Genomic DNA, 107,845 nt, shown 5'->3' with positions numbered 1-107,845 from the left:
CCGACCGCTCCACAGCGGACGTGTGTGAGCTGACGTTTGGCCAAGTCTACGACCTGATCGACGCACTCAATCAAGCAGTGGAGAGCAAATGAGCGACACCAGAAAGGCGCGGCGCATCTTGAACGGCGCCATCCAAGGCGACAACGCCTACAGCGCCATCACGATGTTCAATGCGATCTGCGAGGCCCTGCCTCTGCTGGACCGCAAGAAACCGGAGTTCAAGGTCAAGCGCACCGCGCGTGGCCCGCTGAGCTTCCGCGAGAAGCTGCTCTGCCGCCGTCTGCGTGATGGGGGCATGCCCGTGCACGAGATCGCACGGCGAGTGAACAAGAACCAAGGACGCGTCTCTGAGGCGCTGAAGGAGCTTGCTGATGTCGAAGGTTGAATGGAATGACGGCTTCCCAGACTTCCTGCCGCCGCAGACCAAAGGCGGCCTGACCGGCCAACGGCGCTACGTGCGCGTCATGCCGTGGTCCGTGCTGCTGCCGCAGGACATGCTTGCGCTGCAGGTGGAGTACAGCGTGTTCGACCACGGCGAAGGCCGCTGGACGACTGCGTGGCGCTACGCGACCCCTGACGACGTGTCGGAGGAAGTGATCACGCGATGACCACACTCGCCTACAGAGACGGCGAGCTGGCGTGCGATAGCCGCATCACCGCAGGGGACATGATCGTCTCCGACAAGCGCCGCAAGGTCCACCGTCTGCGTGACGGCTCCATCGTGGCGTGGGCGGGGAGCGTGCAGGATGCCGAGCTGCTCCTGCAGGCGATGCGTAAGACCGCGAAGGTCAAGCACCCGAAGCTCGAAGACATCTCAGCGCTCCATCTGCGTACTGATGGGACGCTCTGGGAATACGAAGGGGAAGCGTGGGTCAAACAGGACCCGGGCTACTACGCGACCGGCTCGGGATCACCGTATGCCTTCGCTGCGATGGACGCTGGCGCATCTGCCAAGGATGCCGTGCGGATCGCCATCAAGCGCGATGCCAACTCAGGGGGCAAAGTGCAATCACTGAAACTCAAGGACCAATGAAGCGACTACTGCTTGGTCCGGCCATTCTGTCACCCCTCGCGCTCCTAGGCTTCTGCAGCTTCCACACACCGAAGCTGCCAGAGGTCCCCAAGGTGCCCGAGGTGGTGCGGCAGATACCGCTGGACGACTTCAACGCCTTCCCAACACCGCCGCAGATCACCGCGCCGACGCCCGAGCCCCGCAAGGCGCCCGAGCGTAAGCCTGTGGTGCGGCATCGTCCCAACCAGGTGAAGCCGCATGTTCGACCCGCGCCAGCACGACCATCACACGTGGTGCCGCGTGAAGCACCTCCTGCTCCTCAGGCTCTTCCGCCGCAGCAGGGGCCGATCTGCATCTTCCCGCTCAACTTCATTCCCAACTGCACACCTCAGGAGGCCCAATGAGCCTTGAAGACCGCCGCAGGCCAATGGAGCCCAACCACGTCCGCACCATGGAGGTGCAGTCGCTGGACGCTCTGCTGCGCATTGAAGAGACCCTGACTTCCATCTTGGAAGGCATGCGTCACCTCGCGAAGCAGCTGAAGACCGAAGCTCCCGCCGAGGAGCCATACGACGACGCCGAAGGCCGCTCCATCGCCAACAAGGTGAAGGGCAAGCGTAAGTGAGGCTCTTCCCAAACCTCCCGACGTGGCCGAAGCGCCGCCGTCGAGCCGCAATGCTCGTCGTGTGGCCCATCGTGTTCGTCGAGGGGCTGATCAACTACGTCATCGGTTTCCCGATTGACTTCTACAACTGCTGGAACGCGGAGCGCATCCGTGGAGAGTGAAGAGACCATCGCACTGCGCGAGCGCATCGCGGAGACCATCGAAGACTTCTGCACGGATCGCGGCATGACCGCGTCTGAAGTGCTGCAGGCAATCGAGTACGTCTACGCCCGCGTCGAACGTCACAACGAAGACACCCCCGGCTGGGTGAAGATGCACTGATGGCCATCCTCGGCTCTCTCGTCGCACTCGGCATTTTCCAAATCATCACCACCACCATCAAGATGGCGCGCGGATACCCCGTGCGTCGATGGTTCTTCTGAAAGGGACTGCTCCTATGGGTTTGTTTGCCAAAGTTTTCTCTGACGCGCGCAAGAAGATCAACAGCTACGTGGGCGACGACGCCTTCCTGAAGGGTGTTGCCTCCGCTGCCGCCAACGTGACCGCTGCTGACGGCGTGGTCGAAGACAGCGAAGTCGATGCCTCCATCAAGGGCATGCAGTCGAACACCATCGTCTCCGGTTCGTTCAACTCCACCCAGATCAGCGATGCCTACGGGCTCGCCCTGATCCGCGCGAAGACCCGTGCGGGCCGCATGGAGAACAAGCGCAACATCGAGGCCCTCGTGGGCCGCGACGTCACCGTGCGTCAGGACGTCTTCCTGATCGCTGCGGACGTTTGTGGTGACGAGATCAAGCCGGAAGAGCTGACCGTTCTGGAGACCATCGGTGGCCTCCTGAACCTCGACGCCAAGAAGCTGCTCGCCTGATCAAGTTCGGACGAGGGTGCAGTGCCCTGTGGTGGGGAAGCTAGAGACCGGAGACCTGACACCGGCATCCCTCGATCCTTTTGGAGACCAAATGCAAACATTCTTTCTAGCACTTCTCGGCATCATCTGGATCGACCTTCTGCTCTCAGGTGACAACGCGGTCGTCATCGCGCTCGTTGCCCGCCAACTACCGGCAAGCAAGCAGAAGTGGGGCATCATCGGCGGCACCGTGGCGGCCATTGGCCTCCGTGTCGTCATGGCGTCCATCGCTGGTACGCTCCTCGGCGTCCCGGCCCTCAGCATCGCTGGCGGCGCCTTCCTCGTCTACGTGGCCGCCAAGATGGTCATGGGCGAAGAGGACGAGGCGGGCCCGAGCAAGGTCTGCACAACGCTCACCTCAGCCATCACCACCATCGCGCTGGCTGACGCTGGCATGAGCCTCGACAACGTCATGGCCATCGCTGGTCTGGCGCACGGCTCCTACGCTCTCATGTGGGTCGGCGTGCTCCTCTCGATCCCGCTGGTGATCGCAGGCGCTGCGCTGATCAGTGCCGTCGTGGCACGCTTCCCGGTCCTCGTGTGGGCTGGTGCGGCGCTGCTCGGCTACGTGGCCGGTGGTCTCGTTGCTGGCGACCCGTGGGCCCAAGCGGTCTACAACGGGCCTGAGTTCGTCGTCGGCATCGCTGGTGTCGCAATCGTGCTGGCGGCCGGTGGCTACAGCCGGATACGCGCCATCTGATGCGTTGGTACGACAAGCTGTTCATTGGCTTCATGGTGAGCGTTGTGCTCGCCATGTTTCCCTTGGCTTACTTCTCGATCCAGCGTGACAACGCGCGATACGAATGGTGCCTTGAGCACGGCTACAGGACCACGACGGTAGGCGGGCGATCCCCGTCAACCGTGTGCGTGGACAAAGAGCGAAGACTGATCCTACCGAAAGACTGACATCCCGAAGCGCAAGCTACGGGTCCTCGTCGGCTGCGAGTTCAGCGGGCGAGTGAGAGACGCGTTCAGGGCCAAGGGACACGATGCGTGGTCGTGTGACCTTGAGCCCTCGGACAGCCGCTATCATTTTCAGCAAGACGTTCTCACCGTCCTCGACAGAGGATGGGACCTAGGCATTTTTCATCCACCGTGCACATTCCTAGCCAACAGCTCAAGCAAGCATCTCTACATCGACGGCAAGAAGCCGAACGGGCCCGATCCCGAGAGATGGAGGCAGCTTCGCGAGGGCGCAGCGTTCTTCAAAGAGCTTTGGGAGACGGAGGCCATCCCCGAGGTGGTCTGCGAGAACCCCATCATGCTTGGCTACGCAAAGGACATCATCGGCGCTGAGCCGACGCAGATTGTCCAGCCTTGGATGTGGGGCGATCCCTTCACCAAGCGCACATGCTTCTGGGTCCGCAGCGGCAAGCTGCTCGTGCCCAAGTATCCCAAATGGGAGGACTGCAGGAAGGCCCTGAGGCTCCCTGTGGGCTCCAAACCGAAAGCCGAGGTGCACATGGCTGCGCCCGGTCCCGACCGCTGGAAGAAGAGGTCTCTGACCTATCCCGGCATTGCGACTGCACTGGCCGACACCTTCGGCTGATCACCACAACATCGGAGATACCAATGAGCCCGTGGGCAACCTTCTATGAGGGGCGCGCGAACGCGTCCTATCTTGAGTACGCCAAGCAGCGCTATCGCGTCTTCATTGACGCCATCTGCTCCCGCATCACAGCCGGTGACACCGTGCTGGAGCTTGGTGCGGGCACGGGCACCATTACCGCAGCGCTGGAGCCGATCATCGAGCTGGCAACGCTGGTGGCCACAGATATCGATCCCGATCAGCTGGCGACCATGAGCAAGCGTTTCGAGGACACAGACATCCTCGTGCAGCGCCTCGACGCCACAAGCGGCCATGCGGTTACCTCGGCCGACGTTGTGCACTCGCATGGAATGCTTGAGCACTTCGACGACGAGACCATCCGCAAGGTCATCGACAGCTACCGTGGCATCGCGCACTCACAGGTGCACTACGTGCCCGGCCTGTATCCCAAGCCCACCTTTGGCGACGAGAGGCTCATGCCTGTCGAGCGCTGGTGGGACATCGTGAAGCCTTCGCAGATCATCACGTTCAACGATGGTCTCGACTACGCACTGGTGATCGAATGAGCGACCATTGTCCTGAGTGCGGCTGCGACCCCGTCGAGTATGACGCCATGCAGCTGCGTGACCTAACGAAGATACATGTGGGCTGGGTGGTGATGCGCAACGGCAAGCCCCTGAACCAATCCGTCTACCGTGTGAAGAGCAGGGCCCGCATGATGGCCACGCGCTACGGCTTGACGTACGACGACGTCCACGAGGCCTTCATTGGCGCGGAAACCAAGTAAGAAGGCGCTCGACAAGGAGCTGACTGCGCTCTGTTGGTGGCTGATCGAACGCAAGGTTGCCTACTACGCTCCTGAGGAAGTCCACAGCAGCTGGGGCAACACCTTCGTCGTCGATGATGGCATCTACGATCAGGCTGAGATCCGTTACCTGGAGCTGATCCGACAGCTGCGTGCCCTCAACGGCGAGGACTACCCAATCAACACCATCGTGCACAAAGGCCACCCGGGGTTCGAAGACGTCCCCGGGCCCGGCATGATGGAGATCGACCGAGACCGCCCGAGCGTCCAGCTGGTGCTCAAGAAGCTCGGCCGACCGAAGACCCCAAGGTAGCTCCTTGGGTTTCGAGTGAGTACGTCTGCTGCAAAGGGTCAGACGTGTCGCCAAGCGTGCCCGTAGCCGGGAGACAGGGTGACGTACTTAAAAACGAGGCGTCCAACAGCTACGCCTACACTCGAAAAAAAAGCCCCCTAGGGAACCCATGACGGGAACCTTAGGGGGCTTTTGGTTTAGGCCTTCAGAGCCCGGGGATCGCCCGGGAGGAAGGTGGTCGGCGCGACCGGAGCAACTACGGGGCCGAGGGGCGGCACAGGAGCTGCGTTCAGGTCCGCAGGGGCCACAGGAGCCACAGCGGGAGTCACAGGGACGTCCACGACGGGAGCCGGGGCAACAACAGCGGCAGCGACGGCAGCGAGTCCAGCGGCCTCCGCAGGAGTCGTAGCGGCGGCGATCAGCTGGTCGGCCATGGCGTTGATGTCGATCTGGGCCTGCGCGAGGTCAGCCAGAGCCGCATCGCGAGCCGCAGTGGCCGCAGCGACGGCAGCGGAGACATCAGCGTGCGAGGACGCCAGCGTGGCGACCTTGGCGACCGCGTCGGTCAGTTTGGAGAAGTCGAGGGACATAGGGTCCTTTCGTTAGTGGTTAGGAGAGACGCTTGCGCAGGCCGAAGCGGCGCACGCGCGCAGTGGCTGATCCAGCGCCCGCGCCAACAACCTTGATGTGGGCCGTGACCCAGCTCTTGGTCTGATACGCGGGGATGGTCATCACCTCAGTCTGGAGGAGCATCTTGTATCCCTCCGAGGTCATGGCGCCCCAGCCTGCAGTCATGCAGTAGTTGTCCATCGTGGTGACGGCGGTCTGCGTGCCGTTGAGCACACCGTTCGCCTGCACGTACAGACAGACACCTGCGAGGTTCGTTGAGCCCGCATCGACTACGATTTCAGCGGAGCCCTGTATCTTGTCACCGGGAGACCAGTTGGTGAGCACGACGTCCTGCTGCAGGCGGCCCTCGTCGAGCGCTGCGGAGAACGTGGTGGCCATCACCTGCTCCTTGAGACCGGAGCCATCCGAGGCCGTGCCAACGGACGCGTTGACCACAGCGCTGCCGCCATGGGAGACGGTCCAGCTGCCCGCAACGGTGCCAGACATGCCAGTACCCACGGTGCCGCCAGTCGTCGTGGCGAACATGGGGTTGGCGAGCAGGTTCATCGTCGAGAGGCCGGGCGTCTCAAAGGACGCATGGAAGCCGTGAGGACGCGGAGGCATGATGGATGTGAGCAGCGATGCCCACAGCTTGCCACCCAGGTAGGAGCTGGCGAGGTTCTCGTGCGTGCCGTCGAGCGAGGTGATCAGCGGCACAGTGGTCGTCGAGGCGTTCGCCGGATCATACAGCGCGGCCGGAAGGTCGAGCAGATGGAGACCCGGGCAACGCTCGGCATACTCGCGGGCGCTCTCGTTGAGCGTCAGGAGCTGCACCATCATCGACGTGTTGAAGTTGGTGGCGCCGGGATCGAGCACGTAGATCACCTGCATGCCGATAGCGACAGCGGCGTCAATCATGGTCTTGATGTTGGCCCACGCGGTCGAGCCAGAGGTGGTCGCGGTCGGATACAGCTGACCGATATCGTTGCAGCCAGCGTGGATGTAGAGAAACTTCGCGCCGGTCGCGAGAGCAGCTGCCAGACGTGCCAGCACCTGATCCGTGCGGTCACCAGACTTACCGAAGTTCGCCACGAGGATCGCGCGGTTGCCCGCGAGCGCGTTGCCTACGGTGAAGTGGTTCTGCGCGTTCTTGTTGTAGAAGATGCTGTCGGCGTGGATTTGCGCCACGCGGCTGTCACCGAGGGCGACAATGGTGTTCGGGTTGAACCGGGTAGCAGCGCTGCCGCCGCCGCCCGGAAACCATAGGCGAGCCATTAGCCCTCCACGAGGATGCAGAGGGTCGTCGCGCCGCTGCCGATAGCGTAGATGTCGCGCGTGGTCTCCATCGTGATCGCAGCACCCGCCGCGAGCTTGAAGCCCGTGGACGTGAGGACGCCCGACGTATTGCCGAGGTAACAGTCCGCGCTGCCGATATTGTAGATGGTGACGGTGTCGATGCCGGATTGACCGGCGACAATCTTGGAAGCCGTGGTCGTAACCGCAGCCTGCGAGGTGCCGAAGCCCTCGCTAACTTTCTTCGTCACGTCGTTTGCGTCTTTCGTTCTTGATTTTGTAGTAGAGCTGCACGGCGATCCAGATGCCGCCCAACACCATCACGGCGAACTGGCCGTAGGGAGTGAGCGTCTGTATCCACCAAGGCGCGGTCAGAGCAGCACCTGCGCCTGCAGTAGTCGCGGTTTCCATTACACTCTCTTGATCCATGCGGAGGCCAGTCCTGCGACAACGGTTGAAGCTCCGGTCAACGTAAAGACCGAGCCAACGACGAGGCGCGCGTATTCAAGCTCGACATCAGGGACCTTGAGTACGGTCCAGCCGAGCGCGGGGAATGTGCTGACGAAGAAGATTGCGGCGTGATAGAGCATCACCGGGAAGACCCCGAGGCCCCACGCGATCCAGAAGACCGGGTGAGACATCATGGCCATGGTGACGTCCTTCACGTCCGAGAAGTGCGAGGTCTCCATCTGCAGAGCTGCAGTGGTCACGTCGCGCGCATTGGTGTTCTCGGTTACCGCAACGTCCTGCTTCTTGTTGAGCCAGCCGAACAGGCCCCCCATGAACTGCGTGAGCAGCGCGGGGAGCCCGAGGAGAGCACTAAGCATCGTCCTTCGGCTCCTCCATGTGGATCATAGGGCGCATGATCGCGAGCACGAAGGGAAGCAGAGAGACCACAATGGGCACATACTCTGCCGGGATGATGTGCGAGAGGAGGGGCGTCAGATCAACGCCTTCCAGCTGCGTGAGGATGACCGGCAACGCGGCGATCACAGCGACCGCTACGGCGTGCCAGTGGACCCGAAGGCGGGCCCAGATGTCAGAGAGTTCGTTAAGCATTCTTGAGCTTGTCGTTGTACGCGTTGGCGCGATGGTTGGCCTGCACGGCGTTCCAGATCAGCCAGATGCCGCCGACGATAAGGACGCCTGCGATCACCCAACCGGCAACGGTCGAGAAGTCGAGCTGATGGATCACAGGGGCCGCTACGGTGCCCGTGGAGGCGCCAGCGGTCGAGTGTGCGATGGCCTTGCCAGCGTTCTTGGTGGCTTCGTTCTTGAGACCCTTTGCGACGGACTTGCCCGAGGCCCCGAGGGCCATACGGACGCCTGTGGCTTCCACGTCGGCTACGCGGCGGCCCCAGCCCTTGCCGAACACAGACCACGTCTTGAGGCCGTGCAGGAAGGAGCTGCGCGCGGCGCACGCGGCTTTCACGTAGGCGACCGGCGAGAGCTTCTGAGGATCGAGCTTGGCGCGGAGCTTGGTCACGCGGCCGACGCCTGAGTTGACGCCGTAGTCGAAGTCAACGAAGTCAGGACCTGTGTCGCGCTCGTCGCAGCGCATGACGGCCCAATACTTCTGCCGGTAGATGTCGATGGCGACAGACTTCGGCATGGCCTTCACGTCCGCAGGGGTCGCGTTGGGCTTCCAGTACATGCGGGCGTCTTTGATGGTGATGCCCCAGTTGGTGGCTCCACCTGGATCGCGGGGATCGTTCGTGTAGCCGCCTTCGTACGTCAGCGTTTTGCTGATCGCAGCTTCGCGGTTCGTTGCAGTCATTCGTTATCCGTTGATGAGTTTCATGTCGCGAGGCGCGGCAATCAGGCGCTCGTTCGCGTTGACCATCTCGTTACGCAAGCTCTCCACAGCGGCGCCGGTCTGACGCTGCTGCTGCGAGTTCTCGATCATCAAGAGAGGCATGAAGGTGTCGGCGCAGCCATACGTCTGCAGGGCTTCACCTGTGTTGGGATTGGCGCCTGAGATGTGCATCCAGAGCTGACAATTGTGCTCCACGACGCACTCACGGCATCCCTTGGCGAAGCCGGTGCGATGGCATCCGACGTCCTTGGGAGGAAGAGGGCTGTTCATTAGTCTTTCTGCGCGAGGATCACGTCGATGTATTGGACGTTCATGGTGATGCTGTGCGTATGCGCAGCACCTCCTGTGTTGTTCGACGTCACGCCAATACTGTTCACGCCCTGCATGTAGTTGGAGTACGTGATGTTGCCTGCCGAAGTCCCGAAGTAGGCCATCGAGTAGGAGCCGTAGTTGGCAATGGGGTACACGTTCATCGTCACACCACCCCAGCCAGCGCCTGAACCCATCGGGTAGTAGTAGCCGCCGTTGTTGTTCGGGTAGACCGTGATGGTGTTGCTGCCAGCCGACGTGATGGTCGGGATTTGCGCCGCAGTCAGCGCCGTGCTGCCCACGGTCGTCTGCGCGTTCACCGTCGAGAACGGATTGGAGCCGCCTGCGGTCACGGTGCCGCTGGTGACGCGGAGCGCTTTATCGTTGTGGTCCGTACGCTTCGTCCAGCCCGGGGGCGCCGTTGACTGATGGAAGAGCATGGTCGTGCCAGACGGGAAGAGCTTGGCGAGCAGGGCTGCGTCCTGCGTGTCCACATAGGTCTTGTCGGCCTTCGTGCCGATCTGCGTGGCAACCGTGGTGGCGAAGTTGGGATCATCACCCAAGGCGGTCGCCAGCTCATTGAGCGTGTCGAGCGTTGCGGGCGCCGAGTTGACGACACCTGCAACCTTGGTGTCCACGTAGTCTACGGAGGCGAGCGACGGGTCCTTGGGATGCACGTGGTCTTCGTGTGCCCACCTGGTGCTCGCGCCGACAGCCGCTGTGCCATCCATGATAGGCGTAAGCGTGCCCGCAGCATCTTGAACCGCCGTAGCAGAGTGAGACGCCGACGTCGCCGCCTGAGAAGCGTAGGTGCCAGCCTGAGTGGCCGACGTGGAAGCTGAGTTTGCATTGGTGGTCGTCGTGTCCGCGAGCTGTTGAAGCAGGGCGACGACTTCGCTCTCAGTGTTGAGCCAGTCGTAGATGGTGCCAGCCGGGTAGAACGAGCTGGGCGCCTGTGAGGGCGTGGTGCTGTCGGGCTTGTCGTTGCTCTCGACGATGGCTGTGTCGTAGACGGCGCCGTCAGTGTAGAACGAGCTGGGCGTGTCGGACTGCTCACCGGGGCCGGTCTCGTTGGAGACCACGGTGCCTTCGCCAACCACACCACCAGTCGCGTAGAAAGAGCTGGGAGACTGTGAAGGCGTGGTAGACCCCGGATGGTCGTTCGAGGTCACCACAGCCGTGTCATAGGTCTCCCCATCCGTGTAGAATGAGGAGCTTGTCATTACCAATCGTATCCGTCGTCGCAGCCAATGGGCAGCGCAGGGGCGACTGCGGCATCAGCCGTCAGCTCGTCCGCGTCAGCCTGATCTTGCAGCTGCTTGGTGATCTGTCCGTAGCGGGCCTCGAACTTGGGGCCACGCTCGTCGTCCTGAAGGTAGTCAGCGGCGGCCGAGAGCGCTCCGTAGAGCACAGCGTCCCACGCGACCTTCAGACAGGTGTTGGTGTCCGTGTCCGCGTTGAGCGCAGCGAACTCGGCATAGTAGTGGATCAGGACTTCAGAGCCCGGTCCCGGTTTGGGCCCGAGTATCCACGAGCCGCCCTGACGGGTGAAGATGCGAGGCGCCATGCCCGGCATTTCGCTGCTGGCCACCACCTTGTTGAGCGTCGAGCGGATCAGCTCGTACTCCAAGATGCCGTCCGCGTCAGCGTCCACCATGATCGCAATCAGCTCCAGCAGGTCCGCAGGGATCGCGAGCTTCTTGTAGTCCTCAGGGATCGTGTAGAGGATTTGCTTCTCCATGAACGGGACGCGAAGCTCCCGCTGGATACGCATGATCGCCTGATTGATGAAGAGGGTAACGAGAGCGTCGCTCTTGTTGATAACGTTGTTGTTGAGAAGACCCTTGAATTGGGCCTTCAGTTCTCCAAGGGTCATCTCAGCTTAAATACGTTTGGAAGTCAGAATGAATTTTTCGAGCGCGTATCGGCGCAGCATGGCCACCGTCTCAGCGATAGGTGCCGTCATGACATCGAAGCCGTAGTTGAACAGGAGGTCGTCAACGACCACTGTCGGGACTGCGGCAACGTGGAGGAAGTCTCCGGTTTTATCGAGCTTGCCCGTGTGGAGCTGCATCATGTCAGCGATCCACCAGTCGGGGATTTCCTGCTCACGCTGGATGATCAGTTCACCAGTGCTCATGTCCTCGTCGAACGAGATGAGCGTGTCGATAACGTTGGTTTCGTAAAAGGTTTCTGCAGACATTCTTGATCAGGAAAAAAAGGAGACCCCGGGTAATTCCCGGGGCCCCCAATGTTGGACTTAGAAGCCGGAAGCCGCTTCGACGATCAGCGCCGAGGCCTTGAAGTTCTTGTGCTTGAGCGAGAACTCGCCCAGCAGCTGAGCCTTCGAGCTGTCGCCGGTCTTCGCGAGGTCCTTCTTCGCCCACGGACGCAGCGTGACGTTCGTCCACTGCTCGGGTTCGTAGACCAGCGTGTTGCCCGCCTTCATGAAGCGGTTGATTTCAACCTTCTGCTCACCGAACGGCGAGACGTAGAGGTTGACCACGTTCACGATGGTCTTGGCATCCTTGCCCTGAATGGTCCGGTAGCGACCGGCCGCCGAAGCGAAGCCAGCGAGCACGACGGAGTTATCCGGGGTGACCTGAATGCGGCTGACGTCGGCGCCGTTGTTGTAGGCCTTCTTCAGCGCGTTCACGAGGTGCGCCTCGTTCAGCGGAGCCGAGCCATCGCTGGCGCCGGTGTACTCGATGCAGGACGGGTCGATCTGGCGCTGGACGCCAGCCATCGTCGAGGCGACGGTCTTGGAGCCTGCGTTCTTGTCCCCAGCCTTGCCGACCAGAGCGTACTCGCGGTCGCGCTTAACCTGGGCCGCGGTCTTCGCCATCTGGTACGCGAACTCGCGCTTGCGACCATACGAGCTGATCACGTCGGCGCGGTCGGTGACCTCGATTGCCTCTTGGAAAATCTGCGTATAGTTGTTGCGCATCACGGTCGGCGTGAGGGTCGCGAACGAAGCGTCCGCACCGTCGATGGCCGCGTTGTCCGCAACATCCCGCAGGCTGTCTTCCTGCCACTGGAACAGCGGCTGGGTGACCTTCTCGTTGCCGATACCCGACTGCATCGGGGTCTTGCGCGGGGTCAGGTTGGTGATGACGTTGGAGACGTTCTCCTTGACGCCGACGAGGTCGAAAGAAGTGTACTTGGTCATTGAAAAAAGGGTCTTCTGAGAAAAGTGGTTGGTTTAGTCGAACAGCGCTTCGAAAGCGTCCACGGCGTCGTTCACCGAGCCGGTCTTGAGAGCCTTCGCCGTCTTCTGGGCAGCAGCAGCCGACTTGGCGGTGCCACGCGCAGCGGGAGCGGACGCAGTGTTCTTGACAATCTTCTTCGGGGTCTTGTTGACCGTCTTGGTCACGACCTTCGAAGCGCCACGCTTGAACTGCATGGCCATGTGGAGGATTTTGATCGCAGCGGGATCGGTGATCGAGTTCACCATCTCGGCAGGGACACCAGACCCGTAGCGAAGCTCCTGATGTCGTTGTAGAGCGCATCGCTCCAGCCTTTGATGTGATGCGGAGAGGCCGTGTCGTTGAGCTGCTTGATGCACTCACGAGCGGCGGTCTGCCGGGCCTTTGCAGTGTCAGCGTTGACCTTCTGCATGAAGCCGTCGATTTCCTGACGGAGGAACTGTTCGTCCGCAAAGGCGTCCTGCGCTTCCTTTTGGAGAGCGGCAAGCTGGCCTGCGTCAACGTTCGGGTCCTTCATCAGCTGCGTCCAAGGGAGCTGACGGTAAGCGTTGGCACGCTCCGTGGTCCGGTTCAGCAGCACTTCGTAGGCAGCAGTGTTCTTCTGCATGCCCGCGTCGTATTCCTGCTTCGCGGTAGCAACCTCTTGGGACTTGCGGGTGAGAGCCGCTTCTTGGCCCCAGAGCCGGTTCAGATCGGCAACCTTAACCTCACGGTCCTCGCCGTCGTATTTGATCTTGACGTACGTATCGTCATCGACCTCGACGAACTTCTTGGCCTTGGGCTGGTCTTCAGTCTCTTCGGTCTCTTCGGCTTCGCTGTCGTCGTCGCCTTCCGACTCTTCGTCCTCTGGAGTTTCCTCGGAGGTCTCGTCGTCGTTGGTTTCGTCTTCAGTGCGCTCTTCGGTAGTCTCGCTCTCTTCGGTTTCTTCGGATGGCGTTTCCGCGTCCTTCGCCTCGTCGGCGTCACCAAACAGGGCTTCCATGAAAGCGTCGTCGCTCTCGATGGCTTCGGGGTGTTCGTTCAGTAGAGCAGCGTCCGATTGGATAGCTGGCATGGTCAGTTCTTACCGTCGTAAATGTCGTGCACGCTCGGATCATCGTTGTCTTGATCTGGAGCGGCGACCTGGTTGTCGTTGTGGAGATTGTCGAAGGCCTCTGCGAACTTCTTCGTCAGATCGAGAAACCCTTCGAAGCCCATGTAGGACGCGTAGATTTGTTCACGCGCCTTGGTCTCATGAGGCTTGGTGCCGAGAATGTCGGCTGCACACTGCTGCGAGTACATCTGCACCAGCGCTTGAAAGGCCTCGGCCCCCAGCAGCTCCTTACAGAAGCCGCCGAGAGCGAGGATCGTATCGTCGTTCAAGCCGTGTCCTTGTTGTGAAGGTAGGACATCATCTTGTTGATGAGGTCGGGCCCGCGCACCTGTGAGGCGCCTTGCGGGTCGATGAGCTGTCCTGTCCCGGGATCACGCATCATCATGGCGTTGCGCATGAAGAAGCTGGTGTCCGGTTGAGCCTGAGGAGCAGCAGCAGGCCGAGGCTGCGGCACAGGGACCCGAGGCGCCGATTGCGGAGCAGCGGTATGTGCGGCAGGTGCCTGCTGAGGCTGTGCCTGAGGGAAGCCCTGAGAGGGCATGGGGCCTTGCGAGTTGGCCCACCACGGGAGCTGCGCAGGAGTGACACCCCGTTGAGGAGCGTCATCCAGCGTCTGCACGGGCGGCATAGGGGTGCCGAGGCTCCCCTGTGTCGCTGCTTGTTTCTTGGCTCGCGCCTCTGCCAAGGCCTTCGTGAGACCTTGGATGTCAGAGAGCGAGTTGTCCGGTCGGCCGTCGCCCATGGTTGCCATGGTGGCCTCGGGACCGAGAAGTAGGCGTAGGATGTTCCACATGTTAACCGCGCGGATGCTGAGGTTTCGGCTGCGAGGCCTTCACGGCTGCGTTGCGCATAGCGGTGCGCTCCTGTGCCTTGATCTTCTCGCGTTCGATTTCCAGCTGCTCTTCGCCTTGCTGCACGCGAGCCGCCGTCTCCATGTCCTGTCGGTCGTGGGTACGGTCGTGATCGAGAGCTGTGAGGTGAAGCTGCGCTGCGTTCTGAGCCACCTTCGTCTGATCCAGCGAGTAGAGCCGGTTGGCGTCCTGCTGTTTCGTCTGAGCGGTGAGCATCGAGGCTTGCGCGCTGGTCGTCTTGGCCTGCACTTCCTGCACCTTGATCGGATCGGGCTGCGGAGGCGGCGCCTTCGGATCGAGGTAGTTCGCGAAGTTGTTGAAGCCCTTGAGCTTCGCAACGTCCTTGAGCATCGCAAAGCGCTGCTGCGGTCCAAACATGTTGCCGAGGCCCGGGTCCTTCGCCATCATCTGATAGCCTTGGCCCAGCTCGTTCGCTGCCATGTCCTTCTCGCCGTAACCCAGATGCTGGGAGATGCTGCACGTGGTGCGTTCGGCCCATTGCTCAGCGTCGATGTTGAGCGGCTGACCAGCCACCTCAATGACGCGCTTGTCCTTGTGGATGATCGCTAGGCGAACCACCTCAAGCATGAGCGGGACGAGGAAGTTGACGGCGAAGTTGCGCGCCATGATCTTCCCACGCTGCCCTGATGCCTTCATCATGTTGTCCACCAGTCCCTGAGAGTTCTGGGAGCTGATGGCATCCTTGTTGAGGCCTTGGGAGAGCGCGGAGATACCCGTGGACTTGTCGTTGTTGTCCGAGAGCAGCTGCAGGACGTTGAACACGTAGGGGTTCAGCGGGTTCTGCTGGAAGGGCTGCACGCTGTCGGGCCGACGCACGTTCACGATGCCGCCTAGGCGGTTGTCGAGAAGCTCGCGCGGGTTCATCAGGCCGCCGTTGACCACCATGTATCGCGAGTTGGTCGTGATAGCGGTGTGGTCGAGGACGCCACGGTAGAGCACGGTGCGGGCGTTCTGCGTGTGGATCACGCGGGCCGCAAAGTTGTTGCCGTAGAAGACGTGCGGGATCGGGAGCGGGATGTACGCGATGAAGGGGGCCTTATCGACCTCCTGCGTATCGAGGATGGTCTGACCGGCGTGGCAAATCTTGTACAGGCGAACGCCCTTTCCATCCTTCATGTCCATGCGGATGTAGCTCTCGTAGTACACGAGGTACTCAAGCTCCTGCTGGACAGGATCATCCGTCTGGTCGCTGGCGCCAACCTGCTGCTGCCGTGCGAGCACCTCGGGGCTGAACATAAGCTCCTTGGCGTCGTCGCTCGGGATCGCCATCACCTTGGCCTTGTCGTGGCCCATGTCGATCAGCTCGGCGCGGGTCTTCGGCGTGCGGTGACCGCAGTAGGTCGCCTTGCGCACTGACGTCGCCAGAGGCTCGATCAGGAACTCCTCAGGAGCCACCTCGTCGATGCGGACGCAGCTGCAATCCTTCTTGCGGCTCAGCGTGCCCTTGAACGAGCCAGTGGCTTCATCCAGGTCAGCTTCGAAGTCGTGGACATCTTCCTGCGCGGCTAGGGCGTGCGCGTCTTCGAACGAGAGGCCTTCAAAGGTCTCTTCCTTCGTCTCGTAGCGCTCGTCCCAATACACCTTCGCGACACCTGCGCGAGCGGTGAGCCCGTCGAAGATGACGCTGTTGAAGATGTTGTAGCCTTCGTTCAGTCTGAAGATGGTGTAGGAGGCGTACTCGGTAGCCACCCGGCACATCTCCGCGTTCATGTCCTGATCGGGATCGAACTGCGCGATATGCTCGCCGCCTGCGAACACCTCCAGAAGCTGCGAACGCTGCATCTCGACGCTATCGTAGACGTCGGAGGAGACGTAGGAGCTGGAGCCTTCCGACTGCCGCTTGGGCAGCTCGCCATTCAGGTAGCGGGTGACGCGTTCGCGCTCTCGGGCAAGGCGACTGTCAAACCAGCCTACGCTGTTCTGTTTCTTCGCATCGACTTTGGCGAAAATCTCTGCTTCGGTAAGAGTAGCTGGCTTCTTCGCCATGATCCTTAGATTGCTTCGATGTAGTGGTCGTCAGAGACCTCGACCGGATGCCACTTGCCGTCGTGCGCGTACGCAGCGATTGCGAGGGCCATCACGCAGTCATCGTGGGAGCCTGCTTCAGCTTCCATCTTGCCTGCCTCGGTCACGACGAAGGTTTTCATTTCCTTCAGCGTGGTCTCGTCGTTGATTTCGATCTCGCGCTCACGGTCGAGCGCACGAAGGTTGTCGATGATCAGAGGCTTGGTGGCTTCACTGGTGTAGAAGCCGAGCTTGATCGTGTCCTTGTCGGCATCAAGTGTGCCTTCCGTCTGCTCTGTGTAGAGATACGGATAGTTGGCATCGCGGAGGGCAACGCAGGTAACGAGACCATGGTTGTTGCGCTCGGGAGCGATGGTGGCACAGTTGTAGTAGTAGCCCAGTGCTTCAAGCACCTTGGCGAACACGTCGGGATGGCACAGGCCACGCCACACGGCGACCTGACGCATCTGGCTGTCGAGGATTTGGGCGACCGAGGGGTCACCGTCCTTGCGGCCTTTGATGCCCTGACGGAGGCCCATGCCCACGTCGGCGCCGATCACGTAGCTCTCGTTGGCCTTGCGCTCGATGTAGACCTTCAGCTCACCACGTGCGTGCTCGCGCAGAATGCGGAGCGGCAGCGGCTGCTTGGTCTTCTCGTCGAACGACTGCTCGACCGCCATGAGGGTGACGGGCGTTACGGGCGACTTGAGGCGCTCAGTGACGTACTCGTTGTTGAAGATCGGACGGCCGGTCGAGAGGAAGGCCTCGTCGGCGGTCGATGGGTATTCCTGCTTGAACAGGTCGAGCCCGTTCGTCGCCACCTTCTTCCGACGCCAATAAAGTTGGTCGTTAGAGGTGAGCCCTTGGTCGTAGAACTGTTTGACCAGCTCTTCTTCTTCAGGCGTACGCTGGAAATCAGCAGGTGCGGTTTCGCGATACTCGTCGCTCTCAAACCAAGCGGAGAAGAACACTTCGTAGCCGTTCCAATCGTGATCGTCCCGGCTCGCGCCGATATACATCTCGTAGAACTTGCCGGTCACACCTTGCGCAGTGCTCTCAAGGAAGATGAACGTGCCGTCGTCGTCGGGCACAGCCTGCACGAGACCGTTGAAGTTGGTGTTCGCGAATGCGGGCGGCCAGAAGGCTACCTCGGACAAGTGCGCGAAGGTGAGGGTTTCGCCGCGAGCAACGCCGCGACCGCCAGCCGTTGCAACACGGAGGCCACTATCGAGTTTATCAAAGACAAGCTCGGACCTTGAGGAGTATTTGGTTGAGGGGCGGACGATGTCCGGGATGTTGTCGTGGATGCGCCGGTACATGTCGAACAGCGTGGTCGTGGACTCACCTTCGTGAGCCATGACGAGACCCTTCTGGGCCTTACGCTGGGACAGCCACCAATACTGGAGCGCGGAGATGACTGTGCTCAGACCTTGCTGGCGTGCCTTGAGCACCACCATTCGTACGCGGCCAGTGCGCTCCAGCTGCTCGATGCACTTCTTGACGAAGCGCTTCTGCACCCGGTTCAGAACGAGCTTGGCGATCTTGCCCTTCTTCGTCCTGATGTTCACGCACTTGGCGGCGTAGAACTCAAAGTCTGCGAACAGCTTCTTCCGTGCCTCCTTCTGGCGCGGTGTCAGCTCTTCAGTCATCTTTCATAATTTCGTCGAGGAAGTCCTCGGCCTTGTTGAGCGTCAGCTTGGACTTGCTCTCGGGCTTCGACTTCGTGTAGGCGAGCAGCGTGTTGCAAGCCTGTATCTTGATCTGTTGCGTCGAGGGGCCGAACGCGAGCACAGCGACTTCTCGCAGAGCACGCTCGGCCTTGCCGTTATCCGTGGTCGGCACGGGGACAGAGAGCGTCTCTGCCTTGCCGTCGTCGTCCACGTGAACCACCTCAACGATCTCGTCGGGCAGTTCGCCTTGGTCTTTCATGATCTGGATAAACCTGTCTGCTAGTTCTTCAGCGCGGGCCCACAGCTTGGCTGCGTCGGCCTTGCGCATCCCATCAGGGACGCCAGTGCGCTTGTACTTCTCGGGGTTCGCGGCACGGTCGCGCTTGTAGTCTTCGTCGCGTTGACGCATGCGCTCGCGAAACTCGGGGGTCTGCCACAGCTCCTTGAGCCGTGTAGACGCCGCCGAGAGATTTCGCTTACCCTTGCCGCGCGGGGACTTCTTACGCTCCCGCGTCAGGCGTGGTTTCATTCTTCTTTGCTTTTCGCTTTGCGCGCTTCTCTGCCTTCGTCGGCCAGATACGCTTCACTGCTTCGTCGTTGAAGCCGCTGAGCAGATCAGCTGCAGCCGCAGGGGACACCTGCTTGGCGTAGTGCTGAACCGCAGCCTTGCCGTGTTCGGCAGTGCCACGTTCGTGCAGCTGGGCGAGCAACTCCATCAACGGGAGCACGTCGTCAGGATGCCGGGCGATCACGTCTTGCACGATGGCGCGACGTTCCGTGTGCGTGTCGGCTACAGAGTTGGCGTAGCGTTGCTTCACGTCCTCGGGCTTGTCGGCCATGCGCTTCTCAGCGAGCATGCGTCCGATCTGCGCCGGGGTCATCTCAGGTGCCTTGCCGCCGAACGTCATCTCCTCAGGACCGAGAGGCCTGTAGAACTGCGTGGGCGCCGCCGCTTCAGCTGTGGGAGCTGCTTGCGGAGAAGGATCTTTTACCTGGACGGGACCGCCAGCTGCCTTGGTGATCTTCGCGGGCTGACGGAGCGACTGCGCGAGCGCTAGACCCTTCATCAGGTTCTTCGCGGGCGCCGTGACGTCCGTAGGCAGACGCAGCGGGTTCACCGGAGCAGGAGCGGGAGCCTGCGGAAGCTCCTTGACGGTCGGCGCCTTCCACTGAGGACCGGGCGGGAGCCCTTCCTTCAGCTTCTGGCCGAGCATCTTGAGCGCCATGTTGTTGAACTGCGGCAGCTCGGTTACCTGCGGGGCCTTCCACTCGGCAGTGCCGGGCGTGACAGGCTCGGGCGCAGGGGCGGGCGGGGCTTCCTCGGGGAGGCCTGCCTTGAGCTTCTGCTTCAGCATCGAGAGCTGGATCGGGCTCGGGCCATTCCACAGCTCGTTGACCTGAGGCTTCTGCCACGGCTGCGTTGGAGCGGCCGGGGGCGCCACCTGAGGCACGGACTGCGGAGACTGCGGCTTCGGTCCCCACGGACCCTGTGTGAGGTCCTGCGGGGGCGGCGCTGCGGGCTCCGGGGGAGGCGCTAGGCGTGTCGGTACGTTCTGATCGACGAACTTCTCTGCGAGGCCCTTGGCCGGGCTGCGCATGCCTGTGAGGTTGTCCAGTGCGCGAGAGCCGAGGTAGACACCGGCTGCGCCACCGAGCGTCGGGAGCGCGTAGGAGCCGTGCAGCGTGACACCGGCAAGGCCAGCGAGGCCGCTGACTGCGGCGTGCCGCTTGAGGGTCTGCACCACGTGCTTGTCGGCCATACCCGAGAGACCACCAGCCCACCTGCCGCTTGCGCGGTCGTAGGAGCCGAAGCCTTCGGCCTGCTGCGCGACGTAGAGCTGTCGTGCGAGGAAGCCTGCCTGCGGGTCTGCCTTCTCGATCTGCTTGACGTGGTCGAGCGTGAGTGGCTTGTCACCTGAAGCGAGCGAGAGCGTGTTGGCCGTGTCCTGATCCATACCGGAGGGATCAACAGCCTTCAGCTCCTTCTTCAGGTTCGCGACGGTGTTCTCGTGCGCGTCGAAGTCGGCCTTGGAGTTCTTGCCGAGACCTTCGGCGCCTGCGTTCTGCGCGAGGCGATTGAAGTATGCCGACGTGGCGTCCGCGTTCTCACCGCCGAACCCGCGCTGCGAGATTGCAGTGTGCGTGTTAGCGAGAGCGCGGGGAGCGCCCATGATGGCTGCGGCGCCTGCGTTGCCGATAGCGGCGTCTGCCGTGTGGCCGAGGTCAACCTGCGTGCCCTTGTCGGTGCCGATCGTATTGCCGATCTGCTGCGCGAGGTCACCAGCTGCACCGCCGAGCGCGTTGTCGCCCACGGTCGTGATGTACTTCTTCGCGGCTTCCTTGAGGCCTGCGGTGCCGACAGCTTTCGTGACAGCTCCACCAGGTATGAAGCGCATGGGACCAATGCCCTGCACCAGACCGGCTGCGGTGTCGGTGACGCCTGCGCGTACCTTGTCGGTCGTCTCGGGCTCAGCGTTGGCATCGCCTGTGCGTCGCACGGCGTTGGCCTTCGCGTCATTGCCCGCGTTGTTGAGCACGTAGGGAGCAGCGGCGCCTGCAAGGCCACCGAGGATGCGCCCACGGATGCCCGCCATGCCGCCGACCTTTGCGCCTGCCATGGAGGAGGCAGCGGTCTCAGCGAGGCTGGGGGCAACTTCCGCAATCTTCTGCGGCAACTGGCCGTAATTCCATTTGAGGGGGTTCCAGCCGTTGATGACTTCGGCAGGAACGTAGTCGGGATCGGACGGAGCGTCGGGGCCAGTCCCGATGCCGCCGTACACCTTCGCGGTCTGTTGGATACCGCGTCCCATCTCCTCAGCGCCGTGAGCGAAGCCTGCGGCCACGCCCGAGGGCTCTTTGGAAGAACCCGACGAAGCCTTCAGCTGCTTCAGTCCGTCATCACTCATCTTGGCGTAGTCGCCAGCTTTCAGTGCCAACAGATCGGCGTCAGAAAGTTTCGTCAGGTCCATGTGTGTTAAAGTCCTCTACGCTTCAACTCAGCGTCGATAGCGTCGTGATCGATTGCGGGAGCACCGCTCTTCTTGGATGCAGGTTCGGTTGCGAAGTCCTGCAGTGCCTTGAGGCCGCGTGCGCCCTCGTCGGAGAGCAGCGGTCGTGCCTTTGCAGCCGCATGAGGGCCAATGGCTTGCTTGCGCTTGTCTTCCAGAGCCTGCATGGCGCCGTGCATCAGCTGTCCGAAGACCCTGATCTGCATGCGCTGCTGCTCGGGCGACATCTTCGCGGGCAGGTTCTCTTCCCACTTACGGATTTCCGTGTCGGAGAGGTTGTTCTGCTTGAAGACCTTGCCAAGCTCATCGACCACGGCGTGAGCCGAGGTGCGGAAGCCGGGCACGGAGCCGCTGCCGTTGACGTTCTCGCTCCACCAGTTCTTGACTTCGTTGACGATGGGGCTGTCGCCGTTGTTCAAGCCCTTCATCGCGCCGATCAGTGCCTCGCTCTGGTGAGCAATGGTCTGGTTCAGTGCGCGAGCGCTTTCGGCGCCCTTCGTGGCCCAGTCGCGATAACCTGCGACACGGCCCGCGTAAGTGTTCGGGTCGAGCGTCGGGTCGATCTTGCGGGCCGCTGCGAACGCTGCGGGATACGGGCTGTCCTTCTTCGACAGCGCTGCCGCAGTCGGAGCCGGGAGCGTGTTGTCAATGAGCCCGCGCACCATTTCGGCCTGCGAGCCCTGCATCGATTTCAGATACGCTTCCTGTGCTTCAGGCGAGGCCTTCGTCGGGTCGTCACCGAGGAGCTTGTCGTCGCCCCAGGTAGGCGCCATCTGCGGAGCCTGCGCGGTGCCGTCGTTCGCGCCAGCCGGGGAGGCGCCATAAGCGTCCACCTGACCGTTCGAGCCGACGCGGAGGATGCGTCCGTCCTTACCAACGATGGTCTTGTAGGTGACCTTCTCGTCGGCGTCGGAGTCCTTGAGCTGCTTCGCGATGCCCGAGAGCGCATAGGCCTGCTGCGGGCTGGAGATCGAGGCCAGCGCTGCGGCCATGCCGATCAGGCCGGAAGAGATGCGATGCTTGCCGCCGCTTTCTTTCTCGACGGCGGGCATGATGTTCTGGAGTGCGCCTTTGCCCATCGTGCTGTTCGCACTAAGCGCGGCCGGGGCGTCACCGCCACCTTCCTCGTCATCGCCAGAGAACGCGAGAGCAGGGGATGCACCACCTGCACCACCGAACTGCGCCATCAACTGACGCGCCGCCTTCTCGCGGTTGCCAGTGGTGTCTGCAGAACGTTCGTACAGCCGGTTCACCGCTGTCGCGGCTTCCTCGGGCGTCTTGGCCGTGAGGAGCGCTTTGTAGGCGCGGTTCTCGGAGCCCATCATCTCATGACGCATGAACTGCATCTGAGCCTGAGGCGTCTGGTAGTTGTCGGGAAACATCGACTTCAGCGCGTTGAGGCGATCACCACGCCATTGCGCGGTGCCCCAAGCGGTGCCGTTGTCGCCGGTCGGGCCCCATGCGGAGAGGCCACGACCACTTTCGTTGACTAGGTTGCCTACCAGACCAGCGGCCTGATGCGGCGCGAGGCCGAGGCCGCCTTGATCAACCGGCTGCTGGGCGAAGTTGAGCCACTGGCCGGTGAGGTCTGGAGAGCCGTTCATTCGTTAGAACCCAAAGAGTGATGCGCCCTGACCAGCCATGCCGAGCAAGCCAGAGATCATCTGGAATGCGCTCGGGTTCGACTGCGTCGTGGACGTGCCGGTGCCCTGCGTCTGACTGTTGCTGTTCGATGAAGTCGTGGAGCCCCAGTTGTTGGAGCCGACGAGCTTCATGTAGTCGTTGAGGGCGGCGAAGTTGTTGTTGACGCCGTTGTTGAAGTTGTTCTCGTCCACCGTGTTGGCGTTGCCAGTGTTGGTGATCGAGTTCGACACAGCGTTCGTGCCTGCGTTCGCAGCATTCGTACCCGCATTGGCCGCGTTGGTGGCCGCAGTGAGTGCGCCGCTGTTGTTCGCCTGCGCTTGGTTCTCTGCGAGCGATAGCCCGTTCTGGTACGCCTGCGATGCGAGGCTGTTGTGGACGTTCTGCGCGTTCTCCGCGAGGCTGCGCTCCACCAAGCCTTCAGCGATCCCTCGTCGGGAGCTGCTGGCGTTGCCGGTCAGCGCGGCGTTCTGCGCGATACCTGGTAGCGTGACGTCGCGTGCGGTCTCTCGCGCCTGCTGCGTGGCAGCGTTGGTCATGGCGTCGATGTCTGCGCCGCTCGCGTACTGCTTCGCTGCGTCGATGACCGACTGCGTGTTGTTGTTGGCGAACGGATTGAAGCCAGTGAGCTGGCCGAGGCCTGCCGTCGTGGCGTCAGCTCCCGTGGTGGAGAGCGCACCGCCCGAAGAGTTGACGATGTTGTTGTTCTGGAGCAGCGGCTGCGCGGAAGTGCTGGACGGGCCTGCTACGCCCTGCGCGGTCGAGAGCGCACCCTTGGCCTGCGTGAAGGCGTTGGTGAGCGCGTCGAGCTGCGGTTGCCAGCCGGGCGCCGACGTGGTCGTGCCGCTGGACTGCGTGTTGCTGTTCTGAGAGGAATTGGTTGTCTGCGAGGACGAGCCCACAGGGGTCTCCTTGGAAATGGCTGGCAAGGCGGGCTTCGAACCTGCGACCGCCCCGTTAACAGCGGGGTGCTCTACCGTCTGAGCTACTTGCCAATCGTGTGAATGAATAAAGGACGCTCGATGCCGTCGAGGCAGAGCACCTGCTGGCCTGTGGGGCGCCACCCAAACATCGTCACGAAGCGAAGCCACTTGTCGTAAGCGGGATCGCTCGGGGCGAGCATGGGCAGTGAGAAAATCGGAAGCGGGACTGTCGGGCGGAATGTTGCCCAGTCCCTTTGGATGCGCCGAAGCGCTGATGGTGAACAGCGATGAACCCGGAGGTGCGCGAGGAGCATTGGCTCCCCGGCATCCGTCCGGTATTCGTCGAGTTCGAGGGTGCAGTCGTCGGACTTATGTGCCAGCGACCGTGCTACGAACTTCACTCTTGGCTTTCCTGATGATCCGCACGCAGCGCTGATAGTAACGCTCGCGGTCATTGGTCGGCGCTGGCGGTTCGCTGGCGAGCAGCTCTATGGCACGCTCCTTGGAGATGCCGTAGGTGTCCACAAGGTAGCGCCAAGGCTCGCCGTAGGTGATGTACGTGGTGTACGTGGGGGTCGTCGTCACGAGAGACCGTGGCGTGCGAGGATGTCGTTGATCTTCGCCAACTCAGCAACGATGGTCTTGACGCTCTGAGAGACGCTGGCGAGTTCTGCCTGCAGATACTTCTTGCCGTCGTCCTCAATCGTACCCATGGGGCGAGGCACGTACGTTACTGGTTTGCCCATTAGCGCTTACCGTTGGTCTTGATGTCGAGGTCGAAGCCCGTGAGCACGAAGCTGCGGAAGTCATTCCACATCAGCTTGATCGCTAGCCAGCGGCCAGCCTTGTTCACATCGACCTTGTAGTTGTCCTTGCCGTCGTACGGCTGGAAGTCGGTGTAGTCGGGCGTGTCGCTGTTGGGTTCGTCGGAGGCGCCTACTGCAATCTGCAGCGCGTTGCCGCCCGTCGTATCGACGCGGGCCTGCGGATAAATCGAGCGGAGCAGTTTGTAGTCGCGCAGCTCGGCGCCTTGTTCGTCGAGGTCGATGCCGGTGCGCTCCAGGTACACGGGCCCGGTCGCATTAGCGTCCACGGGATACGGAGCGACAGAGCCGGTGCCGTACACGTCGAACGCATAGAGCGTCGGCTGGAGGCCGTACTCGGCGTTGCCTTCGCCCACGCAGACGGTGACGCGTTTGCCGCCGTCTTCCTGATCCTGATACGAGCCGCCCATGTCCGCATAGGACGCGTTGATGGTCGCATAGGTCTTCAGGTTCGAGACGGGGCCGTCGTCATACGAGTAGACGCCCGGCATGTCGTCGAAGCTCCAAGACTCCGTCGAGAGATTGTAGACCGCAGCGCGGTTACAGCCGTTGACGTTCTTGAACTTCACGAGGTCGTCGCCCGAGACGTAGCCGAAGCTGATCTCGTTGAGGCGCGGATTGAACTGCACCCAGCACTTGTCGGCCTGCGAGATGTTGAGCGAGCTGAAGATGAAGTCGCGGGTCTTCTCGTCGCACAGGGACTTCTCGGAGATGCCGTCGTGCACCCAGATGTCGTCGATGCCGAAGCAGTAGTTCTTGCCGTCCAGCTCAATCGAGCAGTTCGTGTTCAGAACGCCCTTCGCGGACGAGAGCTTCGTGTAGGCGAACACTTCGACGGAGCCGTCGGCGTGCATGCGCCACGCTTCGCGCTGGCCGTAGATGATCAGGTCGCTGCCGAGTTGGCACGCGTCCATGATCGGACCATCCATGGCTTGCAGGATGTTCTCGGTCGCGAGCGTTGCGGGATCGTCGATGTCCCACGATGCGGGGATCATGCCGTTCTCAACGATGGAAGAGGTCTTCACCATCGTCGGATAGCTGGTGGGGCCCTTCTGCACGTTGAGCATCACGACCGCGCCACCGCACTGAGCGATGATCTTCGCGGTCCAGCTCGGGTCCCACTTGTCAGCGGGACGCGCATAGGTCGCGGCGCTGATGTCAGCGAAGCGCGGAGCGTCGGGAAGCAGAAACCACGGCGGCCTGTCTGCGCGATTTACGTAGACGACGTTGCCGATGGTGTAGGAGGTCCAGTTGGTCTCAGCAGCAGAGTCAACGAAGCTCGATGGCGAGTAGTCGGTCTCTGTGCCGTTGGCGTAGTAGTACACCCGGCCTGACTGGTATCCTAGAAACAGGTCGTTATTGCTATCACCAATACCTGCAGTGAAGGCATAACGAGGGTTAGGCTCAGCTAGTGGCTGCTTGACAGCCCGGAACACCGGAGCTGGCGTAATTTTGTTATTACGAAACCTAACATTAACACCACCAGAGAAAGCACCAACAGGAAGGCTGTAGGGGTCTTGATCGGTAATGATGCCCTTAGAGGCAACATCCCTTAGTCGGACTATGGGCACTTAGGTATCCTGAGGAGAACCTAAGAGGTCTCTCAATGATGATTGTATTGATATCGACCTGAGCAGAACCTGAGGGATATTGAGGATACTTATGTACCCCCCTTACCCCCCAAGGTAGCTCCAAGGTCGAGCGAGGCGACCGATCCGAAAAAGATCAGGTCTTCACAGTGAACACGAAGGACATCGCCTCCGGTCGCGTCTCGGTCGTGCCAGTGTTGGCCGGGGTCGAGACGAGCACTGTGTGGTTATGCGTTGCAGAGCGACCGCCAGTGCTGCCGCTGAAGCTGTGAGCGTGACGCTGATTGGCGCCGCCCGTGGTCACCGTGGTCGCACCCGAGTTGATCGTGAACGAACCGCCGCCGGTCGAGGAGTTATTCCAGTTGCCGACAGTGACGTTGTGCGTGTGATCAGGGCTATCAACGCCAGTCGTTCCTGAGAACGCATGCGTGTGCTCCTGCGTCTCCGCAGCAGTCGTCGCGGTGATGTCGGGATGCGTATGCGGGCCCACAGTGTTCGCCTGCGCAGTCAACGCAGCAACCGCAGCCGTGCGCGAGCGCGGGAAGCGGCCAGTGGTCACCATGTCGGGCAGCGTGAACGTGGTGCCAACACCGACACCGTTCATGAAGTCAGCAAGGTCAGGATAGTCAACGCGATTGTACGTCGCGCCATTCAGCTCCAGGTAATCCTTGCCAGTATCAGCAGTGGTCTTGCCGAGGCTCGCGGGCTCCTTGACGAAGACACCGAGCGATCCTGTCGGCACGCCGCCTTTGAACTTGCCGCCAGTGATCCCGATAACGCCGGGGCCCATGCGGTAGAAGCCCAGCGTGGGCTCGGAGGCGAACGAGAAAGCGGGAGCGGAGGCCGAGCCGTCAGGCCCGTTGGTCGCACCGGCCGCCGTATGGATCGAGCCGGTATAGGGGAGGGTGGACTTGAGCGCCGCCTTGGTCAGCCGCATGTGCGCGTCGGCCTGATTGAGGCCATCGCTGTGAGCGGGATTGGACGCGTTCAGGTCCGAGACGTAGGTGGCAGTCTCTAAGGGCACCTTGGGGTTCCGTTGGGGAATTGGGGGAGAGCGAGGTCAGGCGCATCAATCGGCGCCTTCTGGTGTAAAACACCGGGTGGTCCCCGCCTAAGCCTTTGAAAAGGTTCAAGGTTCCCAAAATTGTCGCATTTGGTTCCATTTGGGGCCCCAAAGTCGAGCGCGGACACCGATCCATGAGGCTCAACCTATGGGACCCATTGGAAGCACACTGCAGCCGTGACCTAGGCGGCGGCCGCCCCCTTTAAGCCTTTGATTTTGAAGCCGGATCGCCCGGGCGGGGTAAATTAGGGTCCGGTGTCAAAAGGGGACCCGTTGAACCCGTACGGCCAACCCGTGCAATCCCGCAACCCATTGATTTGCTTATGGTCTCTGTGGTTACAGCAACCTTGCGCGTAGGGCTAGGCGAGGGGAAACCTGGGTTCCGATAGCCCGATATGCCTGTGATATCAGCGTGTTAGCCTAGGTTTACCCCGGTTGTATCGGCCTCATTAATACCCGGGTGAAAGTCAATGACCGTTTAGGGCCATCCGCTCTTTAGGGCGAAACCCAGCTCAGAACGGCTTCTCGGACTCGCCCATGCGATCCCTGTGTGTCCCCGGGCTTCCATAGCCCGCAAGCCATAGGCCTTCCCACGGCCTCCTAATGGCTTCCTAGGACTCATACTAACGTCTAACGTAAAATATATGCCGGAACGCAAATCAATGCTTGACGCGTTGGCGCCTAGGACTCAGATTGCAGCACATGCGGCATGCAGTTGCGGCCGGGCATACACAAAGGGAAAGCAAATGACACTCACAGCGAAGCAGATTGCAGCAATCCGTAAGGCCGAACTCGCGGCCTATCGCCACGGCGCCAAGCGCTAACACGCCCAATTCCAGCACAAGACACATAGGGTTGCACATGTCTACCAAGGTCAACGGTTTCGTTTTCTATCGTGGTCCGAGCATGCTTGACGGATCGCCCATTATCGCAATCGCCACGGGGACGGCCAAGGGAAGCCGGAACGCTAAGACTGGCGGCGAAGTGCAGACTTGGATTTTGCGCGATGATTTGTCCCCGGTTGACGCGGTCAAGGTTGGCGCCGACGTCTCCATTTGCGGCGATTGCAAACACAGGGGAATGAACGGCACCGCGCGCTCTTGCTACGTCACTGTGTTTCAAGCGCCGTTGGTTGTGTGGAAGGCTGCAAAGCGCGGCCTGTATCCCGACGTTTCCCCTGAGGCTGGCGCGGCTATCCTTAGCGGCAAGGTGTTGCGCCTAGGCTCCTATGGCGATCCCGCTGCAGTCCCCGTGCATGTGTGGCGCGCGTTGGTTGCGCACGTGGAAGGCCATACCGGCTATACCCATCAATGGCGCACTAGCGATGCTTTGCGCGATTTGTGCATGGCGTCTTGTGACAGCGCTTTCGAGCAAGAGCTTGCGACCGCGCAAGGCTGGCGCACGTTCCGCGTCATGGCGCAAGGCGAGGCTTTGCTTCCCCGTGAAATCTCTTGCCCCGCGTCGAAAGAGGCTGGCGCAAAGACTTCCTGCAGCGCTTGCAAGGCATGCGGCGGGACTAGCGCTAAGGCCAAGGTCAACATTGCAATCCTAGCGCACGGCGCCGCGTCCAAGGTCAACGCCTTCAACGCCCGGGCTTAACCAAAGCCCGAAACTGCACGCGTTGTGTTTGTGCAGTCGTCGCGTGTTGCGCGGCCTGAGGATGGGCAATTCTCGGAAACCCTACAAAACAAGGTCTCAAACGATGGCAAAGGTTTTCACTCACAAGCTAGGCAAAACGCGTGCAGGCGAGGGGACGCGCATATGGTTGGAAGGCAAGCGCTTGCTTGACCACGGTTTCACCCATCGCGCCACGTGCCAGCGCAAATGGTCCGAAGGCAAACTGATTGTTGTGTTGGTTGACGCTGCAGCGTTTGAGCAGTTGCCGCGCAATGAGCGAACCACGGTTGCCGGATCGGCCGAACGCCCCATTATCGATATCGTTGGGGAAGCCGTGCGCAACGCGTTTCCGAGCGGAACGGTTGAGGCCACGTGGTCGCAAGGTCGCATTGTGATCAAAGGGGCCTAGCCAATGAACACCTATGACGTCCAAGCGCGCATTAGGCCCATTGAACGCGTGCAAGCCGAAACAGCGTGGGAAGCGCGCAAAGCCTATGCCGAAAGGCATGGCGTGCACGTGACCGACGTATGGGCAACCCGCGTCAACATTCCCGCTAGCTGGCTTCAACACATCAACCCGAAAGGCAACGCGTAATGTGCAACGTCACGCGCGACGATATCCGCAACGCAGCGTCAACGCTGGCGCACCATTGGGCCACGCGCGATCCCAAAGACAGGGAAGGCGTGCGCCGATTGATTGCAGCATATCCCCCGGCAACTCGCTTGCCGCTGTGTGCGCTCATTCTCGAACGGCTGCAGGACTACAAAGGCGACACAGTGTCGGCTTTCGAGTCCCTGCTTTTCGACGCTGCAGACATTGAGGAGGCCATATGAGCGCACGCGAATTGTTCGGCGCTGTGTTGGTCGCAACGCCGCTCGCAATGCTCCTCCTAGTCGCTCTTATCGTCACCTGAGGGCCAACCAAAATGCAGTATCAGACTTGGCAGCAATGGATTGACGCGGCTTGCGGTGCAGGCTGGAAGGTCCAATGGCGCGAGGAACTAGGCGCCTATGTCGTGCTCACGCCTAAGGCGTTCCGACGTCCCCCGGAGGAGCTGGGGTATTACCCGGAGGAGCGCGCGGCATGGCGTGCAGCGGCCTTCATGTTCCACAAGCGAGAAGCACAAACGGCCTGAACGGCCAGTGAACATCCGTAAGATCACGGTGCGGGAATATCTTGCAAAGAGAGCTGTTGCCGCCCGTGTTCTCACTATGTATCTACATTCGGTATCTACTTGCGTGCCTGTATGAGTGCTGAAAGACGGGGCAGCAGTTCCCCATCATGAAACCCGAGCAATGCCAATGCGACCAACTTTCTACGTGGATTTAGACTGCCGCATCCAATCCGCCAACGCCCCTAAGGAACGCCCGCACGCGTTCAAGCCCGGGGACATCCTGTGGCTCACCGAGGCGTTCCCCTACCAGTTCGGCATGATCCCGGCCAACACGCGTTTCTTTGTGCAGGCGGTCGATGATGAGGACGGTTCGCTGTGGCTCATTGCCGAGGGCGACGTTCCGGCCCTGTTTTACTCGGACAATATGCTGGTGCTGCAACCGTGGGGCACCGAGGACATCCTGCCGTTCCTGCGCGCGGTCGTGCGTCTGCCGGACATCCAGGTACAACCAGGTTTGGACGGCGAGGGCAATCCGCTGCCGCGCTCGAACGTTCGCCAACTCGGCAAGCTGGTGCTGGTGGCTGCGATGGCCACGGTGTGCTGGGGCGTCCCCAAAGCGCTCAACCATACCAACCACACGCTAACCATCGTCAAAGAACAGCACGCTATCTGGAACAACCCATCAGGAAATGAATTGACAATCGGCACCTAGTTCCACTAGGAAACCAATTGCGTTGAGGAGGCAAATACTAATGTTGACATCTCTTTCTATCATTTCAGTTCTCGCCATATTGGCGGTATCATTCGAGCAGACCTTAGTCGCGGCCATCGTGGGCCTCGGGGGTCTGGCAATCATCGCACACGTGTTCGGCTAAGGGAGGGAACAGCCCATGATGAACCTCGTGCGCGAGATTGAAGAAGTACCGGCAACACTAGGGGAACGTATGCCGTCGTCACAGTCATCTGAGTTCAAACCAACACTGTCGGAGGAGGAGAGGGCCGCCGCACGTGCGCTGCGGATCGCTTTGCAGAACTTCACTGCCCTTCGTCCGACCATGCCTCTGCAGTACGTCATGACCTTCCTGCTCGTCGCGGAGATGGAAGGCAAAGGCGTGTCCGAGTATGCCGAGATCAACGGCGTCTCTCAGACCGTCATGACGCGGCACCTGCTCGACATCGGGGACCGCAACCGTGCGCGTGAAGAGGGCTTCGGCCTCGTCACACAGGAGCGCGACAAGATGGACCTACGGCGCCACCACGCACGCATTACGCCGCGTGGGAAGGCCATCATGCACAAGGTGATGCAGGCGCTGAAGTTCGCCCCGAAGTAACGGCAGGGCCCGCGAGGGCCTTTGCTACGCCCAAAACCAACACATCAGGGATAGGTTTGCAGATGTCATTTGCTCACAAAGACCCCCGCACCAAAAAGCTGACCGGCAAGTACGAAGTAGACTTCTGGTTCAAGGCCCCCGGCGAGCCTGACAAGCGCATGCGCCGCGTGTTCGAGAACAAGAAGGTTGCCGAGGCCAATGAAGCCTACGCGCGCCAGACGGGCCGCTGGGCCGATCCTGAGGACGACAACGCGGCTGGCCCGACCTTCCGGCAGGCGGCCGAGGACATGCGCAAGCAGCACAGCGTGTGGCAGCGCGGGCGCGATCCGAGCGGCCAGAAGCGTCTCGACTGGATCATTGGCAAGATCGGCCACAAGGCCATCAAGACCGTGTCCACCGAGGACCTGCAGGGCATCGTCGATGACCTCAAGAAGCGCCCCGTGAAGAGCGTGCTGAACTCCACTGGCGTCATGAAGGGCCGGAGCCTCAACAACTACCTGACGTACGCCAGCGCGGTCCTGACGTGGGCTGCGGAGCGTCCCAAGACCTACGGCAGCTTCAAGCCCCCGGTGATCCCGTGGCAGGACGTGGTGAAGACCCGCATCCACTTCATGACGCAGGAACAGCAGCGGCTGCTGATCAAGTTCTACCTGGAGAAGGGCTGGCTCGACGAGGCCGTGGCCGCCAAGGTGCTCGGGCAGGCCGGGCTCCGGTTCAACGAGCTGGAGGCTTTGGAACCCAACATGGTCGTGGTGACGAAACGTGCCAATCAGCAAGAGATTGGCTGGATCAAGCTCGACGAGACCAAGACCGACACGCCTCGCGATGTTCCCATCACCGCCCAGCTGGCGCGGGAGCTGAAGGCACTTTTGGTGAACGGATGGCGTGCAAACTATGACCGATCACGCTGGCGTTTCAACGAGGCGCGCAAATTGTATGGGTGGGGTCCGCAGGTTTCGATGTACAAGATGCGCCACGCAGCTGCTACCTACCTCACGAAGCGCGGGATGCAGCCGGAAAAAATCCAGCAATTCATGGGACATAAGGACTACCACACGACGCAGCAATACATACATCTGGAGTCCGAAGACGTCGCTGAGGCTGCAGATTTTCTCGACCCGTCGTATGGGGTGGAGGTCGAAAATCAGCCCAAGGGCAACGTGGTTGCAATTGGAAAAGCGAGTTAGTACAACGCGTTACAAATGGGGGGCTTCGGCCCCCGTCACTCACCGTGGTCCTTGAAACCGCGAGCGGAGGATAGAATGCCAGCCGTGCAAGAGACGGTCGAGCGCGTGAAGCGCATCGACGTCGATCAGTATCGTTATGGGTTTGAGACCCTGATCGAGTCCGACAAGGCCCCAAAGGGGCTGTCGGAAGAAACCGTCAAGTTCATCTCCGAGAAGAAGAACGAACCCGCCTGGATGCTCCAGTGGCGGCTCGAGGCCTATCGGCGCTGGCTGACCATGACCGAGCCGACCTGGGCCCGCGTCGACTATCCCAAGATCGACTTTCAGGACCTCTATTATTATTCGGCTCCCAAGCCGAAGAAGACGATCACCTCGCTCGACGAGATCGATCCCGAGATTCTGAAGACCTACGAGAAGCTCGGCATTCCCTTGCGGGAAGTCGCCATGCTCGAAGGCGTCGAGCCGAAGCCCGGCGAGGAAGACCCCAACAGGCGCAAGATCGCGGTCGACGCGGTGTTCGATTCGGTCTCGGTTGCGACCACCTTCAAGGCCGAGCTGAAGAAGGCCGGCGTGATCTTCATGCCGATCTCGGAGGCGATCCGCGAGCATCCCGAGCTGGTGCAGAAATATCTGGGATCCGTGGTGCCGACGTCGGACAATTTCTACGCAACGCTGAACTCGGCGGTGTTCTCGGACGGCTCGTTCGTTTACGTGCCGCCGGGCGTGCGCTGCCCGATGGAACTGTCCACCTACTTCCGCATCAACGAGCGCAACACTGGCCAGTTCGAGCGCACGCTGATCATTGCCGACAAGGGCTCCTACGTCTCTTATCTCGAGGGCTGCACCGCGCCGCAGCGCGACGAGAACCAGCTGCACGCGGCCGTGGTCGAACTCGTCACGCACGACGACGCCGAGATCAAATATTCGACGGTGCAGAACTGGTATCCCGGCAATTCGGAAGGCAAAGGCGGCATCTACAATTTCGTCACCAAGCGTGGTGACTGCCGCGGCAACAATTCCAAGATCTCCTGGACCCAGGTCGAGACAGGTTCGGCGATCACCTGGAAGTATCCGAGCTGCATCCTGCGGGGCGACAATTCGCGTGGTGAATTCTATTCGATCGCGATCTCGAATGGCTATCAGCAGGTCGACAGCGGCACCAAGATGATCCATCTCGGCAAGAACACGTCGAGCCGTATCATCTCCAAGGGCATCGCCGCCGGCAGATCGCAGAACACCTATCGCGGCCTCGTGACGGCGCATCGCAAGGCGACCGGCGCGCGCAACTTCACCGCCTGCGATTCGCTGTTGATCGGCGACAAATGCGGCGCGCACACCGTGCCCTACATCGAAGCCAAGAACTCGTCGGCGACGTTCGAGCACGAGGCCACCACGTCCAAGATCTCCGAGGACGTGCTGTTCTACTGCATCCAGCGCGGCCTCACGCAGGAGGAGGCGGTCGGCCTCGTCGTCAACGGCTTCGTCAAGGACGTGCTGCAGCAACTGCCGATGGAATTCGCGGTGGAAGCGCAGAAGCTGATCTCGATCTCGCTTGAAGGATCGGTCGGCTAGCGCCGGCCCTCGCGGCGCGCGTCGCGCGCCCTATGCATCATTTGAATAAACTGGACACCAAGATGGCTTTGCTTGAAGTGAAAGACCTCAAGGTTCGTGTCGAGGAGCGTGAGATCCTCCATGGGTTGACGCTGACCGTGAACGAGGGCGAGATCCACGCGATCATGGGGCCGAACGGCTCCGGCAAATCGACGCTGTCCCACGTCATCGCCGGCAAGCCTGGTTACGAGGTCACCGACGGCGAGATCCTGTTCAAGGGCGAAGACCTGCTCGCGATGGCGCCCAACGAACGGGCCGCCAAGGGCGTGTTCCTGGCGTTCCAGTATCCGGTCGAGATCCCCGGCGTCTCCACCATGAATTTCCTGCGCACCGCGCTGAACGCGCAGCGCAAGGCGCGCGGCGAGGGCGAATATTCGACGCCCGACTTTTTGAAGAAAGTCCGCGAAGTCTCGAAGTCGCTGAACATCCCGCAGGACATGCTCAAGCGCGGTGTCAATGTCGGCTTCTCCGGCGGCGAGAAGAAGCGCAATGAGGTGCTGCAGATGGCGCTGTTCGAGCCGAGCCTGTGCATCCTCGACGAGATGGATTCCGGCCTCGACATCGACGCGCTGCGCATTGCAGCCGACGGCGTCAACGCGCTGCATTCGCCCAAGCGCGCGATGGTCGTCATCACCCATTATCAGCGGCTGCTGAACTATATCGTGCCTGACGTCGTGCACGTGATGTCAAAAGGCCGTGTCGTGAAGAGCGGTGGCAAGGAACTGGCGCTGGAGCTGGAAGCGTCCGGCTACGCCCAGTTCGAGGACGCCGCGTAAGGAATTTGAGATGAACGTTGCTGTGGCAAAGACCGGAAACGGCCGCGCGGTGAGCGATCTCTTCGCCAGCGCCGAAAGCCGGCTGCCGGGTTCGCCTTCCGTGATCGCGGTACGCCGCGAGGCGTTCGAGACCTATGAGCGTCTCGGCCTGCCGCACCGCCGGATCGAGGAGTGGAAGTACACCGATCTGCGCGCGCTGGTCGGCGAGGTACTGCCGCTCGCGGCTGCGCCCGATGCGACTGCGTTGAAGCGCGCCGCGGACGCGGTGAAAGCACATGCGATCGCCGGCGCCCGCAAGCTGGTGCTGGTCGACGGTGTGTTCGCTCCCGATCTCTCCGACGTCAAGGCGCTCGCCTCCGAGGCGAGCTTTAAGACGTTGCGGGAGACGCTGGAGAAGGATTCCGGTCTGTTAAGGACCGCGGCCATCGATGCGGTGATCGCGCTGAACGCGGCGATGGCGACCGACGGTGTCGTGCTTGATATCGCCGACGGCACGCAGCTGTCCGCGCCGATCCAGATCATCCACATCGCGGTTGCATCTTCCGCGTCGGCTTTCACCCGCTCGCAGGTTGCGGTCGGGAAGGGCGCTCGTGCCACCATCATCGAGAGCTTTGTCGCGGCCGGCGCCAAGGCTTACCAGGTCAACGATGCCGTCATCCTCTCGGTTGGCGATAATGCCGACATCGCGCATATCCGTCTGATGGACGATTCGCCGGATGCGGTGAACATCACCTCGGAGTTCGTCACGGTCGGTGCGAATACAAAGCTCAACTTCTTCAACATGACGACCGGCGCGGCAGTCAGCCGCCTGCAAGGCTTCATCACGCTGGCAGGCGAGGGCAGCGAGCTCTCGGTCAACGGCGTGAACCTGTTGCAGAAGACCGAACACGGCGACACCACGCTGGTGGTCGACCATGCCGTGCCGAACTGCGTCAGCCGAGAAGTTTTCCGCGCCGTGATCGACGATCGCGCCCATTCGGTGTTCCAGGGCCGCATCATCGTTCGTCCCGATGCGCAGAAGACCGACGGCAAGATGATGATCCGCGCGCTGCTGCTCTCGGATGAGGCGGAAGCCGACAACAAGCCCGAGCTCGAGATCTTTGCGGACGACGTCTCCTGCGGTCACGGCGCCACCGCCGGTGCGCTGGACGACAGTCTGCTGTTCTATCTGAAGGCGCGCGGCCTGCCGGAGAAGCAGGCCCAGGCGCTGCTGATCCAGGCCTTCGTCGGCGAGGCGATCGAGCAGATCGCCGACGATGATCTGCGCGAGCACGTGATCGGCATTGCCGAGCGCTGGCTGGAGCGGCGCCAATGAGCACGCATCCGGCAGTCAAGAACGGCTCTTACGACGTTGCGCGCGTGCGCCAGGATTTTCCGGCGCTGGCCATGCAGATCTACGGCAAGCCGCTGGTCTATCTCGACAACGCCGCATCTGCGCAGAAGCCGAGCGCCGTGCTCGATCGCATGACGCAGGCCTACACCTCCGAATATGCCAACGTGCACCGCGGCCTGCATTATCTCGCCAACGCCGCGACCGAAGCCTATGAGGGCGGCCGCACCAAGGTGGCGCAGTTCATCAACGCGCCGCGGACCGAGGAAGTGATCTTCACCCGCAACGCGACCGAGGCGATCAACCTCGTCGCCTCGTCCTGGGGCGAGCCGAACATCAAAGCAGGCGACGAGATCGTCATTTCGATCATGGAGCACCACTCCAACATCGTGCCCTGGCATTTCCTCAGGGAACGCCATGGTGCCGTGATCAAATGGGCGCCGGTCGACGACGAGGGCAATTTCCTCATCGACGAATTCGAAAAGCTGCTGACGTCGAAGACCAAGCTGGTCGCGATCACGCAGATGTCGAACGCGCTTGGCACCATCGTCCCGGTCAAGGACGTCGTGAAGATCGCCCACGCCCGCGGCATTCCCGTGCTGGTCGACGGCAGCCAGGGCGCGGTGCATATCCCAGTCGACGTCCAGGACCTCGGCTGCGACTTCTATGTCTTCACCGGCCACAAGGTCTACGGGCCGACCGGCATCGGCGTGCTCTGGGCCAACTACGACCACCTGGTCGCGATGCGCCCCTATAACGGCGGCGGCGAAATGATCCGCGAGGTCTCGCGCGACATCGTCACCTACGGCGATCCCCCGCACAAATTCGAGGCCGGCACGCCGGCGATCGTCGAGGCCGTCGGGCTCGGCGCCGCGATCGACTACGTCAATTCGATCGGCAAGGAGCGCATCGCCGCGCACGAGCACGATCTCGTCACCTACGCCCAGGATAAGCTGCGCGAGATCAACTCGCTGCGGCTGATCGGCACGGCGCGGGGCAAGGGCCCGGTGATCTCCTTCGAACTCAAGGGCGCGCACGCCCACGACGTCGCCACCGTGATCGACCGCCAGGGCATCGCGGTGCGCGCCGGCACCCATTGCGTGATGCCGCTTTTAGAGCGGTTCAACGTCACAGCCACATGCCGGGCGTCGTTCGGCATGTATAATACGCGGGAAGAAGTCGATCATCTGGCACAGGCGCTGTTGAAGGCGCGGGATTTGTTCGCATGAGTGACACGGCCGAAATCAAAGCCAATCCGATGGAAACCCAGTCGGCGCTGCCGCCTGAGGAGACCGAGCGTCTCACCACCGAGATCATCGCCGGGCTCAAGACCGTGTTCGACCCGGAAATCCCGGCTGATATCTACGAGCTCGGCCTGATCTACAAGGTCGAGATCAAGGACGATCGTTCCGTCGATGTGCAAATGACGCTGACGACACCGAATTGCCCGGCCGCCGGCGAGCTGCCGACCATGGTCGAGAACGCGGTCGCCAGCGTCCCCGGCGTCGGCGTGGTCGACGTCAAGGTGGTCTGGGAGCCGGCCTGGACGCCGGAACGCATGAGCGACGAGGCCCGCCTCGTGCTCAACATGTGGTGACGCGTAACCTCGGCTTTAGATCCTTGTTAGATCCTTGGCATTGAATTCGCTCGGCAACGGACCACATCATTGACATGACACAGATATCGTCGGGCTCGACACCAGCATCCACTCCAAAGCCGAGGCGGCCCCGCCCGCAGGTCATGCGGCTGACGGACGCTGCCGCCCAGCGCATCAGCGAGCTGACCCAGCGGGCCGATTCCGAGATCGTTGGCCTGCGCGTCGGCGTCAAGAACGGCGGCTGTGCCGGACAGTCCTACACCGTCGAATACGCCCATGATGTCCGGCCGACCGACGAGGTCGTCGAGGACAAGGGCGTCAAGATCCTGGTCGATCCCAAGGCCGTGCTGTTCCTGCTCGGCACCGAGATGGACTACAAGGCCGACAAGATGCAGGCCCAGTTCGTTTTCAATAACCCCAACCAGATCTCCGCCTGCGGCTGTGGCGAGTCGGTCGAGCTGCGTCCGGCGCAGATCGACGGGTAGTCCGTTTCTCGCAAATCACTCCGCTGTCGTCCTGGCGAAGGCCAGGATCCATACCGCGTGATCTCGCGGTGATCGTCGGTGCCAATACCGACGCTGGCACGACTGGCAGTCTTCGCTAAACTCCCTCCCGTGGAATGGGTCCTGGCTTTCGCCAGGACGACCGTGCGGAAATAGTTCAGCCATGGACCGCGAATTTCTGATCGACCTGTTCGCCGATTTCGGCCCCGTCGCCATCCGGAAAATGTTCTCCGGCTACGGCATCTCCGCCGACGGCGTCAACTTCGCGCTGGCCTTGCGCGCCGGCCTGTTTTTTCGCGCTGACGAGATGACCATCCCGGATTTTGAGGCGGAAGGCTCGAAGCCGTTCCAATACTCGACCCGCGCCAAGACCGTGGTGGTGAACTCCTATTGGGAGCTGCCGGCCCGCCTGTTCGACGATTCCGCGGAACTCGCGCAATGGGCGAGGGCCGCGCTTGCTGCTGCCCAGCGCGCCAAGGTGAAGAAGCCGCCCAAGGTGAAGAAGGCGGCGAAGAAGGTTGCGAAGAAGCCCGTTGCAACGAAGCGGCCGACCAAGAAGAAAACAATGCGCAGGGCGGGCAAAGCGAAGCGTGCCCTCCGCTGAGGTGCTGGTGTGGGAGATGATGGGCATGGCGCTGAGCGCCTTTGCCCACCCGATGGGACTTCACTCCACGGCCTTGGTCAGACCAACCCGCATGTCCCTGGCGGTGAAGACGCAGACGCCGTCGGCCAGCACGCGACCGTCGGCAATTCCGAGCACCAGCTTGCCGCGCCGGACCATCCTCATGGAGACCTCGTAGCGCACGCGTTGCGCGTTCGGTGTGACCTCGCCCGTGCACGCGACTTCGCCGACGCCGATGGCGCGGCCCTTGCCCGGCGAGCCCGACCATCCCAGCCAGTAGCCGACCATCTGCCACATGGCATCCAAACCCAGAGACGCTGGCATCGTGGCATCGCCGTGATAGTGGCAATCGAAGAACCAATGGCCCGGCGCGATGTCGAGCTCGCCGACGATATGGCCCTTGCCGAACTCTCCGCCATCCAGGCTGATCTCCGTGATGCGGTCCATCATCAGCATCGGCGGCGCTGGCAATTGCGCATTGCCCGGCCCGAAATAGCCGCCCTCGCTCGATCTCAGCAGCTCGTCCCTGGTGTAGGACGGTTGCGGTGAGTGAAAATCATGCGGATTGGGCAAGACGACAAGTCCTCCGGATCTTCGCAGTCGGACGCCTCAAGACGGCGAGGGAGATGTCGTTCGTCGGGTCAGAATGTCAAGCGCTGGCGGTGCGCGGCTTCGGCGTCACGCCACCCGGTTATGGGTCTCGACCGTGAATTCCGGATCGGCCTCGCAGATCACGCGGTTGCGGCCGTTGCGTTTGGCGGCGTAGAGGCAGGCATCCGCGCGTTCGATCAGCGCATCGGTGTCGTCACCCTGCTTGAGCATGGAGACGCCGACGGAGATGGTGACCCGGCCAAGGATTTCGCCGGTGGACTTCTTCTTTAGTTCCTTCGCCATCACCGCGCGGCGGATGTGATCGGCCACCGTGAGGGCCTGGCGCAGCGCGGTGTTGGGCAGCACGACCGCGAATTCCTCGCCGCCATAGCGGGCGGTGATGTCCTGGCCCTTGATGGTCTGCTTCAGCGACAGGCCGACCAGCCGCAGCACCTGGTCGCCGGTGAGATGGCCGTAGGAATCGTTGAACGACTTGAAATGATCGATGTCGACCAGCAGCAGCGACAGCGGCTCGCCGGAGGCGAGCGCGCCTTGCACGGCCATGTCGATCATGCGATCGAAATATTTGCGGTTGCCGAGCCCCGTCAGCGGATCGGTCAGGCTCTCGGCGCGGATCGCCTCCAGGCTCTGCTGGAGGTTGCTGATCTCGCTCCTCGAGAGCGTCAGCCGGTCTTCCAGCGCCTTGTTGGTCTCGCGCATCTCGCTGGTCGAATGCAGCAGCGTCTCGACGATCGACTTGATCTGCTCGCGGCTTTCGGCCGATGACAGCTTTTTGGTCGCGTCCGACAGGCTCGCATCGTAGGAGCCGGTCATCGCGAGCGCGTCGCCGAGAACCTTTATGACGTCGTCGATCTCGCCGATGACGCGCGCGCCGACCTTGTCGATGCGCTCGGTGGTCTTGATGTGGGAGAGGTAGGTCTCGTAGATGTGATCGAGATCGGCTTCGGTCAGCTTGCCGCTTCGCGCCAGCGTCTCGTTGATGATCTTGTTGAGCGGGGCGTTGTAGCCGGTGGCGTAGACGTACCAGATCTCGTAATTGCGGGGAATTGCCGTCTGCCGTAGCGATCGGATCTGACCGAGCGCTACCTGGGCGAACGCCATCGTGCGTTCGTGTTCGTCGAGCAACTTGACCACGGAACATACCCCACAGCGATCGGCGTGCCGACGACCGCAGCAATACTTAAATTATGTTCGTAGGCTAACGGACGATCGTGAACGCCCCGTAAATATACGTCCACGAATGCATCCGAAAAAGTGCGCGCCGGCTTGGTTTCAACCAAAGCCGGGCGCGCATCGTGCTTCAGGCGCCGGCGGGGGAGCGAACCGGACGCAGCAGAAATGCCGGCAGATGCGAGTGGTCACCCGGCTCGCTGTCGGCTTCGCGTTGGCGGCGCGGCTCGGGACGGCCGATCGACGGCACATGCGACGGATTGGCCTGCTGGCGCGCACCGTCACGCGGCTCGGATGATGGCTTGGCTTCGCGCGGCGGCCTGGCTTCACGCGAAGGTCTTGCTTCACGCGGAGGCCTTGCCTCGCGCGCGGGCCTTGCTTCGGAAGCGGGCCTTGCTTCGGAAGCGGGCCTTGCTTCGGTCGAAGGCTGTGCCTCGCCACGCGGTTCGCGCGGCTCGTGGCTGCGCTCACGATCGCGGCCGCGCTGCGGCTTGCCGCGTCCGCCGCGTGACCGTTCACGGCCGCGCTGCTCGCGCGGACGCTCGCTCGCGTCGGAAGCATCGGTGCGGACTTCGAAATCGCCCTCCGCGCGTGGAATGCTCTGGCCGATCAGCTTCTCGATCGCCACCATCGATTTCTGGTCGAGCGGCGTGACGAGCGAGATCGCCATGCCGGACCGGCCTGCGCGACCGGTGCGGCCGACGCGGTGGACATAATCGTCGGGATGGTGGGGAACGTCGAAATTGAAGACGTGGCTGACCTCGGGGATGTCGAGGCCGCGGGCGGCGACGTCGGATGCGACCAGCAGGGGCAGCTCGCCCTTGCGGAACTGCTCGAGTGCCGCCGTGCGGGCCGACTGGTCCATGTCGCCGTGCAGCGCGCCGACGCTGAAGCCGTGCTTTTGCAGCGATTTGTGAACGACGGCGACCTCGCGCTTGCGATTGCAGAAGATGATCGCGTTCTGGAGATCCTTGGCCTCGCGCAGCAATCGGCGAAGCAGCTCGCGCTTCTCGTGCGCCTCGCGCCCGGCCGGGACCTGACACTGCGTAACGGTGACAGCGGTGGTGGCGGGCTTCGATACCTCGATCTTCTGCGGATTGTGCAGGAAGGTTTCGGTGATGCGCCGGATCTCCGGCGGCATGGTCGCGGTGAAGAACAGGGTCTGCCGCGTGAACGGGACGAGCTTGCAGACGCGCTCGATGTCGGGAATGAAGCCCATGTCCAGCATGCGGTCGGCTTCGTCGATGACGAGCAGCTCGACGCCGGTGAGCAGCAGGCCGCCGCGCTCCGTGTGGTCGAGCAGGCGGCCGGGAGTGGCGATCAGCACGTCGACGCCGCGCGTCAGCTTGGCATCCTGGTCGCCGAAGGAAACGCCGCCGATCAGGAGGGCGACGTTGAGTTTCTGGCCCGCGCCGTAGCGGTCGAAGTTTTCCTTCACCTGCGCCGCGAGTTCGCGGGTCGGCTCAAGGATCAGGGTGCGCGGCATGCGCGCCCGGGCGCGACCCTTTTCGAGGATGGTGAGCATCGGCAGCACGAAGGCCGCGGTCTTGCCGGTGCCAGTCTGGGCGATGCCGAGCACGTCCTTGCGAGCGAGGACGTGAGGGATTGCCTGTTCCTGAATGGGGGTGGGGGTGGTGTAACCGGTGGCCGCCACTGCAGCGAGGACTTTTTCGGATAGTCCGAGATGGGTAAAAGACATTGAGCCTCTGGTCGAAACCGCCGTTCGGAATCGAGGGTAATAAGGCTGTCGCGTTCCACCCCAAAACGGCGCGCTCTCAAAGAAGCTGGGGGTGCTGACTCACGCGAACAAAGCGCCAAGCTCAGGAATCGCTCTTCGATCTGAGCCGCGTCGCCACGGAACATAGGGGGAATCGGCCAAAGTCAATGGAGCGGGCGCGGGAAGGCCCTAAAAAACCTGAGGTTTTCGCCCAAATAGTGGGAGCGGCTGCGGTTTTCCGCCCAAACGTCGGCTAGCGCCCCTCCGGCCCCTGCGCGCGGAAGTCGCCGGGCGCGATCCCGTAGGCGGCGTTGAAGACCCGGTAATAGGTCGCGACGCTCTCGAAGCCGCAGGAGGTCGCGATGTCGGCAATCAACCGGTCCGGGGCTTCGCGCATCAGGCGGCGGCTCTGGTTCAGGCGTTCGTCCGTCACGGTTTGCGAAAAACTCCTTGCCGCGCTTTCGAACAGCATGTGCAGGTGACGCACGGAGACACCGAGCAGGTCGGCCACCATGGCCGGCGCCAGATTTGGGTCTTGCAGGTGCCGCGCGATCAGGCGCCGTGCCTGCGAGAGCCGGGCGGTCCGCAGCGCGGCCTGCCCGAGGCGGCTGCCGGCCCGCAGCATGCCGCGCTCGATCAGCGCCAGATGGGCTAAAGCCTCGACGAGCGAAGCGGCATCGGCGGCGCCGTCATCACCCGCGGCAACCGTACCGAGATCGGCGAAGCAGGCGTCGAGCAGGGGCTTCAAGCCGGGATCGTCGAACGTCCGGGGCGCAAGCTCGCGCATGCGCTTGTCCTGCATGGAGAGGCCGCTCACGGGAATCTTCAGGATCCGCAGGTGGAAGCCGCCCGTGCCCAGCGGCGTGGCGCGATAGGTCTGGTCGGTATGGCTGGTGGCGAAGCTGCCATTGGCGATCGTGAAGTCGCTGCCGCGCATGCCGCCGAACCACGCGCCGCTGCCGAGCTGCTGATAGACGCAGAGGCTGTCGCCCGGCGCGTGAGCGATGTCGGTCACGCTGCGCTCGACCGTGTAATGGGAGGCCTTCAGCTCGACGAGGCCGGCTCCGCCAAGCCGGCGCAGCGAGAATTCGCCGAAGAAGTTCGCGCGGCGTTCGGGCTCGAGTTCGACGGTGACGCCGAACAGGCCCTTGGCGCGCACCTCGCGCCAAAAGTCGAAGCGGTCGTGCGGCTCGACCTCGTCGGTGCACCAGCGATACACGGCGGCCCCTCGCTTCCAGCGGAATTGCCCACAAGAATTGACCGAGAAAAAGCAAATTCCGGTGGCATCTACCATAGGCTAGACAACAGACCTGAGTCCTCAGGGCGGTTGAACCAGCGATGTGGCTGGGCCGACTATCACATCAACGGCGCGGTTCCCATGAACCGCTGTTCGAGGGAACCGGCGTGGGCCGTTCTTGAGGGATTTTCGATGACGCGTCGGCTTCTCAGAGTACTGGCAGCGCTTGGCCTTGCGGCCGGCCTCAGCGGTTTCGCGCTTCCCGCCTGTGCCGAGAAGCGCGTTGCGCTCGTCGTCGGCAACAACGACTACAGGAACGTTCCGAAGCTGCTCAAGGCGGTCAACGACGCCCGCACCATGGGCGATACGCTGAAGCAGCTCGGATTCTCCGTGATGCTCGCCGAAAACCAGAGCCGGCAGCAATTTTCGGAGACGCTGCTCGCGTTCGATCGGACGATCGAGCCCGGCGACACCGCGTTCTTCTTCTATGCCGGCCACGGCTTCGAGATCGCAGGCCAGAACTATCTGCTGCCGACGGACGTGCCCGCGGCGACGGAAGGGCAGGAAGAACTGGTGCGTGACGCCTCCATCCTGGCCGATCGCATCGTCGAGCGCCTCCAGAACAAGAAGGCGCGGACCTCGATCCTGGTGTTCGACGCCTGCCGCAACAACCCGTTCGAGCGCAAGGGTACCCGCGCCGTCTCCGGTGGCGGCGGGCTTGCCCCGATGGTGCAGCTGCCCGAAGGCGTGTTCTCGGTCTTCTCGGCGGGCCCGCGCCAGACCGCGCTCGACCGCCTCTCCAATGACGACGCCAATCCCAATTCGGTATTCACGCGCACCTTCGCCAAGGAACTGCTCCAGCCCGGCGAGAACCTGGTGCAAGTGGCGCAGCGTACGCGCCGTCTCGTGAGCGAGATGGCCGACACTGTCAAGCACAGGCAGGTGCCGGTCTATTTCGATCAGATGGTCGATGACGTCTTCCTCAGCGGCATCGCCAAGGATGCCGCCGCGCGCCCGGCCGATCCGCCGGCGCAGAAGCTCGCGGCGCTGCCACCGGTGTCGGTGCCGCGCGTGCCGAAGGAGGAGACCACCAACGCGCCGATCGCGAGCTTCTCGCGTCACAATGGCGGCTGGAGCGTGGTGTTCTCATTTCCCGATCCGACCCTCGGCGTTTCCTGGCGCATGGCCGGCAACGGCGACTTCCGCGAAACCGGCTTCATCGATACGCTCGACCCGCGCACGCGCAAGAGGATGCCGAACCCGTCGATCGAATTGCCGCCGGACGCGCAGGCCGGCACTATCGAGGTCCGCTATGTCGACCAATCCGGTGACATGCAGGGGCCGTTCCCGATCAGGTTCGATCCCGAAGCCGCGCTGATCCGTGACCAACGCAAGATCCTGGACATGACCGCGACGAGCTGGCTCTCATTCCGCGAGTTCAACGGGCTGCTGGTCTACTACACGCACCTCGTGTCCTACCGCTGCGCCATCCGCGAGGTGCGCATCGGCATCGACACCGCCGTTCCGAACCAGGTGTTGAAGATGCCGGGCTGCGACATGCGCGATCCCAGTGCGATCAGCGCCGGCACGCCGCTCTCCATGAAGCTCGCGCCTGCAACGCAGTTCATCTCGGTGGAGCTGACCTATCGTGACGGCAGCGTGTCGGAGATCAAGAGCTTCCGCAGCGCGAACCGCGGCAACAACTGAGGTGTCGAGCAGGCCGCGTAGCTATTCGCGGCGCTTCCGGATGAAGCGTTTGAGGGCCTCGATCAAGGACGGGGTCAGCGGGAAGAAAGCGCCCATCGCGATCGAGATGATGACTTGGCGCGGCAGGAGCTTGACCTACTCCTCGTACGGATAACCGTTCTGTTCGATGCGCACCGGCGCAAGCGGCGGCCTGCGCGGTGCGATCATGATCAAGACGAAAAGCACGTTGATCAGGATCCAGACGCCGAGCAGTATGAGGATTGTCTGCACTGCAATTTCCCGAATGAGTCGGAATTGGAGGCAAGGCTAACGGCCATTCACAACCGCAGCAAATGAATCTTGCTTGCTGCACTGCACAGAATGCTTGGCTCGTGAAGGAGGACCCGACCGTGAAACCCGATACGTTGCAGCGTCCCCAGGGCTCCTCGCTGAAGGTGCGGTGTTGCATCGTCGGCGGCGGACCGGCGGGCATGATGCTCGGCTATCTCCTCGGGCGCGCCGGCATCGATGTCGTGGTGCTGGAGAAGCATGCGGATTTCTTCCGCGACTTCCGCGGCGACACCGTGCATCCTTCGACGCTCCAGGTGATGGACGAGCTCGGCCTGATCGACGGATTCCTGAAGCTGCCGCATCAGCGCTTGCAAAAGCTGGACGGCCTGTTCGGCGGTACCCCCGTTCGCATCGCCGATCTCAGCCGGCTCCGCACCAAGTACCCCTTCATCGCCTTCATGCCGCAATGGGATTTCCTGAATTTCCTGCGCGAGGCCGGCCAGCGCTTCGCCTCGCTGCAGGTGATGATGAACACGGAGGCCGTCGATCTGATCCGCCGCGGCGAGACCATCGCCGGCGTGCGGGCGAATACGCCTGACGGCATCGTGGATATCGAAGCCGATCTCACCATCGCATGTGACGGCCGGCATTCGACCGTGCGCCAGCATTCCGGCCTCGAGGTCGAGGAGATCGGCGCGCCAATGGACGTGCTGTGGTTCCGCGTCGGACGCAAGGCGAACGAGACCGAGAACCTGTTCGCGCGCGTCGAGCCCGGCAAGATGATGATCACCTTCGACCGCGGCGACTATTGGCAGTGCGCCTATGTCATCGCCAAGGGACAATACGACGCGGTGAAGGCGAGGGGATTGCAGGCGCTGCTCGACGGCGTCGTTCGCATGGCGCCGGTCCTGAAGAGCGGCATAGCCGAGGTGAAGAACTTCGACGATGTCAAGCTGCTCACCGTCGCGATCAACCGCCTGCCGCGCTGGACGCGGCCGGGCCTGCTTCTGATCGGCGACGCCGCACATGCGATGTCGCCGGTCGGCGGTGTCGGCGTCAATCTCGCCGTCCAGGATGCGGTCGCGACCGCAAACCTGCTGGCGGACGAGCTGCAGCGCGGCTGCCCGTCGGAGGACGAACTCGATGCCGTGCGCCGTCGCCGCGAATTCCCGGTGAAGATGACGCAGCGGATGCAGATGATCGTGCAGAACAACATCATCAGCGGCGCCTTGCAGGGCGGCGACCGGCCGCTGAAAGTGCCGCTGGTCCTGCGCCTCATCACCGCGCTGCCGTGGCTCCAGGGCATTCCGGCGCGCCTGCTCGCGCTTGGCGTCCGGCCCGAGCACGTGCAGTCGAAGGCTGCGCCGGCACGGTAGCGCAAGGGCCCGGTAGGGATAACGCGGCGTTAAATCGCGCTCGACGCGTTGCCTGCGTGCAACAGCGCAAACGGATTGAAGGCGCGCTGCTTGCCAATCCGACGTCTTAACTGTCTTGATTCAAATTTGAGTAAGACCTGCGTGTGAGCGTGCACCCATCAAAGGACACGGGGTGTACCATGCGTAACAAGTTGATTGCCGCCTTCGCCTGCACGACCGCTCTGATTTCGACCGGCGCCGCTTCCGCCGCCGATCTCGGTGCTCGGCCCTACACAAAGGCGCCGGCCTATATGGAGTCGATGTTCAACTGGACCGGCTTCTATGTCGGCGGCCACATCGGCGGTGCATGGACCAACGAGCAGTTCATCAACAACGGGACCGGCGCACCGTTTGGCGATCTGACCCCGGGGCAGGGCTACCGTCAGCGCAACTCCGGCATCCTGGGCGGCGCCCAGATCGGCTACAATTGGCAGGCCAACAACTACGTGTTCGGTATGGAAGGCACGATCTCGGGCCTCGACAACAAGGGCTCGTTCTTGAACACCGCGTTCGGCGCGGGTGACGACGTGTTCTCCTGGCGCACCAATGTGCTTGCCACCGTCGTCGGTCGCGCGGGCTTCGCCGTGCAGAACAACCTGTTCTACATCAAGGGCGGCTATGCCGGCGTGAACAACCGTCTGTCGGTCACCGATACGGTCGGTCCGGCCACCGGTTCCGGCGGTCAGACCCATTGGGCCAACGGCTGGACCGTCGGTGCCGGCTGGGAATACGGCATCACCCGCAACTGGATCGTCGGCCTCGAGTACAACTACGCAGCCTTCGCCAGCCAGACCTATCAACTCGGCGGCACCTCCGGCAATTACAGCTTCGATGCCAAGCCGCGCGACCTGCAGTGGGCCGTCGTGCGCGCCAGCTACAAGTTCGACGCGCCGGTCATCGCCCGCTACTAAGTGGGTCAACGAACGACCAAGCAGCCATAAAAGACGATCACTGCCCAAATTCAAAAGCCCCGGCATAGTCCGGGGCTTCTTTTTTGTGTGCAGATTTATTGGTGCGGCCTACGCCATCACCGAGAACCCGCCATCGACGGGGATCGCGGTGCCGGTGACGAAGTTGGAGGCGGATGAGGCGAGGAACACGGTGATGCCGGCGAAGTCGTCGATGTCGCCCCACCGCCCCGCAGGCGTGCGTGCCAGCACCCGCTCGTGCAATCCCGATACCTGCTGCCGCGCACCGCGGGTCAGGTCGGTGTCGATCCAGCCCGGCAGGATGGCATTGACCTGGATGTTGTCGGGCGCCCACGCATTGGCGCAGGCGCGCGTGTACTGAACGATGCCGCCCTTGCTCGCCGCATAGGCCGTTGCGAAGCTCGCGCCGAAGATCGACATCATCGAGCCGATGTTGATCACCTTGCCGTTGCCGGACGCCTTCAGCGCCGGATAAGCCAGCTTCGAGCACAGGAAGGCGCTGGTGAGATTGGTGTTGATCACCGTGTTCCACTCGTCGAGCTCGAGCTCGTGCGGCGGCTTGCGGATGCTCATGCCGGCATTGTTGATGAGGATGTCGATGCGGCCGAAATCCCTGACGACGCGATCGATCATCGCGGCGATGGCCGCCTTGTCGGTGACGTCGGTGGCAACACTGATCGCCTTCACGCCGCGCTGACTGAGATCAGCGACGGCGGCGGCGGATTTGGTTTCGTTGCGCCCGACCACGGCGATGTTGGCGCCGGCATCGGCGAGGCCACGGGCCATTCCGAGCCCGATGCCGCCATTGCCTCCCGTGACAATCGCGACCTTGCCGCGGAGATCGAACCGACTGGTTGTCATGCTGCTATTCCCTGGTTCTTCTATTGGTTGCTCTGCCAGATCAGCACCAGCCCGAAGCCGGCCATGGCTGCGCCATAGCCGGCCCATTGCAGCTGGTTGACCATGAAGCTCGATCGCGGCCACGCGACGGTGCCCGTACCCTGTCCGATCCAGAGCAGCCCGACGGCAAGGGCAAACAGGCCTGCTATCAGCAGAAATCTGCGCATGCATTCCTCCCCGGCGGTTTGCTTCTGTCGTGACGCGACATGACGATTGCCGCGGCCCGAAAACTTGCCGGGAGACTAGCCGTAGCCGTGGTCGGGATACAATGGCCGCTGATGCAGGCCGCAGGGCGGATGCATGTCCATACGCAAGGTCCGCTGAAGCACCGTACAACGAAAAAGCCCCGGACGATGCCGGGGCTTTGACGTCTGAACTTGCGTTCGGATCAGTACTTCGCGACGACCGGACCGGTCCAGTTGAAGCGGTAAACCAGCGAAGTCGAGATCGTCTGGTTCCAGCTGTTGGCGCGAATGCTCTGACCGACCGGGAGGTTACCGGCATCGAACAGGATGTCCTGGGTCTTGGCATTGTAGAAGGCCGAACGGTACTCGGTCTTCATGAACCAGCCGGGCGACTGGATGCCGAAGATGTTCAGGTTGTTCTCAACGCCGCCGCCGATGAACCAGCCATTGCGGTTGTAGCCGTTGAGGTGAACGCCGGCCGGAGCGCCAGCCAAGGTCATGAAGTTGGTGCTGCCGAAGTGGGCGCCGGAGTAACCGCCGTTGACGTAGGAGAGAACGTTCGGAGCGACCAGCCAGCCGAGGCGCACACCAGCGGCCCAGGAGTCTTCCAGCTTCTGGTTGCCGGTGATGCCGAGCAGGGGATCTTGAATGGTAGCACGGATGCTGCCGAACTGACCGTCAGCGAACACGCCGGCGACCCAGGTGCCACTGAACTGCCAGTCGTAGCCGAGACCGACGGTGCCGAACCAGCCCGAGCCACCCTGGCGCTGATCGATCGTCAGGGGAACTGCGCCAACCGTGGTCTGGACGCGCTGGTCAGAGGCCGAGAGGCCGCCGCCGGCGCCGCCGAAGATGTAGAAGCCGGTCCAGTTGGCGACGGGAGCCGCCATCGGGGCCTTCGCGTAGGGACGGGCGCCAAGGTCAGCGGCCGAAGCCGAAGCGGTCATGGCAGCAACCGCGGTCAGTGCGAGCAAAATCTTCTTCATCTTAAAAATCCCCAAGCTTTGGTCTGTCTGGCAGGCGCGAGCGCACTGAAGTCCGTGTGATCTGATGTCCCGGACTATACCTGCTTCTCTCCGAAATGCTGTTGCAGAGCAGGCACAGTCGCCGGGAAACGCCGCACGGCAGGGATTCTGGGTGCCGTCGTGGAAATGTGAAATAAGTACGCATTATCAATGCAGTACGTCGAATTTTGCGATTTGCGTTTTGGTAGCTTCTCGTTAGCGAATTCGGCTTTGTCCGAAATGGAGGCAGTCCTGCATCAGTCATGGCTCGGTGAGTCGTTGGCCGAGTCGCGGCGCGATGAGGCCGGGATCAACGAAATCGAGGCGAACGTTGGCAGGATTGGCGGGAAAGAGCGGTTGTCATCTCCCAAAAACAAAAGAGCCCCGGGCATCATGCCGGGGCTCTGGATGGATACGACCGGGCAGCGCCTGCGGATCAGACGTCCAGCAGGTCGTCGTTGGCGAATTCGGCCTTGTCCGAGATGAACGCGAAGCGCGCTTCGGCCTTGGTGCCCATCAGGCGCTCCACCGAATCCGCCGTGGTGTCGCGGTCGTCGGCAAGCAGAACCACTTTCAACATGGTCCGCTTTGCCGGATCCATGGTGGTTTCCTTGAGCTGCGCCGGCATCATTTCGCCGAGGCCTTTGAAGCGATTGACCTCGACCTTGGCGTTGGCGTTGAACTCGCTCTTGATCAGCGCTGCCTTGTGCGCGTCATCGCGGGCGTAGACCGACTTCGTGCCGTTGGTCAGCTTGTAGAGCGGCGGCACGGCGAGGAAGAGATGGCCTTCGTCGATCAGCCGCGGCATCTGCCGGTAGAAGAAGGTGATCAGCAGTGAAGCGATGTGGGCACCGTCGACATCGGCGTCGGTCATGATGATGATGCGCTGATAGCGCAGATCCTCTTCCCGATACTGCGCGAGCATCCCGCAGCCGATCGCCTGCACGAGGTCGGCGAGCTGCGTATTCGCCGTCAGCTTGTCCTTGCCGGCGGACGCGACGTTGAGGATCTTGCCGCGCAGCGGCAGCACGGCCTGGGTCTTGCGGTCGCGCGCCTGCTTGGCGCTGCCGCCGGCCGAGTCACCCTCGACGATGAAGAGTTCTGAGCCTTCCAACCCTGCATCGCTGCAATCGGCGAGCTTGCCGGGGAGGCGCAGCTTCTTGCCGGCGGTCTTGCGCGCGGTCTCCTTCTCCTGGCGGCGGCGCAGCCGCTCCTCGGCGCGGTCGACCACGAAGTCGAGCAGCCTGTTGGCCTGGTTCGGATTGCCCGACAGCCAATGGTCGAACGGATCCTTCATCGCCTGTTCGACGATGCGCTGCGCTTCGGCGGTGGCGAGACGGTCCTTGGTCTGGCCCTGGAATTCAGGCTCGCGCACGAACACCGAGAGCATCACGGCTGCACCCACCATCACGTCTTCTGACGTAATGGACGACGCGCGCTTGCCCTGGCCGACGCGTTCGGCGTGGTCCTTGAGGCCGCGCAGCAGCGCGCTGCGCAGCCCGGATTCGTGCGTGCCGCCGTCGGGCGTCGGCACAGTGTTGGTGTAGGAAGACAGGAAGCCGTCGGCATCCGCGGTCCAGGCCACCGCCCATTCGCAGGCGCCATGCGCGCCGTTGCGGCCCGACTTGCCGGAGAAGATGTCGGGATGCACCAGCGTGTCGGCGTGGATCGCGGCGGCCAGATAGTCCTTGAGGCCACCGGGGAAGTGGAACGTCGCTTCCGCCGGCACGTCGTCGACGCCCTTAAGCAGTTCGGGCGCGCAATTCCAGCGGATCTCGACGCCGCCGAACAGATACGCCTTCGAACGCGTCATCTTGAACAGGCGCTGCGGCTTGAACGCTGCCTTGGCACCGAAGATGTCGGTGTCCGGCTTGAAGCGCACGCGGGTTCCGCGGCGGTTGTTGATCTTGCCGAGATCCTCGAGCTTGCCCTTTGGGTGGCCGCGCTCGAACGTCATGCGATAGAGTTTCTGGCTGCGCGCGACCTCGACCTCGAGCAGCGAGGAGAGGGCGTTCACCACGGAGATGCCGACGCCGTGCAGGCCGCCCGAGGTCTCGTAGACCTTGGAGTCGAACTTGCCGCCCGAGTGCAGCGTGCACATGATGACTTCGAGCGCCGACTTCTTCGGGAATTTTGGATGCGGATCGACCGGGATGCCGCGGCCGTTGTCCGTGACGGTCAAAAAGCCGTCCGCGCTCAATTCGACTCCGATGAAGGTCGCATGCCCCGCGAGCGCCTCGTCCATCGAGTTGTCGATGACTTCGGCGAAGAGGTGATGCAGCGCCTTCTCGTCGGTGCCGCCGATATACATGCCGGGCCGGCGGCGCACCGGTTCCAGACCTTCGAGGACCTCGATGTCGGCTGCGGTGTAGTCGGCCTCGGCACCGCCCGCGCGCGGGGCGGCCTTGGCGGCGCGGGGCTTGGGCTCATCGCCGCCGAAAAAATCGTCTTTTGCTTTGGGCTTCAACTGCTTGGACATATATCTTTATGCGTTTTGAGGGCCGCATGAGCGGCGAATCGGTTGGGCCGACTATGCCACTTCTGACTTGGAAAGGTTATCGCGGGGCGGGCCGGGCGGTGTGGTTGGGAGCCAATCCCGGCGATTTTACGCCGCATCCCCATCAATTCCCGGCAATGTGACGGTCCGGTCCGGCTGGACCTGGCTTTGTGACTTGATGTCACACAAGTCATTGGCTTACCAGTCCTTTTCATCGAGCAGCACCTTCGGGCAGGACGGAAAGGCTATTTTTGAATGGAGCAGTTTGCGCACGGGCTCGCCGATTTCGTGCGCGCTCACCAGACGTGGGCAGCTCCCATCGTGTTCGTGCTCGCATTCGGGGAGTCGCTCGCCTTCATCTCGCTGCTGATCCCGGCCTGGGGCGCGTTGGTCGCTATCGGCGCGCTGATCGGCGCGAGTGGCATCAGCTTCTATCCGGTCTGGATCGCCGGTGGCATCGGGGCGGCGCTGGGCGACTGGGTCTCTTACTGGTTCGGCTATCGCTACAAGGAGCAGGTCGCGCAGATGTGGCCGCTCTCGCGTTATCCGGAACTCCTGCCCAGAGGCGAGGCCTTCGTGCGCAGCTGGGGCGTGCCGAGCATCTTCATCGGCCGCTTCTTCGGCCCCTTGCGTGCCTCCGTGCCGCTTGCAGCCGGCATTTTCGAGATGCCCTATTGGAGCTTCCAGGCCGCCAACTTCGTCTCGGCACTGATCTGGTCGGCGGCGCTGCTGCTGTTCGGAGATGTGATCGCCAAGATCATGGAATGGATCTGGGGCGTGGTGTGACGTCGGAACCTTGACGGCGACCGCAACTGGCCTTATAGCCCCGCGCCATGATCAACGCCGCGACCATTTTGTTCGCCCGGCGCCGCCGCCGCAGCTTTGCGGTTTGGGCGGTCGATCGCGTTTGAGATCATCGTCTTTGCCGCTGGATCCGATCCGCGGCATTCTCTCTCCTGTCAGTGCGATCTGATCCGGCGGCCACCAAGGAGGCCAGCAGGAGACTACGATGTACACGCCACCCTTTTTCAAGCAGGACCGCGCCGCGAGCCTGAAATTCGCCGACACGCGCGGCTTCGGCACCATGTGCGCCTTCGACGGCCACAAGCCGATCGCCTCGCCGCTGCAGTTCTATTTGACCTATGCCGCGGACGGCACGCCGCAGGCCGCGTTTCATGTCGCCCGTCACAATCCGCTGCTAAAGCTTGCGGACGGGACGACCTCCTGGCTCCTCGCGGTCAACGGCCCCGATGCCTACGTGTCGCCGGATTGGTACGTCTCGCCGGATCAGGTGCCGACCTGGCTGTACCAGTCGGTCCATCTGACCGGGCCGGTGCGGTTGTTGTCGGATGGTGAACTGGCCGTGCAAATCGATACGCTCAGCAACAAGTTCGAGAACTGGCTGTTGCCGAAGAAGCCGTGGACGTCGGGCAAGATGACGGCCGGGCGGCTCGAGGCGATGAAGAAGGCGATCGTGGGTCTGGTCATGACGGTTGAGGAGGTCGAAGCCAGCTTCAAGCTCAACCAGCACAAGTCCGACGCCGATTATATGGCGATCGCCAATGCGCTTGGCGCGCAAGCCCATGCCGACGCCAGGGAGATCGCGCAGCTGATGCAGGACGTAAGGCCGGAGGCCTTCGCATCCGAAACCAACGAAAGGAGCGCGCCATGAGCCTCACTGAAACGACGAAAGCACCGACCACTGGCGCTGCGACAAAGCCGGCCACCGTCTTCGTCGACGGCGGCTCCGGCACCACCGGGCTTGGCATCAACGAGCGGCTGAAGCTGCAGAGCGACGTGGTCGTGAAGACGATAGCCGACGACAAGCGCAAGGATCCCGCGGCCAAGAAGGCGCTGATGGAGAAGGTTGATCTGGTCATCCTCTGTCTGCCCGACGATGCTGCCAGGGAAACGGTTTCGCTCATCGACAGCATGGGGCCGTCGGGCCCGAAGGTGCTGGATGCCTCGACCGCATACCGGGTCGCGCCGGACTGGGCCTATGGCTTTCCGGAACTGACGCCGGATCAGGCTGGCAAGATCAAGGCTGCGAAGAAGGTGTCCAATCCCGGCTGCTATCCGACCGGCGCGATCGCGCTGCTGCGACCGATCGTCGATGCCGGCCTGCTGCCGCACGACTATCCCGTCACCATCAATGCGGTGAGCGGCTATTCCGGCGGCGGCAAGTCGATGATCGCGAGCTTCGAGGACGGCAGCGCGCCGTCCTTCGAACTCTACGGCCTCGGCTTCGAGCACAAGCATCTGCCGGAGATGCAGCTCTATTCGAACCTGACGCGGCGGCCGATCTTCATCCCGTCGGTCGGCAATTACCGGCAGGGCATGCTGGTGTCGGTGCCGCTCCAGCTCGACACGCTGCCCGGCAAGCCGAGCGGTGCGGACCTGCAAGCCGCATTGGCAGAACGTTACGCCGGCTCAAAATATGTCTCGGTGATGCCGCTGCAGAACGAGACGACCAAGGGTGGCAAGCTCGAGCCGGAAGGGCTCAACGAGACCAACACGCTCGAACTCTACGTCTTCGCCAGCGACAAGTACCATCAGGCGGTGCTGGTCGCGCGGCTCGACAATCTCGGCAAGGGCGCGTCCGGCGCGGCCGTGCAGAACATGCGACTAATGCTGGGATTGCCGGAGGCGTAGGAGCAACATTCGCTGCTCGTCATGACCGGGCTTGTCCCGGGCATGACGGCCGCGAGGGGCGCTTCTCAGTACTTCGCGATGATCGGGCCGCCGAACCTGTAGTTGATGCGGGCCGTGATCGAGTCGACGTCCTGGCCAATGCGGTCGGTACGTGAGAACGTGCCGACGGGTGCCAGCACGCCGTTTGCCGCGAGGGTAACGTCGCGCCGGCCCATGAACAGATGGTCGTATTCGAGGCCGACCGACCAGTTCGGCGCAAAGCCGTATTCGATGCCGACGCCGACCGTGCCGCCCCAGCGGGTGTCGTCGGCACCGTCGAACTCGGCTCCGGCCAGACCGCCGGTTCCGATGCCGCGGTAGCGATTGCGGGTGACGGCGGCGCCGCCCTTCGCGTAAAGCAGTGCGCTGTTCCAGGCGTAGCCGATCTGGCCGGTGAACAGGCCGAAAGCATCGACACGGGTGCGGTTCGCGACGCCGAGCACGGTGCTGGCGTTCCGGCCGGAGAGGTCCGCCCAGTCGCCCTGCGCTTCGAGGCCGAATACGAAGGCGCTGCTCTGCCAGCGATAACCGATCTGGCCGCCGGCGACGGCGCCCGTCGCGTCATGGCAGCCTTCCGCAACGCCGGCCGCGAAACCAACCGTCTGGTCCCAGCAATTGCGTGACGAGCCATATCCGCCGTTGGCGCCGATGTAGAAGCCGCTCCAATCATAGATCGCGGCGATCATCGGCGGCGCCTTGGTGTAGGGACGGGCGGCGAGATCTGCGGCGTTAGCCTGGGTCGCGACGGCAACGAGCGACAACGCGCCGACGGCGGATGCAATCTTCCAATTCATGTCTGCCCCGAATCAATCAATTGCGATGGGCAAATATACCTCTGGATGTGCGATCCATCGTGTCAGCCCAAGAGGGCATTGCTGCTTTTTTCCGCACTGTCGTCATTCGGCAACACCGGCAGCCGCGATAGGCCTTCGAGATTTCACCCGTTCGTTGCAGGCGCCAACCCAACCGGGGCCGATCAGAGCACCTTGAAGATCGCGAGCGCCAGCACGGCTTGGGCGAGAAAACCGACGGTGAAGGCGAGGGTGCGGAAGACGGGAATACCCATCGCATAGACGATCAGATGCGCAACGCGCGACCAGAAATAGACGGCGCAGGCAAGCACCGTCCACTTCGAGGAGTAGTCGATCGCATTCAGGATCAGCACCAGCGGCGCGAACAGCACGAGGTTCTCGACGGCGTTGTCATGCGCGAACATCAGGCGGTTCGCCCATTCCGACTGCGGCTTGTCGGTGCGCGAGGGATTGGCCATCGCACCACCAAGCCCGCGGATCTGGCAGCGGTTGATGGTGTAGGGAATCCAGAGGATTCCAGTCAGGACCACCGTCAGTGTCAGCCAGAACAATTCACGCGTCATAACCCGGTCCCCTCATCAATTTCTGCTGCAGGCATGGAGCTTATACGAAAGCGCGAAAGATTCTGCTATGCGCGAACCCTGACATAGCTGCCGGGTGCGTCCTCGATCGGGGGAAACGCCTCGCTGCCGACCGTGCGGGCCGGGACTTCCTCGGGATCGAGTGCGCCCAGCCATTGCCGCCAGTCCGGCCACCAGGAGCCCTTGTGCTCGACCGCGCCCTTCATCCACTCGGCGACGTTGGCGGACTTCACGTTGTCGTTGGTCCAGTACTGGTATTTGTTCGAGGCGGGCGGATTGACCACGCCGGCGATGTGGCCCGAGCCGGACAGCACGTATTTCACCGGGCCGCCGAAGAACTGGGAGCCGTACAGCACCGATTCAGCCGGCGCGATATGGTCCTCGCGGGTTGCGAGATTGTAGATCGGCACCATGACCTTGGAGAGATCGAGCAAGGTGTTGTCCAGCACCAACGTGCCGGTCGAGAGCCGGTTCTCAAGGTAGCAATTGCGCAGGTAGTACGAATGGTTCGACGCGGTCATGCGGGTCGCGTCCGAATTCCAGTGCAGCAGGTCGAACGCGCTCGGCTGCTGGCCTTTGAGGTAATTGCTGACGACATAGGACCAGATCAAATCGTTGGAGCGCAGCATGTTGAAGGCCATCGCCATCTTCGAGCCTTCGAGCACGCCCGCCGCCTTCATGTCCTGCTCGAGGGATGCGATCTGCTCCTCGTCGACGAACACGAGCAAATCACCGGCATGGGTGAAGTCGACCTGTGCCGCGAAGAACGTCGCGGACGCCACGCGCTGGCGGCGCTTCTCGGCGAGCCAGGCCAGCGTGGTCGCGAGCATGGTGCCGCCGACGCAATAGCCGGCGGTGTGCACCTTCATCTCGCCGGTGACCTTCTCGATCACGTCCATCGCCGTGAGCGGGCCTTCCTTCATGTAGTCTTCCCAGCTCTTGGCGCCGAGGCGTTTGTCGGGATTGACCCATGAGATCACGAACACGGTGATGCCCTGATCGACGCACCATTTGATGTAGGATTTCTCCGGCTTGAGATCGAGGATGTAGAATTTGTTGATCCAGGGCGGGATGATCAGGAGCGGCGTGCGCAGCACCTTCTCCGTCGCCGGCGCATACTGGATCAGCTGCATCATCTCGTTCTGGTAGATCACCTTGCCGGGCGTCGTCGCCATGTTCACGCCGACGACGAGATTGTCCGGATCGGACTGACGGATCTTCAGCGTGCCCTTGCCGGCGGCGATGTCCTCGGCCAGCATCTTCAGGCCGCGCGCGAGATTTTCGCCGCTGCTGGCCACCGTCGCGCGCAGCACTTCCGGATTGGTCAGCACGAAGTTGGAGGGCGATATCGCGTTGGTGACCTGCTGGACGTAGAACTCGGCCTTGCGGCGGGTCTGCGGATCGAGGCCATCGGCTTCGCGCACAAGCTCCTGCGCAAATTTGGTCGTGAGCAGATAGAGCTGCATCATGAAATCGAAGAACTGGTTCGACTTCCATTCCGGATCGGCAAAGCGCTTGTCGCGCGGCGAGGGTGCGATCGCGGGCGGTGCGTCCTGACCGGCCATGCGGCGCGCCGCCGAGCCCCAGAGGTCAAGATAGTCCTTGGCGAGCTTGGTCTGGAGTGCGGAGGCCCGCGACGTATCCGACAGCCAGTATTCGGCGACGGCGGTAAAGGTCTTGATGACCTCGGTAAGCTCCGCCGGCGGACGATCCTGCACCTCGCCGCTCTCGCGCGGCTTCAGGTACGCGGCAAGCGCCTTGCCGCCGCTTTCCATCGCCCGCGCGACATTCATCGCGAAGGCTTCCGCATCGAACTTCGTCTCGGGTTTGGGCGTATCGGTGGTGGCCATACTCATGAGGAGAACAGTAACGATTCATTCCGTATTCGTCACCGCGAAGCTCGCATGTTTGGCGTTAAACACTCTCGAAGATGTGTTGCAGTGCGACAAATTTTCTTGGTTCCGTCACAATCGAGCCGCACCGCTCGGCTTGATGGACTGGGGCTATTTTCTCGCTCGCACCATTTGGGCAGCAATGGTTTGAGCTTGGGCGCGGACTTGGGTAAGGTTGCCCGGGGCCGTGCTTTGGGACGAAGTGGGGATTTCCCTAGTGTTGGCGTTGAGGGACCTGCAAAAGTCGCGGCGGATCTGTGGCGCGCTGCTGATGGCGACGCTCGCCCTGGGCGGCTGCTCGAGCCAGCTCGCGGATATGACGCCTTCCGATGCTCAAGCGCATCCCAGAGAGGCCGGTAGCTATCTGCCGGTGCACGATCTGCCGCCGGATCGCGATCAGGCCGTCATGCCGCCGGACCAACGCGCCAAGATCGAGGCCGAACTTGCTGCCGCGCGCGACCGTCAGGCGGTTGCCACCAAGGACGCGAAATAGGGCGCCGCAAGGTAATCGCTGGCGCCTCCGCCTCGCCGTGCTAAAAGACCTTAGTTCAGCCGAGAGTCAGGGCGAACGACTTCAGTCAACATCGTCGATGATTGCTCTAAGTATTTGATCTTGAGTAATTTTCGCGAGAGATGCGGGCGCCTTCCGCCTGGTCTTTATGGCCTGTCGATTCTGTCCTGACCGGTTGCCCGGAGCTGAGAGAGCCATGGAAGAATTTTACCGCATCCGCCGCCTTCCGCCTTACGTGTTCGAACAGGTCAACCGGGCCAAGGCAGCTGCGCGGAACGCCGGCGCCGACATCATCGACCTCGGCATGGGCAATCCGGACCTGCCGGCGCCAGCGCACGTGCTGGAGAAGCTGAAGGAGACGCTGGGCAAGCCGCGCACCGACCGCTACTCGGCCTCCCGCGGCATCCCCGGGCTGCGCCGGGCCCAGGCCGGCTACTACGCCCGCCGCTTCGGCGTGAAGCTCAACCCCGACACCCAGGTGGTGGCGACGCTCGGCTCCAAGGAGGGCTTTGCCAACGTGGCGCAGGCGATCACCGCGCCCGGCGACGTCATCCTTTGTCCCAATCCGAGCTACCCGATTCACGCCTTCGGCTTCTTGATGGCGGGCGGCGTGATCCGTTCGGTGCCCTCGGAGCCGACGCCGCAATTCTTCGAGGCTGTCGAGCGGGCGATCGTGCATTCGATCCCGAAGCCGCTGGCGCTCGTGGTCTGCTATCCTTCGAACCCGACCGCCTATGTCGCGAGCCTCGACTTCTACAAGGACCTGGTCGCGTTCGCGAAGAAGCACGAGATCCTGATCCTGTCGGATCTCGCTTATGCCGAGGTTTATTTCGACGAAAGCAACCCGCCGCCTTCGGTGCTCCAGGTGCCGGGCGCGATGGACGTTGCCGTCGAGTTCACCTCGATGTCGAAGACCTATTCGATGGCTGGCTGGCGCATGGGCTTCGCGGTCGGCAACGAGCGCGTGATTGCGGCACTCGGCCGCGTCAAATCCTATCTCGACTACGGTGCGTTCACGCCGATCCAGGTCGCAGCGACCGCCGCGCTGAACGGACCGGACGATTGCATCAAGGAGATGCGCGACACCTACCGCAAGCGGCGCGACGCGCTGGTGGAATCGTTCGGCCGTGCCGGCTGGGAGATCCCGCCGCCGGAAGCATCGATGTTCGCCTGGGTGCCGCTGCCGGAAGCCTTCCGCAGCGTCGGCAGCATGCAGTTCGCGACCCTGATGGTGGAGAAATCCGGTGTCGCGGTCTCGCCCGGCGTCGGCTTCGGCGAGCATGGCGAAGGATATGTCCGCATCGCCATGGTGGAAAACGAGCAACGGATCAGGCAGGCCGCGCGTGGCGTGCGCCGCTTCCTTGAAAGCGGCATCGAAACGTTGCACAACGTCGTTCCGCTCGCCACTCGGCGTTAAGTTCTCTTCCGCAGGTTTTCCAAGGCATCATGGTTGCACCCCTGAAAGTGGGCATAGCGGGGCTCGGCACCGTGGGCGCCGAAGTTGTCCGTCTGATCGAAACGCAGGCGCGGGTGCTTGCCGGCCGCAGCGGCCGTGGCATCCGTGTCGTCGCCGTCACCGCACGCTCGAAGGCGAAGAAGCGCGGCGTCGATCTGCGCGGCATCGAATGGGTCAAGGATCCGCTTGCCCTCGCCACGCATCCGGGCATCGACTGCTTCGTCGAACTGATGGGCGGCGCGGGCGATCCCGCGCTGGCGGCGGTCGAGGCCGCGCTCGCCGCCGGCAAGTCCGTCGTCACCGCCAACAAGGCGTTGCTGGCAAAGCACGGCCTCAAGCTGGCAAAGGCCGCCGAAAAGCACGGCGGCGCGCTGAATTTCGAGGCAGCCGTCGGCGCTGCGATCCCTGTCATCAAGACGTTACGCGAAGGTCTTGCCGGAACCGGCATCAACCGGGTCTACGGCATCCTCAACGGCACCTGCAATTACATCCTGACCCGGATGGAGCAGGAGGGCCTGTCCTTCGCCGAATGCCTGAAGGACGCGCAACGGCTCGGCTATGCCGAGGCCGATCCGTCATTCGACGTCGACGGCCACGATACCGCGCAAAAGCTCGCCATTCTCGCCAGCCTCGCTTTCGGCACGAAAGTTGCTCAAAGCGCGGTGTATGTCGAAGGTATCTCCTCCATCGCGCCGGAAGATCTCCGTGCCGCTGACGATCTCGGTTACCGGCTCAAGCTGCTCGGCGTCGCGGTTCGCACCGCCACGGGCATCGAGCAGCGCGTGCATCCGACCATGGTTCCGAAATCCTCCTCGATAGCGCAGGTGATGGGTGTCACCAACGCGGTCACGATCGATGGCGAGGGCATCCCGCCGATCACGCTGGTCGGCCCCGGTGCCGGTGGCGCCGCGACCGCATCCGCCGTCGTCGCCGACATCGCCGACGTTGCGCGCGGCATTCGCGCCAATCCGTTCGGCCGGCCGATTTCGCAGCTGCGCGACACCAAGAAGGCGCCGATGGAGCGCCACGAGGGCGGCTACTACATCCGCCTTCTGGCACGCGATTTCCCGGGCACCGCGGCTGCGATCGCGACCCGGCTCGCGGAGCAGAAGATTTCAATCGAGTCGATCGTGCAGCGCCATCCCAATGGCGGCGCTGCGCTGGCAGACGGCAAGGCGGTCCCGGTGCCTGTCATTCTCATCACCTATGCCACGCATGAGGACGCCGTGCGCCGTGCGCTCGCGGCCGTGCAGAAGGACAAGGTGATCAGCGGACGGCCGCAGGTCATCAGGATCGAGAAGAACTGACACGGTTCGAACGAACTGTGGGTGTTACGAGTTGATGCGGCGGAGATGTCCGTCCAAAACTGTTTCGAAGGAGTGAGCCGATGTCGACCCATATTTCAGTCCCGCCGCAAGCATTGCTCGAGCGCATTCTCACGCTGGAGATTGTGCGTGTGACGGAGCGGGCGGCGGTGTCTTCGGCGCGTCTGCGCGGGCACGGCAACGAGAAGGCGGCCGACCAGGCCGCGGTGGACGCGATGCGGCGCGAGCTCAACAAGCTGCCGATCGAGGGCACCATCGTCATCGGCGAGGGCGAGCGCGACGAGGCGCCGATGCTCTTCATCGGCGAGAAGGTCGGCATGAACGCCGGCCCGCAGGTCGACATCGCCGTCGATCCGCTTGAAGGCACCACGCTGTGCGCCAAGAACATGCCGGGCTCGATTGCCACCATGGCGATGGCCGACGGCGGCACGCTGCTGCACGCCCCCGACGTCTATATGCAGAAGCTCGCGATCGGTCCCGGTTACGACAAGGGCGTCGTCGAGCTCGATGCGACACCGGCCGAAAACGTCCGCCGGCTCGCCAAGGCCAAGGGCGTCAAGCCCGACGGCATCACCGTTCTCGTGCTCGACCGGCCACGCCATGCCAGCATCATCGAGAGCGTGCGATCGACTGGCGCCGCCGTGCGCCTGATCACTGACGGCGACGTCGCCGGCGTGATCCACTGCGCCGACCCCGACAATACCGGCGTCGACATGTATCTCGGCACCGGCGGCGCGCCGGAAGGCGTGCTCGCGGCCGTGGCGCTGCGCTGCATTGGCGGCCAGATGCAGTGCCGTCTCATCCTCGACTCCGACGAGAAGCGCGAGCGCGCCGCCAAGATGGGCGTCAGCGATCCCAAGATGATCTACGGCATCGAGGACATGGCGCGCGGCGACTGCCTGTTCGCAGCCACCGGCGTCACCACGGGCTCGCTGCTGTCGGGCGTCAAATTCCGCAAGGACGGCGTGATCGAGACCGAGACGGTGGTGATGCGCTCCGTCACCGGCACCGTGCGCTACATCAAGGCCGAGCACCGCGAGCTGGCGAAATTCCACCTCGACTGACGACTGCCGTCATTCAGGACGGCGCGACAGCGTCGAGGCCGGAATCTCGTGCCAATAACCTCTGGATTCTGGGGCCGCTCTGACGAGAGTCCCCGAATGACGAACAACAAAAAGAGGAAGCGCACATGTCCGACCTCTCCGCCGTCAAAGCCCTGGTCTTCGACGTGTTCGGCACCGTCGTCGACTGGCGCACCAGCCTGATCACCGACTTCATCTGGTGGGCGAAGGGCCGCGGCATCAGCGCCGACTGGACCGCCTTGGTCGACGGCTGGCGCGGCATGTACATGGCTTCGATGGATGACGTGCGCAAACATCCCGAGCGCGGCTACGTCATGCTCGATGATCTGCATCGCCGCTCGCTCGAAAAACTGGTCGCGCAATTTTCGATTCCAAGCCTGACCGAGGCCGATCTCGATCACCTCACCAAGGGGTGGCACCGCTTGCACCCGTGGCCCGACAGCGTCGCCGGCCTGACCCGACTGAAGACGAAATTCGTGATCTCGCCGCTGTCGAACGGCAATGTCGCGCTGCTCACCAACATGGCGAAGTTCGCAGGGCTTCCCTGGGACCTCATCATGTCGGCCGAGCTGTTCGAGCACTACAAGCCCGATCCCGAAACCTATCTCGGCGCCGCGCGCCTGCTCGGCCTCAAGCCGGAGCAGGTGATGATGGTCGCGGCCCACAACGGCGATCTCGCCGCCGCGCAGAAGAACGGGCTGAAGACGGCCTTCGTGGCGCGGCCGACCGAATACGGTCCGCTTCAGAAGGTCGATTTCCAGGCCACCGGCAATTGGGACATCGTCGCCAAGGATTTTGGTGGGATCGCCGACAAGCTCGGGTGCTAGGGCGGCTGACGCTCATCCGAGGCGGACGAGGCCCGGAATGCTGAACATATGGGCCAAGGCTCAGCCTCGCAGGACGTTCCACGGGGCGAAGGCGTTGTTGACGCCCTCGAGCGCCGGTCCGAGTTGCGGCATATGCCGCAGCAGCACCGATTTCATTCCGTTGTTGTGGATCCAGTCCAGACCGAAATTGGTGTAGACTTCCGCCCGGTAGTCATCGGTGAAGAACCGGTCGCTCTTGAGGCGCCGCGATGCCATCAGGATGAAAATGCGGAAGGCGGTATCGCTGAAGCCAAAACCGTCCGGCAGGTCTTCGGCCAATAGTCCGACCATCAGATCAACGCGATCGACGTCGCCCTTGTAGATCGCGCGCATCTTCCTGGCCGCGCCGGGGATGCTGGTGATTTCCTCGAATGTGTTGACCCGCTTCTTGCCGACCAGTTCGCGGAACCGGTTGTAGCGCGGCACGCCGCGCTCGCGATCACGCATGATATCGATCGCGGCCACGTCCAGCAGCGGCTGGCCGTCTTTCGTGAACTGGCGCAGGAAGTTGGGAAAATTGTGGAGGCGAATGGCGCCGGGATGAGCGGTGCCGAACGAGTACAGCAGGTTGGCGAAGCCGTGAGTCTGCATGAACTTGCGGGAGGCGGGGCCCTGCATATGGACGAGATTGCTAGGGGTAACCTCAGTGGTATCGAGCCGCCGTACATCAAGGTTTTCCGGGATCAACGGGTGCAGGCGGTACACGGCGGTGAATTCCTCCGTCATCGCGTAAGGCGCGCTGTGCTGATCCGTCGGAGAGCCGACGATACCAAAGGCGGCTTCGCTGTTCTTGCCGAGCACCGCGCGCAGCACCTGGCACGGGATCCCCGACCAGTTGGCGTGCATACTGAAGTCCAGTGCGGGATGGCCGAGGATGCCTGGCGTCCATTCGACGGTGTGGATCTTGGCGATCAGGGCCGCGTTGATCAGGCGCGCATGCTGGAATAGCTCCTCGTCCTTCCAGGTCGGATACCGCGCCTTCAAGCCGTCGCAGATGACATTGTGCTCGCGTGCGAAGAGGTTGTGCAGCAGGCTGAGCCCCACCCACCAATTGTCGTTGAAGCCGGTGAGATCGGCGCCGGGATGCACCGGATCGGCTGGAAGCATCCCATCATCGCCGACCGCGATCTTCCCATCTGCCCCGGAACGGATCTGCATCTGCCTTGCGCGGTCGCTGCCGTAGATTTGTCCGGCGTCCCACCAGTGCGAGTTGAGGTTGCGGAACGTGGGGGTCGCGCCGAGCCATGGTTCACGTGGCGTCCCGTCGCAAACGGTCCGACGGATCTTCATGCAGCCGTCGATCCGCTCATGGGCCGGCCATTCGTCGTTTGGCGTCAGCGGAATTTTGAACTCGTTTCCCGACTTAGGGGCCCCATGGCTGAACCAATTATGCGTTTCGAACTGGATCCAGGCGGCGGCCAGCAGATTGAGGCTGGTCGCCGGAATAAATTCGTGGCGCGCCAGCAATTCCTCCGAGATCACGCGCGGACTGGGTTCGAGCAAATCGTCCAGGCTGTCCGGTACGCATTCGGACAGCGCGAAGTTACGTCCGAACCGGGCGCCAGCCATCCCCATGCGCGGATGGTCGAGGCTGTTGAACGAGCCGTCGGCGGAACGCCACCGGTCATTGCCCGTGTTCCAGCGAGGCGATGACGTGCCGTAGCCGGTATGGTGCAGATTGCGCTCCCGCAGCCGGTCGCGGAACGCCGAGAGATTGGCGGCTCCGAGCAGGGTCGGCAGTTTGTCCCATGTGACAAAGAAGTTGACGGCCCGATAGATAACATCCGGGACCCATTGGAGCAGGTCGCGATGGAAGACAAAACCATCGTTCTCGCGGGACATTGACGCTCCCAAACGCAATTGAGCGAAATGAACTTAACTTGCAACTAGGAAGTAATGTTCGCCAACGCCGCCGGAGGCATCACGCAATTTGAAGTTCTTTACCGGCCAGTCGGACGGCGGTGATCGTTCGGATGGTCCGGGCGGCGGTGCGTCGCCCGGACCAGATCCGGCGATTACAAAGTCATCTGCATCGGTTCGGGATAATAGTGGAATCCTTCACCCGCCTTGGCGACATGGCCATAGCCCGGCCAGGCGAAGTGATAGGACATCACGGGCGTCTTGTTCGCAGCAAGCATGGTCAGCAGTTTTACGCGTGACTCGGCCGCCTGCTTCGGGTCCGTGTCGTAGGAGAATTCCATCCGCGGCCGCTCGAGCAGCAGGACGGGATGATGCGACAGGTCACCAAGGAAGGCGAAGGACTTGCCGGCCGACGAGACCATGAAGATGGTGTGGCCGACGGTATGACCGGGCGCTGCGATTGCCTGCACGCCAGGCAGAAATTCCTGGCCGTCCTTGAAGAACACGATGCGGTCGCGGACCGGCAGCAGGTTCTTGCGGGCGTGAACGACGAAATCCTTGGCCGCGCTACCGAGCTTGCCTTCGTCGGTCCAGAAGTCGAAATCGGTCTGCGAGATGTAGATCTGCGCGTTGGGAAACAGCGGCTTGCCGCCGTCGTCCACGATGCCGCCGATGTGGTCGATATGGGCATGCGAGCAAACCACGGCGTCGATGTCGCCGGGCTTGATGCCGGCCTCGGTCATGCTCTTCTGCTGCCGACCGGTGGTGGCGCCGAACATCTTGGATGAGCCCATGCCGGTATCGAACAGGATGAGCTTGTCGCCGGTGTTGACGATCGGCGAGTTCTGCTCGAGCACGACATTGTCCGGCGACAGGAAATTCTCGACGAGCATCTTCTTCACCTCTTCCTTGGAAACACCGGTGAAGGTGCCCGAGGGATCGCCCAGGGGAAGCGGTCCGTCGGACACGACGGTGACTTCGGCGTCGCCGAGAACGAAGCGGTGCCAGTAGGGCGTCTGGGTGCCGAGCTTGGGAGCGCGCGCCAAGGCGCTGCCGCCGAGCATTGCGCTGGCACCAAGGCCAGCTCCGAGGGTCAACAAGGACCGACGTGAGACATCGATTGTCATGCGTTTCCTCCGCTTTTGTCTTTTGTTTTGCGCAATTGCTTGCGCGTTACATTCGGCCCGCGCCGATGGTCGAATGCTGCGCCGGTTCAGGCAGGCGAGCAAGTGGAATTGATTTGGCGATGATCTCGGTTTGTCGAAGTTGGATGCGCAATTCCGGCGCGCGACAAAAGACGTCCGTTGCCGACGAGCCTCGTCAGCACGATCCGTGCCAGTACGGCCAAAAGCAATCAATGATTGTGTCGTGATTGTGTCTGCTGGCCGCCCGATCTGGCGTGACCGCAAGATTCTTTGTACGTCGCGAACCTATGGCTCACGCAATTCTCGGCGTGGGCTCGCTCCCTTCCGTTTCGGCAAAGCCCGCCTGCAAAACCTCTTCGCGCTTGTGGCGCAGATGCGCGCGCAGGATATGGGCGAGGCCGACGCCGTCGCGCCTCTGCAGGGCATTCAGGATGGCGTCATGCTCCTGCAAGGCGACCGCCCAGCGCTCGGCCGTCATCGGCGTGACATAACGCGCGCGCCGGATGCGCGCGGTCACGGACGCATACAACCCCGCGAGCACCGGGTTTCCGGCCGCAGCGACGATGGCTTCGTGAATGGCGCGGTTGCCGCGATAGTACTGGATCAGATCGCGTTCGCGATAATGTCGCACCATGTCAGCGTGCGCGGCGGCGATCGCGGCGATCTCGGCATCGGTGATGCGTTCGCAGGCGAGTTCGCCGGCGAGCGCTTCGAGGCCTTGGCAAACCTCGAACAGGTCGCGCATGTCCTTGTCGGTCAGTTTTGCCGCACGCGAGCCGCGGTGGGGCAGGAGCTGCACGAGACCTTCGGCGGCGAGCACCTTGAGCGCCTCGCGTAGCGGGGTGCGCGATATCTGGAGCCGCTCGCACAGCTCACGCTCGGGAATCCGCGCGCCCGGCGGGATTTCGCCGTCGAGCAGGATGGCCCGGATGCGGCCGACGACTTCCTCATGAAGCATGGGTCTGAAGTCCATTTGAATGCAAAAATGAAGCTACATTCCGATTAAGGCAAGTTCCAGCTTGTAAATCGACAATTTTGCATTCAAAAATGGAGAAAAAGTAGAAGGACAATGAGGAAATGGACCAGCAGGTGAAGGCGGAAGACCTCGTTTTCGAGCGCCAGGACGGGATCGGGCGGATCACCTTCAACCGCCCGCAGGCGCGCAACGCCTTCACTTTCGCGATGTATGAGCGGCTCGCCGCGATCTGCGAGGAGATCAACGACGATCACGCGATCAAGGTACTGGTGCTGCGCGGGGCCGGCGACAAGGCGTTTGCCGCGGGCACCGACATCAATCAGTTCCGCGATTTCAAGTCGCCGCAGGACGCGATCGACTACGAGAACCGCATCGATCGGGTGCTGACCACGCTCGAGCAGTGCCGCGTGCCGACCATCGCAGCGATCAACGGGTTCTGCACCGGCGGCGGCGCGGGCATTGCCGCGGCATGTGACCTCCGCATCGGCACCCAAAGCGCGAAAATCGGCTTTCCCATTGCCCGCACGCTCGGCAACTGCCTGTCGATGTCCAATGTCAGTCGTCTCACCGCGCTGATCGGCGCCGCCCGCGTCAAGGATCTGATCTTCACGGCGCGGCTCGTCGACGCGACCGAGGCTGCCAGTGTCGGGCTGCTCGGCGAGGTCGTCGAGGATATCGCCGCGCTCGAAAGGCGCGCGGACGAGGTTGCCAAATTGCTCGCCAGCCACGCGCCGCTGACGCTGAATGCGACCAAGCAGGCCGTGGCGCGCCTGCAAAGGCGCCTGACGCCCGACGAGGGCGAAGACCTCATCCTGATGTGCTACACGAGCCAGGATTTTCGCGAAGGGCTCGATGCTTTCCTCACCAAGCGCGCGCCGCAATGGCGCGGCCAATAGGACGCCCCGATGCAAAGCGATCGCTCGCAATCAACCTCCGGCCGTTCGGGGCCGCTTGCCGGCCTCAAGGTCATCGATCTCACCCATGTCATGGCAGGGCCGACCTGCACCTTGATGCTGGCCGATATGGGCGCCGACGTCATCAAGATCGAGAAATCGCCGAACGGTGACGACACCCGCCATTCGGTGCCGCCGAAGATCGGCGACGAGGCGGCCTCCTTCCTGATGATGAACCGCAACAAGCGCGGCATCGTGCTGGATCTGAAGACCGATGGCGGCAAGCAGGTGTTGCGGCGGCTGATCGCGGGCGCCGACGTGCTGGTCGAGAATTTTGCGCCGGGCGCCATGGAGCGCCTCGGCTTCGGCTATGACGACCTGCACAAGCAGCATCCAACGCTGATCTATTGCTCGCTGTCTGGCTTCGGCCGCACCGGACCCTACAAGCATCGCCGCGGCTTCGATCTGGTCGCCCAGGCCATGAGCGGAATCATGAGCTTTACCGGCGAACGTCCCGATGGTCCGCCCGTGAAATGCGGCCCGCCGCTGTCCGACATCACCGCCGGCCTGCTGGCGAGCATGGGCATCCTCGCGGCCTACACGCACCGTCTCAAGACCGGCGAAGGGCAGTGGGTCGAGACCTCGCTCTATGAGGCCGCGCTGGTGCAGACCTACTGGCAGTCGACCATCGCGCTGGCCGCGGGCACCGCGCCGCGGGCCATGGGTTCGGCGCATCCGCTCAACGCGCCATATCAGGCGTTCGAGGCCTCGGACGGCTGGTTGGTGGTCGGCGGCGCCAACAAGAAGCATTGGCTGTTGATGCTGGAGGCGCTCGGCGCAAGCGAGCTCGCAGCCGATCCACGCTTCGTCACCGGCGCCGACCGCATGGCCAATTTGAAGGAGCTCGAAGCTGTTCTGAGCGAGCGCTTCCGCACCCGCACGCGCGCGCACTGGCTGGCGGCACTGGACGAGAAGGGCGTGCCGTGCGGCCCCGTGCACGACATGCTGGAGGCGCTCAGCGATCCGCAGACGCTGGCGCGCGAGATGGTTGTCGAGGTCGAGCATTCCACGCTCGGGCCCGTGAAGACGATCGGCTTGCCGGTCAAGTTTTCGGAGACCCCAGGCAAAGTGCGCACGGGCGCGCCGGTCTACGGTGAGCATACAAGCGAGGTGCTGGCCGAGCATGGGTTCGACCGGAAGCAGATCGACGCGCTCGAACAAGAAGGCGCAATCGTGTTGGCATCGGGAAGAGGCGAGGAACGGGTCGCCTGACCGGACGTCGAAAACAACAAGAACAAGAGACAAAAATAAGCTGGAGGACATCATGGGTCAGACATCAAAACTTCTGCTCTCCGCAGCCGCAATTGTGCTCGCCGGCACGACGCCGGCGCTCCCGGCCTGGCAGCCGCAAAAGCCGATCGAGTTCGTGGCGACCGCCGGGCCCGGCGGCGGCACGGACAATCTCGCGCGCGCCGTGCAGAACATCATCACCAAGCACAAGCTGGTGGAGCAGCCGATCGTCGTCGTCAACAAGGGCGGCGGCAGCGGCGCGGAAGGCTATGTCTACGGCAAGGCGTCCGCCGGCGATCCCTACAAGGTGATCTTCGGCACGTCGAATGCCTGGCAGCAGCCGCTCGTCTCCAAGGTCGCTTTCAACTACACCGATCTCACCCCGATCGCGGCGATGGCGCAGGACGAGTTCCTGCTCTGGGTCAAGCAGGACGCGCCCTACAAGACGGCGGGCGATTATCTGAAGGCGGCCGCATCAGGCGAGTTCAAGATGGGCGGCGCGCAGTCAAAGGATACCGACGAGGTGCTGACCCGCATGATCGAGAAGGCCGGCCACATCAAGCTGACCTATATTCCCTTCAAGAGCGGCGCCGAGACCGCCGTGCAGCTCGCCGGCGGACACCTCGACTCTCACGTCAACAATCCCAGCGAGAGTCTCGGGCAATGGCGTGGCGCCACCCAGCGCCCGCTTTGCGTCTTCAGCCCGAAGCGGCTGCCGCAGGGCGCCAAGGTCACCGCGACCGAAGGCTGGGGTGATGTTCCGACCTGCGTCGAGCAGGGCCTCGACATCAAGCAGTATGAGCAGCCGCGCACAGTGTGGCTCCCCGGCAAGGTCACGCCGGACCAGGCCGCGTTCTATGTTGACCTGATGAAGAAGGTGCAGGCGACGCCGGACTGGAAGGACTACATCGAGAAAACCTCCCAGGTCGACACGTTCCTGACCGGTGCCGAGTTCGACAAGTTCATCAAGGAGGATCTCGAGCGCGTCAGGCTGGTTGCGAGCGAGCAGGGTTGGTTGGTCAAGTGAGGCGGCGCACGCCTCAAACCCCTCCGCCGGAACGACAGCGAACGCTGGGAAAACACGTGCGCCATAATCGGACACTGTACGTGGCCTGACCGGAGCCCTCGATGATATCGCGCCGCGCTCTCGAACTTGCGACAGCCGTTCTCACCGGAAGCTTCGGTGTGGCGGTCGTCATTTCCAGCCTCGATAACGGCATCGGCTGGTCGAGCGCGGGCGTGGACGCCGGGACGTTTCCGTTCCTGACCGGGATCATCATCGTGCTCGGGAGCCTCTACAACCTGTTTCGAGGTGTCATGCCGGCCGCGACGCTCGCCAGCGTCCCAATTGCCATCACATCGATCGAGCTGCGCCGGCTTGCCGGCCTGTTCGTGCCGGCCGCGATTTTCGTGGCTGCGATCCCGTTGGCCGGGATGTACGTCGCCTCGGCCCTGTACATCTTCGCGGTGCTGGCGATCCCCCGACAACAATCCGTGCCGCGCGCGCTTGGCATGGCGGCGGCGACAGCGCTTGCGCTCTACGTCGTGTTCGAGCGCATGTTCCAGGTGAGCTTGCCGCACGGCGCGCTCGCCGCGGCGTTCGGCTTCTGAGGGAGAGGCCGATGGACAATCTCGGAGAACTCCTTCACGGCTTCAGCATCGCGATCACGCTGCCGCATCTGGCGCTGATGGTGATCGGCGTGCTGCTCGGCATTCTCGTCGGCGTGCTGCCTGGGCTGGGTGCTCCGAACGGGGTGTCGCTGCTGCTGCCGCTGACCTTCGGCATGCAGCCGGTCTCTGCCATCATCCTGCTCTCCAGCATGTATTGGGGCGCGTTGTTCGGGGGATCCGTGACCTCGATCCTGTTCAACATCCCGGGCGAGCCGTCGTCTGTCGCCACCACCTTCGACGGCTACCCGATGGCGCGCGATGGACGGCCGACGACGGCGCTCGCCACCGCCTTCGGCTCGGCGGCATTCGGCGCGCTGATCGGCGTCATCCTGATCACCTTCCTCGCATCATGGGTGGCGCAAGTCGCACTCGCCTTCGGGCCGGCGGAATATTTTGCGGTCTATTTTCTTGCCTTCGCCAGCTTCGTCGGCATGGGCGGGGCTGCTCCGATCAAGACTGTCGTCGCGCTGGCGATCGGCTTTGCCATCGCCGCCATCGGCATCGACACCGTCTCCGGCAGCGTGCGCCTCACCATGGGCGTCGACGAGCTGGTCAAGGGCGTCAACTTCGTCGTCGCGGTGATGGGCCTGTTCGGCATAGGCGAGCTGCTCGTGGCCGTCGAAGAGGAGTTTCATGCCCGCGCGGTCTCGTCGAAGATAGAGTGGCGCGAGGTGTTTCGCGCGATCGGTCGCCTGCCGCGGCATAGCGTTGCGCTGTTGCGCAGCGCGGCGATCGGATGCTGGATGGGGATCACGCCCGGTGGCCCGACTGCGGCGTCGTTCATGAGCTACGGCATCGCCCGGCGCTTCTCGCGCCGTGGCCGATATTTCGGCACCGGGGAGCTTGAAGGCATCATCTCGCCGGAGACGGCCGATCATGCGGCTGGCACTAGCGCGCTTCTGCCCATGCTCTCGCTCGGCATTCCCGGCTCGGCCACTGCGGCCGTCATGATGGGCGGGCTGATGATCTGGGGCCTCAATCCCGGGCCGATGCTGTTCGTCGACCAGAAGGACTTTGTCTGGGGCCTGATTGCCTCGATGTATGTCGGCAACATCGTCGCCGTCGCACTCGTGCTGCTGACCGTTCCGGTCTTCGCGGCCCTGATGCGGATTCCCTTCGTGATCATCGCGCCGCTGATCGTGATCATCTGCGTCGTCGGCGCCTATTCGGTATCGAACTCCTATCTGGATGTCGTCATGATGCTCGGCTTCGGCATCGTCGGCTATCTCTTCAAGAAGCTGTTCTATCCGCTGGCGCCGCTCGTGCTCGCGATCGTCATCGGGGATAAGGCCGAGGACGCGTTCCGGCAGTCGATGCTGATGTCCAAGGGATCGCTCGGGATCTTCTTCGCCAACAAGCTGGTGACATGCCTGATCGTGGCCGGCATCGCACTTTTGCTGCTTCCGCTCGTGCTGCAGCTTGCGCGCCTGCTGCGCAAGCCTGCGCCGTCCACCGACGAGACGACAGCCCAAGAGAGAACGCAAGAGAGAGCTCAAGAGACCGCTCGGGAGAAAGTGATCATATGACCGCAAAGCCGCTCATTGCATTGGCAATGGGAGATCCCGCCGGCATCAGCCCGGAATTGACCGCAAAGCTCGTGGTGCAGGACGATATCCGCGCCAGCAGCCAGATTGTCGTGATCGGCGACCGCCGCATCTTCGACGCGGGCGCGCGCGTTGCCGGCGTCGAGCCGGAGCTGACAACAGTGGAGCAGGGAGCCGATCTGCGCGCGGCGGAGGGCGAGACTCTGTTCGTCGATCTCGGCCATCCCGATCCCGGCGACATCCAGCAGGGGATCGCGAGCCTTGCCGGCGGCAGGTTCGCGCTTGCCAACTACAAGCATGCGCTCGAGCTCGGCCGCGACGGCCGGGTCGATGCCGTCTGCTTTACGCCGTTCAACAAGCAGGCGATGCGGCTGGCCCGCGCAGAGTATGACGACGAGATCGCATTCTCCGCCGAAGTGGTCGGACTCAAAACCCCCGCAAGCGAGTTCAATGTGCTGGACCGGCTGTGGAACGCCCGCGTGACGTCCCACATCCCGCTCAAGGACGTCGCCGCGCGACTGTCCGGCGAACGCATCCATCGCGCGCTGAAGCTGACCGATGCCTGCATGCGCAACGCCGGCTTTGCGCGGCCGCGCATCGCGGTGGCCGGGCTCAATCCGCACGCCGGTGACGGCGGCAATTTCGGCCGCGAGGAGATCGACATCATTGCGCCCGTGGTCGCCGCCGGCCGGCGCGATGGTATTGCCGCGGAAGGGCCGTTTCCCGCTGACACCGTATTCCTGCGCGCCAAGGGCGGCGCCTTCGATGCGGTGCTGACGATGTATCACGACCAGGGCCAGATCGCGATGAAGCTGATGGGTTTTGATCGTGGCGTGACTTTGCTTGGCGGCTTCCCGTTCCCGATCTGCACGCCCGCGCACGGCACCGCGTACGACATTGCCGGGCAGGGCATTGCATCAATCGGGGCCAGCCGCGCCGCGCTGCTGCTAGCCGGAGAGATGGCGGCTCGTCGCGTCGCCTGATTTCTCCGAGGGCGCCTGCTTGTGCCCGCGGTGGCCGTGCGCAGCTTCGGGCCTCCGGGAAAAAGTGGAAACTTCCGCCGTCGTAACGAGTTGCTGTCCCATGAACGTCTCCATCTCGGAGTTGGAACATGGTAGACGACGACCCGCTGCGAACGGCGGTGGATATTGCTTGGTCCGTTTACCGCGCCCGGCATCGCCACGTCGATGCCGCAGATTGCCGTCGCTGCCTGCTCGAGCGTCATCTGCAAGGGAGATGGGAAGCGCGCGGGAGCGATGCCGAAGAACTCACGGGATTCGGGATTGCCTACCTCGATCGGCTTCCCGAGGACGAATGTTAAGGCTCGTGGAAGGGCTCGTCTGCCGGGTCGCGGCCGCAAGTGCCAGGCCGAATTGGACGCTGCTCGCGATTTCGAACCTTCTGTCCGCCGCGATCGTGCTGATCGTGCGTGCGGCGGCTTGACGGGTAGCCTGCCATGCGCATCGCCCAGCTTGCTCCCCTGGCCGAAAGCGTCCCTCCGAAGCTCTACGGGGGCACCGAGCGGGTGGTGGCCTGGCTGGTGGATGGGCTGGTCGAGCTCGGCCACGAAGTCACGCTGTTTGCGAGCGGCGATTCCAGGACGAATGGTGCGCTTCATCCTGTCTGGCCCCGCGCGCTGCGGCTCGGACAAAAGGGGGCGGACCCGACCGCCGCAAGCGCGATGCTGATGGAGGCAATCGCAAGGCGTGCGAAAGAATTCGACGTAATCCACGCGCATGTCGACTGGCTGTCCCTGCCGTTGCTCAGTCGTCTCGGCGTGCCGTTCCTCACGACCATGCACGGCCGCCTCGACTTGCCCGGACTACCCGACGTCGTCAGGCACTTCCCTGAAGCATGTTTCGTGTCGATTTCCGATCATCAGCGGCTGCCGCTTCCGGATGCGAAATGGATCGGAACCATCCAGCACGGGCTGCCGCCCGATCTGTTTCGGCCGTCCTACGAACAGGGGTCCTATTTGGCGTTTCTCGGGCGGCTCACCGCAGACAAGGGTCCGCAGGACGCGATCCGTATCGCGCGCGCAGTCCAGATGCCCCTCCATATCGCCGCGAAGGTCCCGCGCGCCGAGACGGCCTACTTCAGGAACCACATCGAGCCGAACGTCGACGGCAAGGATATCCGGCTTGTTGGTGAAGTCGATGACGCAAAGAAACAGCCCTTCCTTGCCGAAGCCGCTGCTCTGCTGTTTCCGATCGATTGGCCGGAGCCGTTTGGGCTGGTCATGATCGAAGCGATGGCATGCGGAACGCCCGTGATCGCCTATCGCTCCGGCTCCGTCCCCGAAGTCGTCGAGCATGGATTGACCGGCTTCATCGTCGAGAACGAGGAGCAGGCCGTCAAGGCGATCGGCGAACTGGGAAAACTGGATCGAAGGAAGGTGCGCGCCCGCTTCGAGGAGCGCTTCTCTGCGAGCCGAATGGCGAGGCAGTACGAACACCAATACCGCAAGCTCGCTAGCGCCGCGGCTCGGGAGTTGATCACTGAACCGTCGGAAACGTGAAAGGACCCGGCGATGTCGCTCGGAAAAGCGGGGCAGATTTGCATCTTTCTGGTCTTCGCTCTGGCTGCGCCGCCGGCGTTCGCCGCGGAGATCGACGCCGCTGCCATCAACGTCGCCGAGCCGTCGAAGAAAACCCTGTCGAACGATAAGCCGACCGCGGCGGGGGTCCGGTTGCAGGTCCTGCTGGACCGCGCGCACTTCTCGCCCGGCGCGATCGACGGCAGATTCGGCGAGAACGCCAAAAAGGCGTTGCGGGCCTATGCCGAAGCACGGCAGCTGCCGGTTTCGGACGCCGTGACGGACGATGTCTGGACCGCGTTACGGGCGGACGACCGGCCGGTGACGATGACCTATGCCATCACCGAGCAGGACGTGGCGGGTCCTTTCCTGAAAAAGCTGCCGTCGAAGATGGAGGACATGAAGGAGCTTACAAAGCTCGGCTTCACCAGTGCGCGCGAGGCCCTGGCCGAGAAATTTCACATGAGCGAGCAGCTCCTGGCCGCGCTCAACTCCGGGCGCCATTTCGATCGCGCCGGCGACACCATCGTCGTGGTGGACACATCAGGCGCAGGCGAGGGCATCCCCACCAAGGCCGAGAGGATCGAGGTCGACAAGGTCAGGCAGACCGTAAAACTGTTCGACAAAACGAATGCGCTGATCGGATTTTATCCCGCGACGGTCGGCAGCGAGGAGAAGCCGTCGCCCTCAGGCACGCTCAAGGTCACGGAAGTCAGCCGAAATCCGTACTATCGCTACAATCCCGCTTATCGCTTCAAGGGCGTCCATTCCCGCAAGCCCTTCACCATCAAGCCCGGCCCGAACAATCCGGTCGGCACGGTCTGGATCAACCTGTCTGCCGAGGGCTACGGCATTCACGGCACGCCCTCGCCGGAGAAGATTTCCAAGGCGGAATCTCACGGCTGCGTGCGTCTGACCAATTGGGATGCCGAGCGCGTCGCCGGGCGTGTCTCGAAAGGCACGCCGGTGGCATTCGTAGGCAGCCCCGGATGAAATCAACGCCTCGAGGTGGCAATGCCGCTCGCCGATTGTGCGCTATTTCGGGATCGGCATAGTCAGCTCCTTGTCGGCCGTATCCACCACGAAGACGGCCAGCAATTTTGCGGGTTCGGTCTCGCTGGCATTGGCGCTGACGGCATGGCGGTCGCCGGGCTTTTCGGAGAAGTTCTCGCCCTTGTGAAAGACCTTGACCGGGCCGTCATTGACCTGACTGCGGATCGCTCCTTCCAGGACGGTGGCGTAGATGAAAGCCGAGGGCGCGTGGATGTGGGCCGGCGAGGAGCCTCCGGGACCATACTCGACCAGCACGCCCTTCATGCTCTTGCCCGGGACATTGGGCAGCGCCTGGTCGAACACGACCGTCACCTTGGCCGTGGGCGTCGCCGTCTCGGCGGCATGGGCTGTCAGGAATGATGCGGCATAAACAGCGGTTGCGATCAGCAATCTGCGCATGGGGGTCTCCTCAAAGTCTCGCGAGCCATGTTGCGAGCGGCGTCCTGCCAAGCCGCGCCTCGCCAAGAGGGTTCAGCGATGTGTCGTCGATGGGAGCGCCGTAGTACGGCGCCTTTGGGTCTCCCACCACCGGTCGGGGGTCGCCGGACGCCTTCAGGCGGCGTGCGATGAATTCATTAAAGGGCGCCTTCTCAGGTCCTGCGATATCGATCGTGCCGTTAAGCGGCGGGCTAATCGCGACTTCTGCGAGGCGATCGGCCACGTCCTCGGCCGCGATGGGCTGAAACAATGCCGAGGGAACAACGATCCCACCCTCGGCCGCACCCATCTCGGCAATGGCGCTGAGGAATTCGAAGAACTGGGTGGCGCGGACGATCGAGTAGGGGACCGGCGAAGACTTGATGATAGTCTCCTGCGCCAGCTTGGCGCGAAAATAGGAGTTATCGGGCGAGCGCTCGGTTCCGACGATCGAGAGCGCCACATGATGCTTCACCGCCGCTGCGGCCTCGGCCGCGACGAGATCTTGCTCGAACGGTGGAAGAATTCGAGCACGGCGGCAGGCTCCCAGGACGGCGCGTTGGCAACGTCGACGACGACATCGGTCCCCGCCAGCACTGCTGCGAGACCTTCCCCGGTCACCGCGTTCACGCCCGACTTCGGCGAAGCCGCGACCGCGTCGTGGCCTTGCTGCTTGAGCTTCGCCACCAGCTTGGATCCAATCAATCCGGTCCCGCCGATCACGACGATCTTCATGGCCTATCTCCTCGGCACGTTGCGGGCGCGAGCGTTTCAGGGTCGACGGAGCGCGCGTCGCGATGCGATGAGGACTCTTACCGGGGAAATGGGGCAGGCTCTTGCCTGTAACCGGCCTGCCTTGTCCAAAAATGCTGAAGATGTTTATCGATCGCCGAAAGTTGCATATCGAAACAGTCCGACGCGCGGAGCGCACCGCTGGCGCCAGCCTCTCACCAGCGGCGCTCGCTAGATTGCAGCACGTCCTTCGTTTCGGCGTTCGGTTATAGACGGCATTCGCACCACGCAGCGGAACCCGACATGGCTGGCGATCGGCTCGGCGTGCCGCGCGGCCGGACGATATCGGCGGCAATAGTTTGGCGCGCAGAGGTGCGAGCCGCCCTTGAGGACCTTGCGCGGAATCTGGATGTCGGGGAGGCGAGGGTCGTAGCTTGTGTGCTCACCGCCGCCGCGGGGATTTTTGGGGATGCAGCAAGGTTTGGCAGCGTCGGCGACGTGTTTTGAGCGCCCACCAGTCGGAGGTCCACTCCCAGACATTGCCGATCATGTCGTAGAGACCGTAACCGTTCCGCGGGAAGGCCATGACCGGCGAGGTACGCTCGTACCCATCCTCGCCGAGATTCTGGACGGGGAAGTTGCCCTGCCAGATATTGGCCATGTGCTTGCCGCCTGGCATCAGCGCATCGCCCCAGGCGTATTCCTCCGCCTCGAAGCCGCCGTGCGCCGCAAATTCCCATTCCGCCTCCGTCGGCAAGTCCTTGCCGGCCCAGTGGGCATAGGCTGCCGCATCGCTAAAGGAGACGTGAACGACAGGATGGTCGTCGAGGTCCTTGATGTTGCTGCCGGGACCATGCGGATGGCGCCAGTTGGCGCCGCGCAGGAAAGTCCACCACTGGCTCCAGTCGGTGAGATCGGTGATGCGCGGCAGCGGTGAGAACACCCGCGATCCCGCGTAGAGCATCTCTGCCAGCGCGCCCGGATAGTCCTTCGGATCGGGAACGATCTGCGCCTCGGTGACATGGCCGGTTGCGGTGACGAACTGCTTGAACTGCCGGTTGGTCACGGGCGTGCGGTCAATGCAGAAGCCGTCGACAGCGACGCGATGGCTCGGCGCTTCCTCGGGATAATGATGGTCGGATCCCATGCGAAAGGTTCCGCCGGGAATGAAGACCATCTCGCCGGTCTTCAAATCATCCGGCACCCACTCGCAGTGATCCAGATCCGCTCGCAACATGGTGGAAGCTCCGATACGCGCATTCCACCTGATGCTACTGCGCCAACTCTGGCAGACTTCGACGATAGCTCTCTGCCCGGCCCATTAGACGCATTGTCTAGCCCCATTTTTTGGCACTCGGGGAGAGGAGGACGCTGCGTCAACATCTCTTTCTTTTGCACGCACGTTTTCGACCACGCGGCAAATCCATGCCGCGTGCGCTCTGCCATCCCCAAAGCGCGTCCGCTCAATATCGCTAAGGTTGCGAACGGTACCCGAAGACTGGACGGCTGGGATGTGCAGTTTGTGCCAGTCTGCGGGGGAGTTGGTGAGGCCTCGCCTGCCGCAGAATTGTCGCGCTTCAGTAACAGGGTACAGCCATGGGGCAAGTCCTCCTGGTTGATTCGCGCAAGCTGGACGGTTTCGAAGGACTTCAGCAGGCCGTCCATGGCTCGCATGTCGATGTGATGCAACTCGGCCGCGGTCGGTTGCGCGGAACGTTGTCCCATGTCGGCATCGGCGACTTCTCGCTCAGCATCGGTGCATTCAACGTCGGCATGCGCACGCAGCGGGTTTCCAGCGACGACAGACTGATCATCGGCATGCTGCTCGCAGCTGAAGAGCGCGTCGCCCACTGGTCGTTCGACATGCAGCTCAACGATGTGCTCGTCATTCCGCCGCTGCTCGAACATGACGGGGTTTTTCACGGCGGCTCCGCTTACGCCGCCATGCGGTTCGACCTCAACGAGGTCGCGACGCTGTTCGCCGGAAAAGCACGGCTGAGTGATCCTGACACCTGGCGCAGCCGCGGTCATTTCCGCGCGGACATCGAGAGCGGCGCAATCGCCTCGCGCCGCCTGGTCCGGATCATGTCGCACCTGCGCGACAACAAATACGGACTGACGCCATCAACAGCCGATTTCTGGAAACGATCGATCGCCGAATGCATGGCTACCAACGTCGCGTCGTCGCTGCCACCCGACGGCAATGGCTGGCTCCCTTCCGCGCGACGGCTGATCCGCAAGGTCGAGGAGTTTCTCGACGACGCCGGCACCCGTCCGGTGCACGTGTCGGAAATCTGCGCGGCGCTCGGCGTATCGCGGCGCACCCTCCACCGCGCGTTTCAGGAGGTATTCGGTCTCGGCCCGGTCAGCTTCCTCAGGCACAAGCGTCTTTGCGCTGTTCATTCGATCCTGCACCAGAGCGCACCCGGCTCGACCACCGTGACAGCGGTCGCCATGCAGCAGGGCTTTTACGAACTCGGCCGGTTCTCGCAATACTACCTGGCAATGTTCGGAGAGCGTCCGTCGCAAACGCTCGGAATTACGTCGCTGCGGGCCGTCGAAGACGATATCACCAGAGCCTAGCGCTCTGAGGCTGGACCGCGAACGACGCCATGATCGCATGCATGCCAGTGTTTTGCCCGCGTCAAACGGGTAGGCGAGCCGCCTGCAGCTTCAGGCCCCGCAGACGATCACGCCGTACCAGCCCAGGCCGCGATAGGTCTCGTAGCCGGGCGTCGCATGGAACGCGACCAGCGTGCCCGAGCCGTCCTGGTAGAAGCCGGAACGCTGGCCGTTGAGCGACAGCGAGATGCGTTCGCTGAGAATGCCTTGTCCGTCGGAAGCGGCGATCACGCGAAGATTGGAGTCGACCAGCAGCACGCGCGCCTTGTCGCTGTCGCCAACGCGCACGCCTTGCACGATGGCGCGGGCCTGCGCCTCCCAGTCGAAATGGATGGCGAGCACCCCGATCGGCGCGCCGTTGGCCTGGCCGCCGGCGCGGACGCTGGCGCAATAGGTCGCGACCTGGGCATTGCCGAGCAGCGGCTGGTTCTCGACGTCGCCGGCGACATAGTCGTCGCCGGAGCGCAGGGTCTTGGCCTCGCGAAACCATTTGGTGTGGGCGACGTTCTGGCCGACAGCGCGAAAGCGGTCGGCGCGGCCGTTGGCGATGACGTTGCCGTCGAGATCGCAGAGCCAGAGGTCGAGATAGACGGTGTAGGCTCCTAGGATCACACCGAGACGCTGCGAGGCATGGGACACGGCCGCGGCGTCGGGCGAGGCCGCGCAACCGACCAGCGCGGAATCGGTCGCCCACCAGCGCACGTCGCAGGTCCGTTCATAGAGGTTGCGGTCGATCAGCTCGATGGCGTTGAGCGAGAGGTCGACCATGCGCTCGCCGCGCGAGCGCTGGCTCATGCGGTCGATCGAGGCGACGAGGTCGCCGGTGCGCTTGGTCAGCTGGCTTTCGAGTTCGCGGGCGATAGTCTCGACCTGCTGGCCGACGCCGCGGACCTCCTGCGCCACCACGGCGAAGCCCGCGCCCTGCGCGCCGGCGCGCGAGCTTTCGATCAACGCGTTCAGCGCCAGCATCTTCATCTGGTTGGTGATCTGCTGGATCGCCTTGGTCTTGTCGACCGCGATCTGGTTGACCTCCGCCGTGAGGCGGTTGATCAGCGCGGAGATATCGGAATCATCATGAGCGGGTTCATTTGCGATCGGCTTGGCTTTGAGACCCAGCGCAGCAGACATCGGGGGCTTCCCTTGGCAATGAGGTCTGATCTGCAACGAACCCGGAACAATCACTGACAGATCGAATAAGATTCTTTTTCGAAGATTCCGCCTAACGCCTGCTTAATTTGCTGTTTTGCGGAATGCTCAAATGATAGTCAGTCCGGGTAGCAAAGCGGCAATCCACCGCTTTGTGCCGCGCAGACGTTGCAAATCCCGAGGGATTGCGGGCCAATCGTCCGTCGGCCGGACGATGCAATCCCTCCGGCTCCCAGGTTCCTCAAACCGACAGCTGTTCATGACGCCGCCCGCTACCGCCTTGCCCGTCGAAGCGCCCCAGGCGTTCCTGGGAGTGGCGCGCTCGCTCACCGACAAGCTTTGGCGCGACCGGCTGGATGCCCGCGGGGCGGCGAAAGCGCTTGCCATCGTGCAGCGCCACCAACTGCCCGAGCTCCTGGCGCGGGTGCTGGCAGGCCGCGGCGTCGACAGCGACGCCGTCGCAGATTTCCTCGATCCCACCATCCGCAAGCTTCTGCCGGACCCGTTCACGGTGACGGAGATGGAGGCCGCCGCGAAGCGGATCGCGGATGCCGCAGCGAACGGCGAGAAGGTCGCGATCTTCGGCGACTACGATGTCGACGGCGCGACCTCGGCGGCGCTGCTGACCTGGCATCTGCGGCATTGCGGGCTCGATCCGCTGATCCACATTCCCGACCGCATCTTCGAGGGCTACGGGCCCAACACGGAAGCCGTGCGCGCGCTGGCCGAAAAGGGCGCCACGCTGCTCGTCACCGTCGATTGCGGCACCACCAGCATCGAGCCGCTCGCCGAAGCAAAACGTATCGGCATGTCCGTCGTCGTGATCGACCATCATCAGGCCGGCACGGAGCTGCCGGAGGTCGACGCGCTGGTCAATCCGAACCGGCTCGACGATCTCTCCGGCCTCGGCCATCTCGCCGCCGTCGGCCTCGTGCTGGTGACGCTGGTCGCGGTCAATCGTGAATTACGCCAGCGCGGCTTCTGGAATGCGGAGATGCCCGAGCCGGATCTGCTCGGCATGCTGCATCACGTCGCGCTCGGCACGGTTGCTGATGTCGCGCCGCTGATCGGTCTCAACCGCGCGTTCGTCGCCAAGGGCCTGATCGCGATGCGGCGGCGCGACCATGTCGGCCACACAGCGCTGATGGACGTGGCGCGGCTCAACGGCCCGCCGGAGGCCTGGCATCTCGGCTTCATGCTGGGGCCGCGCATCAATGCCGGCGGTCGCATCGGCCGCGCCGATCTCGGCGTGCGCCTGCTTTTGGAGGGTGACAGCGTCGAGGCCGCGCGGATCGCCGCCGAACTCGACCGCCTCAACAGCGAGCGCCGGGTCATCGAGCAGGCGGCCGAAGCGCAGGCCGAAGCCGAGGCGCTCGCCTCGATCGGGCTCGAGGACAAGATCGGCGTGATCGTCACGGCCTCCGAAGGCTGGCATCCCGGCGTGGTCGGTCTCGTTGCGTCCCGGTTGAAGGAGAAGTTCTCGCGGCCCGCCTTTGCGATCGCGCTGGAGCCCGGCGGCATCGGCACCGGCTCCGGCCGTTCGATTGCCGGCGTCGATATCGGCAAGGCCGTGCGGCAGGCGGTCGCCGATGGCATTCTGCTGAAGGGGGCGGCCACGCGATGGCTGCGGGGGTCACGCTACGGAAGGAAAAACTCGCCGAGTTTCGCGCCTACCTCGAGAATGCGTTGGGGCGCGACGTTGCCGAGGCGCGCCACGTCAACGAGCTCTACATCGACGGCGCGGTCTCCGCGCGCGCGGTGACGACCGAGCTTGCAGCGACGCTCAACCGCGCGGGTCCCTTCGGCAGCGGCAATCCGGAAGCCGTGTTGGCGCTGCCGGCGCACCAGCTCGTCTATGCCGACGAGGTGGGACAGGCACATTTGAGGCTACGCTTCAAGTCGGGCGACGGCGCCATCGTCAACGGCATCGCGTTCCGTTCGATCGGACAGAAGCTCGGCAACGCGCTCGTCGCCAATCGCGGCCAGCAATTGCATGTCGCGGGATCATTGTCGGTCGATCGCTATCAGGGCGCCGAGCGTGTGCAATTCCGCGTCATCGACGTCGCGCTACCCGATCAGGGACCATCCATGATTAGATAGGCCCGGCAAACAACAAAAAAGCTAACAGCAAAACTGGGAGTGAACATGGCAGGGCAGGTTGAGGGTAAAGTGGCGCTGGTGACGGGCGGCGCCTCCGGCATCGGCGAAGCCGTCGTCGAGCTATTCGCGCGCGAGGGCGCCACCGTCATTGCCACCGACATCGACGAGCTGCGCGGCCCCGAGCTCGCCAATCGCATCACCAAGGCCGACGGCAAGGCGATTTTCCTGGAGCAGGACGTCACCAGTGAAGAGCGCTGGATCGAGATCACAGCCGAGATCGCGAAGCGCTTTGGCCGGCTTGATATTCTCGTCTCCAACGCCGGCATCGGCATCGCCGTGCCCTCGATCGTCGACATGACGCTTAGCGACTGGCGCAAGCAGAACGCGATCAACCTCGACGGCGTCTTCCTCTCGGTCAAGCATTGCCTGCCCTTGATGCGCAAGACCGGCGGCGGCTCGATCGTCATGATGTCCTCGCTCGCGGGCCTGCGCGGCGCGCCTGGGCTGTCGGCCTATTCGGCGACCAAGGGCGGCGTGCGGCTGTTCGCGAAGTCGATCGCGATGGAGTGCGCGGCCGCCGGCGACGGCATCCGCGTCAACTCCGTCCATCCCGGCATCATCGACACCCCGATCTGGGGCAAGATCCCGACCGGCGCGACCGGCAACCAGGGCAATGCACCGATCGATCCCGAGGAGCGTGCGCGCCTCGTCACGCCGCTCGGCCGCGCCGGCCATGCTTCTGAGATTGCCTCCGGCGTGCTGTATCTGGCCTCCGATGCCTCGTGCTACGTCACCGGCAGCGAGCTCGTCATCGACGGCGGCATGAATGCCGGTGGCGTGCCGCGGCGGCAATAGGCCGTCGCGCGGGCTGCGAAGGGCAGGGTGGCGCCCGCGGGGGCTGACGCGCAGGCGTCGGACCTGTACAACGCGGGCGTCTTCCGAACGACAGAGGTGTCCTTCCGCCATGGCGCACAGCCTTCACTCTTCGTCCTCCACGCCAGCAACGTTCCGCTCGAACCGTCCGGACCTCGTCACCGACGCGATCCGCAGCGCGCGCGAGGATCTTGCCGCCTGCTTTCGGATGGCTGCGCGCAACGGCTTTGAGGAGGGCATCTGCAACCACTTCTCGGCCGTGGTGCCGGGCCATGACGATCTCTTCCTGGTCAACCCTTACGGCTACGCCTTCCGCGAGCTGACCGCGTCAAAGCTGCTGATCTGCGATTTCCACGGCAGCGTGCTCGACGGCGAGGGCGTACCCGAGGCGACCGCGTTCTACATCCATGCCGAGATGCACAAGCGCCTGCCGCGCGCCAAGGTCGCCTTCCACACCCACATGCCCTACGCCACGGCGCTGTCGATGACCGAAGGCGATCCGCTGATCTGGGCCGGCCAGACCGCGCTGAAGTTCTATGGTCGCACGGCCGTGGACCGCGACTACAATGGCCTTGCGCTCGACAACCGCGAAGGTGCGCGCATCGCATCCGCCGTTGGGGATGCCGATATCATCTTCATGAAGCATCACGGCGTGATGGTGCTGGCACCGACCATCGCGGAGGCCTGGGACGATCTCTACTATCTCGAACGCGCCGCCGAGGTGCAGGTGCTGGCGATGTCGACCGGGCGACAGGTGCTGCCGGTCGATCCCGCGATTGCAGCCGAGACCTACAGGCAGATGCGCGAGGGCGATTCCGAATCTGCACGGCTGCATCTTGCGGCGATCCGGCGGCAGCTCGATGCGGAGGAGCCGCAATACCGGCATTGAGCCGGCCTAAGACCCCTGGCGTAGCTTCGCCAGCACCTTCAGCCCGCCATAGCCGTCCGCAGGCACGATACCGGCCCTCTGCTGAAAATCCTTGATTGCCTTCATCGTGTCGTTGCCGACGCGGCCGTCGGTGCCGCCGGTGTCGAAGCCCGCCTTGGTCAGGCGCGTCTGCATCTCCTGCACCTCGGCGAGTGTCAGCGCGCGCTCGGAGCCGGGGAACGGCTGGATGAAAGGCGGGGCGCCGAGGCAGCGGTCGCCGAGATGGCAGATCGCCAGGGCATAGTTCATCGAGGGATTGTAGCTCTTCACCGCGTTGAAATTCGGTCCCAGCAGAAACGTCGGCCCGCCCGCAACCGGCGTCCACATCTGCGCGGATGCGGAGGCTTGCGGAAACGGCTGGCCGTCGGCGCGGGTGACGCCGGCCGCCTGCCAAGCCGCATAGGTCCGGCTGCCGCTCATCTCACCGGGCGTGCGCACCTCGTAGCCCCAATGCTCGCCGCGGTGCCACTTGCCGCGATTGACGAGATATTTTGCCGTCGAGCCCAGCGCGTCGTCGGGCTTGCCGAACGGCGACACCTTGCCGTCGCCATCATAGTCGATGCCGACATTGAGCCAGACTTCCGGCATCCATTGCGAATGCCCCATCGCGCCGGCCCAGGATCCCTGCATCTGCTCCGGCGTGCTCCAGCCCTTGTCGACGATGCGTAGCGCGTTGATCAGCTCGGTTTCCCAATAGGCCTTGCGTCGCGGTTCGTTCCAGGCGAGGGCGGCGAGCGAGGGAAACACCGGCGTCATGTGGTTCTGCTGCACCAGCGGATCGCCATAGGCGGACTCGACGCCCCACAGCGCCAGCAGCGTGCCGCGCTCGACGCCGAAATCGCGCTCGATGCGCGCGAGCAGCGCCTCGTTGTTCTTCAGCGCGATCTTGCCGTTGATGATGCGCCAGTCGGAGACGCGACGGTTGATGTATTGCCAGACCTGCTCATGAAATTCGGGCTGGTTCCGCATCTGCTTGAACACGCTCATGTCGGGCTCGACCCGCGCCATCGCACGCTGCCATGTCGCAGCCGAGATGCCCTTGGCCATGGCACGAGCGCGAAAACCCTCACGCCATTCGTCGAAGCCTGGAGGTGCGGCGAAGACATGCGTCGGGAAAGCGAGCAGGGTGGCGGCGCCGATCGTGAAGGCGCGGCGGGTATGATGGATCGAGGAATCAGCGTGTTTCATCGACTTATTGTAGCGGGAAATGCGGCTCCTGTGAGTCGGTTCCTGGAGGGTCGGGAACGGGACGTCCGTCCTGTTCCTTCCGGAACAAATTGTCGCACTCACGCATTCCCTCCGCATGCAATCGAGGAGGACGAGATGAGGAAATATCTGTTTGCGGCCGCCATGGTCACCGCTATCGCAGCCCCCGCATTCGCCGACGAAGTCGGTGTTCATGTTGGTCCGGTCGGCGCCGGCGTGACCGTCGGACAGTCCCCGGAATATCGAGAGCGTGACCGCGATCGTGATCGCACCACCGTGATCAAGGAGCGCGAGCCTGCCGACCGCACCACCGTCATCAAGAAGGAAGATGAATTCGGTAACCGCGAAAAGACCGTGATTCATCACGACAACGACTAACGGAGCGGGGCCCCGGCCGATGGTCGGGGCCCGCCTTCCGTCGAGAATTCGGGGTCGAATGAAGATACGCGCGCATGCAGAGAGCCACGTCGTCGAGCTCGACGACGGATCACAATGGCAGATTTTCCCTGGCGATCTCGCCACCACACTGAGCTGGAAGCCCGAAACCGATCTGCACCTGGAGCGAAGCGGCGAGCGGGTGAGTTCGCATGAGCTGGTGAACGACGCCGATCAAAGCCGCGTGCGGGTGATCGCAGCGGGCGAGACCTGGCCCGATGGCGAGGTTAAGAAAGTGTTGAAGGGCGGGTAGGGCGCGCCTGCAACGGGTCGGATATCCCCAATTTTGAGCCTGTCACTTTACGGTCGATTCGCTTCCGTCTGCGCACAATGCGTGAATGCAGGAGCTGTTCGACATCATCCGCGCCAATCCCTGGCCGTTCGGCGCCGGGTTGTTCGTCGTCGTCCTGATGATCCTCGCGGAGAACTTTGGGCGCGGTATTCAAGGCCACGGCGCCGTCAGTGACTTCCCGGATTCGGACGGTGGCGACGGCGGAGGCGGCGACTAGGTCCCGCCAGCGGCAAGCGCGCTTCGCCTAGTCCTCCTGCAAATCGGCCGCGATGCCTGCGAGCCAGCGGCGAATGCTTGCCTCGGCCTTGACATCGAGCCCGGCGGCCAGCCGCTTCTCCAACGCAATCACCCTTTCCCGGCACGCTTTCAAAAGCGCCGTGCCGCGCGGCGTCAGCGTCCATTGCTGGATGCGGCCGTGGACGGGATGCGGCGTCATCACAATCGCGCCGTCACGCTCGAGATTGCGGATGATGACGCCGACGGTCTGGGGCGTCAGAAAGGTGAGGCGGGCAACGTCGGCGCCCGAGAGGCCCGGATAGGCGTTGAGCATGGTCAGCACCGCGAATTGCGGTGAGGTGACACCGAGATCGGCGAGCGAGCGCTCCATCGTCAGACGGACTGCGGCGTGGGCCTGGCGCAAGAGATAGCCGAGATAGCCTTGCTCGCCGCGCTTGCCTTCCCCTGGGGCTGGCACGCGCACGGCGTCAGGCTTGGCAGTCTTGCGCCGGGATTTCGATCTCGTGATACTGGGCGACTTGCGCAACATGTAAGTGCTCTTATAAGATGTAAGCGGTCTTACAATACCACGAGGTGAACGGCAATGTCACACGCCCGCAGCGAATACGAGGATTTCAAGAAGATCGCGCCGGATGCGTATGAGCTGGTGCTGGCGCTCGGCCAGGTGGCGGCCAAGGCCGGTCTCGACAAGCAGCTTCTCGAACTGGTCAAGCTCCGGGCATCGCAGATCAACGGCTGCGCCTTCTGCGTGCAGCATCACATCCTGCTTTCGGAGCGGATCGGCGTGCCCGTCGACAAGCTCAATTTGGTCGTGGTCTGGCGCGAGGCGCCGATCTTTTCCGCGCGCGAACGTGCCGCGCTGGCCTGGACCGAGGCGCTGACCTGCCTGCCCGACGGAGTCGGCGAGGGCGTGTATGCCGAGGCGAGCCGTGAATTCTCCGAGACCGAACTGACGTACCTGACCTCCGCGGTTGCCTCGATCAACGTCTGGAATCGTTTCGGTGCGGCGTTTCGCTGGACACCGGCGAAGCGACCGGTCGCAGCGAATGCGGCGGCATCCTGATTGCAACGAAGGGAGATCGTGATGACGGTAGTAAGTTTGCCCACCACATTGGCGCCATCGCGTTCGATGGCGATCGCCGTCGTCGGCGGGCTTGCGTGCGCGCTTGCGATCGGCAAGGCGTTGCCGGTGACGATGGACACCATTTCCGGCGCACTCGCGCCGCTCTGCGCCACCGCCGCCGAAAGCTCGCCGCTGGACAAGGTCGAGCCGATCGACTCCTACGCGCTGCCGAACGTGCCGGGCAAGCGCGTCACCATCGTGCGCGTGTTCTACGGCCCTGGCGGGTTCTCGCGGCCGCATCGTCACGCAGGATCCGTCACCGCCTACATAACCAAGGGCAAGATCCGCTCCCAGCTCGGCGGCGGCCCGGTCGAGACGTTCGGCGTCGGCCAGTCCTTCTTCGAGCCGCCCGGCTCGACGCATCTGGTCTCGGCCAATGCCAGCACCACGGAGCCGGCGGAATTGATTGCCGTGTTCGTGGCGGACGAGGGCGCGCAACTCACGACGTTGCTGGAGTAGCCGGCACCCGCAATCTGCAGCCGCTTTTGTTCAGGTCGGCTGCGATCGCTTCAGACGTTTCCATAGCGGTGAAAGACCGTATGTGACGGCCGGTATCGCAACTGCGCCGACAAGGAGCCCAATAACGCCTGAAATGGCTGCCTCGACCGCCCATCCGACGGTGCCGGCAATGGAGGGAAGGCGGTGCGCGGCAGCCTCGGTCGCGGCATGAACCGTATGGCCGACTACCGGTGGGCCGTATTGTTCGATGCCGTGCAGGATGATGCCGCCACCGACCCAGATCATCGCGGCGGTGCCGATGGTGCTCAGCACCGCCAGGAAGACAGGCATGCCGCGGACCAGCGCACGTCCAAGCAATCGGATTGCGCCGCCAACAAGCGAGGCGCCGTCATACCGCGCAAGGGCCAGGCCGACATCGTCCGCCTTCACGATCAAGGCGACCACGCCGTAGACTCCAACAGTGATGAAAATGGCGACGAGTGCGAGCACGAGCGCCTGGGTCCAGATGCTGCCCGCCGGGACGGCCGCCAGCGTGATCGCCATGATCTCCGCCGACAGGATGAAATCCGTTTTGATGGCGCTTGCGACTTTCTTGTCCTCGACCGACCGCGCGTTCAATGCAATTGGCTGGGGCTGGGCTTCGTGGTGGCGCGCATCATGCGGCATCGCGGCTTCGAGCACCTTCTCGGTGCCCTCATAGCACAGAAAGGCGCCGCCCAGCATGAGCAGCGGCGTGACCGCGGCGGGAAGGAAATAACCAAGCAACAGGGCAATGGGCAGCAGGATCAGCAATTTATTGCGCAGCGACCCAACCGCAATCTTGCCTACGATCGGCAGTTCGCGTTTCGAGGCAAAGCCGATCACGTAGTTCGGCGTGACGGCTGCGTCATCGATGACCACGCCAGCCGCCTTTGCTCCCGCCTTGGCCGTTTGGCCCGCGACATCGTCGAGCGAGGCTGCCGCCACCTTTGCGATCGCTGCGATATCGTCGAGAAGACCAATCAGTCCGACACTCATCAACCCAGTTCCTTCGGCCTTCCATCGGGCGGTGTGTGCGACAACACGCTTTTGCACTGCCTGGCAATGGAAGGAGCAAGCCGTTAGTTCTCGTCGCCGCCCGATCCCTCGCGCAGGTCCGGCTTGAGCACGTCCTCCGGCAGCGCATGCGCCACAGGCTGTGGCGTGCCGGCGATCTCCGGGCCGACCTCGCGGCCGCGGGCGTGGATCAGGCGCTCATAGGCGGAGACCAGCGTGACGTAAGGACTGACCCAGATCCAGCCGTCGCGGGTGAACACTTGCACGTCGAAATGCAGGTGCATCGAGGTGCCGGCGGGATGGTCGAGATAGTTCGAGACCACGCCGATCTTCTCGCCCTCCGATACGATGCGGCCATTGAGCAGGCCATCGGCGTTCAGCGCCTGCGGGTTCATATGCATGTAGCGGAAGCGAATGTGCTCGCTCCGGCTGTTGATTTGCAGCGTCACAGCCTGGTCCTTGGAAGCGCGTATAACCCTCGCATCCCGCACGGCGACGACGGCGCGCTGCTTGGGATCACAGGCTTGGCGGCCTTCACCAGGCGGTGGGCACTCGGCCGCGCGGATGTCCTCGCCCTGATGGCCATAGCCGCCGCCGCATTGCCAGACCTCGAAACTCCGGGATTCGCAGAAATTGTCGCGCCAGGGATAGGCGGTCGTGCTCTCGATCTTGTCGCGCTTGGCATAGGATTGCGAGTGCACGAACGCGGGCGCCTTCTCGAGAGGAAACCGGATCTGTGCGTAGGCCATCACGTCGGGATGGCCGCCCTGCTTGCGATAGCCGGTGTTCGGGATGATGTCGCCGCTCGGCCTGTAGGTGAAGTCCGGGGAGCGTACCGTGGGACGATCGAGAATGTTGGAAGCGATGTCCGTGAGCGGCCGCATGCGCTGGCCGCCCGCCACGCGCAGCGCCTTCAGGAAGCGCTCGGCGATCGGATAGGCCTCCTTGCAGGCAAGCCGCCGCGGCTTGGCAACGCTGTCGAGGCATTGGATCGACACCACATAGGCGACGCCGAAACGGGTGAAAGCGTAGCGCATATAGCCTTCCCGGATGAACTTGCGCAGGTCCGGGTAGAGCGCCGCGAGCGGTTTGACCGGCTCGCCCTTGCCGCCCGAGGGATCGGCAATGTCATAGACCAGCGCCGAGCCCGTGATCTGCACCTCGACCGGCCTTGCGAAGACCCGGCTCGGCATGCCGTCTCCGGTACCAGGCTCGAACGAAAAGGTCGCGCTGTAGCCGGCGGGACCTGCATCGAACAGGTCGACGGAATTGAAGTCAGCCTGGTAGCGCGACAGCGCGACGGTCGCCGGCGCGCCATTGCGCCGAGCTTCGAGATACGCGGCAGCGTCGAACGGCAGCAGCACGGGCACGGAGCTGCGGGCGATGCCGGTGAAGAATTGCGAGGAGATCGCGTTGAGCTGCACCAGCGCCGGCATCGCGCGCGGATCGTAGCGCGGCACCGAACGACGGGGTGCGAAGATGAAGTCTTCCGCGGCCCGGGGATGGACGTTGATTTCGGTGCGGAGCTGGTCGAGCGCCGCGCGCCAATCGACGCGCAGCGCCGTGAGTGAGGGGCTGCGGAACTCATCCGCAGCAAGTGGAGAGGCAATGAGGAGCGAAAGCGACGCCAGAAGTTGCGAGACGAAGCGGAAACTTTTCCCAACCACTGTCTCGCCCCCGGCGGCACCTGTTGCGCTCGCTTTGGTCCCGTCAGTCCTTGGCACGCTCGGAGTAGGAGCCGTCTTCGGTCATCACGACGATTCGGGTGCCGACGGCGATGTGCGGCGGCACCGTGGTGCGAACGCCATTCGAGAGCACGGCGGGCTTGTAGGACGAGGAGGCGGTCTGCCCCTTGGTCACGGGCTCGGTCTCGATCACTTCCAGCGTCACGCGCTGCGGCAGGGCGATCGATACCGGGTTGGAACCGTGCAGCGATAGCTTGACCGTCATGCTCTCCTGAAGATAGGCCGCCGCATCGCCGATCACATCCTTGGACACCTGGACCTGGTCATAGGTCTCCGGGTTCATGAAGTGATAGCCGTCACCATCTTCATACAGGAAGGTGTAGTTGCGCTCTTCGATTGTGGCCTTCTCGACCTGATCGGTGGTCTTGTAGCGCTCGGAGATCTTTACCCCGTCCGAGATTCGGCGCATTTCGATCTGGCTGACCGGGGTGCCCTTGCCGGGATGGATGTTCTCGGCGGTCACGACGACATATAGCTTGCCGTCTTGCTCGATCACGTTGCCCTTGCGAATAGAACTGGCGATGACTCTCAAAGCTGTATTTCCTGCTTGCTTGGCCCGGCTCGGGCCAGGACGTGGTCAAATTGATGGGGGACCTGGGGCCCCAAATCAGACCGCGGCACCCGTTTCGGGCCGCAACATACTGGTTTTGCCGTTGGATGCCAGCATTTTGCTGGCTTGCGGGACAGCCGGTTAATGGCTGGGGACAAGCCGATGTCGCCGTTCTGGTCCCCCTCGCGGCATCTCGACCGCCGGCCCTTCTTGCAGGCCAGGGGAGCCATCACTGGGGCTCTACGGGGATTTTTCGTCGAGCAGGGCTTCGTCGAGGTCGAAACCTCCGTTCTCCAGGTCTCCCCGGGCAACGAGACCCACCTGCACGCCCCCCGGACCGAGATCATGCGGCCCGACGGCAGCCGTGTGAGCCGATATTTGCGGACCTCGCCGGAATTCGCCTGCAAGAAGCTGCTGGCGGCCGGGGAGACCCGGATTTTCGAGTTCGCCCGGGTGTTCCGGGACCGTGAGCGCGGCGACCTGCATTTGCCCGAATTCACCATGCTGGAATGGTACCGGGCAGGCGCGCCCTATGACGCCATCATGGCCGACTGCGTCGTCCTCATCGCCCGCGCGGCCCAGGCGACCGGTATCGGCGCCTTCACCTTCCGCGGCCGGACCGCAGATCCTTTCGCCGAGCCGGAGCTTGTGACGGTTGCCAGCGCCTTCGAGCAGTTTGCGGGAATCGACCTGCTTGCGACCATTTCCGGCGGCGAGGGCGACCGCGCCGCGCTCGCGCGGTCAGTTGCCGGCAAGGTCCGCGTGGCCGAGGATGACACCTGGTCCGACATCTTCAGCAAGGTTCTGGTCGAGCATGTCGAGCCGCATCTGGGGCAGGGCCGTTTGACCATTCTGTTCGAATACCCATCTCCAGAGGCGGCACTGGCGCGCGTGAAGGCGGGCGATCCCCGAGTCGCCGAGCGGTTCGAGGTCTATGCCTGCGGTGTCGAGCTCGCCAACGGTTTTGGCGAACTGACCGACGCCGAGGAGCAGCGCAAGCGCTTCACGCAATCCATGGCAGAGAAGCAACGCCGCTACTGCGAAGCCTATCCGCTGGACGAGGACTTTCTGGCCGCGGTCGCGGCGATGCCGGAGGCGAGCGGCGTCGCGCTCGGATCTGACCGCCTGGTAATGCTGGCGAGCGGCGCATCGCGAATTGATCAGGTGGTGTGGACGCCGCCTGCAAATGAAACGTTGAGCGAGACATGATGAAGAGCAATCTTGCGCGCACATTGCGCGAGCCGGCCGAACTTGTGGCCGAGCAGCTGGTGTCAGCCACAGCGCTGCCGGTGCTCGATCGCATTGCCGCACGCTATGCGGTTGCGATCACGCCGGCGCTGGTCGATCTGATCGACAGGTCCGATCCCGACGATCCCATTGCGCGCCAATTCGTTCCGACTGCCGCAGAGCTGGAGATGCAGCCGGGCGAGAATGCAGATCCGATCGGCGATCATTCGCACTCGCCGGTTCCCGGGATCGTGCATCGTTATCCCGACCGCGTGCTGTTCAAGCTCGTTCACGTCTGCGCGGTCTATTGCCGCTTCTGCTTCCGCCGCGAGATGGTCGGACCCGGCAAGGAGAACGCGCTCTCGGACGCCGCCTATCGCGCGGCGATCGACTACATCCGCGCGCACAGCGAGATCTGGGAGGTGATCCTGACCGGGGGGATCCCCTGATGTTGTCGCCTCGGCGGATGGGCGAGATCATGGCCGATCTGGCCGGAATCGATCACGTCAAGATCATCCGCCTTCACACCCGCGTGCCGGCGGCCGATCCCGCGCGCATCAGCGACGAGATGGTGGCGGCGCTCAAGGCCGAAGGCGCCACCACCTGGGTGGCGCTGCATGCCAACCATGCGCGCGAACTGACGGGGCCCGCGCGTGCCGCCTGCGCGCGGCTGGTCGATGCCGGAATTCCCATGGTAAGCCAGTCCGTGCTTTTGCGCGGCGTCAATGACAACGCAATCGCTCTTTCGGATTTGATGCGAGCTTTCGTCGAATGCCGGATCAAGCCCTATTATCTGCATCACGGTGATCTCGCGCCCGGCACGGCGCATCTGCGAACGACACTCGCCGAGGGGCAGCATTTGATGCGGCAGCTGCGCGGACGGGTGTCAGGACTGTGTCAGCCCGACTATGTCATCGACATCCCCGGCGGTGCCGGCAAGTCGCCGGTGGGGCCGAATTACGTGTTGCCGATGCAAAATACCGCACCTGATGCGGGTGATGCGGCATCGGAAACGCGCTATCGTATCGTGGATTATTGCGGCGACGTTCACCTCTATCCGCCCGAGACCTGATTGGTCGTGATGGAGATGCTGGCCCGAGGAATGGAGAAGCAAAATGAGAAGCATCATCCTAGCACTGTCGCTTCTGACGGTGTTCGGCAGCGCCGGCTTCGCGCAAACGGGAAGCAAGGGATCGACGACCTCGGGACAATCGGCGGGTTCTTTGCCGCCTGCGCCCGTCGGTCATCGGCAGCCGCGCGCTGGCGACGTGCCAAGTGAGAAGAACCTGAGCGACCCGAACGATCCCCTCAGCAAGGAAAATCAGGCGCTCGACAAGAAGATCAAGAGCATCTGCCGCGGCTGCTAGGCGCCGGGAAAGCGGGCAGGGTGCGACAGCCTCACCCCGCCCGCAATCGTTTGGTCAGGCGGAGCGCTCGTGCAGCCCTGCGCGCTTGATGTTGCGCCGGATCTCGACCGCGTCAGCGAGCTGCTTGAGCACGGTTGCCGTGGTCGCCCAGTCGATGCAGCCGTCCGTGATGCTCTGGCCATAGGTGAGCGGCTTGCCCGGCACCACGTCCTGGCGTCCGGCGACGAGATTGCTCTCGACCATCACCCCCATGATGCGGTTCTCGCCGCCAGAAATTTGCCCGGCGATGTCGGCCGTCACGAGCGGCTGGTTTTCCGGCTTCTTGCTCGAATTAGCGTGGCTCACATCGACCATCACGAGCGGTGCGACGCTTGCTTTCGCCAGATCGTTGCAGGCCGCCGCGACGCTTGCCGCATCGTAGTTCGGCGTGCTGCCGCCGCGCAGGATGATGTGACAATCCTCGTTGCCCGCGGTTGAGGCGATCGCCGAGCGGCCGAGCTTGGTCACCGCCATGAAATGATGCGGATTCGAGGCCGACTTCACAGCGTCCGCCGCAATTTGCACATTGCCGTCGGTGCCGTTCTTGAACCCGACCGGGCAGGACAGCCCCGAGGCCAACTCGCGATGGATCTGGCTTTCGGTCGTGCGCGCGCCGATTGCGGCCCAGGACACGAGGTCCGCAATGTATTGCGGCGTCGTCATGTCGAGGAATTCGGTGCCGGCGGGCAGGCCGACATTATTTACCGCCGAGAGCACGTTGCGCGCCAGCCGCAGGCCCTTGTTGATGTCGAAGCTGCCGTCCAGATCAGGATCGTTGATCAGGCCCTTCCAGCCGACCGTGGTGCGCGGCTTCTCGAAATAGACCCGCATCACGATCTCGAGTTGGTCGGCAAGCTCTTCGCGCAAGCTCGCGAGGCGCTCGGCGTATTCGAGCGCGGCCCTGGGATCATGCACCGAGCAGGGGCCGACCACGACCAGAAGCCGGTCGTCCTGGCCATTGAGAATCGCATGAATGGCGTTGCGTGCGGCCATCACCACGCGCGTCGCGGTGAGCGTGCGCGGGACTTCCCGCATCACCTCTTCGGGCGTACTCAGCTCTTTCAGTTCGCGGATACGAAGATCGTCGGTCGTGCTCAGCACGGCGGGCTCCTGTCATTTTGAGACCCTGCCGGCCAATAAAAAAGCCGCCAGGTCTGGCGGCTTGTTCGGACGTTTGCTGCAATGTTTCAGATTGAGCGCGATCCTCCTGCCGCCAGCGAGCTGTCGTAGCTAAAGTACCAAATATAGCTGGTGACGAGGGTGATCATCGCCCGTCATATAGCGTGCGATCGGCGGCTTGTCACCCCCCAATAGACGTGACGGCCACGCGGCGCCTCAACTGTTGCTTTTGCGTGCCGCCAGCGCCATGCCGATCAGGGTGGCGCCGCCGAACAGCAGGTTGATGCCGACGAGGATACCGATCGCCCATTCCGCCGAGCTCGGCAGTCCCGTGATCACCATGAACGAGATCGCGATGTCGACGAGGCCCGAGATCAGGAGCCACGACCAGCGGCCGCCCGGCTCGCGGCGATGCTCCAGCGCGTACATGATGGTGGCGACGCCCTCGGCGAGGAAATAGGCGCCGAGCACGATGGTCAGCGTCAGCACGGCCTGGATCGGCCGCGCCAGCAGCAGCATGCCTGCAAGCACGGCCAGCGCGGCCGAGATCAGCGACCACCAGAAGCCCGGCGTGCTGCGCGCCCAATAGGTGGCGATCAATCCGCCGATGCCGCTGATCAGGAACATCCAGCCGAGGAAGATCGCAATCGCAAGGCTTGCGAGCGGCGGCAGGATCAGCGCGGCGACGCCAAGCACCGCAAGCAGGATGCCTTCGAACAGAAAGGCCTTCCAATGTGCCTTGACCGTCCCGCTCATGGCGGATTGCAGCCGGGAAAAATCCTCAGGCGATGTCATGGGCAGGCTCCGGATCGAGAGGTGTGTCCTCAAGCTAGTCTAGTACGTGCACACCGCGCTTGCCATCCCGCGGCTCAGCCGCCGCCGTGCGCCGACGAAAAACCTTCGCCGCTGGTGCGGATGCGGTTGCGGCCGAGAACATAGATCGCGGTCGTGACGATCAGAAGTGCGAGGCCGAGCAGGATCGAGACCAGGCCGATCGGGATCAGGGCCAGCGTCAGATTGCGCTCGGGATTGATGAGCCAGTGATGGATCGAGGTCAGCACGAAGGCGAGCCCGAGAAAGCCGACGCCGCCACCGGCAAGCAGCAGCGCCCACATCCGGCGGAGCTGGCTGAGGCGCTCGCGCGCGACGTCGGTTCGGGGCGCGTGATGGCGCGCGACGCGCCGTACCAGGCGGATAGCGAAGGCGATCGAGCTGAAGCCGATCAGCAGGCTCGCGCCGCCCAACCACATCCGCAGCGCCGGATCGAGATCCGGCATGCGCTGAAGCGTGAGCAGGGGGAAGTCGAAGGCCGAATGCAGGGCGAGCGGACCTGCGAAGATCAGCAGCCGGCTGGAGAGACGAGCCCAGTCGCGATGATGGCGGTTGGCACCCAGCGCCGTGCCGGCGCGCGCGATGGTCAGATAGGCGCCGGCGATAATACCGAGCGCGCCGTGGAACGGCACGGTCAGCACGCTGCGCAAGGCGGCCAGCGAGCGCCACATTTCGGCGTGCTGGACGAGATAGGCAAGGTTCTCGTAGGCGGCGAAGCCCAGGCCGACGGCAGCGCCATAGACCACAGTGTCCATCGGATTGGCGAAGGTCCGCCGCTTGGTCGAGGCGACCAGCACGATCGCGATCACCTTGACCGCTTCCTCCGGCAGCGCGACGCCGAAGATCGAATGCATGGCCAGTGCCGCCCACGGGTTGTCCGGGGCCGCAACCATCTTGGCGAAAGGGGCGCGGGCCAGGCCCAGCAGCGAAATGCTGGCCGCGCCGAGCAGGAAAGCGGTCCAGACCTGGGCCGGCGGTCCGGGGCGTTCCTCGGCGGCAATGACGAGCCACAGCATCAGCAGCGCCGGGGCAATGGCGGCCGTTCCGATGACGGTGGGTAACGCTTCAATCAGGTACATCGGCGTCGAAAATAGGTTCCCTTGATCCGCTTATCTACATTCCCTGATGCGACCTTGTGTCATGCGCTTGCTGTCGCGTCTCTTAACAAGCGTGACAGCCTGCGTTCATCAGGACAGTCGCCGAGGTGCAGAATAACGAGCGCAATCAATTGCATGACAGAACCACCTCGTCATCCCATGACAACGGTCGCGAGCCCGTCATCGGATCGCGATTGGTAAGTCAGATCAAGGCAATGTGCAGGTTTCTTCGATTGACGATGCACGTGTCGCCGCGGCAAGTCCAGAGCCGGGATTGCCCCGTCCGGGCTACGCACGGCCGGCCGAGCCGGTCTAGTCACGCTTGATCGCGCGGGATGGGGACGCGGTGCGCCGGCCCCGGAGTTGCTCCACCTCCCAGAAGGCGCGGATAAGGCACGTACCAAGGCAGAGCACGATGAGCAACAGCAGAAAGGCCTGATCGAAGGCGGGGATGTGAGTCATGGCAATGATAAAGCAACGGGCGTGCCACGCGTTCCCGCCACGCGCCCTGCCGCGGCGGCTGGCTGCCGATCGTAGCCCGCTTTGACTGTCTCAATGCGTGGTGAGCGGCGGCGGCGCGTCGGGCGCGACGTCGAAGGCGCCGAGATGGAACTCCTCGCCGGTGGACGCGTCCGGCTCGGAATGCTGCGCCATCAGCGTGAACGCGGCCTGCGGGTATTGCTTCCAGATATCGAGATCGTCGGCGGTGATGGTGAGCCAGCCGAACGTGTACATGTAGCGTCCGGGCTCGGTGACCCGGCCGACCCTGTCCCAGGTGATCTTGTCGACTCTGACCTTATCGACTGTAATTTTCTCGACTGCCATTCGGTCCCCCGATCGCAAGTCTGCAAATGACGTCCGGAACGAGGCGCGGACCTTCAAAAGCTTATCTCGAAATAGGGCTGCGATAGGGCAGCGCGGCCGGAGGATCAGGCCGATTGCAGCATGGCCGTGCGGACGATCAGCCGGACGACGTCGTCCCGCGACTGCTTTTCGGCGAATTTGACAGCAAAGCCGTTTTCGAATTTGCGGATCACGCGCCCGACGCAAGCGCCGACCGCAAGCGGGGTTCCCACTGGCGGATCGTATTCGCAGGATATCGCGACACCGGCCGTGGAGACGTCGATGATGAAGCAGGCATGGGTGCTGCCGTCGGCGAGCGTCAGGAAGGTGTGCGCGACCTGCGGAACGAAGCGCGCGTCATTCCGCAGCTCCTGGACGCTGGCGTCCTTTTGCTTCTTCTCGAGCCAGGTCAGCTTTTCCGACATCCAGGCGCGCCGGGCCCGCGTCATGTCGAGCTCCATCAGGAAGCCCGATTTCAGCGTCGCGCTGATGGTGCATTGGAATTCGCCAAAATCCTGGAAGTAGGAGGTCACGCGCTCGCCGACCTTTCCGACTACGGGAACGTCGACCATCATGCGGAACGGTGAAACGCGGCTGGTGCGGCAGGCGAAGGTACGGAGCTTGCCCTCGCAATCGTACCAACGCGGCAGCGAGTAGCTGCCACTCACGGTGACATGCACGGCACGCTGTCTGAGGAACTCTGCGACGGACATGGGCGCCAATCGTGTTTCGGAGGTTTTCCGTAATTCCACGGTAGCAATCAAATTCTAAGCAAATGATACCGGCGCTCACGAGCAGGGGTAAATTTCCGGTAAATGCGCAGATCGGGGCGGGCGGCATAGCGCCGCGATTGTCAGGCCCGTGACCTCACGATCGCGTCATCCGAGCAGCACCAGCAGAGCCAGCACGCCAAGGGCCATAGCGAGCTTGATCGTCGCGCAGGCCAGGCCGCTCGGTCGCCTCTCAAATCCGAACCACGGCAATGCATGCTGCATCGCGCGCGTTGCGAATGCTTCGACGATGGCGAACAAAAGAGCGATTCCGGCGAGCAAGGACCACGATGTGTCTGGAAGCATCCATGTCGCGAGCCAGGCGGGGACGGACGCTTTCAGCGATGCCAGCAGCGCGAACCATCCGAACAGGGATACGAAGCCCTTGATGATGTCGGGCCCGATCGTACCAAGCTCGAGACGGATGCCGATCTTTGCAAGAGCGAGTTCGATGCGCTCGCCATCGGTGAAGAAGAGAAAGGCGCCGAGGTAGAGAGGAACGCGCGACTGAAACAGCAGCGCGATGATGCCGAACAGGACGGCGTAGCCGCAGGCGTCCCCGAGAATGTTCGTGCCGGCCGTATGCGACGGCTCCAACGCAGGCGTTGCCCGAGGCAGCGACCTGGCGCGCGCCATGTGCTCCAGCATTCTGGCGCGCCGCTCCGGCACGTAGGCTGCCGTGCGGTGGATCCATGGCGGAGGCGTCGGCGAGGCAATCCCGGCCTGGTCGTCCGAGGGAGATTTGTGCTGCGCCATCGGCCTGCATCCAGTTCCATCTGGACCTTGGTCGGAGGCGAGGGGCGGGGAGGTTCATGCGGGGCGGCAGATTTCGCCCTGTCATCCAACGGCGGATGATGGCGCTCCCTAGCGGAATCGAACCGCTCTCTCCACCGTGAAAGGGTGGCGTCCTAACCGATAGACGAAGGGAGCAAACCCAGGGCCCCGCCGCTTTTCGCGGCACGGCCGCTGGCCGCCCGAGTCATGCCCGGCGGCTGCAGCGGGCGAACCTATAATGGCCTTTGGCGCCCTGGGCAAGCCGTTCGGGAACGGTCTTTTGGCACCGGTGGATAGCATCCCACCCAAGGATCGGTCGGCCGAATTCAACGGTTTCTTAGGTTCCCTGAGCTAGCGCTGGACTGGGAGAATTTAAGCCGATGCCACCGCCCAAGAAGCGCGCAGCCCGCAAGTCGCTGTCGCAGCATGCCTGGATCACGCTCGACGGCGGATTCGCAGCGCGGCAATGCCTGGTCCAGGACATCTCCGCCACGGGCGCCAAGATCACGCTGGACGAGGATGCGAGCCAGCTCCCGGGCGTGATCCGGATGGCGTTCGCGCGCGATGCGCGGACCGGGCGGAGCTGCCAGGTGGTGTGGCGCCGCGGCAAATCGGCCGGCATCAAGTTCATCTGATCCCCGGGCAAAGCGACCCCGATGGCGCGCGACGCCGGTCCGGGCTAGAACGGCCTGCATGCGTGCGCCGCTCCTCATCCTGATCTCGTTGCTGACGACGGCCGCGGCCGCGGCGGAAGCCTTGCGTCTGCCGCCTCCGGAGCGCCCACAGGCCGGCAAGGCCTTGCCGCTGAACGGTGCCGGCGGGAGCGCGAAAGCGGGCTCCTGCGCCGCCTATGGCCGCGGCTTCCATCTGGTCGAGAGCACCGGCACCTGCGTCAAGATCGGCGGCTCGATCAGCGTCGAGACCACGGTCAGGCGCTGAGCCCCCATGCCGCCGGACATCATGCGGCCCGAGATCATCGTCCCGTTCGTGATGTATTGCGCGCTGCTGTGGTGGGTCGGCCGCGGCCTGAGCTGGACTGCGCGGCTGGGCACCGCGGCGGTCACGCTCGTGCTGATTTTCTGCGTGCTGCTGTTCGAGCGCGGCTGGCCCTAAACAAAAAAACGCGAAAACAACCCCATGCACAGTAGCCGCCATCTCCCGGCGCCGCGCGGCAAAATGCCGATTCATCGTGCTCGTAACGGACTTTAAGCCGCGCCACCGCTCACGACATCGGCGGTGCCACAAATTGCGCAAAACCGGGCCGTTTGCCGAGTTCGGCGAGCCAGCGCGTCAGATGCGGCTGCGCGGGCCGGGTGATGCCCTCGACGCCGAGCCAGCGCCGCGCATAGGCGCCAACCGCGATGTCGGCGAGCGTGAACGCATCGCCGTCCATGAACGGACGCGTGGAGAGCAGGCGGTCCGCGATGGCCCAGACCTCGGCGGCGGCATCGGCATCCTTTTGCACCTGGATCATCTCGCGCTCGGCGGGCGGCGTGCGCACGATGCCCCAGAACACCGGGCGGTCGACCGGCTGCACCATCGACAGCGTCCAGTCGAGCCAGCGGTCGACGCTGGCGCGCAGCCTCGGCGCCTCGGGATAGATCGGCGTGCCGCGCCCATGCGCGAGGCAGAAATAGCGCATGATCGAATTGGATTCCCACAGCGTGAAGTCGCCCTCAACCAGCGTCGGGATCCGCGCATTGGGGTTCATCGCGAGATAGTCGGCCTCGCGGGTCTTGCCGAACGCCATGCCGGCGTCGATGCGCTCGTAAGCCAGGCCGAGCTCGGCGAGGCACCACAGCACCTTCTGCACGTTGACCGAATTGGCGCGGCCCCAGATCGTCAGCTTTTGGTCCGGCACGTCATCCTCCCCAGGCGTTTCTTTCGGCGCAGGTGATAGCGGAATCCACTGCGGCGGGCGACGCGCGATTGCGCCGATCCTCGCATGCAAAAGCTCCGCCCGAGGCGGAGCTTTCGTTGCAAGGCAAAGCCTGGTCAGGCGATCAGCGGCCGAAGAACAGCCACAGCAAGATGATCACCGGGATCGGCACGCCCAGCATCCACAACAAAATTCCGCGTCCCATCGCGTCCTCCTCCAATTGCATTGTCGAAGAGAGAACGCTTAGGAGGGGGGCTGGTTCCGGCAAAAAGGCCTACCAATGGCCGATGTTGGGCATCGACGACCACGGCTCCTGCGGCGGCTTCGGATCGCCCTTCTGCAACAGCTCGATCGAGTGCAAATCCGGCGAGCGGACGAAGGCCATGTTGCCGTCGCGCGGCGGACGGTTGATGGTGACGTCGGCCTTCATCAGCTTCTCGCAGGTCGCGTAGATGTCGTCGACTTCATAGGCGAGATGGCCGAAGAAGCGATCCTCGCCGTATCTTTCCTCGTCCCAATTCCAGGTGAGCTCGACCAGCGGCGCGCCGCGCGTCTGCGGCTGCTTCTTCAGCGCCTCGAGATCGTCCGACGAGCACAGGAACACCAGCGTGAAACGCCCCTTGTCGTTCTCGATCCGCCGAACCTCCTTCAGCCCCAGCGCATCCTGGTAAAACTTCAGCGCGACATCGAGATTGCGCACGCGCAGCATGGTGTGGAGGTATCGCATGGTTGTTGCTCCCTGGGTGGATGGAGGGTTTTTGGTTCGGCCGAGCCGAAGGGAGTAGGAGATAGCAGGAAAATCCGGGGAGGGGCAGGGGGCGGGTGCACATGTGCATGAGGGTGAAGCCGGCTGATGAAGTAAATCAGCCGGCGAAATTTCAATGCACTCTCACCGAAAATCCAGTGCCGCACACGCGCCATTGGCTGTGTGTGCGGGGCGGTCTGCTGCCGCGACCTATTGCGCCGCGAGGCGGTGTCCGGCCTGCTCGATCGGCGGCATGAAGAGCGATACCGCCGTGCCTTCGGGGTCGCGAAACTGGAACGTCCTGTTGCCCCATGGCATCGTTTTCAACTCGTGCACCAGCGTAACCTTGTCTTTCAGGCGCTGATAATCCGCATCGATGTCTTCAACCTGAAACTCGATCACGGCGGTGCGGTTCGCGCCGGGCTCGGCACTGTTTTCTTTCCAGAGCGTGACCGGCTCGGCTGCGCCGATTGCGAGGTTGGCGCCCGGCGTCACGATCTTGGCGAACACCGGCGCGAGCCATTCGGCGGAACATCCGGTCACCATTTCGTAGAACGAAACCATGATTTTGATGTCAGTAGCGATCAGGCGAGTGGAGGCGAACTTCATGGCATGTCCTTTGGTTGACCGCAGATTTGAGCGGCATCGCGGGGCTCGTCGCACACCGCTGCTGCCACCCTGATGTCAGCAGTCACGATGCCGCGCCGAGCGCGCCGTGAATGGCGATGGCATTGCTCAAGCGCTAGAAAACGAGCCCTTCACGAAGCCCCACAGCGCTAACCGGGTCCTCAGAACGTGACGCAAATCGCAGAACTGGGCCACCTCACTCACGGGGGACACGGGGTTGTTTAGCCGTTGGCAGATGAACTCCCCGCGGAACTGACGCGACTAACCGCTATGGCCAATATTCTAGGCGAGCTTCTGTTTGCACTTATCCGCTCGATTGTTGCCGGATGGGCGTATGCGCTCTGGGTCAAACTGGCGACATGGCTCGAGCCGAAAATTCAACGGCGTTGGGTGAAGATTGCCGTAGGAGGCCTCCTCGGCCTGGCAGCCTTTTTTATGATTCCGATCGTGATGGCGCTGTTGGGCCTTTGAAGACAATGAAATCCGTTCTCACCGTCGCACTGGCAATCGGGGCCCTCGTCTCGACGGTGCTGCTCGTCATGGAGCAGCTAACCGACTACTCCACCCCTGTGATGGCATGGGAGATGCCGGGTATATCCGCAGCTTACCTTTTCTGGGGAGCTGTCGGCAGTTCCGTTTTCTTGGGCGTCGCCATCACTTGGGCCGTGAACGCCATCGTTTACGGGGCGCCCGCTTTCGTTGTCCTTACAGTCATCAAGCTGGCAATCCGCGATCTGCCGAAGTGACAGAACTGAGCTCGGCGCGGAGCCGATGCTCAGCGCGCTCAAGAAAATGAGCGGCAGCAGGTCATGCAAGGCGCCTGACGCGCCTTGCATGATCGTCTGAAATTTCGCCTGCCGGCGAGCGGCCGGACGGCCGACATCATGAACCACGACGGAGTTCGAGGCGACGAATGCCCGTAAACGAAGGTCTCTCGTCGTGAAATGGTTTAGACGATACGCAGTTGGCTGGCTGATCGCGGTGCTCCTGTTCTCGGGCCGAGACAGTTACAAACGGCCCGGCGAAGACATGCGCTACGGGGCCATCCTTATGGTAGCCGCCGGTTGGCCTGTTGTTGCCGCGATTGTCGTGGGAAGCACCATCGGTGACATCGTACATGACGTGAAGCAAGGCAAAGCAGGATGAGTGCCCGGCTCGCAAAGCGACAGGCCGCGATCCCGGCATTGAAGTTGTGGAATCGACATTGCGGGATCGTGCGCTCAATCGACGCTGTCTGTGCCCGACGAAATGCAGCGCGCTCAACGTTTGTGAATGCAGCGTTGGCCGAACGCCTGCAACCTTCCCGCGACACTTCTGATCATCGGTGAGTCATGTTCTTCCGTCTCGCAGGGGCGGGGCGTACATGCCCGCTGTCTACTTCTCGAGCCCGGCCTTTTGCCGCATCGTGTCGATCAGCTCTGACGCCTCTGCCTTGGTCAGATCCTTCTTGGGGAGGGGCTTGTGCGCCTGCTCGGCGAGGGTCTTGAGGTAGGATTCCTGGGCGCCGGTCATCGGGTCGTCGCCGGAAACCCAATCCTTCGGATCCTTTTGTGTGTTGTCCCCGGTGTTGTCAGCTGTCTTGTCAGCCATCGCGATCTCTCCTTTTCCACCTAACGTCGGCGCGCGCTTGTCGTTCCTCATTTGTTCGTCAGTCGAAAACGTGCGGAAATTGAACGTCTCGAGATCTGCCATGAAGAACCGACCTACTGGCCAGCGCGGAACAAGCGCTCCCGCCAAGCGTAGGTTCTGCATGAGCGAGAACCTGTCCCATCTCATCGAACATTCCGTGCAGATCGCCTGGGATTATCTGGAGCGCACCGGACAAGTCAGCGACGCGCCGTTCACCAGCCGCTTTCTCTCGGCCGCCGTCGAAGAGATGGTCCGCAAGGGCGAGCACAGACGCCTCATGCTGGCCAACCGGGCCATCACGGCGTTCGAGCGGCTTTCCAATAGGCAAGCTGCATAGATCGGTCCCCGGCCTTCGGTCGTCACTGCGCGGCGGTCCTGCAGTTCTCCGAGTGCAATTTGTTGAACCCCGGCGAAGCCCGGCGCGACCAACCGCCATGCTGCAAAGCCTGCTCGGCATCGGAATTGGCTTCGCGGCCTATGTGCTGAGACACCAAAGAGGAAAGTCGTGAAGGCGATCACACTGCTCGCGGTGGCGGCCATGCTGCTGGTGGAAATCTTCGGGTCGAAGGCGAGCGTCGGCGGCTCGATGAGCTTCATGCTGGTCTTTGTGCTCGTGATGCTGGCTGTCGCGATCTACGAGGCTTGGTCGAACGAGCGCGGCGCGATCGGATGGATCGTCAACCTGTTCGCTTCGGCGGTTGGCGGGCTGGTTGCGGTTGCCCTGATCGGGATGGCCGTGGAGGCGATGCTGCCATACCTTCACCTCGAAGGTTCGCTCGCGTCCTCGCAACATCCCCTGAAATACGTCCTAGTCGCAGCCATTGCGATCTGCATGGTGCTGGGATCATGGCTGCCGCTGTTGGCCGTCAACCGGTTTCGTCACTGAAGGGCACCCGGCGTCGCGCTCCCTAGCGCTTTGCTTCCTGCTTGCCACGCCTGATTTCCTCAGCCTCGTCCACCAGCTTCAAGGCGGCGCCGTCGTAGCTCAGCTTGAGCCCACGGCCGACAGTCCATATCCATCCGTCCCGGGCGTCCCTGGTTGGCTGGGCGTTGAACTGGTCGGAGATCGATTTGACGGCAGCGTCTTGGGGACCCGGATTGTTCAACTCCGCAATGACGCGCCAGATGGGATGTTTGGGATCAGGATTCCCAGGGTCAACGTCGTCGGCAAAGATCGTGACCTTGGCGCCGTCGACTGCGCACTCCAGGACGTAGGAATCGCGAATCTGACGGCAGCGGTAGCGACGTTGCGTGACGAGCTTGTTGGTTTCGTCGAATGTCATCCCTGGCGAAAAGCCGAGGATGTCGGACTTCTTCACGAGTGCCATAGACGCAGGCTTTAGAAAGCCGGGCTGTACCGCCACGAGAACGGCGGCAACAACAACGATCAAGCCGGCGACAACAATGGCAATCTTCATCAGCCCCTCACAAGAAACGTTCGACCATACAACAGCCGGAGCGTTCTACCAGCCATCGCCCTGCATGCTTCGAGCCTCCGGCTATTTTTGTAGGACTGCACCTTCGGAGGATCACAGCTTCGGAAGATCGCATGGGCACGTATCGGCTGGTCATGAACGTGAAAAACCGCCCCTGACATGACCAGGGGCGGCTTTCACCAAACGGGGTTTCGAACGCGATCTAGTGACCGGTGCCCGGCTTCGTCGTCTTCGGCGGCTTGCCGTCTTCGATCCGGCCTTCGTTGCGCAAGTCGCGACCTTCCTGGGCCTTCTTCTGGCTCTCGGGGGACTTGCCGTGTTCGTTCATCTCTTCTTTGATGAATCCGGCGCCTTCCTTCACTTTACCTTCAACGCTCATGACGATCTCCTTGCTGGAGATGGGGCAACTCGCGGCAAGACCTGACCGTTCCGGTGCGCGCACGATTGTGAGGAGTGCATTCGACAGGTTCCAAAGACCCTTCTCATGAAATGGCCGCGCCGCTTGTGGAAGCGACGCGGCCGGGAAGCGAGCCGTACAGGAAACCGGCTTACTTCTTGTTGCTGCGGGTCTTGGTACCGCCCTGGTCGCTGCCCGGGCCGGAGCCGCCCTGGCCGGAGGCGTCGGGCCTCACCATTCCGCCCTTGCTCATGCCGTCATGGCTCACGCCGGTCGTGCCGCTGCTCTTCGTGCCCTTGTCCGTGTTGGTCATGCCGGGCTTCTGCATGTTGTCGGACTGCGCGGCGGGGCCGGTCTGGGTCTGGGCCAAGGCAGAGCCGCACATGAGGCCGAGGGCGGCGGTCGCAATGACGAGCTTCTTCATCTCAAACTCCTGGTTGGTTGTGTGGGCCAACGGGAGCGCAGAAACCGTGTTCCTAAAACAAGGCGTTCTGGACTGCAAAAATTCTCGTCTGCAACGAGGCGTTGTCGGTTCTGCT

General features: G+C 63.0%; 125 protein-coding genes, 2 tRNA genes and 4 pseudogenes (1 of these 131 only partly in view). 66 read left to right on the top strand and 65 right to left on the bottom strand.

The genetic code is table 11. The features are described from left to right. From AB3L03_RS01210 to AB3L03_RS01150, 13 genes are all read left to right on the top strand, one after another. Window positions 1-92: the end of a hypothetical protein gene (locus AB3L03_RS01210; RefSeq protein WP_368508118.1), read on the top strand. 109 nt of this gene lie to the left of the window's left edge; 92 of the gene's 201 nt are visible here — the last part of the coding sequence; the start codon falls outside the window, past its left edge; the stop codon is at window positions 90-92. Continuing rightward, window positions 89-385 (top strand): hypothetical protein, encoded by a 297-nt coding sequence (locus AB3L03_RS01205; protein WP_368508117.1) that lies wholly within the window; start codon window positions 89-91, stop codon window positions 383-385. Before AB3L03_RS01210 ends, AB3L03_RS01205 begins: the two co-directional genes overlap by 4 nt. After that, on the top strand, window positions 372-608 hold the full coding sequence (locus AB3L03_RS01200) for a hypothetical protein (protein ID WP_368508116.1): 237 nt from the start codon (window positions 372-374) through the stop codon (window positions 606-608). Before AB3L03_RS01205 ends, AB3L03_RS01200 begins: the two co-directional genes overlap by 14 nt. Next, the gene (locus tag AB3L03_RS01195) at window positions 605-1,033 is read left to right on the top strand and encodes a hypothetical protein (protein WP_368508115.1); all 429 of its coding nucleotides are present in this window, start codon (window positions 605-607) and stop codon (window positions 1,031-1,033) included. Before AB3L03_RS01200 ends, AB3L03_RS01195 begins: the two co-directional genes overlap by 4 nt. Next, window positions 1,030-1,416 carry a hypothetical protein gene (locus AB3L03_RS01190; RefSeq protein ID WP_368508114.1) on the top strand — a complete coding sequence of 129 codons (387 nt, stop codon included), beginning with the start codon at window positions 1,030-1,032 and terminating at the stop codon, window positions 1,414-1,416. The genes AB3L03_RS01195 and AB3L03_RS01190 overlap by 4 nt, the downstream gene beginning before the upstream one ends. Beyond that, the gene (locus AB3L03_RS01185) at window positions 1,413-1,637 is read left to right on the top strand and encodes a hypothetical protein (RefSeq protein WP_368508113.1); all 225 of its coding nucleotides are present in this window, start codon (window positions 1,413-1,415) and stop codon (window positions 1,635-1,637) included. The genes AB3L03_RS01190 and AB3L03_RS01185 overlap by 4 nt, the downstream gene beginning before the upstream one ends. Before the next feature lie 150 nt (window positions 1,638-1,787). Then, window positions 1,788-1,958: a hypothetical protein gene (locus AB3L03_RS01180; RefSeq protein ID WP_368508112.1), complete on the top strand. Its 171-nt coding sequence runs from the start codon at window positions 1,788-1,790 to the stop codon at window positions 1,956-1,958. A gap of 115 nt (window positions 1,959-2,073) precedes the next feature. Beyond that, on the top strand, window positions 2,074-2,505 hold the full coding sequence (locus AB3L03_RS01175; RefSeq protein ID WP_368508111.1) for a Tellurite resistance protein TerB: 432 nt from the start codon (window positions 2,074-2,076) through the stop codon (window positions 2,503-2,505). Window positions 2,506-2,596: 91 nt separating this feature from the next. Beyond that, window positions 2,597-3,244, top strand: coding sequence for a TerC family protein (locus AB3L03_RS01170; RefSeq protein ID WP_368508110.1), 648 nt, complete (start codon window positions 2,597-2,599; stop codon window positions 3,242-3,244). A gap of 258 nt (window positions 3,245-3,502) precedes the next feature. Then, entirely contained in the window at window positions 3,503-4,093 is a 591-nt protein-coding gene (locus AB3L03_RS01165; protein ID WP_368508109.1) for a hypothetical protein, read from the top strand. Window positions 4,094-4,116: 23 nt separating this feature from the next. Continuing rightward, window positions 4,117-4,659: a class I SAM-dependent methyltransferase gene (locus tag AB3L03_RS01160; RefSeq protein ID WP_368508108.1), complete on the top strand. Its 543-nt coding sequence runs from the start codon at window positions 4,117-4,119 to the stop codon at window positions 4,657-4,659. Window positions 4,660-4,706: 47 nt separating this feature from the next. Then, window positions 4,707-4,880, top strand: coding sequence for a hypothetical protein (locus AB3L03_RS01155; RefSeq protein ID WP_368508107.1), 174 nt, complete (start codon window positions 4,707-4,709; stop codon window positions 4,878-4,880). Further along, window positions 4,861-5,211, top strand: a complete 351-nt coding sequence (locus tag AB3L03_RS01150) for a hypothetical protein (RefSeq protein ID WP_368508106.1) — start codon at window positions 4,861-4,863, stop codon at window positions 5,209-5,211. The genes AB3L03_RS01155 and AB3L03_RS01150 overlap by 20 nt, the downstream gene beginning before the upstream one ends. Window positions 5,212-5,387: 176 nt before the next feature. Here the strand turns inward: AB3L03_RS01150 and AB3L03_RS01145 are convergent, their stop codons facing one another. The 27 genes from AB3L03_RS01145 to AB3L03_RS01015 all read right to left on the bottom strand — a co-directional run bounded on the left by AB3L03_RS01145 (window position 5,388) and on the right by AB3L03_RS01015 (window position 27,071). Then, the gene (locus AB3L03_RS01145) at window positions 5,388-5,780 is read right to left on the bottom strand and encodes a hypothetical protein (protein WP_368508105.1); all 393 of its coding nucleotides are present in this window, start codon (window positions 5,778-5,780) and stop codon (window positions 5,388-5,390) included. Window positions 5,781-5,799: 19 nt separating this feature from the next. After that, window positions 5,800-7,074 carry an SGNH/GDSL hydrolase family protein gene (locus AB3L03_RS01140; RefSeq protein WP_368508104.1) on the bottom strand — a complete coding sequence of 425 codons (1,275 nt, stop codon included), beginning with the start codon at window positions 7,072-7,074 and terminating at the stop codon, window positions 5,800-5,802. Further along, the gene (locus AB3L03_RS01135) at window positions 7,074-7,343 is read right to left on the bottom strand and encodes a hypothetical protein (protein WP_368508103.1); all 270 of its coding nucleotides are present in this window, start codon (window positions 7,341-7,343) and stop codon (window positions 7,074-7,076) included. Before AB3L03_RS01135 ends, AB3L03_RS01140 begins: the two co-directional genes overlap by 1 nt. Then, on the bottom strand, window positions 7,327-7,503 hold the full coding sequence (locus AB3L03_RS01130; RefSeq protein ID WP_368508102.1) for a hypothetical protein: 177 nt from the start codon (window positions 7,501-7,503) through the stop codon (window positions 7,327-7,329). The genes AB3L03_RS01135 and AB3L03_RS01130 overlap by 17 nt, the downstream gene beginning before the upstream one ends. After that, entirely contained in the window at window positions 7,503-7,919 is a 417-nt protein-coding gene (locus tag AB3L03_RS01125; protein ID WP_368508101.1) for a hypothetical protein, read from the bottom strand. The genes AB3L03_RS01130 and AB3L03_RS01125 overlap by 1 nt, the downstream gene beginning before the upstream one ends. Further along, window positions 7,912-8,151, bottom strand: a complete 240-nt coding sequence (locus AB3L03_RS01120; protein ID WP_368508100.1) for a hypothetical protein — start codon at window positions 8,149-8,151, stop codon at window positions 7,912-7,914. The genes AB3L03_RS01125 and AB3L03_RS01120 overlap by 8 nt, the downstream gene beginning before the upstream one ends. Continuing rightward, entirely contained in the window at window positions 8,144-8,869 is a 726-nt protein-coding gene (locus tag AB3L03_RS01115; RefSeq protein ID WP_368508099.1) for a glycoside hydrolase family 108 protein, read from the bottom strand. The genes AB3L03_RS01120 and AB3L03_RS01115 overlap by 8 nt, the downstream gene beginning before the upstream one ends. Window positions 8,870-8,872: 3 nt before the next feature. Beyond that, window positions 8,873-9,178: a hypothetical protein gene (locus AB3L03_RS01110; RefSeq protein ID WP_368508098.1), complete on the bottom strand. Its 306-nt coding sequence runs from the start codon at window positions 9,176-9,178 to the stop codon at window positions 8,873-8,875. After that, entirely contained in the window at window positions 9,178-10,440 is a 1,263-nt protein-coding gene (locus AB3L03_RS01105) for a hypothetical protein (RefSeq protein WP_368508097.1), read from the bottom strand. Before AB3L03_RS01105 ends, AB3L03_RS01110 begins: the two co-directional genes overlap by 1 nt. Continuing rightward, a complete protein-coding gene (locus AB3L03_RS01100) occupies window positions 10,440-11,093 on the bottom strand; it encodes a hypothetical protein (RefSeq protein ID WP_368508096.1) in 654 nt (217 codons plus the stop codon). The genes AB3L03_RS01105 and AB3L03_RS01100 overlap by 1 nt, the downstream gene beginning before the upstream one ends. A gap of 6 nt (window positions 11,094-11,099) precedes the next feature. Further along, on the bottom strand, window positions 11,100-11,420 hold the full coding sequence (locus AB3L03_RS01095; protein WP_368508095.1) for a hypothetical protein: 321 nt from the start codon (window positions 11,418-11,420) through the stop codon (window positions 11,100-11,102). 57 nt (window positions 11,421-11,477) lie between these two features. Beyond that, window positions 11,478-12,386, bottom strand: coding sequence for a DUF5309 family protein (locus AB3L03_RS01090; RefSeq protein WP_368508094.1), 909 nt, complete (start codon window positions 12,384-12,386; stop codon window positions 11,478-11,480). Between the two features lie 33 nt (window positions 12,387-12,419). Then, window positions 12,420-12,671: a hypothetical protein gene (locus AB3L03_RS01085; protein ID WP_368508093.1), complete on the bottom strand. Its 252-nt coding sequence runs from the start codon at window positions 12,669-12,671 to the stop codon at window positions 12,420-12,422. Continuing rightward, window positions 12,665-13,477 (bottom strand): hypothetical protein, encoded by an 813-nt coding sequence (locus AB3L03_RS01080; RefSeq protein ID WP_368508092.1) that lies wholly within the window; start codon window positions 13,475-13,477, stop codon window positions 12,665-12,667. Before AB3L03_RS01080 ends, AB3L03_RS01085 begins: the two co-directional genes overlap by 7 nt. Before the next feature lie 2 nt (window positions 13,478-13,479). Continuing rightward, the gene (locus AB3L03_RS01075; RefSeq protein ID WP_368508091.1) at window positions 13,480-13,785 is read right to left on the bottom strand and encodes a hypothetical protein; all 306 of its coding nucleotides are present in this window, start codon (window positions 13,783-13,785) and stop codon (window positions 13,480-13,482) included. Further along, entirely contained in the window at window positions 13,782-13,913 is a 132-nt protein-coding gene (locus AB3L03_RS01070) for a hypothetical protein (protein WP_368508090.1), read from the bottom strand. Before AB3L03_RS01070 ends, AB3L03_RS01075 begins: the two co-directional genes overlap by 4 nt. Before the next feature lie 397 nt (window positions 13,914-14,310). Next, window positions 14,311-16,374 carry a hypothetical protein gene (locus AB3L03_RS01065; RefSeq protein WP_368508089.1) on the bottom strand — a complete coding sequence of 688 codons (2,064 nt, stop codon included), beginning with the start codon at window positions 16,372-16,374 and terminating at the stop codon, window positions 14,311-14,313. A 5-nt stretch (window positions 16,375-16,379) separates the two neighbouring features. Next, the gene (locus AB3L03_RS01060; protein WP_368508088.1) at window positions 16,380-18,041 is read right to left on the bottom strand and encodes a hypothetical protein; all 1,662 of its coding nucleotides are present in this window, start codon (window positions 18,039-18,041) and stop codon (window positions 16,380-16,382) included. Beyond that, a complete protein-coding gene (locus AB3L03_RS01055; protein ID WP_368508087.1) occupies window positions 18,034-18,591 on the bottom strand; it encodes a hypothetical protein in 558 nt (185 codons plus the stop codon). The genes AB3L03_RS01060 and AB3L03_RS01055 overlap by 8 nt, the downstream gene beginning before the upstream one ends. After that, window positions 18,563-21,031, bottom strand: coding sequence for a hypothetical protein (locus AB3L03_RS01050; protein WP_368508086.1), 2,469 nt, complete (start codon window positions 21,029-21,031; stop codon window positions 18,563-18,565). Before AB3L03_RS01050 ends, AB3L03_RS01055 begins: the two co-directional genes overlap by 29 nt. A 5-nt stretch (window positions 21,032-21,036) precedes the next feature. Further along, window positions 21,037-22,674: a phage tail tip lysozyme gene (locus AB3L03_RS01045; RefSeq protein ID WP_368508085.1), complete on the bottom strand. Its 1,638-nt coding sequence runs from the start codon at window positions 22,672-22,674 to the stop codon at window positions 21,037-21,039. 3 nt (window positions 22,675-22,677) lie between these two features. Beyond that, a complete protein-coding gene (locus tag AB3L03_RS01040) occupies window positions 22,678-23,613 on the bottom strand; it encodes a hypothetical protein (protein WP_368508084.1) in 936 nt (311 codons plus the stop codon). Window positions 23,614-23,630: 17 nt separating this feature from the next. Further along, window positions 23,631-23,706: transfer RNA gene (locus tag AB3L03_RS01035), tRNA-Asn, on the bottom strand. Between the two features lie 297 nt (window positions 23,707-24,003). Beyond that, window positions 24,004-24,219, bottom strand: a complete 216-nt coding sequence (locus AB3L03_RS01030) for a hypothetical protein (protein ID WP_368508083.1) — start codon at window positions 24,217-24,219, stop codon at window positions 24,004-24,006. Further along, complete coding sequence (locus AB3L03_RS01025) at window positions 24,216-24,347, bottom strand: hypothetical protein (protein WP_368508082.1); 132 nt, start codon at window positions 24,345-24,347, stop codon at window positions 24,216-24,218. The genes AB3L03_RS01030 and AB3L03_RS01025 overlap by 4 nt, the downstream gene beginning before the upstream one ends. A gap of 32 nt (window positions 24,348-24,379) precedes the next feature. Continuing rightward, entirely contained in the window at window positions 24,380-25,783 is a 1,404-nt protein-coding gene (locus tag AB3L03_RS01020; protein ID WP_368508081.1) for a hypothetical protein, read from the bottom strand. 400 nt (window positions 25,784-26,183) lie between these two features. Then, window positions 26,184-27,071, bottom strand: coding sequence for a hypothetical protein (locus AB3L03_RS01015; RefSeq protein WP_368508080.1), 888 nt, complete (start codon window positions 27,069-27,071; stop codon window positions 26,184-26,186). Window positions 27,072-27,971: 900 nt separating this feature from the next. Here AB3L03_RS01015 and AB3L03_RS01010 point away from each other — a divergent pair. The 14 genes from AB3L03_RS01010 to AB3L03_RS00945 all read left to right on the top strand — a co-directional run bounded on the left by AB3L03_RS01010 (window position 27,972) and on the right by AB3L03_RS00945 (window position 38,781). After that, on the top strand, window positions 27,972-28,709 hold the full coding sequence (locus tag AB3L03_RS01010; protein WP_368508079.1) for a hypothetical protein: 738 nt from the start codon (window positions 27,972-27,974) through the stop codon (window positions 28,707-28,709). Window positions 28,710-28,812: 103 nt separating this feature from the next. After that, the gene (locus AB3L03_RS01005) at window positions 28,813-29,136 is read left to right on the top strand and encodes a hypothetical protein (protein WP_368508078.1); all 324 of its coding nucleotides are present in this window, start codon (window positions 28,813-28,815) and stop codon (window positions 29,134-29,136) included. 3 nt (window positions 29,137-29,139) lie between these two features. Then, window positions 29,140-29,322, top strand: a complete 183-nt coding sequence (locus AB3L03_RS01000) for a hypothetical protein (protein WP_368508077.1) — start codon at window positions 29,140-29,142, stop codon at window positions 29,320-29,322. After that, window positions 29,322-29,561, top strand: a complete 240-nt coding sequence (locus AB3L03_RS00995; protein ID WP_368508076.1) for a hypothetical protein — start codon at window positions 29,322-29,324, stop codon at window positions 29,559-29,561. Before AB3L03_RS01000 ends, AB3L03_RS00995 begins: the two co-directional genes overlap by 1 nt. A 468-nt stretch (window positions 29,562-30,029) precedes the next feature. Beyond that, the gene (locus AB3L03_RS00990) at window positions 30,030-30,554 is read left to right on the top strand and encodes a hypothetical protein (protein WP_368508075.1); all 525 of its coding nucleotides are present in this window, start codon (window positions 30,030-30,032) and stop codon (window positions 30,552-30,554) included. Window positions 30,555-30,732: 178 nt separating this feature from the next. Further along, complete coding sequence (locus AB3L03_RS00985; RefSeq protein WP_368508074.1) at window positions 30,733-31,173, top strand: hypothetical protein; 441 nt, start codon at window positions 30,733-30,735, stop codon at window positions 31,171-31,173. A 62-nt stretch (window positions 31,174-31,235) separates the two neighbouring features. Further along, window positions 31,236-32,360, top strand: coding sequence for a tyrosine-type recombinase/integrase (locus AB3L03_RS00980; RefSeq protein WP_368508073.1), 1,125 nt, complete (start codon window positions 31,236-31,238; stop codon window positions 32,358-32,360). A gap of 75 nt (window positions 32,361-32,435) precedes the next feature. Then, window positions 32,436-33,932, top strand: coding sequence for a Fe-S cluster assembly protein SufB (gene sufB / locus AB3L03_RS00975; RefSeq protein WP_007609805.1), 1,497 nt, complete (start codon window positions 32,436-32,438; stop codon window positions 33,930-33,932). A gap of 62 nt (window positions 33,933-33,994) precedes the next feature. Then, window positions 33,995-34,747, top strand: a complete 753-nt coding sequence (sufC, locus tag AB3L03_RS00970) for a Fe-S cluster assembly ATPase SufC (RefSeq protein WP_007609807.1) — start codon at window positions 33,995-33,997, stop codon at window positions 34,745-34,747. Between the two features lie 10 nt (window positions 34,748-34,757). After that, complete coding sequence (gene sufD, locus AB3L03_RS00965; protein WP_368508072.1) at window positions 34,758-36,062, top strand: Fe-S cluster assembly protein SufD; 1,305 nt, start codon at window positions 34,758-34,760, stop codon at window positions 36,060-36,062. Further along, complete coding sequence (locus tag AB3L03_RS00960; protein ID WP_204511094.1) at window positions 36,059-37,306, top strand: cysteine desulfurase; 1,248 nt, start codon at window positions 36,059-36,061, stop codon at window positions 37,304-37,306. Before sufD ends, AB3L03_RS00960 begins: the two co-directional genes overlap by 4 nt. Next, the gene (locus AB3L03_RS00955; protein ID WP_007591551.1) at window positions 37,303-37,674 is read left to right on the top strand and encodes an SUF system Fe-S cluster assembly protein; all 372 of its coding nucleotides are present in this window, start codon (window positions 37,303-37,305) and stop codon (window positions 37,672-37,674) included. Before AB3L03_RS00960 ends, AB3L03_RS00955 begins: the two co-directional genes overlap by 4 nt. Window positions 37,675-37,748: 74 nt before the next feature. Continuing rightward, the gene (locus tag AB3L03_RS00950; RefSeq protein WP_007609828.1) at window positions 37,749-38,159 is read left to right on the top strand and encodes an iron-sulfur cluster assembly accessory protein; all 411 of its coding nucleotides are present in this window, start codon (window positions 37,749-37,751) and stop codon (window positions 38,157-38,159) included. Window positions 38,160-38,340: 181 nt separating this feature from the next. After that, window positions 38,341-38,781 (top strand): TfoX/Sxy family protein, encoded by a 441-nt coding sequence (locus AB3L03_RS00945; RefSeq protein WP_204511095.1) that lies wholly within the window; start codon window positions 38,341-38,343, stop codon window positions 38,779-38,781. Window positions 38,782-38,841: 60 nt separating this feature from the next. On the opposite strand, the gene fabA is transcribed toward AB3L03_RS00945, so the two are convergent. The 4 genes from fabA to AB3L03_RS00925 form a co-directional block, all read right to left on the bottom strand. Then, the gene (fabA, locus tag AB3L03_RS00940; RefSeq protein ID WP_085353496.1) at window positions 38,842-39,372 is read right to left on the bottom strand and encodes a bifunctional 3-hydroxydecanoyl-ACP dehydratase/trans-2-decenoyl-ACP isomerase; all 531 of its coding nucleotides are present in this window, start codon (window positions 39,370-39,372) and stop codon (window positions 38,842-38,844) included. A gap of 105 nt (window positions 39,373-39,477) precedes the next feature. Further along, on the bottom strand, window positions 39,478-40,545 hold the full coding sequence (locus AB3L03_RS00935) for a GGDEF domain-containing protein (RefSeq protein WP_204511096.1): 1,068 nt from the start codon (window positions 40,543-40,545) through the stop codon (window positions 39,478-39,480). A gap of 166 nt (window positions 40,546-40,711) precedes the next feature. Beyond that, window positions 40,712-42,280 carry a DEAD/DEAH box helicase gene (locus tag AB3L03_RS00930; protein WP_204511097.1) on the bottom strand — a complete coding sequence of 523 codons (1,569 nt, stop codon included), beginning with the start codon at window positions 42,278-42,280 and terminating at the stop codon, window positions 40,712-40,714. Between the two features lie 271 nt (window positions 42,281-42,551). Beyond that, window positions 42,552-43,517: a helix-turn-helix transcriptional regulator gene (locus AB3L03_RS00925; RefSeq protein WP_085353493.1), complete on the bottom strand. Its 966-nt coding sequence runs from the start codon at window positions 43,515-43,517 to the stop codon at window positions 42,552-42,554. Between the two features lie 210 nt (window positions 43,518-43,727). Here AB3L03_RS00925 and AB3L03_RS00920 point away from each other — a divergent pair, with 210 nt between their 5' ends. After that, a complete protein-coding gene (locus tag AB3L03_RS00920) occupies window positions 43,728-45,242 on the top strand; it encodes a caspase domain-containing protein (protein WP_368508071.1) in 1,515 nt (504 codons plus the stop codon). Between the two features lie 135 nt (window positions 45,243-45,377). Here AB3L03_RS00920 and AB3L03_RS00915 read toward each other — a convergent pair whose 3' ends face one another. Beyond that, window positions 45,378-45,512 (bottom strand): hypothetical protein, encoded by a 135-nt coding sequence (locus AB3L03_RS00915; protein ID WP_007591544.1) that lies wholly within the window; start codon window positions 45,510-45,512, stop codon window positions 45,378-45,380. A gap of 119 nt (window positions 45,513-45,631) precedes the next feature. Here AB3L03_RS00915 and AB3L03_RS00910 point away from each other — a divergent pair, with 119 nt between their 5' ends. Both AB3L03_RS00910 and AB3L03_RS00905 read left to right on the top strand, forming a co-directional pair. Next, window positions 45,632-46,888, top strand: a complete 1,257-nt coding sequence (locus AB3L03_RS00910) for an FAD-dependent oxidoreductase (protein WP_368508070.1) — start codon at window positions 45,632-45,634, stop codon at window positions 46,886-46,888. A gap of 179 nt (window positions 46,889-47,067) precedes the next feature. Then, entirely contained in the window at window positions 47,068-47,838 is a 771-nt protein-coding gene (locus tag AB3L03_RS00905) for an outer membrane protein (protein WP_204511099.1), read from the top strand. 108 nt (window positions 47,839-47,946) lie between these two features. On the opposite strand, the gene AB3L03_RS00900 is transcribed toward AB3L03_RS00905, so the two are convergent. The 4 genes from AB3L03_RS00900 to parE all read right to left on the bottom strand — a co-directional run bounded on the left by AB3L03_RS00900 (window position 47,947) and on the right by parE (window position 52,424). Then, window positions 47,947-48,717 (bottom strand): SDR family NAD(P)-dependent oxidoreductase, encoded by a 771-nt coding sequence (locus AB3L03_RS00900; RefSeq protein ID WP_018454440.1) that lies wholly within the window; start codon window positions 48,715-48,717, stop codon window positions 47,947-47,949. 20 nt (window positions 48,718-48,737) lie between these two features. Further along, a complete protein-coding gene (locus AB3L03_RS00895) occupies window positions 48,738-48,923 on the bottom strand; it encodes a hypothetical protein (protein ID WP_007609848.1) in 186 nt (61 codons plus the stop codon). 221 nt (window positions 48,924-49,144) lie between these two features. Beyond that, window positions 49,145-49,927, bottom strand: a complete 783-nt coding sequence (locus AB3L03_RS00890) for an outer membrane protein (protein ID WP_018454438.1) — start codon at window positions 49,925-49,927, stop codon at window positions 49,145-49,147. Between the two features lie 454 nt (window positions 49,928-50,381). Then, window positions 50,382-52,424 (bottom strand): DNA topoisomerase IV subunit B, encoded by a 2,043-nt coding sequence (parE, locus tag AB3L03_RS00885; RefSeq protein WP_018454437.1) that lies wholly within the window; start codon window positions 52,422-52,424, stop codon window positions 50,382-50,384. A gap of 273 nt (window positions 52,425-52,697) precedes the next feature. On the opposite strand from parE, the gene AB3L03_RS00880 reads away from it, so the two are divergent. From AB3L03_RS00880 to argC, 3 genes are all read left to right on the top strand, one after another. Then, on the top strand, window positions 52,698-53,228 hold the full coding sequence (locus AB3L03_RS00880; protein WP_018454436.1) for a DedA family protein: 531 nt from the start codon (window positions 52,698-52,700) through the stop codon (window positions 53,226-53,228). A gap of 223 nt (window positions 53,229-53,451) precedes the next feature. Then, complete coding sequence (locus AB3L03_RS00875) at window positions 53,452-54,114, top strand: FMN-binding negative transcriptional regulator (RefSeq protein WP_368508069.1); 663 nt, start codon at window positions 53,452-53,454, stop codon at window positions 54,112-54,114. After that, window positions 54,111-55,094: an N-acetyl-gamma-glutamyl-phosphate reductase gene (argC, locus tag AB3L03_RS00870; RefSeq protein ID WP_368508068.1), complete on the top strand. Its 984-nt coding sequence runs from the start codon at window positions 54,111-54,113 to the stop codon at window positions 55,092-55,094. The genes AB3L03_RS00875 and argC overlap by 4 nt, the downstream gene beginning before the upstream one ends. 65 nt (window positions 55,095-55,159) lie before the next feature. Here argC and AB3L03_RS00865 read toward each other — a convergent pair whose 3' ends face one another. The 3 genes from AB3L03_RS00865 to AB3L03_RS00855 form a co-directional block, all read right to left on the bottom strand. After that, window positions 55,160-55,927 (bottom strand): outer membrane protein, encoded by a 768-nt coding sequence (locus AB3L03_RS00865; protein ID WP_368508067.1) that lies wholly within the window; start codon window positions 55,925-55,927, stop codon window positions 55,160-55,162. Window positions 55,928-56,109: 182 nt separating this feature from the next. Next, the gene (locus AB3L03_RS00860; protein ID WP_018454432.1) at window positions 56,110-56,508 is read right to left on the bottom strand and encodes an MAPEG family protein; all 399 of its coding nucleotides are present in this window, start codon (window positions 56,506-56,508) and stop codon (window positions 56,110-56,112) included. Between the two features lie 65 nt (window positions 56,509-56,573). Then, complete coding sequence (locus AB3L03_RS00855; protein ID WP_204511103.1) at window positions 56,574-58,382, bottom strand: alpha/beta hydrolase; 1,809 nt, start codon at window positions 58,380-58,382, stop codon at window positions 56,574-56,576. Window positions 58,383-58,635: 253 nt separating this feature from the next. Here AB3L03_RS00855 and AB3L03_RS00850 point away from each other — a divergent pair, with 253 nt between their 5' ends. The 5 genes from AB3L03_RS00850 to AB3L03_RS00830 all read left to right on the top strand — a co-directional run bounded on the left by AB3L03_RS00850 (window position 58,636) and on the right by AB3L03_RS00830 (window position 63,619). After that, window positions 58,636-58,911 (top strand): hypothetical protein, encoded by a 276-nt coding sequence (locus AB3L03_RS00850; RefSeq protein WP_027517741.1) that lies wholly within the window; start codon window positions 58,636-58,638, stop codon window positions 58,909-58,911. Window positions 58,912-59,125: 214 nt separating this feature from the next. Further along, window positions 59,126-60,346 (top strand): LL-diaminopimelate aminotransferase, encoded by a 1,221-nt coding sequence (locus AB3L03_RS00845; RefSeq protein WP_018454429.1) that lies wholly within the window; start codon window positions 59,126-59,128, stop codon window positions 60,344-60,346. Between the two features lie 29 nt (window positions 60,347-60,375). Continuing rightward, window positions 60,376-61,692, top strand: a complete 1,317-nt coding sequence (locus tag AB3L03_RS00840) for a homoserine dehydrogenase (RefSeq protein WP_204511104.1) — start codon at window positions 60,376-60,378, stop codon at window positions 61,690-61,692. 80 nt (window positions 61,693-61,772) lie between these two features. After that, window positions 61,773-62,774: a class II fructose-bisphosphatase gene (gene glpX, locus AB3L03_RS00835; protein ID WP_018454427.1), complete on the top strand. Its 1,002-nt coding sequence runs from the start codon at window positions 61,773-61,775 to the stop codon at window positions 62,772-62,774. A 125-nt stretch (window positions 62,775-62,899) separates the two neighbouring features. After that, a complete protein-coding gene (locus AB3L03_RS00830; protein ID WP_085353484.1) occupies window positions 62,900-63,619 on the top strand; it encodes a haloacid dehalogenase type II in 720 nt (239 codons plus the stop codon). 60 nt (window positions 63,620-63,679) lie between these two features. Here the strand turns inward: AB3L03_RS00830 and AB3L03_RS00825 are convergent, their stop codons facing one another. The 3 genes from AB3L03_RS00825 to AB3L03_RS00815 form a co-directional block, all read right to left on the bottom strand. Then, window positions 63,680-65,500: a peroxidase family protein gene (locus tag AB3L03_RS00825; protein ID WP_204511105.1), complete on the bottom strand. Its 1,821-nt coding sequence runs from the start codon at window positions 65,498-65,500 to the stop codon at window positions 63,680-63,682. A 173-nt stretch (window positions 65,501-65,673) separates the two neighbouring features. Continuing rightward, complete coding sequence (locus AB3L03_RS00820) at window positions 65,674-66,645, bottom strand: MBL fold metallo-hydrolase (RefSeq protein ID WP_204511106.1); 972 nt, start codon at window positions 66,643-66,645, stop codon at window positions 65,674-65,676. 310 nt (window positions 66,646-66,955) lie between these two features. Beyond that, the gene (locus AB3L03_RS00815) at window positions 66,956-67,621 is read right to left on the bottom strand and encodes a GntR family transcriptional regulator (protein WP_231188555.1); all 666 of its coding nucleotides are present in this window, start codon (window positions 67,619-67,621) and stop codon (window positions 66,956-66,958) included. Window positions 67,622-67,740: 119 nt separating this feature from the next. On the opposite strand from AB3L03_RS00815, the gene AB3L03_RS00810 reads away from it, so the two are divergent. The 9 genes from AB3L03_RS00810 (at window position 67,741) to AB3L03_RS00770 (ending at window position 76,566) form a co-directional block, all read left to right on the top strand. After that, window positions 67,741-68,535: an enoyl-CoA hydratase/isomerase family protein gene (locus AB3L03_RS00810; RefSeq protein ID WP_018454422.1), complete on the top strand. Its 795-nt coding sequence runs from the start codon at window positions 67,741-67,743 to the stop codon at window positions 68,533-68,535. Between the two features lie 9 nt (window positions 68,536-68,544). Next, window positions 68,545-69,804, top strand: coding sequence for a CaiB/BaiF CoA-transferase family protein (locus tag AB3L03_RS00805; protein WP_204511108.1), 1,260 nt, complete (start codon window positions 68,545-68,547; stop codon window positions 69,802-69,804). A gap of 52 nt (window positions 69,805-69,856) precedes the next feature. Then, window positions 69,857-70,849, top strand: a complete 993-nt coding sequence (locus AB3L03_RS00800) for a tripartite tricarboxylate transporter substrate binding protein (RefSeq protein WP_204511109.1) — start codon at window positions 69,857-69,859, stop codon at window positions 70,847-70,849. Window positions 70,850-70,950: 101 nt separating this feature from the next. After that, window positions 70,951-71,433, top strand: coding sequence for a tripartite tricarboxylate transporter TctB family protein (locus AB3L03_RS00795; protein ID WP_204511110.1), 483 nt, complete (start codon window positions 70,951-70,953; stop codon window positions 71,431-71,433). Between the two features lie 11 nt (window positions 71,434-71,444). Beyond that, window positions 71,445-73,019 carry a tripartite tricarboxylate transporter permease gene (locus tag AB3L03_RS00790; protein ID WP_204511111.1) on the top strand — a complete coding sequence of 525 codons (1,575 nt, stop codon included), beginning with the start codon at window positions 71,445-71,447 and terminating at the stop codon, window positions 73,017-73,019. Further along, entirely contained in the window at window positions 73,016-74,020 is a 1,005-nt protein-coding gene (locus tag AB3L03_RS00785; RefSeq protein WP_085385275.1) for a 4-hydroxythreonine-4-phosphate dehydrogenase PdxA, read from the top strand. Before AB3L03_RS00790 ends, AB3L03_RS00785 begins: the two co-directional genes overlap by 4 nt. Window positions 74,021-74,148: 128 nt before the next feature. After that, window positions 74,149-74,358 carry a hypothetical protein gene (locus AB3L03_RS00780; RefSeq protein WP_083926364.1) on the top strand — a complete coding sequence of 70 codons (210 nt, stop codon included), beginning with the start codon at window positions 74,149-74,151 and terminating at the stop codon, window positions 74,356-74,358. Between the two features lie 135 nt (window positions 74,359-74,493). Further along, window positions 74,494-75,555, top strand: coding sequence for a glycosyltransferase family 4 protein (locus tag AB3L03_RS00775; protein ID WP_085353476.1), 1,062 nt, complete (start codon window positions 74,494-74,496; stop codon window positions 75,553-75,555). A 12-nt stretch (window positions 75,556-75,567) separates the two neighbouring features. Then, window positions 75,568-76,566 carry a L,D-transpeptidase family protein gene (locus AB3L03_RS00770; RefSeq protein WP_204511112.1) on the top strand — a complete coding sequence of 333 codons (999 nt, stop codon included), beginning with the start codon at window positions 75,568-75,570 and terminating at the stop codon, window positions 76,564-76,566. 42 nt (window positions 76,567-76,608) lie between these two features. Here the strand turns inward: AB3L03_RS00770 and AB3L03_RS00765 are convergent, their stop codons facing one another. The 3 genes and pseudogenes from AB3L03_RS00765 to AB3L03_RS00755 form a co-directional block, all read right to left on the bottom strand. Continuing rightward, window positions 76,609-77,025 carry a cupin domain-containing protein gene (locus AB3L03_RS00765; RefSeq protein WP_085353474.1) on the bottom strand — a complete coding sequence of 139 codons (417 nt, stop codon included), beginning with the start codon at window positions 77,023-77,025 and terminating at the stop codon, window positions 76,609-76,611. 10 nt (window positions 77,026-77,035) lie between these two features. Beyond that, window positions 77,036-77,778, bottom strand: a pseudogene (locus AB3L03_RS00760) (SDR family oxidoreductase). 228 nt (window positions 77,779-78,006) lie between these two features. Then, window positions 78,007-79,012, bottom strand: a pseudogene (locus AB3L03_RS00755) (formylglycine-generating enzyme family protein). A gap of 359 nt (window positions 79,013-79,371) precedes the next feature. On the opposite strand from AB3L03_RS00755, the gene AB3L03_RS00750 reads away from it, so the two are divergent. Then, entirely contained in the window at window positions 79,372-80,358 is a 987-nt protein-coding gene (locus AB3L03_RS00750) for a helix-turn-helix domain-containing protein (protein WP_204511114.1), read from the top strand. A 90-nt stretch (window positions 80,359-80,448) separates the two neighbouring features. Here AB3L03_RS00750 and AB3L03_RS00745 read toward each other — a convergent pair whose 3' ends face one another. Next, a complete protein-coding gene (locus AB3L03_RS00745; RefSeq protein ID WP_204511116.1) occupies window positions 80,449-81,525 on the bottom strand; it encodes a methyl-accepting chemotaxis protein in 1,077 nt (358 codons plus the stop codon). A gap of 277 nt (window positions 81,526-81,802) precedes the next feature. Between AB3L03_RS00745 and recJ the strand changes: the two are divergent. The 3 genes and pseudogenes from recJ (at window position 81,803) to AB3L03_RS00730 (ending at window position 85,405) form a co-directional block, all read left to right on the top strand. Then, window positions 81,803-83,643 (top strand): annotated as a pseudogene (gene recJ, locus AB3L03_RS00740) (single-stranded-DNA-specific exonuclease RecJ). 45 nt (window positions 83,644-83,688) lie between these two features. Continuing rightward, entirely contained in the window at window positions 83,689-84,498 is an 810-nt protein-coding gene (locus AB3L03_RS00735) for an SDR family NAD(P)-dependent oxidoreductase (protein WP_026232728.1), read from the top strand. 109 nt (window positions 84,499-84,607) lie between these two features. Then, window positions 84,608-85,405, top strand: coding sequence for an aldolase (locus AB3L03_RS00730; RefSeq protein ID WP_085385270.1), 798 nt, complete (start codon window positions 84,608-84,610; stop codon window positions 85,403-85,405). Window positions 85,406-85,411: 6 nt separating this feature from the next. Here AB3L03_RS00730 and AB3L03_RS00725 read toward each other — a convergent pair whose 3' ends face one another. Then, window positions 85,412-86,632 carry a lytic murein transglycosylase gene (locus tag AB3L03_RS00725; RefSeq protein WP_018454406.1) on the bottom strand — a complete coding sequence of 407 codons (1,221 nt, stop codon included), beginning with the start codon at window positions 86,630-86,632 and terminating at the stop codon, window positions 85,412-85,414. Between the two features lie 135 nt (window positions 86,633-86,767). On the opposite strand from AB3L03_RS00725, the gene AB3L03_RS00720 reads away from it, so the two are divergent. The 3 genes from AB3L03_RS00720 to AB3L03_RS00710 all read left to right on the top strand — a co-directional run bounded on the left by AB3L03_RS00720 (window position 86,768) and on the right by AB3L03_RS00710 (window position 87,594). After that, on the top strand, window positions 86,768-87,028 hold the full coding sequence (locus tag AB3L03_RS00720; protein WP_007591459.1) for a hypothetical protein: 261 nt from the start codon (window positions 86,768-86,770) through the stop codon (window positions 87,026-87,028). Between the two features lie 58 nt (window positions 87,029-87,086). Continuing rightward, a complete protein-coding gene (locus tag AB3L03_RS00715; RefSeq protein WP_018454404.1) occupies window positions 87,087-87,338 on the top strand; it encodes a hypothetical protein in 252 nt (83 codons plus the stop codon). An 85-nt stretch (window positions 87,339-87,423) separates the two neighbouring features. After that, on the top strand, window positions 87,424-87,594 hold the full coding sequence (locus tag AB3L03_RS00710) for a hypothetical protein (RefSeq protein WP_018454403.1): 171 nt from the start codon (window positions 87,424-87,426) through the stop codon (window positions 87,592-87,594). 27 nt (window positions 87,595-87,621) lie between these two features. Here the strand turns inward: AB3L03_RS00710 and AB3L03_RS00705 are convergent, their stop codons facing one another. Then, window positions 87,622-88,143 carry a MarR family winged helix-turn-helix transcriptional regulator gene (locus AB3L03_RS00705; protein WP_018454402.1) on the bottom strand — a complete coding sequence of 174 codons (522 nt, stop codon included), beginning with the start codon at window positions 88,141-88,143 and terminating at the stop codon, window positions 87,622-87,624. Between the two features lie 54 nt (window positions 88,144-88,197). Between AB3L03_RS00705 and AB3L03_RS00700 the strand changes: the two genes are divergently transcribed. Both AB3L03_RS00700 and AB3L03_RS00695 read left to right on the top strand, forming a co-directional pair. Then, a complete protein-coding gene (locus tag AB3L03_RS00700; RefSeq protein ID WP_018454401.1) occupies window positions 88,198-88,677 on the top strand; it encodes a carboxymuconolactone decarboxylase family protein in 480 nt (159 codons plus the stop codon). A gap of 21 nt (window positions 88,678-88,698) precedes the next feature. Continuing rightward, entirely contained in the window at window positions 88,699-89,196 is a 498-nt protein-coding gene (locus tag AB3L03_RS00695; protein WP_204511119.1) for a cupin domain-containing protein, read from the top strand. Window positions 89,197-89,226: 30 nt separating this feature from the next. On the opposite strand, the gene AB3L03_RS00690 is transcribed toward AB3L03_RS00695, so the two are convergent. From AB3L03_RS00690 to efp, 3 genes are all read right to left on the bottom strand, one after another. Next, window positions 89,227-90,213, bottom strand: coding sequence for a DUF808 domain-containing protein (locus AB3L03_RS00690; RefSeq protein ID WP_018454399.1), 987 nt, complete (start codon window positions 90,211-90,213; stop codon window positions 89,227-89,229). A gap of 83 nt (window positions 90,214-90,296) precedes the next feature. Further along, window positions 90,297-91,898: a peptidoglycan DD-metalloendopeptidase family protein gene (locus AB3L03_RS00685; protein ID WP_018454398.1), complete on the bottom strand. Its 1,602-nt coding sequence runs from the start codon at window positions 91,896-91,898 to the stop codon at window positions 90,297-90,299. Between the two features lie 43 nt (window positions 91,899-91,941). Beyond that, window positions 91,942-92,508, bottom strand: a complete 567-nt coding sequence (gene efp / locus AB3L03_RS00680) for an elongation factor P (RefSeq protein WP_026232726.1) — start codon at window positions 92,506-92,508, stop codon at window positions 91,942-91,944. A gap of 162 nt (window positions 92,509-92,670) precedes the next feature. Between efp and epmA the strand changes: the two genes are divergently transcribed. The 3 genes and pseudogenes from epmA (at window position 92,671) to AB3L03_RS00665 (ending at window position 95,120) form a co-directional block, all read left to right on the top strand. Continuing rightward, window positions 92,671-93,735: an EF-P lysine aminoacylase EpmA gene (gene epmA / locus AB3L03_RS00675; RefSeq protein WP_368508066.1), complete on the top strand. Its 1,065-nt coding sequence runs from the start codon at window positions 92,671-92,673 to the stop codon at window positions 93,733-93,735. Beyond that, a pseudogene (locus AB3L03_RS00670) lies at window positions 93,732-94,825 on the top strand (lysine-2,3-aminomutase-like protein). Before epmA ends, AB3L03_RS00670 begins: the two are co-directional and overlap by 4 nt. A gap of 43 nt (window positions 94,826-94,868) precedes the next feature. Continuing rightward, on the top strand, window positions 94,869-95,120 hold the full coding sequence (locus tag AB3L03_RS00665) for a hypothetical protein (protein ID WP_018454394.1): 252 nt from the start codon (window positions 94,869-94,871) through the stop codon (window positions 95,118-95,120). Window positions 95,121-95,174: 54 nt separating this feature from the next. On the opposite strand, the gene AB3L03_RS00660 is transcribed toward AB3L03_RS00665, so the two are convergent. The 7 genes from AB3L03_RS00660 to AB3L03_RS00630 form a co-directional block, all read right to left on the bottom strand. Beyond that, entirely contained in the window at window positions 95,175-96,260 is a 1,086-nt protein-coding gene (locus AB3L03_RS00660) for a 3-deoxy-7-phosphoheptulonate synthase (RefSeq protein ID WP_204511121.1), read from the bottom strand. Window positions 96,261-96,494: 234 nt separating this feature from the next. Beyond that, window positions 96,495-97,073, bottom strand: coding sequence for an HdeD family acid-resistance protein (locus AB3L03_RS00655; protein ID WP_026232724.1), 579 nt, complete (start codon window positions 97,071-97,073; stop codon window positions 96,495-96,497). A gap of 74 nt (window positions 97,074-97,147) precedes the next feature. Further along, entirely contained in the window at window positions 97,148-98,188 is a 1,041-nt protein-coding gene (locus AB3L03_RS00650) for a PrsW family glutamic-type intramembrane protease (RefSeq protein WP_018454391.1), read from the bottom strand. Between the two features lie 570 nt (window positions 98,189-98,758). Continuing rightward, a complete protein-coding gene (locus AB3L03_RS00645) occupies window positions 98,759-99,031 on the bottom strand; it encodes a hypothetical protein (protein ID WP_018454389.1) in 273 nt (90 codons plus the stop codon). 104 nt (window positions 99,032-99,135) lie between these two features. After that, window positions 99,136-99,762 carry a pilus assembly protein PilZ gene (locus AB3L03_RS00640; RefSeq protein WP_018454388.1) on the bottom strand — a complete coding sequence of 209 codons (627 nt, stop codon included), beginning with the start codon at window positions 99,760-99,762 and terminating at the stop codon, window positions 99,136-99,138. 165 nt (window positions 99,763-99,927) lie between these two features. Further along, window positions 99,928-100,575, bottom strand: a complete 648-nt coding sequence (locus AB3L03_RS00635) for a hypothetical protein (RefSeq protein WP_368508065.1) — start codon at window positions 100,573-100,575, stop codon at window positions 99,928-99,930. Between the two features lie 99 nt (window positions 100,576-100,674). Beyond that, window positions 100,675-100,749, bottom strand: a tRNA-Glu gene (locus AB3L03_RS00630). A gap of 224 nt (window positions 100,750-100,973) precedes the next feature. Between AB3L03_RS00630 and AB3L03_RS00625 the strand changes: the two genes are divergently transcribed. The 3 genes from AB3L03_RS00625 to AB3L03_RS00615 are packed head-to-tail and all read left to right on the top strand — an operon-like array spanning window position 100,974 to window position 101,706. Beyond that, window positions 100,974-101,228, top strand: a complete 255-nt coding sequence (locus tag AB3L03_RS00625; RefSeq protein WP_007591415.1) for a PilZ domain-containing protein — start codon at window positions 100,974-100,976, stop codon at window positions 101,226-101,228. A 58-nt stretch (window positions 101,229-101,286) separates the two neighbouring features. After that, entirely contained in the window at window positions 101,287-101,532 is a 246-nt protein-coding gene (locus AB3L03_RS00620; RefSeq protein ID WP_018454386.1) for a hypothetical protein, read from the top strand. A 6-nt stretch (window positions 101,533-101,538) separates the two neighbouring features. Continuing rightward, a complete protein-coding gene (locus AB3L03_RS00615; RefSeq protein ID WP_018454385.1) occupies window positions 101,539-101,706 on the top strand; it encodes a hypothetical protein in 168 nt (55 codons plus the stop codon). Between the two features lie 109 nt (window positions 101,707-101,815). Here the strand turns inward: AB3L03_RS00615 and AB3L03_RS00610 are convergent, their stop codons facing one another. The 3 genes from AB3L03_RS00610 to AB3L03_RS00600 all read right to left on the bottom strand — a co-directional run bounded on the left by AB3L03_RS00610 (window position 101,816) and on the right by AB3L03_RS00600 (window position 103,826). Then, window positions 101,816-102,454 carry a glutathione S-transferase family protein gene (locus tag AB3L03_RS00610; RefSeq protein ID WP_247338025.1) on the bottom strand — a complete coding sequence of 213 codons (639 nt, stop codon included), beginning with the start codon at window positions 102,452-102,454 and terminating at the stop codon, window positions 101,816-101,818. Window positions 102,455-102,746: 292 nt separating this feature from the next. Continuing rightward, window positions 102,747-103,199: a VOC family protein gene (locus AB3L03_RS00605; protein WP_368508064.1), complete on the bottom strand. Its 453-nt coding sequence runs from the start codon at window positions 103,197-103,199 to the stop codon at window positions 102,747-102,749. Between the two features lie 228 nt (window positions 103,200-103,427). Continuing rightward, complete coding sequence (locus tag AB3L03_RS00600; protein ID WP_368508063.1) at window positions 103,428-103,826, bottom strand: VOC family protein; 399 nt, start codon at window positions 103,824-103,826, stop codon at window positions 103,428-103,430. A gap of 288 nt (window positions 103,827-104,114) precedes the next feature. On the opposite strand from AB3L03_RS00600, the gene AB3L03_RS00595 reads away from it, so the two are divergent. Next, entirely contained in the window at window positions 104,115-104,315 is a 201-nt protein-coding gene (locus tag AB3L03_RS00595) for a hypothetical protein (RefSeq protein WP_018454381.1), read from the top strand. A 5-nt stretch (window positions 104,316-104,320) separates the two neighbouring features. After that, complete coding sequence (locus AB3L03_RS00590; protein ID WP_018454380.1) at window positions 104,321-104,590, top strand: hypothetical protein; 270 nt, start codon at window positions 104,321-104,323, stop codon at window positions 104,588-104,590. Window positions 104,591-105,218: 628 nt separating this feature from the next. Here AB3L03_RS00590 and AB3L03_RS00585 read toward each other — a convergent pair. Further along, a complete protein-coding gene (locus tag AB3L03_RS00585; RefSeq protein WP_026232720.1) occupies window positions 105,219-105,434 on the bottom strand; it encodes a DUF3072 domain-containing protein in 216 nt (71 codons plus the stop codon). A 160-nt stretch (window positions 105,435-105,594) separates the two neighbouring features. Here AB3L03_RS00585 and AB3L03_RS00580 point away from each other — a divergent pair, with 160 nt between their 5' ends. Continuing rightward, window positions 105,595-105,810 (top strand): hypothetical protein, encoded by a 216-nt coding sequence (locus AB3L03_RS00580; RefSeq protein ID WP_018454377.1) that lies wholly within the window; start codon window positions 105,595-105,597, stop codon window positions 105,808-105,810. A 168-nt stretch (window positions 105,811-105,978) separates the two neighbouring features. Then, complete coding sequence (locus AB3L03_RS00575) at window positions 105,979-106,359, top strand: hypothetical protein (protein WP_018454376.1); 381 nt, start codon at window positions 105,979-105,981, stop codon at window positions 106,357-106,359. Window positions 106,360-106,381: 22 nt separating this feature from the next. On the opposite strand, the gene AB3L03_RS00570 is transcribed toward AB3L03_RS00575, so the two are convergent. From AB3L03_RS00570 to AB3L03_RS00560, 3 genes are all read right to left on the bottom strand, one after another. Further along, the gene (locus AB3L03_RS00570; protein WP_247368484.1) at window positions 106,382-106,891 is read right to left on the bottom strand and encodes a hypothetical protein; all 510 of its coding nucleotides are present in this window, start codon (window positions 106,889-106,891) and stop codon (window positions 106,382-106,384) included. A 220-nt stretch (window positions 106,892-107,111) separates the two neighbouring features. Next, a complete protein-coding gene (locus AB3L03_RS00565; protein ID WP_007610124.1) occupies window positions 107,112-107,288 on the bottom strand; it encodes a hypothetical protein in 177 nt (58 codons plus the stop codon). 169 nt (window positions 107,289-107,457) lie between these two features. After that, window positions 107,458-107,730: a hypothetical protein gene (locus AB3L03_RS00560; protein ID WP_368508062.1), complete on the bottom strand. Its 273-nt coding sequence runs from the start codon at window positions 107,728-107,730 to the stop codon at window positions 107,458-107,460. Window positions 107,731-107,845: the final 115 nt, after the last annotated feature.

This window comes from Bradyrhizobium lupini, assembly GCF_040939785.1.
Taxonomy (GTDB): Bacteria; Pseudomonadota; Alphaproteobacteria; order Rhizobiales; family Xanthobacteraceae; genus Bradyrhizobium; species Bradyrhizobium canariense_D.
The sequence above is the reverse complement of the archived record's forward strand: the minus strand, read 5'-3'. Positions and strand labels throughout refer to the sequence as shown.

Bases quoted from the DNA above. Each gene is read 5' to 3' on its own strand.
- AB3L03_RS00950 (WP_007609828.1), top strand. From the start codon at position 37,749: ATGACACAGATATCGTCGGGCTCGACACCAGCATCCACTCCAAAGCCG.
- AB3L03_RS01140 (WP_368508104.1), bottom strand. From the start codon at position 7,074: ATGGCTCGCCTATGGTTTCCGGGCGGCGGCGGCAGCGCTGCTACCCGG.
- AB3L03_RS01100 (WP_368508096.1), bottom strand. From the start codon at position 11,093: ATGACCCTTGGAGAACTGAAGGCCCAATTCAAGGGTCTTCTCAACAAC.
- AB3L03_RS00930 (WP_204511097.1), bottom strand. From the start codon at position 42,280: ATGTCTTTTACCCATCTCGGACTATCCGAAAAAGTCCTCGCTGCAGTG.
- AB3L03_RS00585 (WP_026232720.1), bottom strand. From the start codon at position 105,434: ATGGCTGACAAGACAGCTGACAACACCGGGGACAACACACAAAAGGAT.
- AB3L03_RS01125 (WP_368508101.1), bottom strand. From the start codon at position 7,919: ATGCTTAGTGCTCTCCTCGGGCTCCCCGCGCTGCTCACGCAGTTCATG.
- AB3L03_RS00855 (WP_204511103.1), bottom strand. From the start codon at position 58,382: ATGAGTATGGCCACCACCGATACGCCCAAACCCGAGACGAAGTTCGAT.
- AB3L03_RS00990 (WP_368508075.1), top strand. From the start codon at position 30,030: ATGCGACCAACTTTCTACGTGGATTTAGACTGCCGCATCCAATCCGCC.
- AB3L03_RS00880 (WP_018454436.1), top strand. From the start codon at position 52,698: ATGGAGCAGTTTGCGCACGGGCTCGCCGATTTCGTGCGCGCTCACCAG.
- AB3L03_RS00570 (WP_247368484.1), bottom strand. From the start codon at position 106,891: ATGAAGATTGCCATTGTTGTCGCCGGCTTGATCGTTGTTGTTGCCGCC.
- AB3L03_RS01045 (WP_368508085.1), bottom strand. From the start codon at position 22,674: ATGAACGGCTCTCCAGACCTCACCGGCCAGTGGCTCAACTTCGCCCAG.
- AB3L03_RS01205 (WP_368508117.1), top strand. From the start codon at position 89: ATGAGCGACACCAGAAAGGCGCGGCGCATCTTGAACGGCGCCATCCAA.
- parE (WP_018454437.1), bottom strand. From the start codon at position 52,424: ATGTCCAAGCAGTTGAAGCCCAAAGCAAAAGACGATTTTTTCGGCGGC.
- AB3L03_RS00775 (WP_085353476.1), top strand. From the start codon at position 74,494: ATGCGCATCGCCCAGCTTGCTCCCCTGGCCGAAAGCGTCCCTCCGAAG.
- AB3L03_RS00830 (WP_085353484.1), top strand. From the start codon at position 62,900: ATGTCCGACCTCTCCGCCGTCAAAGCCCTGGTCTTCGACGTGTTCGGC.
- AB3L03_RS01120 (WP_368508100.1), bottom strand. From the start codon at position 8,151: ATGCTTAACGAACTCTCTGACATCTGGGCCCGCCTTCGGGTCCACTGG.
- AB3L03_RS00985 (WP_368508074.1), top strand. From the start codon at position 30,733: ATGATGAACCTCGTGCGCGAGATTGAAGAAGTACCGGCAACACTAGGG.
- AB3L03_RS00560 (WP_368508062.1), bottom strand. From the start codon at position 107,730: ATGAAGAAGCTCGTCATTGCGACCGCCGCCCTCGGCCTCATGTGCGGC.
- AB3L03_RS01000 (WP_368508077.1), top strand. From the start codon at position 29,140: ATGAACACCTATGACGTCCAAGCGCGCATTAGGCCCATTGAACGCGTG.
- sufC (WP_007609807.1), top strand. From the start codon at position 33,995: ATGGCTTTGCTTGAAGTGAAAGACCTCAAGGTTCGTGTCGAGGAGCGT.
- AB3L03_RS01175 (WP_368508111.1), top strand. From the start codon at position 2,074: ATGGGTTTGTTTGCCAAAGTTTTCTCTGACGCGCGCAAGAAGATCAAC.
- AB3L03_RS01145 (WP_368508105.1), bottom strand. From the start codon at position 5,780: ATGTCCCTCGACTTCTCCAAACTGACCGACGCGGTCGCCAAGGTCGCC.
- AB3L03_RS00995 (WP_368508076.1), top strand. From the start codon at position 29,322: ATGTGCAACGTCACGCGCGACGATATCCGCAACGCAGCGTCAACGCTG.
- AB3L03_RS00650 (WP_018454391.1), bottom strand. From the start codon at position 98,188: ATGTACCTGATTGAAGCGTTACCCACCGTCATCGGAACGGCCGCCATT.
- epmA (WP_368508066.1), top strand. From the start codon at position 92,671: ATGGCTGGGGACAAGCCGATGTCGCCGTTCTGGTCCCCCTCGCGGCAT.
- AB3L03_RS00655 (WP_026232724.1), bottom strand. From the start codon at position 97,073: ATGACATCGCCTGAGGATTTTTCCCGGCTGCAATCCGCCATGAGCGGG.
- AB3L03_RS00895 (WP_007609848.1), bottom strand. From the start codon at position 48,923: ATGCGCAGATTTCTGCTGATAGCAGGCCTGTTTGCCCTTGCCGTCGGG.
- AB3L03_RS00705 (WP_018454402.1), bottom strand. From the start codon at position 88,143: ATGTTGCGCAAGTCGCCCAGTATCACGAGATCGAAATCCCGGCGCAAG.
- AB3L03_RS00640 (WP_018454388.1), bottom strand. From the start codon at position 99,762: ATGTCCGTCGCAGAGTTCCTCAGACAGCGTGCCGTGCATGTCACCGTG.
- AB3L03_RS00785 (WP_085385275.1), top strand. From the start codon at position 73,016: ATGACCGCAAAGCCGCTCATTGCATTGGCAATGGGAGATCCCGCCGGC.
- AB3L03_RS00980 (WP_368508073.1), top strand. From the start codon at position 31,236: ATGTCATTTGCTCACAAAGACCCCCGCACCAAAAAGCTGACCGGCAAG.
- AB3L03_RS01200 (WP_368508116.1), top strand. From the start codon at position 372: ATGTCGAAGGTTGAATGGAATGACGGCTTCCCAGACTTCCTGCCGCCG.
- AB3L03_RS01185 (WP_368508113.1), top strand. From the start codon at position 1,413: ATGAGCCTTGAAGACCGCCGCAGGCCAATGGAGCCCAACCACGTCCGC.
- AB3L03_RS00745 (WP_204511116.1), bottom strand. From the start codon at position 81,525: ATGTCTGCTGCGCTGGGTCTCAAAGCCAAGCCGATCGCAAATGAACCC.
- AB3L03_RS00825 (WP_204511105.1), bottom strand. From the start codon at position 65,500: ATGTCCCGCGAGAACGATGGTTTTGTCTTCCATCGCGACCTGCTCCAA.
- AB3L03_RS00875 (WP_368508069.1), top strand. From the start codon at position 53,452: ATGTACACGCCACCCTTTTTCAAGCAGGACCGCGCCGCGAGCCTGAAA.
- AB3L03_RS00840 (WP_204511104.1), top strand. From the start codon at position 60,376: ATGGTTGCACCCCTGAAAGTGGGCATAGCGGGGCTCGGCACCGTGGGC.
- AB3L03_RS01155 (WP_368508107.1), top strand. From the start codon at position 4,707: ATGCAGCTGCGTGACCTAACGAAGATACATGTGGGCTGGGTGGTGATG.
- AB3L03_RS01190 (WP_368508114.1), top strand. From the start codon at position 1,030: ATGAAGCGACTACTGCTTGGTCCGGCCATTCTGTCACCCCTCGCGCTC.
- AB3L03_RS00800 (WP_204511109.1), top strand. From the start codon at position 69,857: ATGGGTCAGACATCAAAACTTCTGCTCTCCGCAGCCGCAATTGTGCTC.
- argC (WP_368508068.1), top strand. From the start codon at position 54,111: ATGAGCCTCACTGAAACGACGAAAGCACCGACCACTGGCGCTGCGACA.
- AB3L03_RS00805 (WP_204511108.1), top strand. From the start codon at position 68,545: ATGCAAAGCGATCGCTCGCAATCAACCTCCGGCCGTTCGGGGCCGCTT.
- AB3L03_RS00635 (WP_368508065.1), bottom strand. From the start codon at position 100,575: ATGGCGCAGCACAAATCTCCCTCGGACGACCAGGCCGGGATTGCCTCG.
- AB3L03_RS01055 (WP_368508087.1), bottom strand. From the start codon at position 18,591: ATGAAACCACGCCTGACGCGGGAGCGTAAGAAGTCCCCGCGCGGCAAG.
- AB3L03_RS00665 (WP_018454394.1), top strand. From the start codon at position 94,869: ATGAGAAGCATCATCCTAGCACTGTCGCTTCTGACGGTGTTCGGCAGC.
- AB3L03_RS00710 (WP_018454403.1), top strand. From the start codon at position 87,424: ATGCAGGAGCTGTTCGACATCATCCGCGCCAATCCCTGGCCGTTCGGC.
- AB3L03_RS00860 (WP_018454432.1), bottom strand. From the start codon at position 56,508: ATGACGCGTGAATTGTTCTGGCTGACACTGACGGTGGTCCTGACTGGA.
- AB3L03_RS00770 (WP_204511112.1), top strand. From the start codon at position 75,568: ATGTCGCTCGGAAAAGCGGGGCAGATTTGCATCTTTCTGGTCTTCGCT.
- AB3L03_RS00960 (WP_204511094.1), top strand. From the start codon at position 36,059: ATGAGCACGCATCCGGCAGTCAAGAACGGCTCTTACGACGTTGCGCGC.
- AB3L03_RS01115 (WP_368508099.1), bottom strand. From the start codon at position 8,869: ATGACTGCAACGAACCGCGAAGCTGCGATCAGCAAAACGCTGACGTAC.
- AB3L03_RS01095 (WP_368508095.1), bottom strand. From the start codon at position 11,420: ATGTCTGCAGAAACCTTTTACGAAACCAACGTTATCGACACGCTCATC.
- AB3L03_RS00820 (WP_204511106.1), bottom strand. From the start codon at position 66,645: ATGACAATCGATGTCTCACGTCGGTCCTTGTTGACCCTCGGAGCTGGC.
- AB3L03_RS00955 (WP_007591551.1), top strand. From the start codon at position 37,303: ATGAGTGACACGGCCGAAATCAAAGCCAATCCGATGGAAACCCAGTCG.
- AB3L03_RS01170 (WP_368508110.1), top strand. From the start codon at position 2,597: ATGCAAACATTCTTTCTAGCACTTCTCGGCATCATCTGGATCGACCTT.
- AB3L03_RS00580 (WP_018454377.1), top strand. From the start codon at position 105,595: ATGAGCGAGAACCTGTCCCATCTCATCGAACATTCCGTGCAGATCGCC.
- AB3L03_RS01080 (WP_368508092.1), bottom strand. From the start codon at position 13,477: ATGCCAGCTATCCAATCGGACGCTGCTCTACTGAACGAACACCCCGAA.
- AB3L03_RS00795 (WP_204511110.1), top strand. From the start codon at position 70,951: ATGATATCGCGCCGCGCTCTCGAACTTGCGACAGCCGTTCTCACCGGA.
- AB3L03_RS01070 (WP_368508090.1), bottom strand. From the start codon at position 13,913: ATGCGCAACGCCATGATGATGCGTGATCCCGGGACAGGACAGCTCATC.
- AB3L03_RS00865 (WP_368508067.1), bottom strand. From the start codon at position 55,927: ATGAATTGGAAGATTGCATCCGCCGTCGGCGCGTTGTCGCTCGTTGCC.
- AB3L03_RS00700 (WP_018454401.1), top strand. From the start codon at position 88,198: ATGTCACACGCCCGCAGCGAATACGAGGATTTCAAGAAGATCGCGCCG.
- AB3L03_RS00625 (WP_007591415.1), top strand. From the start codon at position 100,974: ATGCCACCGCCCAAGAAGCGCGCAGCCCGCAAGTCGCTGTCGCAGCAT.
- AB3L03_RS01050 (WP_368508086.1), bottom strand. From the start codon at position 21,031: ATGGACCTGACGAAACTTTCTGACGCCGATCTGTTGGCACTGAAAGCT.
- AB3L03_RS01085 (WP_368508093.1), bottom strand. From the start codon at position 12,671: ATGGTGAACTCGATCACCGATCCCGCTGCGATCAAAATCCTCCACATG.
- AB3L03_RS00890 (WP_018454438.1), bottom strand. From the start codon at position 49,927: ATGAAGAAGATTTTGCTCGCACTGACCGCGGTTGCTGCCATGACCGCT.
- AB3L03_RS00605 (WP_368508064.1), bottom strand. From the start codon at position 103,199: ATGCGATACCTCCACACCATGCTGCGCGTGCGCAATCTCGATGTCGCG.
- AB3L03_RS01130 (WP_368508102.1), bottom strand. From the start codon at position 7,503: ATGGAAACCGCGACTACTGCAGGCGCAGGTGCTGCTCTGACCGCGCCT.
- AB3L03_RS01060 (WP_368508088.1), bottom strand. From the start codon at position 18,041: ATGACTGAAGAGCTGACACCGCGCCAGAAGGAGGCACGGAAGAAGCTG.
- AB3L03_RS00720 (WP_007591459.1), top strand. From the start codon at position 86,768: ATGAGGAAATATCTGTTTGCGGCCGCCATGGTCACCGCTATCGCAGCC.
- AB3L03_RS00565 (WP_007610124.1), bottom strand. From the start codon at position 107,288: ATGAGCGTTGAAGGTAAAGTGAAGGAAGGCGCCGGATTCATCAAAGAA.
- AB3L03_RS01025 (WP_368508082.1), bottom strand. From the start codon at position 24,347: ATGGGTACGATTGAGGACGACGGCAAGAAGTATCTGCAGGCAGAACTC.
- AB3L03_RS00900 (WP_018454440.1), bottom strand. From the start codon at position 48,717: ATGACAACCAGTCGGTTCGATCTCCGCGGCAAGGTCGCGATTGTCACG.
- AB3L03_RS01065 (WP_368508089.1), bottom strand. From the start codon at position 16,374: ATGGCGAAGAAGCCAGCTACTCTTACCGAAGCAGAGATTTTCGCCAAA.
- AB3L03_RS01110 (WP_368508098.1), bottom strand. From the start codon at position 9,178: ATGAACAGCCCTCTTCCTCCCAAGGACGTCGGATGCCATCGCACCGGC.
- AB3L03_RS00620 (WP_018454386.1), top strand. From the start codon at position 101,287: ATGCGTGCGCCGCTCCTCATCCTGATCTCGTTGCTGACGACGGCCGCG.
- AB3L03_RS01090 (WP_368508094.1), bottom strand. From the start codon at position 12,386: ATGACCAAGTACACTTCTTTCGACCTCGTCGGCGTCAAGGAGAACGTC.
- AB3L03_RS00695 (WP_204511119.1), top strand. From the start codon at position 88,699: ATGACGGTAGTAAGTTTGCCCACCACATTGGCGCCATCGCGTTCGATG.
- AB3L03_RS00690 (WP_018454399.1), bottom strand. From the start codon at position 90,213: ATGAGTGTCGGACTGATTGGTCTTCTCGACGATATCGCAGCGATCGCA.
- AB3L03_RS00815 (WP_231188555.1), bottom strand. From the start codon at position 67,621: ATGCTTCATGAGGAAGTCGTCGGCCGCATCCGGGCCATCCTGCTCGAC.
- AB3L03_RS00750 (WP_204511114.1), top strand. From the start codon at position 79,372: ATGGGGCAAGTCCTCCTGGTTGATTCGCGCAAGCTGGACGGTTTCGAA.
- AB3L03_RS01160 (WP_368508108.1), top strand. From the start codon at position 4,117: ATGAGCCCGTGGGCAACCTTCTATGAGGGGCGCGCGAACGCGTCCTAT.
- AB3L03_RS00645 (WP_018454389.1), bottom strand. From the start codon at position 99,031: ATGGCAGTCGAGAAAATTACAGTCGATAAGGTCAGAGTCGACAAGATC.
- AB3L03_RS00595 (WP_018454381.1), top strand. From the start codon at position 104,115: ATGGCCAATATTCTAGGCGAGCTTCTGTTTGCACTTATCCGCTCGATT.
- AB3L03_RS01005 (WP_368508078.1), top strand. From the start codon at position 28,813: ATGGCAAAGGTTTTCACTCACAAGCTAGGCAAAACGCGTGCAGGCGAG.
- AB3L03_RS01195 (WP_368508115.1), top strand. From the start codon at position 605: ATGACCACACTCGCCTACAGAGACGGCGAGCTGGCGTGCGATAGCCGC.
- AB3L03_RS00765 (WP_085353474.1), bottom strand. From the start codon at position 77,025: ATGCGCAGATTGCTGATCGCAACCGCTGTTTATGCCGCATCATTCCTG.
- AB3L03_RS01105 (WP_368508097.1), bottom strand. From the start codon at position 10,440: ATGACAAGCTCCTCATTCTACACGGATGGGGAGACCTATGACACGGCT.
- AB3L03_RS00735 (WP_026232728.1), top strand. From the start codon at position 83,689: ATGGCAGGGCAGGTTGAGGGTAAAGTGGCGCTGGTGACGGGCGGCGCC.
- AB3L03_RS00600 (WP_368508063.1), bottom strand. From the start codon at position 103,826: ATGAAGTTCGCCTCCACTCGCCTGATCGCTACTGACATCAAAATCATG.
- sufD (WP_368508072.1), top strand. From the start codon at position 34,758: ATGAACGTTGCTGTGGCAAAGACCGGAAACGGCCGCGCGGTGAGCGAT.
- AB3L03_RS00920 (WP_368508071.1), top strand. From the start codon at position 43,728: ATGACGCGTCGGCTTCTCAGAGTACTGGCAGCGCTTGGCCTTGCGGCC.
- AB3L03_RS01010 (WP_368508079.1), top strand. From the start codon at position 27,972: ATGTCTACCAAGGTCAACGGTTTCGTTTTCTATCGTGGTCCGAGCATG.
- AB3L03_RS00715 (WP_018454404.1), top strand. From the start codon at position 87,087: ATGAAGATACGCGCGCATGCAGAGAGCCACGTCGTCGAGCTCGACGAC.
- glpX (WP_018454427.1), top strand. From the start codon at position 61,773: ATGTCGACCCATATTTCAGTCCCGCCGCAAGCATTGCTCGAGCGCATT.
- AB3L03_RS00590 (WP_018454380.1), top strand. From the start codon at position 104,321: ATGAAATCCGTTCTCACCGTCGCACTGGCAATCGGGGCCCTCGTCTCG.
- sufB (WP_007609805.1), top strand. From the start codon at position 32,436: ATGCCAGCCGTGCAAGAGACGGTCGAGCGCGTGAAGCGCATCGACGTC.
- AB3L03_RS00725 (WP_018454406.1), bottom strand. From the start codon at position 86,632: ATGAAACACGCTGATTCCTCGATCCATCATACCCGCCGCGCCTTCACG.
- AB3L03_RS00945 (WP_204511095.1), top strand. From the start codon at position 38,341: ATGGACCGCGAATTTCTGATCGACCTGTTCGCCGATTTCGGCCCCGTC.
- AB3L03_RS00730 (WP_085385270.1), top strand. From the start codon at position 84,608: ATGGCGCACAGCCTTCACTCTTCGTCCTCCACGCCAGCAACGTTCCGC.
- AB3L03_RS00905 (WP_204511099.1), top strand. From the start codon at position 47,068: ATGCGTAACAAGTTGATTGCCGCCTTCGCCTGCACGACCGCTCTGATT.
- AB3L03_RS00790 (WP_204511111.1), top strand. From the start codon at position 71,445: ATGGACAATCTCGGAGAACTCCTTCACGGCTTCAGCATCGCGATCACG.
- AB3L03_RS00810 (WP_018454422.1), top strand. From the start codon at position 67,741: ATGGACCAGCAGGTGAAGGCGGAAGACCTCGTTTTCGAGCGCCAGGAC.
- AB3L03_RS00845 (WP_018454429.1), top strand. From the start codon at position 59,126: ATGGAAGAATTTTACCGCATCCGCCGCCTTCCGCCTTACGTGTTCGAA.
- AB3L03_RS00615 (WP_018454385.1), top strand. From the start codon at position 101,539: ATGCCGCCGGACATCATGCGGCCCGAGATCATCGTCCCGTTCGTGATG.
- AB3L03_RS00780 (WP_083926364.1), top strand. From the start codon at position 74,149: ATGGTAGACGACGACCCGCTGCGAACGGCGGTGGATATTGCTTGGTCC.